Consider the following 113,877-nt stretch of genomic DNA (forward strand, 5'->3'; position numbering starts at 1 on the left):
TCCATGACCAAGGTCCTCGAGGCGGCGGAAGAGGCCGGCCTCGTCGGCGACCGCATCACCCAGCGCGTCGGCGCCCTCACCCCGCGCGCAGAGCAGCTGCGCGGCGAGATCGACGACTTCCTGAAGGCGGGGTGAGGCGGGTCGTCCGCGCGCAGAGGCTGCGCGCGGACGGCGGCCGGATGGATTGGAGGCCGCGGGTGATCGCGTCGTTCTCTCGGTGCTGCGCGCGCACGACCTCTTCGCCCGTTGGGGCGGAGAGGCGTTCGTCGCGCTGCTGCCGCAGACCGACGGGTCCGGCGCGCTCGCCGGCGCCGAGCGCATCCGGCGCAAGATCGAGGCGAGCGCCGTCGCCGGCCCGGACGGCGCGCAGATCCCGGTGACCGTCAGCGTCGGCGCGAGCGTGCGGATCGGCCGCGAGGAGACGCTCTCGGACATGCTGCGCCGCGCCGACGCGGCGCTCTATCAGGCGAAGGCCGACGGCGGAAACCGATCGCGCGCCGGCTGATCCCGACGCCCCGCCCGGCGCCTGCGGCGCGATCCGGACTCGAGGCCTAGGCGCGGGGGACGTCGAGGCCGGCCGTGCGCGAAACCATCGACGCGCGCAGCCGGCATAGGCCGGACGGCGTCTAATCAGCGCAAATCCTCGGGAAACAACAACCGGCAAATGGCGGAGAGGGTGGGATGCCCCGCGCTCCAACCAACTGATTTAGATAGATTTTATACCGATCCTTAACGTTTCGCGCAAGGTTTTAGGCGCCGCTTTGTTCGGGCGCTCCAACGTCATCGGGTTTCGCTTCGGTGGCTTTGGCTTCACACGTCCGAATCTCGACGAGTAGCGGTCGATGAATGGTCCACGCGCCTACTTCGCATGCTGACCCGAAGCGGACGAGCCGCCTCATTTCTGCTTGCGGGTCTCTGGGAAGAGCCAGATCGCGAAGACCATGAAGACGCCGAGGCCGGCGATAACCCAGGGCGTATCGGTGAAACCGGCCGATTGCTGGAGACGGAATGCGCCTGCGGCCACCGCAAGCACGATGACGGAGAGGATGAGCTTGTATTTCGTAGGCATGGCTTTGTTCTCCTGTACGTCATTTACACCAAACCGCCGACCACCAGAACGCAGGCTGCGCAGGACAGCGTGATGGCCGCAGCGCGGCGGCCGGCCCCCGTCGACAGCGCCGCCATCACCCGGTCATGGATCGGCGGGGCGATTAGAAGTCCAAGGCCCGCCGCGATCAGCAAGGGCGCCCAGGGCCCTTGTGCGATCAGGACCGCCAAGGCGACCAGCAGAGCCGTCGCCGCCGCCCCATGGACGAGCGCGCCCCAAAGGCCCCCGGCCCGGGTGGCGCCGAATGCGACGCCCCCAAACGACGCGCTGAACCCGCCGATGGCGGCCGCGATCAGATCGAACGGCGACGCGGCGCCGAGAATGGCGATGTCTTCCATAACCGCAGCGATCGTCCTCTCGCTTGACAGCGCTGTGACCGACGATAAACATTCCAATGATATATTACACTGGAAGCGAGCCGGCGCAACCGTCGGCGCGGCCGCCATCAACGGGGGAAGGACAGACGCATGGCTGAAATCGGCGAGCGGAAGAAGCGAACCATCACGGAAATCCGGGACTCGAAGACCTCGGGCGAGAAAATGGTCTATACGTCGGTCCCCGATTACACCTCGGCGCGTTGGGCCGAGATGGCCGGCGTCGACGTCTGCGTCGTCGGCGATTCGCTCGCCATGGTCGCGCACGGCCATCCCAGCACCATCCCGGCGACCATGGAGATGATGGTGATGCACGCGCTGGCCGTGCGGCGCGGCGCGCCGAACACCTTCACCCTCGGCTGCATGCCCTATCAAAGCTACAACTCGGTCGATCGCGCGCTCGTCAACGCCACGCGCTTCATGCAGGAGGCCGGCTGCGACGCCGTCAAACCGCAGGGCGGCAAGAGCCAGGCCCACATTCTCCGGGCCCTGGTCGACGCCGGCATTCCCACCGCCTCGCACATCGGCTTGACGCCGCACACCATCGCCATGTTTGGCGGCTTCAAGATTCAGGGACGCACCGCAGAGGCGGCTATGAAGATCTTGGAGGACGCGTTGGCGATCGAGGATGCGGGTTGTTTCATGCTGGAGTTCGAAGCGGTTCCTGCGGCCATCGCCGAGGTGATCTCCAAGCAGCTTGAGATCCCGACCATCGGGATCGGCGCCGGGGCCGGCACGGACGGGCAGATTCTGCTCTCCTACGACCTGCTGGGCGTCTTCACCGACTTCAAACCGAAATTCACCAAGCGATACGCCAACCTGACCGAGGTCGCGGTCAAGGGACTGTCCGAATATGTGCGCGAAGTGAAGGAAGGCCAGTTCCCCGACGAGGACCACAGCTATGCGGTCAATGAGGCGGAGCTGGAAAAGTTTCAGGGGCTGGTCGAGCGGCGCAAGCAGTTGTAGGTAAGAGTACACTACCTGCACGCAGATCTGCGACCGGAAGAGCGCCCATGACGACCGCGAGCATCCTCGACGAACTTGAACCCGCCCAGGATGCGAAGACCAGTCTGACGCAGAAGGCGTATCGGCGCATCGAGGAAATGATCGTCACCCTTCAGCTGAAGCCGGGTGAGGTGCTCTCAGAAGCCGCGTTGGCCGAACAGCTGGGGATCGGCCGAACGCCTATCCGCGAAGCGCTTCAGGCGCTGGGGCGCGAAGGGCTCGTGGTGATCCTGCCACGCCGCGGCATTCTGGTGAGCGAGCTGGACGTCCAGCGGCAGTTGAAGCTGCTGGAGGTTCGCCGCGAGTTGGAGCGTTTGATGGCGCGCAAGGCCGCGCGGCGCGCCCGCCCCGACGAGAAATCGGCCTTCATCGAGATCGCGGAGGGCATGCGCGCCGCGGCCAAGAGCGCCGACGAGCTGGCCTTCATGCGCTATGACCGCCATCTCAATCTGCTGCTCTGTAGGGCCGCGCGGAACGAGTTTCTAGAGAACGCGATGGCGCTGACCCACGGCCTGTCGCGCCGCTTCTGGTTCCAGCACCACAAAGAAGTCGGCGACCTGCCGCTGTGCGCGACCCTGCACGCCGGTCTCGCGGAGGCGGTCGGCCGGGGCGTCGAGGCGAAGGCCGCCGACGCCAGCGACCGGCTCCTCGACTACGTCGAGAGCTTCACCCGCAAGACCCTCGACACGCTCGGCTGAGCCGCCGGCGCCGTCGCCCGCGCCGCCGGTCAATCGCGCGTCTTCCTCTTTCCAGCAAAACTCCTATGCCGCGTCCGGTCTTCGATCGCGCTTGCGCATGGAATCTGTTCCGCATACAGTAAATATATCAGTCATACATAAAAAAAGTATGACGCGGCCCGCATGACGCATCGGCCGCATGGCTGACAGGCACGCGTCCGCAAGAGGCGCTGTCTCGAACAGGGGGGAGTGACGGTCCGATGAAGACCTATCGTGGCGATCGCACGCTGGACGGCGTCCAGGTCACCGTTGACGGCGTCGAGTTGGACCCGCGCTTCGATCTGAAAACCCTGTCCGACATGGGCTTCGAGTGGAGCTATGAAGGCGACGCGCCGGCGCAGTTGGCGCTCGCCCTGCTCGCGGACCATCTCGGCGACGATCAGGCGGCCTTGGCGCAGACCGATGCGTTCATGCGCCACGTCGTCGCCAACTTCAATAACGAGTGGGAAATGACCAGCGAGGACGTCGATGTCGCCCTCGCCAACATTGCGCGTCTATGACGCGGACTCGCGTCGGACGCCCCGCCGAACGATCAAAAGAATAGGGAGAAACGCGATGAACATGGTGAAGAAGTTGACAGGTGTCGGCGGCGCGCTGGCGCTCGCTCTATCGCTGGGCGCCGGCTCGGCGGCCGCGCAGGAGCATTCCTTCAAGATGGCGACAGGCTGGGGCGGCGGTCCGCTGATGGAGATCGGCGCCCAGGCCTTCGCCGACAAGGTCGCGGAGATGTCTGACGGCCGCATCGAGATCGAAGTCTTCCCCGGCGGCACGCTGGGCCCGGCGCTGAAGGTCTCCGAGACCGTCCAGCAGGGCGTCGCTGACATGGGGCACACCTGGATCGGCTATGACTGGGGCGTCGATACGACGGCGGTTCTGTTCGGCGGCTTTGCGGGCAGCTTCGACAGCGAACGCATGCTGCACTGGCTCTACCGCGCCGGCGGCGCCGAGATGCAGGCCGAATGGCGGGACGAGACGTTCAACCTGGTCTCCATGCCGCTGTTTATCCGCACTTCCGAGGTCTTCCTGCATTCGCGCAAGCCGGTGAAGTCGCTTGAGGATCTGCAGGGGCTGAAGCTGCGCACGGCGGGCGCCTGGCTGCAGATCTCCGAAGGCATGGGGGCCGCGCCGGTTACGATGCCCGGCGGCGACGTCTATCCCGCCCTCGAACGCGGCACGATCGATGCGACGGAGTGGGGCACGCTTTGGGAGAACGTGTCCCCCGGCTTCCATCGGGTCACCAAGTACGTGATCATCCCGGGCGTTCACCAGCCGACGGCCCCTTTCGAATTGGTGATCAACAAGGACGCCTGGGGCGAACTCTCCGAGGCTGATCAGAAGCTGATCCGCGATGCGGCCTTCCTGACGACGATGAATTCCTGGCTGACGATCGGGCAGGAGGACGCCAAGGCGCTCGAATTCTTCCGCGCCCAGGGCAACGAGATCATCGAGCTCGATCCCGAGGTCCAGTACGCCGCGCGTGAAGCCGGCATGGCCTGGGCCGAAGAGCAGGCGGCCGCCAACGAGTGGTTCTCGAAGGTGCTCGTCAGCCAGCAGGAGTTCGACAATCTCTGGGCGGACGCCGGCCGCTACCGCAATGTGAAGGTGCGCGGTCGGGAGTAAGGTCTTCGATCCGGGCGGCGGGGGCTCCGAGCTCCGCCGCCCGGATTTTCTGCATGCGACGGATTGGGGCGGCCTGCGGCCGCCGGTTGCGTATCGCCTCGCCGTCCTCTTCCCCCGCCATCTCAGCAGCCGAGGCGCCGGACCATGAAGGCGATCGTCACGACCATTGAGCGGATTACCGAGAGCGTCGGCTTCCTGACGGCGCTCGTCATCATCCCGCTGGTCCTTGCGACCTGCTATGAAGTCTTCTCACGCTATCTCTTCAACGCGCCGACGACTTGGGCGTTCGAGCTCGGCTACATTCTGACTGGGACGCATTTCCTGCTGGGCGGCGCCATCACGCTGCTGCGCGGCTCCCACATCCGGATCGACCTGCTCTACGCCAATTTCAGCCCGCGGACGAAGGCGGCCGTCGACATGACGCTGTACCTCTTCCTGCTGCTGCCGTTCCTCGTGATGCTGTGCGACTCCCTGGGCGATTACGCCCTGCGCTCCTTCGAGACGGGCGAGCGAACCGGGCAGTCGTCCTGGAACCCGCCGATCTGGCCGTTTCGCGCCGTCATAACCTTCGGGTTCGCGATGTTGGCCCTGCAGGTCACGGCCGAAATCCTGAAATGCGCCGCAATCCTTCGGGGGCGGCCGATCACCACCGACCGGGCGGAGGGCTGAAGCCGTGGAAGCGTTGTTGATGTTCCCGGCGCTGTTCGCGCTGATCTTCCTCGGCTACCCGGTCGCCTTTTCGTTGATGGGGGTCGCCTTTGTCTTCGGCCTGCTGACGTTCGGCGACGCCGCCTTCTTCCAGTTCACCCAGAAGATCGAGGATCTGGCGAGCAACTTCGTGCTGGCGGCCGTGCCGCTCTTCGTCTTCATGGGCTCGATGCTCGAGCGCTCCGGCATCGCCGAGCGGTTGTTTGAGGCGGTGCACCTGTGGACCAAGCGCCTTCCCGGCGGTCTGGCGATCGGCACCGTCATCATGTGCATCATCTTCGCGGCGTCGACCGGCGTGATCGGTGCGACGGAAACGGTGGTCGGCCTCCTCGCGATCCCCTCGATGATGCGGTACAACTATTCGAAGTCGCTCATCTCGGGGACGATTTGCGCCGGCGGGTCGCTCGGCACGATCATTCCGCCCTCCGTCGTCGTGGTCATTTTGGGGCCCGTCGCCGACGTGTCGATCGGCGACCTGATGGTCGGCATGATCTTCCCTGGCCTGATCCTGTCGGCCCTCTACATCGCCTACATTCTCGGCCTGTGCATCATCCGTCCCGAGAGCGCGCCGCGGATCACGGACGATGCGGACGACCCGCCCTTCGCGGCCAAGATCGCGATCACCGTTAAGGCGTTGGTCCCGCCGCTGTTGATGATCTTCGCCGTGCTCGGCTCGATCATGATGGGCTGGGCCGCCCCGACGGAGGCCGCGGCGCTCGGCGCGCTCGGCGCTTTCATCCTGACGGTCGCCTATGGTCGTTTCTCGCTGAAAACCTTCTGGGAGGCGATCGTCAAGACGCTGCTGATCACCTCGATGATCATGATGATCCTGCTCGGCGGCAATCTCTTCACCGGCGTCTTCGCAGGCGCAGGCGGCATGGGCGTGATGCGGGACCTCATCGGCGCGGTCGATCTCGGGCCATGGGCGCTCCTCTTCCTGTTCCTCGCCCTGGTTTTCATCGCGGGCTTCTTCCTGGAGTGGATCTCGATCCTGCTGATCTTCGTGCCGCTCTTCATGCCCTTCATCAACGACGCCTGGGCGGCGACGGGCTACGGCGCCTATTTCGATCCGGTCTGGTTCTGCATGCTGCTGCTGATCATGATCCAATCCAGCTATCTCACGCCGCCGATGGCGCCGGCGATCTTCTATCTGCGCGGCATCGCGCCGAAGGAGATCACGCTGAAGCACATGTACCGCGGCGTCGTGCCGTTCCTGGTCATTCAGGTGATCGCTTTGGGCGTCGTCATGGCGTTCCCGGAAACGGCGCTGTGGCTGCCCGACCAACTGCTTGGGTTCAACTGACGGGGCATCGAAAGGAGAGTTGGCCATGACGCCGGAAGAGATCCTGTCCACACCCGCGAGGATTCTGTCCCAGGCCGAGCGCGAGGCCTATTTCGACAAAGGCTATCTGCTGGTCGAGCGCGCGGTCGAACAGGAATGGCTGGAGGCCTTGCGCCGCTCGGTGGACGCCCTGGTGGAGCGCAGCCGTTCGGTGACGCGCTCGGACTCGGTGTTTGATCTCGAGGCTGACCACAGCGCCGATACGCCGCGGCTGCGCCGCGTCTCGAGCCCGTGCGACGAAGATCCGGCCTTCTGGCAATTCCTCATCCGCTCGCGCGTCGGCGAGATCCTGCAGGACGTGCTGGGACCCGACGTCAAGTTCTACCAGTCGAAGCTCAACTTCAAATGGGCGCATGGCGGGGCGGAGGTTAAGTGGCATCAGGACGCGCCCTTCTTCCCTCACACCAATGATGCGGTGCTCACCTGCGGGCTCTATCTGCACGACTGCGATCTGGATCAGGGGCCGCTCGCCGTGATTCCCGGCAGTCACAAGGGGCCCGTCTTCAGCCATTACCGCGAGGACGGAAGCTGGAGCGGCGACATCCAGCCAACCGATCTACCGCAGGTCCACGCCGGGGCGGCCGAGTATCTGCACGGGCCCGCCGGGTCGATCACGCTGCACAATTATCGCGCGGTTCACGGCTCGAAGCCGAACAACTCGCCGCGCGGTCGGCCGCTGCTGCTCAATGTGGTCTCGGCGGCGGACGCCATGCCCTTCACCTTCAATCCGCTGCGCTCGCAATACGCCCAGCAGATTATCCGCGGTCGACCGGCCAGAGAGGCCCATCTGCTGGGCGGTCGACGCGAGCTGCCGCCGGATTGGAGCGGCGGCTACACTTCGATCTTCGCCACGCAGCAGAGCGATAAACCCGCAGCCGAGTAGGGTGAACGGCAGTGGTCGGCTTGCATCACGCTTGATCTATCTGTAATATATCAGATGGGGCGGCCGAATTCAGGGCCGCCATCTGTTGGAAGGAGCGTTTCGATGGAGCTTCAGACGAGCCCGATGACCGACCGCCAGCGCGGCTTCCGGGAGGAATACCGCCGCCGCATCGCGGGCTGGTACAATGGGTGGCTGCACGTCGCCGTGATCTACACGATCGGCGCCGCCGCCTTTTATATCTATGTGGCGAACATCTCGAACGTGATGTGGTGGGAGTGGATCACTATCCCGGTCGTCTTCCTGATCTGCAACATCTTCGAGTGGTTTCTGCACCGCCACGTCATGCACCGCCCGCTGAAGTTCCCGGGCATGCGCGCGATCTATAGCCGGCACACGCTGACGCATCACCAGTTCTTTACGGACTCCGAGATGCGCTTCGCCGGCGAGAAGGATTGGCGCGTCACCTTCTTCCCGCCCTACGCGCTGGTCGTCTTCATCCTGATGTCCATTCCGGGCGCAGTCGTCGTCGGATGGCTGATCTCGCCGAACGTCGGCTGGCTGCTGATGTGCACGACGACGGGCATGTACCTGATCTACGAGTTCATGCACTTCTGCTGTCATGTGGAGGAGAACTGGTTCGTGCGCAATACGCCCTTTGTGAACACCATCCGGCGCCATCACACGGCCCATCACGATCAGTCGATCATGATGGAGCGCAACATGAACCTGACCTTTCCGATCGCCGATTGGTTGTTTGGGACGTCAGATCTCGATCGCGGGCTGCTGGGGCACATCTTCAACGGCTACAGCACGAAGTATGTCCGGACCGACATGCGGAAGACTTCCCGAACCCCTCGCGCCGAGCAGACTCCGTCCTCTTCGCCCGGCGCCGCTGCACCGGCGCACTGACACACCTTGCATATGTTCCCGACGCCCTAGGCGCGCGCCTGACCGGCCCCACTGAGTGGTCCGCTTTGATTGTTAGTGCATTGTCGCCTCCTGCGCCACGGCCGTCCGGAGGTGGAGCGAAGCGGAGCCGGAGGGCGGCCATGGCGCGGGCGCGGCCTCCGGCGCCGGAGGGCGATAGCCAAGAGCGCTGTGCCGCCTGGTCGTGTTGTAGTGCCGTCGCCAGGCTTCAATCAGGATCCTCGCTTCCTTGAGACTGTAGAATATCTCCCCGTTCAGCAACTCGTCGCGCAGCGATCCGTTGAAGGACTCGCAGTAGCCGTTCTCCCAGGGTGATCCCGGCGTGATGTAGAGCGTCCGGCCGCCGACCGACGCCAGCCAGCTCTGCACAGCCTTCGCGATGAACTCAGGGCCGTTGTCTGATCGGATATGCGCGGGCGGTCCTCAAGTGATGAACAGGCCGGCGAGCGCGGTCAGCACATCCTCGCTCTTCAACCGCCTCGCCGTCGGCAAGGCCAGGCACTCCCGGCTCGCCTCGTCCAGGATCGACAGGATCCGGAACTTCCGCCCGTCATGCGTTCTCCCTTCGACGAAGTCGTAGGACCAGACGTGCCCTGGATACTCGGGACGAAGCCGGATGCAGGAGCCGTCATTCAGCCAGAGCCTGGAGCGCTTCGGCTGCTTCTGCGGAACCTTCAATCCCTCGCGACGCCAGATCCGCTCGACCCGCTTCCGGTTCACACGCCATCCAGCCTCCCGCAGCAACGCCGTCACGCGGCGATAGCCTTAGCGACCGTACCGTCGCGCCAGAGCGATGACGTCTTCCGTGAGCGCGGCCTCGTCGCCGGCCCCGCACGGCGTCTTGCGCTGCGTCGAGCGATGCTGTCCGAGCACACGGCAGACCCGCCGCTCGGAGACAGTTATCACCGCTTTGATATGCTCGATGCAGCGCCTGCGCTTGGGCGGGGCTCAGAAGTTTCCCCGGGCGGCCTCCTGAAGGATCAGCTTGTCGAGCGTCAGATCCGAGACCGCTCGCCGTAGCCGGGCGTTCTCCTTCTCCAGATCCTTCATCCGGCGCGCCTGGTCCATCTTCAGGCCGCCATACTCTTTGCGCCACCGATAATAAGTTTGCTGCGTGACGCCGATCCGCCGACAGGCGTCGGCGACCGCCCCGCCCTGCGCCAGGACGATCTCCGCCTCGCGCAGCTTCCCAATGATCTCTTCAGGCTTGTGACCCCGCGCCATTCCAATCCTCCTGCATGGTCCGAATTATCATAATCCATGAACCACTCAGAAGGGGGCAGCTCAATTTGAGCGACTTCGTACCACCTCTTTGCACCAACAGCAATTCCGGTAGGTGGCTGACTATCAACACTTTTTTGGTTTCAATAGCTTGAAGGATGTATGGCGGAGAGGGTGGGATTCGAACCCACGGTACGCTTGCGCGCACAACGGTTTTCGAGACCGCCCCGTTCGACCGCTCCGGCACCTCTCCGCAGAAGTCCGACATCTTGGAGGAGGGGGTTTCACCCTCGTCGAACGGCCGGCGGGTAGGCCCGCCGGATCGGCGCGGAACCTAATCATGGGGCGGGCGCGTGGCAAGCCCCTAAAAAACCGCTCGCGCGGCCGGCGCGGCGAGCGCGGATCGGGCGTTGACTTGGGGGCGCCGATCCCTATAGTGCCGCCGGTTCGCGCCGGGGAGACTTGGGCGCGATCTGTGACTGGTGCGCAGTCCGAGGCCTGAGTACCGATGCGATCCGCGATCCTGAAGGATGCGGCGATCGCCGGGAAAGTCCGCTTCCCCCGGAAAACCGCCGGGGGCCTTGCAAAGCGGCGCCGCAGGGCGCGTGGAGAATGATGGGAAGGCAGCCCATGTTCGCTGTAGTGAAGACTGGCGGCAAGCAGTACCGCGTCGCCAAGGATGATGTGATCAAGGTCGAGAAGCTCGACGCCGACGAAGGCGAGATCGTGGCCCTCGACGAGGTTCTGATGGTCGGCGGCGAGGGGGAGCCCAAGGTCGGCTCGCCCACCATCGCCGGCGCGGTGGTCGAAGCGGAGGTCGTGCGCGCGGAGCGCACTCGGAAGATCATCGTCTTCAAGAAGAAGCGCCGTCAGAACTACCGTCGCAAGAAGGGTCACCGCCAGCATCAGACGGTGCTGAAGATCGTCGAGATCTCGCTGGACGGCCCGAAGCAGTCGGGCAAGACGGCCAAGAAGGCTGACGCCAAGGTCGAGGCCCCGAAGAAGGCCGAAGCCAAGAAGGCCGAAGCGAAGAAGGCGGAGACCAAGAAGGCGGAGGCCAAGAAGGCCGAGGCCAAGAAGACGTCGAAGAAGGCCGCGCCGAAGAAGGCGGCGGCCAAGAAAGCGGCGGCGAAAAAAGCCGGCGACGAGTAAGGAGACAAGGTCATGGCGCATAAAAAAGCAGGCGGCAGCTCCCGCAACGGGCGCGACTCAGAGGGTCGGCGTCTCGGCGTGAAGAAGTTTGGCGGCGAGCATGTGCTGGCCGGCAACATCCTGGTTCGTCAGCGCGGCACCAAGTTCCACCGCGGTGAGAATGTCGGCATCGGCAAGGACCACACCCTCTTCGCGCTGGTCGAAGGCCGCGTGACCTTCAAGAAGACGCGCGAGCGGACCTTTGTCTCGGTCGCGCCGCTCGAGGCCGCCGCCGCGGAGTAAGGCCGGCCCCGAGACGACCAAGTTATGGGGAGAGGGGAGCGGTCCGGCCGTTCCCCTTTTTCCGTTTGAGGCCCCGACGCCCCCGAGGCGCCCGGCGCCGGGACGAGCAGTGAAGGCGCAACTCCCATGAAGTTTCTCGACGAAGCCAAGGTGTTCGTAAAAAGCGGCGACGGCGGCGCGGGCTGCGTCTCCTTCAGACGGGAGAAATACGTCGAATTCGGCGGCCCCGACGGGGGCGACGGCGGGCGCGGCGGCGACGTGGTCGTCGAGGCCGTCGGCGGTCTGAACACGCTCATCGACTACCGCTATCAACAGCATTTCAAGGCTAAGCGCGGCCAGCACGGCATGGGCGGCAACCGCACCGGCGCCTCGTCCGATCCCGTCGTCCTGAAGCTGCCGGTCGGCACGCAGATCCTCGACGAGGACAAGGAGACCGTGCTGGTCGATTTGACCGAGCTCGGCCAACGCGTCGTGCTGGCGCGCGGCGGCGACGGCGGCCGCGGCAATTCGGCCTTCAAGACCTCCACCAACCAGGCGCCGCGCCGATCGGACCCCGGTTGGCCGGGCGAGGAGATGTGGATCTGGCTGCGCCTGAAACTGATCGCCGACGCGGGCCTGGTCGGGCTTCCCAATGCGGGCAAGTCGACCTTCCTCGCCGCCGCCAGCCGGGCCAAGCCGAAGATCGCGGATTATCCCTTTACGACGCTGCATCCCCAGTTGGGCGTCGTCGGCGTCGACGGGCGGGAGTTCGTGCTGGCCGACATTCCCGGCCTGATCGAAGGCGCGCATGAAGGCCACGGGCTGGGCGACCGGTTCCTCGGCCATGTCGAGCGCTGTCGCGTGCTGCTGCATCTGATCGACGGGACCGACGAGAAGGTGGCGGAGTCGTACCGCACCATTCGGCGCGAACTCGAGGCCTACGGCTGCGGCTTGGCCGAGAAGCCGGAAATAGTTGGCCTCAACAAGACCGACGCCTCGATTCCCGAACTGGTCGACGAGCAGATCGCCGAACTCCGCGCCGTGACCGACGCGCCGATTTTCGCCCTGTCCGGCGCGACCGGCCAGGGCGTGAAGCCGGTGCTGCACGCGCTTGCCGACGCGGTCCGCGCGGCCAAGGCGGCCGACCCGGCCGACGAAAGCGAGGCGACGCTCGCGACCGAGGACGAGATCGAGGCGGAAGCCGAGGCCGCGCGCGCGGAGGGCGGGGCGCCCGCCTGGACGCCTCTCGACTGACCGGCGGAAGGATCCGTGATGGGCGCAGTTGAAACCGGGGCGGGCGCGGCGAAACGGATCGTCGTCAAGATCGGCTCCGCCTTGCTTGTCGACGATGCGACCGGCGCGATTCGCCAGGATTGGCTGGATGCGTTGGCCGACGACGTGGCCGCGCTGAAGGCGCAAGACCGGGAGGTGCTGATCGTCTCCTCCGGCTCGATCGCCGCGGGACGGCGGCTTTTGGGCCTGTCGCGCGGCGCCTTGAAGCTGGAGGAGAAACAGGCGGCCGCCGCCACCGGCCAGATCCGCCTCGCCCACGCCTATCAGACGGCGCTCGCCCGGCGCGGGGTCACGGTGGCGCAAATCCTGGTGAGCCCGGCGGATACGGAAGAGCGTCGGCGTCATCTGAACGCCCGCAACACGATTTTGCAGCTCTGCCGGTTGGGCGCCGTCCCGGTCATCAACGAGAACGACACGGTCGCGACCGCCGAAATCCGCTACGGCGACAACGACCGGTTGGCCGCGCGGGTCGCGACGATGGTGAGCGCCGATCTGCTGGTGCTGCTTTCCGACATAGACGGGCTTTACAGCGCCGATCCCCGCCGGGATCCGACCGCCCGCCATATTCCGGAGGTGCCGGCGATCACGCCTGAGATTCTCGCGATGGCGGGCGACGTCGCGCTGTCCAGCGAACAGGGCGGGCTGTCCACCGGCGGCATGAAGACGAAGCTGGACGCCGCGCGCATCGCCGTCGCCGGCGGCTGCGCCATGGCGATCGCCAAGGGCTGGGACGCGCATGCGCTGAGCGCCTTCGCCGCCGGCGGGGCGCGCGCGACCTGGTTCCGCCCCCAGACTGAGCCGCTGACGGCGCGCAAGCGCTGGATCGCCGGCGCGCTGAAGCCGATCGGCGCGATTACCGTCGACGCCGGCGCGGCTGCGGCGCTCGCGCGGGGCAAGAGCCTGCTGCCCGCCGGCGCGCTCGGCCTCGAGGGCGCCTTCGAGCGCGGCGATCCCGTCCGCATTCTAGGCCCGGACGGCGCGCCGCTGGCCAAGGGCCTCGCCGCCTATTCGGCCGAGGACGCGGCGCGCATCCTCGGCCGGAAGACGACGGAGATCGGCGAGATCCTCGGCTATGTCGGGCGGGCGGAGCTGGTGCACGCCGACGATCTGGTGCTCGACGGCGCCCCCGGGCGCGGCGCGCGTGCAGGACGCGCCGCCGTTGCCCCCGACGGCGCCGAGAGCCTAGAGTGACCGCCGGTTGGAAGGAGAAAGAGCGATGAGCGACGCCGCCCTGGCCCCGATGGAGGATGCGACGCCCGACGCCGCCGCCGCGGCGATCGAGACGGAGGTGCGCGCCATCGGCCGCCGCGCGAAGGCGGCGGCGCACGCCTTAAGCCTCGCCGATCCGGCTGCGAAGACGCAGGCGCTGCACCGCGCCGCCGCCTTGGTGCGCGAGCGGTCGGCCGACATTCGCGCCGCGAACGAGAGGGATATGGAGTTCGCCCGGGCCAAGGGCTTGAGCGAGGCGATGCTGGATCGCCTGCTGCTGACGGCGGAGCGAATCGAAAGCGTCGCCGCCGCGGTGGAGGCGACGGCCGATCTGCCCGACCCGGTCGGCGTCGTGACCGACGCCTGGGACCGCCCCAACGGGTTGAAGATCGAGCGCGTGCGCACGCCGCTCGGCGTCGTCGGCGTGATCTATGAGAGCCGGCCGAACGTGACCGCGGACGCAGGCGCGCTGTGCCTCAAGGCCGGCAACGCGGCGATCCTGCGCGGCGGTTCGGAGAGCCTCAACAGCTCGGCCGCGCTGGTCGCCTGTTTGTCCGACGCGCTGCAGGAGGCGGGCCTGCCGGCCGACGCCGTGCAGATGATCCCCACCCGCGACCGGGCTGCGGTCGGCGCCCTTCTCAGGATGAGCGATTGGGTCGACGTCATCGTGCCCCGCGGCGGCAAGTCGCTGATCGAACGGGTGCAGCGGGAGGCGCGCATGCCCGTCTTCGCGCATCTGGAGGGGCTGTGCCACGTCTATCTGCATGAGGGCGCCGATCCGAGGAAGGCGCGGGAGATCGCGCTCAACGCCAAGATGCGGCGCACCGGCGTGTGCGGCGCGGCCGAGACGCTGCTGGTCGACCGCGCGATCGCCGGCGATCTGCTGCCCGCGGTCGCCGCCGACTTGATCGCGGCGGGCTGCGAATTGCGCGGCGATGCGGCCGCCCGCGCGCTCGTTCCCGACATGCAGGCGGCGAGCGAGCAGGATTGGTTCACCGAATATCTGGCGCCCATCCTGTCGGTGCGCGTCGTCGACGGGCTGAGCCAGGCGATCGAGCACGTCAATCACTACGGATCCCACCACACCGATTCCATCGTGACGGAGGACGCGACCGCGGCGGAGGCCTTCCTGAAGCAGGTCGACAGCGCGATCGTGATCCACAACGCCTCCACCCAGTTCGCCGACGGCGGCGAGTTCGGCATGGGCGCGGAGATCGGCATCTCCACGGGCCGGATGCACGCCCGCGGACCGGTGGGGGCGGAGCAGCTCTGCAGCTTCAAATACCGCGTCCGCGGCGCCGGTCAGACGCGACCCTGAGGGCCGATTCCGCCTTGTTCGACCCCTCCGACGATTGGTTCCGGGCAACCGCCGGCCCCACGGGCGGGCGCTTGAAGATCGGCCTGTTGGGCGGGTCGTTCAATCCGGCCCATGACGGCCATCGCTACATCTCCGAACAGGCGCTGAAGCGCCTGCGGCTCGATCAGGTCTGGTGGCTGGTCTCGCCGCAGAATCCCTTGAAGGCGCGCGAGGGCATGGCGAGCCATGCGGAGCGCATGGCCTCCGCCCGCGCGGTCGCGCGCCATCCGCGCATCCGGGTGAGCGACATCGAAAGCCGGCTGGGGGTCGCGCACACGGCCGAGGTGCTGGCGCGCCTGCAACAGCGCCATCCGCGCTGCCGTTTCGTCTGGTTGATGGGCGCTGACAATCTGGCGACCATCCACCGCTGGCGGAACTGGCGCCAAATCTTCATGCGCGTCCCCATTGCCGTTTTCGCGCGTCCGTCCTATGATTCGAGGGCGTTGGCCGGGTTGGCGGCCACGCGGTTCCAGGCGGCGCGTCTGCCGGAGCGCAAGGCGTCGTCGCTGGCGAACCGTGTGCCGCCGGCCTGGGTGTTCTTGGCGATCCGCCGACACCCGGCCTCGGCGACGGCGATCAGGGCGCGCCGGGATGATCCCGCATCATGAACCCCTGTCCGCCGATCCGCCGTCGTTCGCGGAGGTCGTCGGACGATCTTGAGGAGACACGGGTCATAGCTACCAAGCCTGCCCCAAAGAAGTCCGCCGCGTATGACGCCCCCCTAGAGACCGCCGCCGATGCGGGCGCGGGCCTCGCCGCAGAGCCGGTTCATGATCGGATCGACCCAGCGGCGCTTAAGGCCCTGGTCGAGAAAAGTCTCGACGACGACAAAGCCCAAGCGGTCACGGTCATCGATCTCGACGGTAAATCCAGCATCGCCGATCACATGGTCATCGCCTCCGGCACGTCGCGCCGACAGGTTTCCGCCATGGCCGACCATTTGATGGAGCGAATCAAGGCGACCGGGTCCGTCTCCCCCGTGATCGACGGGGAGGAGCAGGGCGACTGGGTCCTGATCGACGCCGGCGACGTCATCGTCCACCTGTTCAGGCCCGAGGTTCGCGAGTTCTACAATCTGGAGAAGATGTGGGGCGCGGACATGCCGGAGCTGTCGCCGGGCCGAGCGGTCGGCGTCGAGGAGCCGCTGACCGTCTGAGAGCCTGCCGGGCGCCCCAGGCGGGCGTCCGGCGGACTTGAGGGCGAGCGCATGGACGGTGTATAGCCCCTCGCGGGGTCCCACCCATTTCCTGGGGCCGGCGGGGCGCGCGACCCGGTGCGCGCGGCGCCGGCCGCCCGGCGACAGATTTGAGGCCGTCCCATGCGAATCACCATCGCCGCCGTCGGACGCGGGCGCAGCGGGCCCGAACAGCAGCTCTACGACGAGTATGTGAAGCGTCTTTCCTGGCCGCTCTTCCTCAAGGAGGTCGAGGCCAAGAAGAGCCTTGAGGGCGACGCGCTCAAGGCCGCCGAGGCGAAGCTGCTGCTGGAGGCGGCGCCGAAGGGGGCGCTTCTCGTCGCGCTCGACGAGCGCGGGCGCAACATCACCAGCATGAAGCTCGCGGAGTGGATCGAGGCCAAGCGCCTCGACGGCAAGAGCGACCTGTGCTTTCTGATCGGCGGGGCGGACGGGCTGGATCCAGCGATCCGCGCGCAGGCCGATCTGGTGTTGGCCTGCGGCTCGCTCACCTGGCCGCATTTGCTCGTACGCGCCATGCTGGCGGAGCAGATCTACCGCTGCCAACAGATCCTGGCCGGCCATCCCTATCATCGGGAGGGGTAGGGTCGAAGGCCGACGCGCCTAGAAATGTCATCCCGGGCGGCCGATAGACCGACCCGGGATCTCGCGATCGGCGCGCGAACGTCGAGATCCCGGCTCTCCGCTGCGCTCCGACCGGGATGACATTCTCTTATGAGACGGATAGCGCTGTCATCCCGGGCGGCCGCCAGGCCGGCCCGGGATCTCGCGACCGGCGCGCTGACTTCGAGATCCCGGCTCTGCGCTGCGCTCCGACCGGGATGACAGGTAGTAGGCGTGTTCAGAAACTTCGTGTAAAGAGGGTGGATGGCGTACGCCTACGTCTACATCCTCGCCTCGCGGCCCAATGGCGTCCTCTACGTCGGCGTCACCCATGATCTCGTGAAACGCGTCTGGGAGCACAAGGAAAAGGTCGTTGGCGGGTTCACGCAGCGCTACGGCGTCGACACATTGGTTTGGTTCGAGGCGCATGAAGAAATCGCCCTCGCCATCCGACGGGAAAAGTCGATCAAGCGTTGGCGGCGTTCGTGGAAGATCGCGATGATCGAGCGCGAGAACCCAGGGTGGCGCGATCTCTACGTCGACATCATACAATAGCTGTCATCCCGGGCGGCCGACAGGCCGACCCGGGATCTCGCTGAAGGCGCGCTCCGTCATCGCTACCCCGCCAACACGCTCCCCAGTCCATACAGCGCGCCGATCCGCGGATTGGCCGGGTCGAGATAGAGCGTCGTCGTCGCCAGCACGTAGGGTTTGGCCGCGATCTCGGCCCCGATCAGACGCAGGCCGTCGCGCGTCTCGTCCGTCACCGTGCGGCCGGTGAAGACGTGGCCGTGGGCGGAGGTGATGTCGTAGACCGCGTCCGAGCCCATGCGCCCGCGGGTCGTCTCCAGCGCCATGCGTGCGGCCGTGCCCGTGCCGGTCGGGCAATAGAACAAGGTCGCCGGATGGCCGTAGGTCGCCCCGCGTGAGGCGAAGCGCCCGTCGGCCCCCTGCGACAGCGGCCCCATGAAATGCACGAAGCCGATGGATTCGATCGGCCCGATGGCGGCGTGCGTATGCTCGAAGGTGGGGCGCACCGCCTCGATCAGTTTGAGGCCGATCTCCTTCAGCCGGCCCGCCTCCGTCTCGTCGACGGTGACGCCGAGGCTGTCGGCGTCGACCATCACGAAGCCGGCGCCGCTCCACACCAGGGCGTAGTCGACGCGCCCGACGCCGGGCAGGTTTACCGTAAGCCCGTCTTCGATGACGTAGGCGTCGTCGGCGCGGATTACGATCTCCTCTATCCGGCCGGCCGCGCGGCGGACTCGGGTCTCGACCAAGCCGCTCGGCGCCTCGACCGTCACGGTCGTCCAGCCGTCCTCAGCCGGCGTCCGCCCGTACTCCACCAGCGCCGCCGCCGTCGCCATGGTGTTGGAGCCGGAGAAGTGCGGATAGCCCATGCACTCCATCACGATGTAGGCGGAGGCGGCCTCGGGCCGCATCGAGGGAAACAGCAGGTCGACGCACATGTCCTCATTGCCGTAGGGCGGCGTCAGCAGGAGACGGCGCAGCGCGTCGTACTCCTCCATGAACAGCTTGCGCGCGGCGTGCGCGCTCAATCCCTCGGGCACGGTCACGCCGTCCAGGATGATGCGGTGGACGTCGCCGCCGACCTCGATCTCCGCCAGCCGGAGCGCCGGGCCGGGCGGGCCGCTTTCCGCCCGCCGATCAGTCATGGCGGGGTGCGCCGATCTCGTCCCATTTGCGGTCCGGGACGACGACGAGATTGCCGATATGGGCCTTGGTCTTGAACGCCTCCTGCGCGGCGTGCAGCTGCGAGAGCCGCCAGACCCCGCCGAGCGCCGGCGTGATCGCCCCCTCCTCGATATAGCGGACGATGCGCGCGAAATCCTCCGGCTGGCCCTGGCTGGAGCCGTGGATGTTGAGGAAGGCCATATAGACCGTGTGCAGATTGATCCGCGGGGTGTAGCCGGCGATCGTCCCGGCGGTGATGTAGTGCCCGTCCGGCTTCAGGCTGCGCAGCAGCGGGTGGAACATCGCCCCGCCCACCTGGTCGATGACCGCGTCGATGCGGCAGCGCCCGCCGGCGGCCCTGGCGATCTCGGCGGTGAAACGCTCGCCGTCGAATCGGCCCGTCTCGTCGGTGAAATCCTCGCGCGCGATGCAGGCTTCGGCGCCGAACTCGATCAGGGTCGCTTCCTTTGACCGGCTGGTCACCGCGATCGGATGCGCGCCGCGGGCTCGGACCAGCTGCACCGCAGCCGAGCCGACGCCGCCGCCGGCGCCGGTCACCAGGACGCGCCGCCCGGCCTCGACGCGCACCCGCGCGATCATATGCTCGGCCGTCTGGGTTGAGCATCCGAAGGTGGCGAGGGCCGCATCCGGGATGTCGGTCTTGACCGCGTGGGCGTTCTCGGTCGGGACCGTCACATAGTCCGCATAGCCGCCGTCACGGCCGTGGCCGATATAGTCGACGTTCCACAGATCCATGCAGGGCCGGCCGTTCGCGTCGCGGCCGTGATAAAGGCTGAAATCGACCAGCACCCGCTCGCCCGCGCGGCTCTCCGGCACGCCCTCGCCGACGGCGACGATGCGCCCGACCGTGTCGGCGCCCTGGATGCGCGGGAAGGAGAGCGTCGTCTCGCCGTCGGCCGATGCGATGGAGGCGGCGGCGGTCGTCTCCTCCTCGCCGGAATTCGGATCGAAATCCACCGCATAGGCGGCTTCGCGCACCTTGATGTCGGTGTTGTTCATGCCGCAGGCGGAAACCTCGATCAGCACCTCGCCCGCCGCCGGTCGCGGAACCGGGACGTCGTCGCGATAGATCAGCTTTTCCGGCCCGCCATGCCCGGTCAGCAGCATGGCGCTCATCGTCGTAGGGATCGTCATGAGTGGGAGCGTCGCAGGTTCGGCGGGCGCGCTCAAGATCAGGGAGCGTCGAAAAGCTCCCTCTTCCATGAAAGGGCAAGGCTTGTTCGGACGCGACGGCGGCGGCGCGCCTAGCCGATCCGGTCGCATGTGTTAAGCTTTCCGACATGCACGGACCCGACCTCACCGGCATCGCCCTCATCGCCGTCGCCGCCACCTTGTGCGGCATGATGATGGTCCGCCTGAAACAGCCGCCGATCGTCGGCTACATTCTGGCGGGCGTCGTGCTGGGGCCGAGCGCGCTGGGTCTCGTCGAAAACCGCGAGACCATCAACCTTCTGGCCGAGCTCGGCATCATCATGCTGCTCTATTTCGTCGGCATGGAGCTCAGCCTGCGCGCCTTCCGCCATATCTGGAAGATCGCGCTGATCACCTCGATGGTGCAGATCCTGGCCAGCGTGGCCGCGGTTTACGGCGTGGGCGTGTGGCTGGGATGGCCGTTCGAATGGGCGCTTTTGTTCGGGTTCTGCCTCGCGCTCAGCTCTACCGCGGTCGCCATCAACGTGCTCGAGGATTCCGGCGACCTGCGCAACAATGTCGGCAAGGTCGCCGTCGGCGTGCTGATCGCGCAGGATCTGGCGGTCGCGCCGATGCTGGTGATCATCTCCAACCTGTCGGGCGAGGGGTTGATCAATCCGGTCGTGATTTTCGAGGTGGCGCTGTCGGTCGGCCTGCTGTTGCTGTTCATCCTGGTGCTGACGCGGCGCACCAAGGTCAATCTGCCGTTCCACCAACTGACCATGCAGAACCCGGCTCTGACGCCGCTGGTGGCGCTGACCTGGTGCTTCGCCTTCGCGACGCTCGCGGGCCTCATCGGGCTGTCGCCGGCCTTCGGCGCGTTCCTGGCCGGCCTTATCGTCGGCAACAGCGCGCAGCGCGCGGAGGTGCACGAAAACGCCGTGCCCGTTCAGGCCGTCCTGATGATGGTCTTCTTCCTGTCGGTCGGGCTCCTGATCGATCTGCCCTTCGTCTGGGCCAATTTGGGGCTATTGCTGGCCCTGTGGGCCGCGACCACGGTCTTCAAGACGGCGCTCAACACCGCGCTTCTGCGGGTCCAGGGGCAGAGCTGGCAGACGAGCTTCCAGGTCTCCCTCGTGATCGGTCAGTTGGGCGAGTTCTCCTTCCTGTTGGCCGCCGCAGGCTTGTCGGCCGCGGTGATCGATCAGGAGGTGCACCGGATGATCGTGGCGCTGACCGTGATCTCGCTGGTCATGAGCCCGATCTACACCGACCTCTCCCACCGCCTGCATCACCGGGCGGCGAAGAATATCGGCTCGCTTGGCGGGCTGCTCAAATTCGCCTATGTGCGCGAATGGCGGGTGACGAAACGGGCCTCGCGCGCCGCCGTTGCGCTCGCCTTCCGCTCCGCCGCCTCGATGCAGGACAAGGTGGAGGACGGGCGGGCCGAGCGCCGCGCCCGCCGGGCGGCGCGCGGCAGCCTCTCGCCCGAGACGGCCTCCGGCGGCAAGACGCCCTTCGACCTGGAGGCGGCGGCCCGGCGCATCGCGCCCGCCCCGCAGGCCGGACCCCGGCGCAAACAGGCCCGCGCGCGCGTCGCCGACGCCATTCGCGCCGCCGACGCCGCCGTCGCCGAGGGCGGACGGGACGCGCCGCGCGCGGCGGCCCCGAACACAGGGCCGTCGCAGGATGCGTCACCCCTGGAGACGCCGGGCGGAAAGGCGGCGCCCAAGAAGGCGGATCGCAAGAAAGCCGCCTCCAAGAAAGCGGCGGCGAAAAAGACGGCGGCCAAGCCCGCCGACTCGGCGCCGTCCGCAGACGCGTCGCCGATGAAAGCTCAATCCAAAAAGGCGGGGAAGACGTCTTCCGGGAAGGAGACGGCGCCAAAAAAGACGACCCCGAAGAAGGCGGTCGGGAAAAAGGCCGCCGGGAAAAAGGCCGCCGGGAAAACCGCCGCCGGAAAAAGCGCTCAAGCCCGAAAGGGCGCCGCGAAGGGCGAGCGCGATCCCTCGACGGCGGGGGCGGACGCGTCTAAACCAGGGGACCGAAAGCGTTAGGGAGGCGGCCTGTCGTCATGCCGGACCTGTCTGAAGAAGCGGCGCTGCGCGCGCGCTTCGCGCTCGCCGAGGACGCGCCGATCGTCGGTTTGGACGAGGCGGGGCGGGGTCCCTGCGCCGGACCGGTCGTGGCGGCCGCGGCTGTCCTGAGACCCGACGGGCTGGCTCCGGACCTCGCCGCGGCGGTCGACGACAGCAAGGCGCTCTCTGCGACGACGCGTGCGGATTTGTTCGCTGCGCTGACGGCGCCCGGTGCGCTCGCCGGCTTCGCCGTCGCGCAGGCCAGCGTCGAGGAGATCGACCGTCTGAACATCCTGCAGGCCTCCATGCTCGCCATGCGCCGGGCGCTAGAGGCGCTGGCCGAGCCGCCGTCGGCCGCGCTGGTCGACGGCAATGCGGACCCGCGGCTGGGCCTGCCGACGGCCTTGGTGGTGAAGGGCGACGGCCGGTCGCTCTCGATCGCCGCGGCCTCGATCCTGGCCAAGGTGGCGCGGGATCGGATCATGGGCGAGCTCGCGCGCGCCCATCCCGGGTACGGCTGGGAGACCAACCAGGGCTACGGCGCGAAGGCGCATCTGGAGGCGATCCGGACGCTGGGCGTCACCGTCCACCACCGCCGGTCCTTCGCGCCGGTGCGCGCGCGGCTGCAGATGGCGCTAGATATTGAGTCCCAATCGGCGGTCGAGACTCTACATATAGTAAAAAGCTAAGAGAATCCAGATAGTTATTGACCGGACTCGTCCGGAGACTCATGATTCGACACCGGCCCTGGCAAGTCGACATGAGAGCACCATGAAAAAAGTCCCTGAGAATCAAATAGTCTGTGCGGATTCCGTTGACTATATGCGTAGTCTTCCGAAAGAATCCGTTGATATGATCTTCGCGGATCCCCCCTATAATCTGCAGTTGGGGGGCGATCTTTATCGGCCGAACAACAGCCGCGTGGCGGCCGTCGACGATCATTGGGACAAGTTCGACGATTTCGACGCTTATGACCGATTGACGCGCGACTGGCTGGCGGCCGCGCGCCGGGTGTTGAAGCCGACGGGCACGCTCTGGGTGATCGGCAGCTATCACAACATCTTCCGGGTCGGCGCGGCGCTGCAAAATATCGGTTTTTGGGTGCTGAACGACGTGGTGTGGGTGAAGACCAATCCGATGCCCAACTTCAAGGGCCGGCGCTTCACCAATGCGCACGAGACGCTGGTCTGGTGCTCGAAAAGCCAGGACGCGCGATACACCTTCAATTACGAGGCCATGAAGGCGCTCAACGACGATCTGCAGATGCGCTCCGACTGGGTGCTGCCGATCTGCACGGGCGAGGAGCGGCTGAAAGGCCCCGACGGTAAGAAGGCCCACCCGACGCAAAAGCCGGAGGCGCTGCTGCATCGCGTGATCGTCGCCTCGACCGATCCGGGCGATCTGGTGCTGGACCCGTTTTCGGGGACGGGCACGACGGCCGCGGTCGCCAAGAAGCTGGGCCGCCGCTATCTGGGGATCGAGCGGGAGGAAGCCTACGTCGCCGTCTCCAAGAAGCGTCTCGCCGCGATCCCGGAGGCGAATGACGCGGAGGCCGTCGCCCACACGACGCCGAAGCGCAAGGAGCCCCGCATCCCCTTCGGCGCGCTGGTGGAAACCGGCATGCTCTCCCCGGGCGCCTTGCTGGTCAGCCCCTGTCGCCGGCACACGGCCAAGGTCCGCGCCGACGGCACCATCATCTCGGCCGACCACAAGGGATCGATCCATCAGGTCGGCGCCGCCGTCCAGGGGGCGCCCAGCTGCAACGGCTGGACCTACTGGCAGGTGAAGACCGACGCCGCCAAGGCGGTCCCGCTCGATATGCTGCGCCAGAAGTACCGGGCTGAGGCGGCGCTTTAAGGGGCGACGCCAGCCGCAAGCGGCGTCGTCAAGTCACGCCGCCATGCGGGAGTCCCCGCGAAGGCGGGGACCTCTCGCGCCCTGCATTGCTGCCGGAGCGACCTTCACTAGGCGCCCGCCTGCGCGGGGGCGCCCGTCGCCTGACAGGGAAAGGCCGCGCTGTGACGCGGTTCTTCTCCGTCGAACGACGCTTGTAAAATCCTCTTTATCCCCACGGTCCGGCCCCCTAGCGTAGCCCCCGGTCTGAGGGGAGCGCTCGATCATGCGGCTGAGCCCGCTCGATTTTTTTCTGGCCTTATCGGTGCCGGTCATCTGGGGGATGGGGTTCGTATTCGCCAAGGGGGCGATCGCGCATTTCCCGCCGATCCTGCTGATCGCGCTGCGCTTTACGGTCACTGCGCTGGTGCTGATCTGGTTCGTGAAGCCGCCCAAGGCGCTGTTCAAGCAGATCGCCCTGATCGCGCTGGTCTCGGCCACCATCCAATACTCCATGACCTTCACGGCGCTGCAGTATCTCGACGCGTCGACCGCCGGGATCGTGGTGCAGTTGGAGACCCCGCTTCTCGTCCTGATGGGCTGGGCGATCCTGGGGGACAAGCCGGGCCTGCGCAAACTGATGGGCATCGCCGTCAGCTTCGCCGGCGTCGTGCTTATGACCGGCGACCCCAAGCTGCAGGCGGAGTGGTTCTGGCTCGCCGTCTTCATCGCCGGACTGGTGGTCTGGTCGGCGGGGCAGATCATGGTGCGCCGACTGGGCGAGGTCGGCGGCTTCACCCTGGTCGCCTGGGTCGCGGCCTTCGCCGCCCCGCAGCTGTTCGCCGCCAGCTGGCTGTTTGAGGAAGATCATATCCGCCTGATCGCAGAGGCCGATTGGACGATCTGGGCGACGGTGCTCTATCTCGGCGTGGTGATGACGGCGCTCGGCTACGGGCTCTGGTATCACCTGCTCGGCCGCTATCCGGTCAGCCAGGTCGGCCCCTTCCTGCTGCTGATCCCGGTCGCCACGCTGATCGGCGGGATCGTGATCCTCGGCGAGGAGGCCTCGTTCGAGGTGCTGCTGGGCGGCGCGGTGGTCGTCGCCGGCGTCGCCTTCATCCTGATCGAACGCCGCCGACCCATCCCGCCGCCGCCGTGAGGGGCTGCGGCCTCTGTAGGGCCGGCGGGGCTGGTCAAACCGGGGTCGTCCCCGTATATCACCGCCCGCGGACGGTATGAGAAAACAAGGCGCAGTTCATGGCGAAGATGACCCTGGATCCGATCGAAAAGGCGGTGGCGGAGATCGCGGCCGGCCGGCCGGTCGTGGTGGTGGACGACGAGGATCGCGAGAACGAGGGCGATCTGATCATGGCGGCCGAAAAGGCGACGCCCGAATCCGTCGCTTTCATCGTTCGCCACACCAGCGGCATCCTGTGCACGCCGATCGAGGGCCGTCAGGCCAAGGCCCTCAACCTGCAGCCGATGGTGGCCGAGAACGACGCGCCGCTGTCGACCGCCTTCACCGTGTCGATCGACTATCGCCACGGGCTCACCACCGGCATTTCGGCCGAGGAGCGCTGCAACACCGTGCGCGCGCTCGCCAACCCGAATGTCGGCGCGGCCGATTTCGTGCGCCCCGGCCACATCTTTCCGCTGGTCGCCAAGGACGGCGGCGTTCTGATCCGCACCGGCCATACGGAGGCCGCGGTCGATCTGGCGAAGCTCGCCGGCTGCGCCCCCGCCGGGCTGATCTGCGAATTGGTGAATGACGACGGTTCGGTGAAGAAAGGCGCGGATCTTGAGAGCTTCGCGCGCGAGCACGATCTCGCGCTGGTCTCGATCGACGACCTGATCGCCTATCGCCAGAAACGCGAGAAGCTGGTGGAGCGTCTCGACGAGCGCATGACGGACACCGCGATCGGCCCGATGCGCGCCATCACCTATTCGACGCAGTACGATCAGGCCGAGCATGTGGCGCTCGTCTATGGCGACATCGAGGGGCGCGAGGACGTGCTGGTCCGCCTGCATGTCGAAAACGTGCTGCAGGACGCCTTCGGCGGCGCCGACCGGCCGGTGATGGCGGCCCTGGATCGGATCCGCGAGGACGGCGCCGGCGTGCTCGTCTATCTGCGCCACGGCGCGGCCGGCGTCAGCGAAAGCCGCCGCGTCCAGGCGCTTGAGGCGGCGGCCGACGGCGAGGGCGCGGAAAGCGACGCCGCGCGCCGCGAACACTGGCGAGACGTCGGGCTCGGCGCGCAGATCCTTCGCGACTTGGGCCTTCGGAAAATCCGTGTGCTGGCCAGCCGCGAACGGCAATATGTCGGCCTCAGCGGCTTCGACATCGAAATCACGGAGACCGCGATCTATCCGGGCGACGCCTGAGTGCGACGCGCGATCGCAGGGGGAGAGGATGAGCGCGGACCTCAGCCCGCAAGACCGGGAAAAGCAGGCCGTCGGCGCGGCCGCCGCCGCCCAGGTTGAGGACGGCATGACGCTCGGCCTCGGCACCGGCAGCACGGTCAAGTTCTTCGCCGAGGCGCTGGCCGCGCGGATCGCCGCCGAGGGGTTGAAGATTCGCGCGATTCCGACTTCCGCAGCCTCGATCGACCTGGCCCAGACATTCGACATTCCGCTGGTCGATTGGAGCGTGACCACCCGCCTCGATCTGTGCGTCGACGGGGCGGACGAGGTGGCGGGGGATCTCGCCATGATCAAGGGCGGCGGCGGCGCGTTGCTGTGGGAGAAGATCGTGGCGAGCGCGGCGAGCCGGCGGCTCTACATCGCCGACGCCTCCAAGCTGGTCGGCCGGCTGGGCGCGTTTGCGCTGCCGGTCGAGGTGGTGCGTTTCGGCCATCAGGCGACGGCCGAGCGGCTGCGCACCTTCTGCCCGGATATCGCGTTGCGCGGCGGGCTTGACGATCCCTTCCTCACCGACAGCGGTCATTTCATTTACGACTGCCGCTTCGGCGAGATCGCCGATCCCTCGGCGCTGCAGGACGGGCTGATCAAGATCCCGGGCGTCGTCGAGACGGGCCTTTTCGTCGGGATGGTCGACGCCCTGATCGCCGTGCGCGACGGCGCGTCTGCGCAGATCGACGGGCCGGACCAGGTCTGGTGGGGAGGAATCGGCGTATGACGGAGTTCGACGCTCCGTCCTCGCCCGTGCCCGGCGGCGAGCTAGGGGATATCGCCTCCTATCACGAGGACGACGGACAAGGTTTTCAGCTCTTGCAGGACGCCAATATCCGCCGGTTCGCGGCCTACTGGGACGGGCTGCGCGGCGTCCGCTGGGCGCCGGCGCGCAAGGAGGTGGATCCGCTGGCCATCCCGTGGGCTCTGCCGCACGTCTTCATAGGCGACTACGAGGCCGACAGCGGGCAATTCCGCTATCGCGTCGCGGGACGCGAGATCGAAGCGGTGTTCGAGCGCTATCGCGGCTCGTCGTCGCTGAAGGGGGCGGCGCTCTCTGACATCCTGCCGGCGGAGCAGGCGGCCGTGGTCGCTCGCCGGTGGGGGCCGCTGGCGACGCGCGGTGCGATCGTCTACATGCGCGGATGGGTCTATTACTCGGCCGGTCGCGCGGCGCGCGGAGAGCGGATCCTCTTGCCGCTCAGCGACGACGGGACGGCGGTCTCCGGCTTTTTGGGCTACACGCAATGCCGGTGGTCGTCGATGGCGGAGATCGCGGAGGCGCCGCACGTCGACATTTGGCGCCTGTCCAGCGGACGGCCGGAACCGACGCTCTGAGCGGCGCTCTGTGCGGCGCCCCGCGCGCCTTCTGCCGAGGCGCGCATCTTTTGACAAATACCCCTATAACGCGAATAGTGCTGCAAAATCACTTCAAGAGAGCGCCCGCATGTCGGACGTCCGACGGTTCTACGACAAGCACCCGATCAATCTGGCTCAGATCCAGCGCGACATGCGCGAGACCTTGGGCGGCGATGAGGACTGGACGCCGGACCAGCTCTGCCGTTTCGACAATGACCATTACGGCGGCGTCCACGCCGTCGACGCATTGATCGAGGCCGCCGGACTCGGACCGCAGGATCGCGTGCTGGACATCGGATGCGGCGTCGGCGGTCCGCTGCGCCGGGTCGCGCATCGAACCGGATGCCGCGGCGTCGGCTTGGACCTGACGCCCAGCCGGATCGACGCCGCACGCCGCTTGACCGCCGCGGTGGGGCTGCAGGACAGACTGACCTTCGTCGAAGGGGACGCGGTCGACTCGCCGCTGCCGGACGCGCAGTTTACGGCGGTGATCGGTCAGGAGGCTTGGTGCCACATCCCGGACAAGGCCGCCCTGCTGCGGGAGGCGCACCGGATGTTGGAGCCCGACGGTCGGATCGCTTTCACCGACATCGTGACCCGGGACGACCTCAGGGAGAACGTTCGAGCCCGCCTGCGGGAGGAGATGTGCCTGAATGCGCTCGCCTCGCGCGCCGATTACGAGCGTTACTTGGCGGAGGCGGGCTTCGAGCCGATCCTCGTCGAGGATCTCTCAGCCGCGTGGACCGAGTTGCTGCGCGTGCGCTTGAAGATGTACGAAGGCTTGGCGGAGCGGGACGACGGCGGCGTCGCCGATCACGGCCGCTATCTGCCGGCCTATCGCTTCTTCGTGGGGCTCTTCGTCGACGGCGCGCTGGGCGGGGTTCGGATCGCGGCGACCCGCCGGCCTTGATCGCGCGCCGGCGCACGGCTATGCAGAGCGCGGATTTTCCGGTGTTTCCCTGCTGAGGCCGCGCCTTCCCATGATTGAGAAACAGAAGCTGAAGCCGATCAGCGGCTTTCCCGAGTGGCTGCCCGAGATCCGGATGGTCGAGCAGGCCTGGATCGAGCGCATCCGCGGGGTGTTCGAAAGCTACGGCTTCGCGCCGATCGAGACCCGTTCGGTGGAGCCGGTCGAGGTGCTGCTGAAACAGGGCGACACCGACAAGGAGATCTACGCCCTGCGCCGGCTGTTGGAGGAGGAGGGCGCGGGCCGCGAGCCGGACTATGCGCTGCATTACGACCTGACGGTGCCGATGGCGCGCTATGTGGCGGCGAACCTCAACGACCTCACCTTCCCCTTCAAGCGCTATCAGATCCAGCGCGCCTGGCGCGGCGAGCGACCGCAGGAAGGCCGCTTTCGCGAATTCACCCAGTGCGACATCGACGTCGTCGACGTCCGCCCGATCCCGCTGCACTTCGACGCCGAAATGCCGGCGATCGTCTATGAGGTGATGCAGGCGCTCGACGTTGGGCCGACTGTCACGCGCCTCAACAACCGAAAAGTGCTGGAGGGCTTCTACAAGGCGCTGGGCGTCGCCGACGCGCATGAGGTGATCCGGATCGTCGACAAGCAGGACAAGATCGGGGCCGACGGCGTCTCGCGGATGCTGAGCGACGAGCTCGGTCTCGACGCCGCAACGATCGATCAGGTCCTGAAGCTCGCCGAGATTCAGGGGACCAAGGCCGACGTTGTCGATCGGGTGCGCGCGCTCGGCGTCACCGGCGAGCTGCTGGAGCAGGGGCTCGACGAGTTGCGCTTCGTCATGAAGGCGCTGGAGGACTATCCGGAAGGCGCGTTCGTCGCCGACCTTTCCGTCGCCCGCGGGCTCGCCTACTACACCGGCACGGTCTATGAGGTGAAATTCGCCGACGATCCCGCTTTCCCGACCATTTGCGGCGGCGGCCGGTACGAGAACCTGGTGGGCTCGATGCTGAACAAGCACTTGCCGGGCATCGGGATTTCGATCGGGCTGACGCGCATCTTCTCCAAGCTGGTGAAGGACGGGAAGATCGCCTCCGCCCGCAAGACGCCGAGCGAGGTGATGGTCTGCTGGCTGCCCGACGCGTCCTATGAGGAAATCTGCGAGACCGCCGCCGCCCTGCGGCGCCGCGGGATCAAGACGGAGCAGTTCCACGAGCCGCGCAAGCTGAAGCAGCAGATCTCTTACGCCTCCGCCAAAGGCATCCCCTATATCTGGTTCCCCGCCGTCGGCGCGGACGGCCGGCATGAGGTGAAGGCGCTCGAGACCGGCGCGCAGGCCGAGGCCGATCCTGAGAGCTGGACGCCGGCGCGGGGTTAGAGCCCCTACGCTTTCACGGGCATCCCGTCACCCCGGCCCCGTGCCGGGGGAACGGCGGATCGCGACGGCGGCGCGGGTCGCTGGCGGGCCGGACCACGTCCGGCCTGACGTTGTGGAGCCGAGGACGGCGCAGCGTCCAGAGCTCAAGTGCGGGGCGCAAACGCCTCTCCCTCGACAGCGATAACCCAGACTCCCGCCGCTCACAGCGACAGCTTGCGCTCGTACAGATCCGGTAGGTCGTTCTCCAGCAGCACGACGTCGCCGGCCCGGCGGTTTTGCGCGAGCCAAGCCTGCGCTTCCGCGAAACTGGCGACGCGCAGAACTTCCGGGGTCTCCCCCGCCTCTTTCTTCTCGCGCGTGAAGCCCTCGATCAGCGGCTCGATCCGCTCCGGCGCGACGGCGATCAGCACGTCGATGTGGCGCGCCGCCCCCTCGCCGGCGCGGCGGTGCAGCACCTCGTGCGCCGCGCCCAACTCGACCATGCCGGGCGTCACCAGAATCCCGCGTCCGCCGTGTTTCTTCTTCAGGAGCGCGACCGTCTCCACCGCCGCCTGGAAGCCGATCGGGTTGGAGTTGTAGGCGTCGTCGACCAGGACCGAGCCGTCGGCCTGCGGCTTCACCTCCAACCGGTGGGCGATCTGCGGCGCGGTCTTGAGCGCCAGCTTGGCGTCCTCCGGGCGCACGCCCATGACGCAGGCGGCTGCGAAGGCGATCGCCAGATTGACCGCGTGGTGGCTGCCGAACAGCGGCGCGGTCAGCTCATGCTCCGCGTCCTCCCATTTCAGGCGTACGCGTACGCCCTCGGCCGTCTGCTCGCTCTCCAGGATCTGGAGCGCGCATTCGGCCTCCTCGCCGATGGTGACGTAGCGCTCGGGCTCCGCCTCCATCTTCTGCTTGGCGGGGCCGATCTCTTTCAGCGCGGTCGGCGCGATCACCCGACCGCCGCGGGCGATTGCGGCCTCCGCCAGCTCGAACTTGGTCTCGGCGACGGCCTCCAGCGTCTTGAAGCGCTCGTAGTGCGCGTGGCCGATCGCGGTGATGGCCGCGAAGTCAGGCGGCGCCAGCCGGCACAGACGCGCGATCGAACCGGGGCCGTACGCGCCCATTTCTGCGACGAAGAACTTATGATGCGGGCCCAGGCTTTCCCGTACGACGCGGGCGACGCCCATCGGCGTGTTGACGCTGCCCGGCGTGATCAGCGTCGGCGCCACCGTCTCCAGCACATGCCCCAGAATGTGCTTCACCGATGTCTTCCCGAACGAGCCGGTGATGCCGATCACGGTGGGGGAAAGGCGCGTCAGCTTGTCGTGCGCCTCCCGCCAGAACCGCCGTTGCACCGCCGCCTCCTGCGGGGCGAGGATCAGCACGGCGAGCGGCAGGGCGAAAGGGATCAGCTGAACCGGGACGAGCCACAGCCATACCGGCGCCGGCATCGCCGCGCAGACCGCGGCCGGGATCGCGGTCAGCGCGCCGGCCAACAACAGGATGCGGCGCGCGCGCTGGGTCAGGGCCAGCTTCTTCTTGGCGGCTTTTCGCGGATCGGCCTCGACCGCCGCCTGACCGACGAAGAAGACGAGCGCGAAGGCGGTCGCGATCCAATGGCCGGAAATTCCGCCCGCCCCGTGGAGCAGCGGCGTCGCGAACCCGGCCAACGCCAGCGCGATCGTCACCCGCTTGTCGAAGGCCACGTTCTGCGCCAGCCAGCGAATGAAGCGCAGCCCGTCATATTCCTCCTGCTGGAAGACGTGCAGATAGGTGAGAAGCCGCTTGGCCGCGAAGATCGCGAACCCGGCGAGCATCAGGATCGCCGGCAAGGTGATCGAGAGGAAATCGCTCATAGCTTGTCGAGAAACTCCTTGAGGCGGGTCAGCACCTGATGGCGCCCGTCGCCGAGGACGCTGTAATGGTCGAGGCCCGGCAGTTCGACGAAGCGCGCGTCGGCCATCAGCCGGGCGTAACGCGCGCCGTACTCCGCCGGCGTCTCCTGGTCGAGCGTTCCGTACAGCAGCAAGGCCGGATGATGCACGCGCTCGGCCTGCGCGCTCAGATCCTCCTGCACGACTTTCACGAAGATCGGGCGCATCGCGCCGGCGTTGCGGTAGTCGGCGCTGCCGAAGCGTTGCGCCAGCGCGCGCTTCGCCTCCTCGCCCCGCGCCAGCGCCCGCAGCACCTTGTAGCGCAGGCGTTTGGCGCCTCGCACCAAGCGTTCCAGCAGGCCGCGCTTGCGCTGCAGGCCGGCCCCGGCGATCAGGACGATCGCGTCGACCGCCTCCGGATGGCGGGCCGCCAATTGCACCGCGACCCGGCCGCCGAAGCTGTGCCCGATCCACACGCGCTTCGCCCCTTCGGCCCGCGGCAGGCCTTTCAGCCAATCGGCGATCGCGTCGGCGTAGTCGGCCGTACCCCAATCGCCCTCCGGTCGGGGGGACGCGCCGAAGCCGGGGAAGTCGATCAGCCAATTGGCGGCGCGGCTGGAAAAACTCTCCGCCAGCGGGGCCATCAAGCGATGGTCGACGCCCCAGCCATGCGCCCAAATGAGCTGCAGCGACGCCTCGGCGTCCGGCCGGCCGAGCCGGCGCACGGCCATCTTGGCCCCGGGCAGGGCGACGGTTTCCATCTCAGGCGCGGCGGCTTCGCTCATGACGGCGGCTTCGTACAGGGATTCGGATGCGGAATACAGCGTTTCCAGGCGGCGCGCGCCCGAGAAACGCCTTGGATCGGCGCCCGAATCGGCCTTGATTGGCGCTGAAAACGCGAGGCGGCGGACGGCCCCCCCCCGGGTCCGTCGAACGGCGGGGCGAAAAGGGTCGGTCATGGCGGGAAAGATGCGGGTTGCGGTTCTCTTCGGCGGGCGCGCGCCAGAGCACGACGTCAGCATCGTCACCGGGCTGCAGGCCTTGGGCGCGGTGGATTCGACGCGGTTCGAGGCCTTCCCCGTCTATATCACGACCCGCGGCGACTGGTATGTGGGCGAGGCGCTGCGCCAACGCGCGACCTACATCCCCGACCGCAACGCGCTTGACGGGCTGACGCGCGTCACCCTCGACGTTTCGGCGCGCGGGGAAGGGCGTCTGACGCCGCTGGCGAGCGGCGGCCTGTTCTCCAAGCCGAAGCCGATCCCGTTCGACGTCGCGCTGCCCGCGTTCCACGGCAATATCGGCGAGGACGGCAAGATCCAGGGACTGTTCGAGACCGCGGGGTTGCCCTATGCCGGCATGCGCACGCTGGCCTCGGCCGTGCTGATGGATAAGGCGATCACCAAGCGCGCGCTGGACGGCGGCGACATCCCGCTGCTCGGCGGCGGCTATGTCGATCGCCCGGCGCAGGGCTTGATTCCCGATCGCGCCCAAGTCGAGGCGGCGGTCGAGCGAAGCGGTCTGCCGGCCTGCGTGAAGCCGGTGCATCTCGGCTCCTCCATCGGCGTCTCCAAGGTCGAGAGCGTGGAGGCGCTTCTCGAGGTGCTGCCGCAGCTATTCCGCCTCGACGACCGCGCGGTGGTGGAGCCCTACGTCCCCAACCTGGTCGAGTACAACGTCGCCGTCGCGCGGATCGGCGGCGAAATCCGCACCAGCGCGATCGAACGGCCGAAGCGCAGCGACGACCTGCTGGATTTCAAGCAGAAGTACATGTCCGGCGGCGGCAAGTCGGGTGAAAAGGGCGGCGGCAAGACCCCCGGCCAGATCAGCCAGGGGATGCTGTCGCTCACCCGAGACCTGAACCCGGATTTGCCGGACGGCGCGGAAGCGAAAATTCGCCGCTGGGCGGCGGAGGCCTACGAGATCGTCGGAGGGACCGGCGCGCCGCGCATCGATTTCCTGTCAGATGAGAAGACGGGGGAGATCTGGCTAAACGAGATCAATCCGTGCCCCGGCTCTTTCGGCTATTTCCTTTGGGAGGCGCTGGCGGAGGGGCCGCTGCTCTTCACCGAGCTGCTGACCCATCTGATCGAGGAGGCGGTGGCCGTCTCGCGGGCGTCGCAACTGTCGGACGATCCCGTTCCGCCGGACGCCCGATTGTTCCGCCGGCCGGGTTGACGCGCGTCGGGCGCGCCGGGCGTCGGTCCGCGCCGGCGCCCTCAATAGGCGATTGGGTCGGCGTACTCCACGTGAGAATTGTGAAGGGCTCGCACTCTGGCTAGAGTGCGTCTTCACGCAGGCGGGGGCGGCGTCCCCCAATCAGGCGCGCGACACTCAATGGTCGATCATTCCAAGCGGGCCGAACCCGGTCGCGAACCCGGTCGCGACCAGGAAGGCGGCGCGTCAGGCGGCGCGGACGGCGAGGCGGAGCGGGGTTTCGACGGTCTCGTCGAGGCGCTGCCGCTCGGCGTCTATCGCACCAAGCCCGACGGGGAGCTGCTGCTGGCCAATCGGGCCTTGGCGGCGATTTACGGCTATGACGACGTCGCCGAAATGAAGGCGGCCTCGCAGCGCGGCGAGGTGGCGTGGTACGCCGATCCCAACCGACGCGAGGCGTTCGTCCGGCTGATGAACGCCTGGGGCGAGATCGACCGGCTGGTCTCGGAGGTGGTCGGACGCGACGGGCGCGCGCTCTGGGTCAGCGAGACCGCGCGTCTCGTGCGCGACAGCGCCGGCGCGCCCCTCTACTACGAAGGCGCAATGCAGGACATAACCGACCTGCTCTCGGTCCAGCGCGCCCTGCGCGAGAGCGAGCGGCGCTTTCGCGACTACGCCGAGGTGGCGTCCGACTGGTTCTGGGAGATGGACGAGAGCCTGCGCTTCTCCTACTTCTCCGACACGCTGACCCTGGAGACCGGGATCGAGGCGCGGGACCTGCTGGGTAAGAGCCGGCGCGAGATGGCGGCCGGCCGGCCGGACGATCCGCTTTGGCGCGACCATCTGGACGATCTGGAGAACCGGCGCGCCTTCTACGATTTTCGGTATCCCTACGACCGTCCCGACGGCCGCACGCTGGTCATCAGCTCGAGCGGCATTCCGATCTTCGACGAGACCGGCGCCTTCAAAGGTTACCGCGGGGTGGGCTCCAACGTCACCGAGGAGGCGGAGACCCAGCGCTCGCTCTACGAGGCGAAGCTGCAGGCGGAGTTCGCGAACCGCGCCAAGTCCGAGTTCATCGCCAATGTCAGCCACGAGCTGCGCACGCCGCTGAACGCCATCCTCGGCTTCACCGACATCATGCGCGACGAGCTGTTCGGGCCGATCGGGGTTCCCCGCTACAAGCAGTATCTGAGCGACATCCACACCAGCGCGGCGCATCTGCTCTCGATCATCAACATGATCCTCGATCTCTCGAAGATCGAGGCGGGCAAGTTCGAGCTGGACGAGCAGGAAGTCGATCTGCCCGCCTGCATCGGCGGGGCGATCGAGCTCATCCGGCCGATGGCGCGCGAGCGCAGCACGGACATCCGCTTCGAGGCGAACCCTGAGGTCACGCACTTGCTGGCGGACGAACGGGCCCTGCGCCAGATGCTTCTCAATCTGCTCTCCAACGCCATCAAGTTCTCCGAGGCGGGCCAGGAAATCCGCGTCGACATCGAACCCGCCGCGACCGGCGAGGTCGTGGTGCGGGTCGTCGACAAGGGGGCCGGCATTCCCGCCGACAAGCTCGATCTTGTCACCCAACCCTTCGGGCACACCGAAAGTTCGATGTCGAAAAGCTATGAGGGTTCGGGCCTGGGCCTCGCCATCACCCGCCGGTTGATCGAACTGCACGGCGGGCGGCTGGAGATCGAGAGCGCGGTGGGCGACGGGACGACGGTGCGGCTGGCGTTTCCGGCCAACGCGATCCCTAAGGCTCCCGGCGACGCCTGATCCACGCGTCGATCGGCAGCGCCATCAGCGCCAGCAACACAGGCTCCATCGGCAAGCGGTACTTCGGCGACAGGACCGGCCCGTTCGCCAGCATGAAGTAGAGAACGCAAAGACCGGCGAACAGCGCGGTCCACGGATGTCGGCGCGCCAACATGACGAGCCCGACGAGCGCCAACAGATTGGCGATCGCCGTCGCCGTTCCGCCGACGACAACGACCGCGCTGAAGGCGGGGCCGCTGCGCACCGTCCAAGCGATCGCGCGCTGAATGGCGCCGTCCGCCTCGATGTCGTAGAACGCCTCGGCGCGAAGGCTTCGGACGCCGGGGTGCAACAGGGCCGACGGTGCGAAGAGGTTCAGGGCCGCGGCCGCGCCCCAAGCCTTGACGAATGCGACGGGCGAGACGGTCCTCAACTCTTCCAGCGCGAGCGCGCGGAACTCCGCATTGCGTTTCAGCAGATTTGTGGACTCGGACGAGACGCCGCGCGCGTCCAGCCGGGCGCGAATCTTGTCGTTCATCTCGGCCGATATCTCGGAGAACGGCCGGCCCGTCTCCGCTTGCTTGACCAGCGGGACGACCCACAGCAGCAAATGCGGCCCGCTTTGCGCGCTGAGAGAGGCGGCGCCCAGCTCCGTGAAGTTGCGCGTCAGCAGGGGCGAGATCGCCACGCAGGCGGCGGCGAACAGCAGCGCGGCGCACCCTGCCGACTTGAGCCAGCGACGCTCGCGCGCCTGGGCGACGGCGAAGGCGGCGACGGTCATGGCCCCGATCATCGGCGCCGTCACCGAGCGCGCCAACGTCGCCGCGCCCAGCAGCAATCCGGCGCCGCCCGCCGCGCCCGCCGTCGGCCGCTCCAAGAACCGGAGCGCCAGCAGCAGCATCCCGGTGAACAACGTGAGAAAGAGCGTCTCCGTCAGGATCATCCCGCTGTGGATGACGAGGATCGGCGAGAAGGCCGCCAGCAGCCCGGCGATCAAGCCGGCGCCGGCGGACCAACGCGCCGCCAGCAGGCCGATCATCACGCACGCCGCGGCGTCGAGCGCCGCTTGGACGGCCAGCACCGCCTGCAGGTGGGGCCCGAAGAGGGTGGTGACGATCGCCAGGAAGTAGGGGTAGAGCGGCATCCGCTCCACCTCCGGGAAGGGCGCCCCTGGCTGACCTCGGTTCAGATAGGCCCACCCGCTTTCCGGGATCCAGCGGCCGAGGTCCCAATAATAGCTAGCGTCCTCGACCAGGAGCGGAAGGTCGCCGAGCGCAATCCAGAGCTGGTTGCCGAACCGCGCGGCGAGCGCGCAGACGACGATCGATAGGAGGGTGCGCGGGTTCATTGACCGTCATCCGAAGGGACCTGCTGGCGGGGCGGACGGTACGCGATCCGCCCCGTCGGTTCAATCGAGAGCCGCTTGACAGCGCAGCGGCGCGGCCCTAGAACCCTCCGATCTCGACGGGGCGTTTTCCCGCCGAGTGCGGTAGCTTGGAAAGCGCCGCGCCGCTGACCGAAGACGTCGGTCAATGTGGTTCGCCCACCCCATTTGGTTCGATACAACGCGCTCAAGGTCGTCGACTTGGGCGTCCTCGGCTCGCGCGGGCGTCGCAGCGCCTTCAGACGACCCGCCGTAACCGGGCCGCCCCGCCGTCGCGCCTTGCCGTGCCTCTCGCAACAGAAAGCGTCATGACGATCTTCCGCCTCGACGGCAAACGGGCCCTGGTGACAGGCGCTCTCGGCCGGATCGGCGCCGCCGTGGCCGAGGGCTTGGTCGACGCCGGTGCGGACACGATCGGCCTCGACATCGCCGAGGCGCCGGGCGCACGGGCCTTCTCCGTGGAGACGGCCGATCTCTCCGATCCGGAGGCCGCCACCCAGTTGGTCCGAGGCTTGGACGAGCGCTTCGGCGGCTTCGACATCTGGATTAACTGCGCCTATCCGCGCACCGACGACTGGGGTGCGGGTCCGCCCCGCGAAAGCCCCGCCAGTTGGACCGCGAACGTCACGATGCAGATGACGGCGTCCTGCGTCGCCGCAGACGCGGCCGCGCAGGCGATGGCGCGCCGGGGCCGCGGCGGCGCGATCCTGAACGTCGCCTCGATCTACGGACTGGTGGCCCCGGATTTCGACGTCTACGACGGTACGACGATGACGACGCCGGCCGCCTATTCGGCGATCAAGGGCGGGATGATCAACCACACCCGCTATCTCGCCGCCCGCTACGGCGAGACCGGCGTGCGGGTGAACGCGATCGCGCCCGGCGGCGTCGCGGCCGGTCAGCCCGACAGTTTCGTTGCGGCCTACAACCGGCGCACCGCCTTGAAGCGCATGGCGGAAGCGCATGATCTCGTCGGGCCGAGCGTCTTTCTCGTCTCGGACGCCGCCGCCTATGTGACCGGCGTCGTGCTGCCGGTGGACGGCGGATGGACGGCGTTGTGAGCGACGCGCGCGTCGAGCCGAGGATCGAGGGCGCGCGGGTCGCGCTCACGCCCTTCGACGAAAGCCATTTGGCCGATCCAGCCTATCGCCGCTGGCTGCGCGATCCGGCCGTGGTCGCCCCGCTCAATCTGCCGCGGTATCTGGCGGGGGAGGTGAGCGACGCGGAGATCGAGGCCTATGCGCGCCGCCTGATGGCGGATGACGCGGTTTGGTTTTTCGCGCTCCTCCTGCGGGACGAGCGCGAGTTCGTCGGCACCGTGAAGGCGGGGCCGATCGATCGGTACGCCGGGCGGGCGGACCTCGGCGTCATGATCGGCCGCACGAATCTGTGGGGGCGCGGGCTCGCCTCTGACGCGCTCGGGGCGCTCGCGCGCCGTCTGATCGAGGGGGAGGGGCTGCGCCGTCTCACGGCCGGCGCGATGGCCACCAATCCGTCGATGATCCGCGTGTTCGAGAAGTTGGGCTTTCAACGCGAGGGCGTCTTCCGCCAGCACGATCGACAGGGCGACGTGTACATCGACCATATTCACCTTGGGTGTCTCGCCGACGAGCTGCGGACGCCGAACGGTGCTGACGCGTAACCTCGGAGAGGCGAATGAAGAATACTTGGCGCTTCGGCGAACGGGAGTTCACCTATATCCGCGAGGTGCTGGATTCCGGCTTTGGGTCCAGCACGTCCGGCAACATGAACAACCGGTTCGAGGCGGCTTTCGCCGAGAAGGTCGGGGCGCAGTACGCCGTCACCTTCAATTCCGGCACCTCGACCCTGCATGCTGCGCTTGACGCGGTGGGCGTCGGCTACGGCGACGAGGTGATCACCGCTCCGCTGACCGTCATCTCGAATCTCGACGTGATCCTGGCGCAAAACGCGGTTCCCGTTTTTGCGGATATCGACCCGGACACATTCAACATCGACCCCGAAGACGTCGCCAGGAAGATTACGCCGAAGACCAAGGCGATCATGCCGATCTCGCTCTACGGCCTCAGTTGCGATCTCGATCCGTTGATGGAGCTTGGCCGGCGCCACGGGATCGCGGTGATCAACGATGCGGCTGAGGCCTTCGGCGCCCTCTACAAGGGGCGGCCGATCGCGGAAATCGCGGACATCACCTCCTATTCGACCGAGAATTCGAAGCACATCACGACCGGCGACGGCGGCATCGTCGTGACGAACGACGAAGGTTATGCGAGCTGGATGCGCAAGTTCGGCAGCCTCGGCTACGCGGCCTTGAAGGCGAAAGACGGTCGCATCCGGAACAACAAGGACATCTTTCAGGACCCGACCTACAAGCGTCACGACGCCTACGGGCACAATTATCGGATGCCGGAAGTGGCCGCCGCGATGGGCTTGGCGCAGACGGAGCGGATGGACTGGTTCCTCGACATCCGCCGGCGCATCTCCGAGATGTATCTTGAGGTCGCGCGCGACGCGGACTATCTCGTTCCACAGAGGACGCCCGAGGGCTGTCACAACAGCTACTGGACCGTCGCCTTCCGCTATGAGCGCGACGACGTGTCCTGGCAGGATTTCCGGCACAAGTACGTGGAGTTCGGCGGCGACGGCGTCTACGCCGCCTGGGCGCTTCTCTACCACGAGACGCTGATGAGTTCGGGCGCCTGGAAAAAGCGGTGCCCGCCGCTTTATGACGGCCTCGACTTCCCGGCGGAAGGGACGTGTCCCAACGCGGAAGCCGTGCAGCCGAAGATCATGCAGTTCGTCAACAATTATGGCGGCTTGGAGGAGGCGGAGCCGAAGGTCGAGGCCTTGCTCAAGACCATTCGGCATTTCGCCTGACGCTTCCCGCCCACGCACCATTGGAGACAATCGAGATGGCCCAGACTGACACCCGACCCGCCGGCGCCCGGTTCATGGACTGGCTGCGCGGCGACGCCAAGTCGATCCGCGCTCGCTTCTATCGCCAGCCGATGGAGTGGCTCGACCTGTTCTGGAGCACCAAAGTCCGAGGGGAGAGCTACACCGAATGGTATCGTCGGCGAATGAATCGCATGGCGGCCAAGAGCAAGGCGGCGAACCGTCCGGTCAATCCCGCCTATCTCGACAACGCAGAGCGGCAGGTTAACTACCTGAAACATCGCGGTCTCAAGCCTCACCACGATTTTCTTGAATATGGCTGCGGCATCCTGCGGGTCGGCCTGCATCTCATGAAGTACATGGAAGACGGTCGCTACGTCGCTGCGGACATCTCCGAAAATCGAATTCGTAAAGGCGTCGGGATTCTCGAGGAGAACGGTATTGACCCCTCACGATACCGCACTGTCGTTCTAACGGACGCGCAGGCTAAGGAATTGGGCGATCAGAAGTTCGATTTCATCATGGCGCATGACGTGTTCCCGCACATGCCTACCGATGAATGTTTAGTGTGCCTGAAGACGCTGTCGCGCCACCTCAAGCCGGACGGTCAACTTTTCGTCACCTTCAGCATAGCGGACGCGCCCCATGCGACGAACGCCAAGGACTATTGGGTGACCCCGAAAGAGGTGCACCGCATCGGGGAGGCGGCCGGCCTCTCCGTGAGCGAAGAGAAGGATTGGGAACAGTATCGGTTGGAAATCCAACCGGATCAGTCGATGTTCCGATTCGTCTTGCCCGGTTGAAGATTGATAAGACGATCGACCATGAAAAAGCCGGCAGCACAGTCTAGATCGGAGGCGCGTCAGATCGTCTGCACGTGCATGGACATGACGCGCGCCGACTTCGTGCATGCAATGACGATGAACCAGGCGCTGGATTTCGACCAATTGTTGGCCAAGACGGGGGCCGGCACCAAGTGCACCGCCTGCTGCCTTGACCTTGAAACCATCTACACGGAAGAGGCGGATCGCCTTCCGGCCGCCCCGACCGCTCGCGAGGACGCGGCTTCGCGCCCGAAGCGGACCAAGAGCCTCGTGCGACGGGCGATAGGCGGTTTCCTTTCCGGCCTCGACCGGGTCGCGCCGCCCTATCCCATGCTGCTTCGCGATTATTCGCCGGTCGTCGCCGGCGAAGAGATCGTGCAGTCCGTGATGGTCGCGAACGATCGATTTCTTTTCGGGCCGGAAAAGCCTTGCAGCCCAGTGGATGTGAACGTGCTGTTGCGCGATTCGGAGGGGCGCGAGGTTCAGGCGTGGCGGACACGCGTGCCGGCCGGGGAAGCGTTCCAAGTGGCGCTCAGTCCCCTGCTGATGGAGCACGCGGCGAGGACTGGCGCGCCCCTCTCCTCAGACGGTCTGACTTGGGGAGCGGTCGAAGTGCGGCGACGCTGGGTGAGCCCTGCGCTGCGGGGGACGACGCGTCCGCAGCTTCTCATAGAAGCTCCAGGCGGCAACGGCGGCGTCCACACCCAAGGGCCCTCGGGCGTCAAGACTCATTGGTATACGGCGATCGCGAGGCCGATGGATGAGCGCGTGTTCGTCGCCGTCACCAACGCCGGAAACCGGATACTGGGCTCCACGGTCCCGCACGCTTTGAATCCCGACGAACGACGCCTTGCAATCCCGCCCTTCGGCGCGCGGGGGGTCGAGGTCGATGTGAACGCGGCCGCGGAGGCGCAGGGGGGAGGCGGTCTCGGCGCGATCGCCGTTGAATGCGACGGCCTCAGCAAGACCCATATCATATCCGCGTCGCGAAACTTCGATCGAATGGCGATCGACCACCCGGCGGAAAGCTGATTGCGAGACTTGATGATGAGCTACCACTATCTCATCCCGCTCGTCTTTTCGCTGCCGCCCGGCTACGCTTTTACGCTCGCCATTCCGCCGTCGCTTTTGCGCCGTCGTTTGATCGGGTGCCGCGGCGCGGTTCTTATAAAGGCGATCGCGACCTGCGACGGGGAGGAGCGCTGGCGGGAGACGCGTACCGTCAATCTCGAGGAGGGCGAAGACGACAACCACCCGATCACCCTGGTGTGCGCCGTCAACGCATTGGATGAGGCCGGCGCTCTACCGGAGGGAGCCGCTCAGGCGTTTGTCGAGGTTGAGTTTCTGAGTACCGATGACCGCGCCCCTTTCGCCACGAAGGCGCCCCCGGCGGTCTACGCGCTGTACACGGCCCCAGGCAGACTGACGTTTCGGGCGGACGGCAGCTATAAGTTCGGCGCGCCGCAGGTGATCTCTTCCATTGCCGAGTACGGACGCTTTCTCGAATCGCATACGCTCGTTGCGATCGACCGCTCGCGCCAACATCTTGAATCGCTGACGCTGGTCAATCCCTACACGAAGGCTCTTTTGGTCTCCTGTCAGACGCCGGACGGGCGCACGACGAAACGGACAAAGGTTCCCGCGCGAAGCGCTGTCCGCCTAGATTTGACCCAACTGTTGCGGGAGGGAGAGGACCGCTTGGTCACCCGTCTGCAATTGAGCGCGACAAACCGGGTGCTCACCTACCATGTGCGACATGACGCGGCGCGGCCTCCTTACATCTCTGACCACGAACATCTCGACATTTTCCGAGCTGATCCGAGCCATGTGCCCTGGACGCGCTATCTGCGCGAACGGTTCGCTCGCGTTATGAAACAGAAGTTCGGCGTACGAATCGGCGGCTGAGGGTGAGAAAGACACAAGACATGAGCGTTAATGACGGCGTGCGCGAACGTTTCGCCCGGACCACGCCTGCAAGGTTGGTGCGAAAGTGCGGGGTTCGAGGTTCGCAGGTCGGCGGCCTGGCGGCGCTTGGCTTGGTCGGCGTGCTGTTCGACACCCTCGGTTTGACGATGCTCTACCCAATCGGCGAGTACCTGCTGAATAACGGCGATATGACCGTGCTGCTTGAGACCTCGCGGGTCTGGAGCGGTTTGCACACGGCCTTCGGCTGGGTCGGCTATGACCCGGGCATCGTAACGGTCGTCGCGATGTCCGCGGTTTTCCTGCTCGTTCGTCAGATCGCCACCTACCTGAGGCTCATCTATCAGGCGGCGCTCAGCCATATGATGGCGCGACGCGTTCGTCATCGGCTCTTTACCGGTTTTCTCGCCGCCCGCCTGAATTATCAAGAACGGCTGATGTCCGGTCCGTTCGCAAATTCTATGACCACCGAAACGACGCTTGCGTCTCAGACGATCAGCGGCCTTCTCGACTTCCTGATCGCCTGCGCCTTCACGATCGGCTACGTGTTGCTCCTCTTTTGGCTGTCGCCGGAAGCGGCGGCGGTCGTGCTGGGCGTTCTCGTGGCCATTACGATCGGCATGCGCGGGCTGTTGCGCAAAGTGCGCGAATTGAGCCGTGAAATCGTTAAGGCCAACGCCGCCTTTTCCCAGCATTTTTTGGAGCGGTGTCGGGCCTCTCGCCTGATACGGCTCGCGCGTAGCGAACCGATCGAAATCCATAACGCGTCCCGACTTCTCAACCGGCAAGAAAAGAAGAACCTATCCGCCGTTCGTGCGATCGCCATCACGGAGAGCGGCATCGAGCCGCTGGCGCTGATGTTGGGCGTTCCCGCGCTGGTGGCGGGCGTCCTCGTTTACGGCGAGGATCTTTCAACCGTCGGGATGTTTCTGATCGTGTTGGCCCGCCTAGCCCCTATGGTGAAGCAGGTCATCCGCGGATGGCAGGCCTATCTAAAAATCCGGGCCTCTGCAGAGAACGTGCTTTCGACCTTTAACGAGTTGGACGCCGCGGCGGAAGAGAATGCGGGCCTCGAGGCGTTCCCTGCGCCGGTACGCGAGATCCGCTTCGAGGGCGTCACCTTCTCCTACCCTAACGCGGAGACGGCGGCCCTAAAGGGGATCGACCTCATCGTTCCGGGCGGCGTGATGACGGCGATCGTAGGGCCCTCGGGCAGCGGGAAATCGACGTTGATCGACCTCATTCCGCGGCTGCGCGTGCCGACCGGCGGACAAGTCCGGATAAACGATACGCCCGTCAACGAGATCCGGATCGACGCGTTGCGCGCCGCCACGGCCTACGTGAGCCAGACCCCGTTGCTGCTCTCGGGGTCTATCGCGGAGCATATCGCCTACGGCTCCGAGGGGCTGTCGCGAGCCGACGTAGAGCGCGCCGCGCATCTGGCCAACGCGCACGACTTCATCGTCGATTTGCCGAACGGCTACGAGACGGTCCTCGGCGAAGGCGGCGTCGGATTGAGCGGGGGCCAAAGGCAGCGCGTCGAACTCGCCCGCGCCCTCGCCTGCAAGGCGCCGATCCTCATTTTGGACGAGCCGACGAGCAGCGTCGACGGGGAGAGTGCGGCCCAAATAACGCAGGCGCTTCGCCGTATTCGCGCAGAGACGGAAACGACCATCTTGATCGTCGGCCATCAGCTCGGCGCGCTTTCAGATGCGGACAAAATCGTCGTGCTGCAGTCCGGGACGATTGCGGCCGAGGGCGACCATCGAAGCCTGTCGGCGCAACCCGGCTGGTACCGCTCGACGTTGGCTCAGCAATCCGGAGAGGGGACGCAAGCCGCCGGCGTTGAGCCCTTGGATCGAAGCGAGGCGAAAGTACTGCCATGAAGATCGGCGCGATTATCCCCGTGCGGCTGAGTTCCGAGCGGTTGCCCGGAAAGGCGTTGATGGAGTTGGCCGGCAGGCCGTCCATCGTGCGCCTTCTCGAAAGGGTGGCCGCCTGTCGGTTCATCGAGGACCCGCGCGACGTCGTGGTCTGCACGACCGGTGAGCCGGGGGACGACCCGCTGGTCGCGGTCGTCGAAGACGCGGGCTATTCCGTGTATCGCGGCGAGACCGACGACATCATCGCGCGCTTCGCCGGGGCCGTCGCCCATTTCGGGTTCGACGCCGTCATCCAAGCGGACGGGGACGACCCGCTTAGCGCGACGGAATACATGGACGCCGCAATGGCGCGCCTTCTCGAGGACCCGTCGCTCGACATCGTAACGGTGGACGGCCTGCCGCTCGGCTGTGCGACGAAGGCCTTTACGCGTACGGCGATGGACAAGGTGACGGCGGGCTACGCCACGCGCGAGAACGACACCGGTTTCATCTATTTCTTCACCAAGACGGGTCTCTGCCGGCATGAGGCTCTGTCGGTCGAGAACCCGACGCATCGGCATGAGACGGCGCGTCTTACGCTCGACTACGAGGACGATCTGACGGTCTTTCGCTCGATTTTCGACGCCTTGCATCGCGCCGACGGCCCGTTCGGTCTGGCGGAGGTGGTGGCCTTCCTGAACGACCGACCCGACATCGTCGCGATCAATCGCCATGTCGAGGCGGAGTACGCGCGCCGGACCGTCGAGAAGGCGAAGCTCGACTATATCGGCGCCGACGGCGCACGGCAGTCGATCAAGCTTTAGAGCGCGCGGCGCAGCAAAAAACTCCTCGAGGGAATGTGATGGTTTCCGCTTCCGACCCTGCTCGGTCGACCGCTCGGACGGGCAAGTACGTCTGGGTTCTGCACAATGGCCTGACGCGCTGGCTATGGCTCGATTTTGCCCGGCATATGCGCGAGGAGACAGGGCTCGAGCCGCTGCTGCTTTTGACCGACGCCAAAGCGCTCGACTATTACGAAAAGCTGAACGGCGGGCCGCTGGATTTCGAGAGCATCGTCATCAAGGATCCTTACGACGTGCTGGAGGAGCCGGCGCCGGACGTCTCCACGGCCGAGATTCTGGCCCGAGCGCGGCGTGCGGAGAAGGCGTTGGGGCTTGGGCTCTATCGCGATTACGTTCTGCAGGACCGGCACATGGGCCGTGGCTATCTTTTGGCGGGCAGCGGTCACCCTTCGTCCGTTCTCGCCGATCTCAGCGACCAGAGGCGGATCGCCCACGCCTTCGCCGAGCAGGCGGAATGGACGGCGGAGCTTTTCGAGCGCTACCCTCCCGCGATGATCTGCAGCTATTACGGTGGCGGCGGCGTCCGGCAGAAGATGATGGCGACCGGCGCACGGCACCGCGGCGTGCCGTTCCGCGCGCTGTGCCCGGCCCGGTTGGGCGGCTTGGTCTATTGGGCGGACGACGAGTTCGAGGGCTCGGAAGCGCTCTCAGGGTATCTCGCGCAACCAGGGCCGCAGCTGAGCGAGGAGGAGATCGCCGCCGAGACCGGCGGGTTGCGCTCGTCGGCGCTAGCCACAAATGCGGCGGCGCTGTCGAGCCGCGCCGCCTCGCGGCGCTGGTCGCAGATCGTGAAGCAGAGCGCCTGGCTGACCGCCCGTTACTTCTACTGGCGTTTCAAGGGCTACGCGAAGGCCCGGCGCGGGTACAAGCTCTCGGATACGATCCGGTGGCTGGTCCGCCAGCGCCGGCACTATCGCTTGCTTGACAAGATCGCGTTGCGCGACCTTAAGGACTTGCCGGACGGCGTGAAGATCGTCTACTTCCCGCTTCAGCAGGAGCCGGAGGCGTCGACGTTGGCGCTCGCGCCGGAGAACACTAATCAGTTGGCGACCGTGATGGAACTTTCGCTGACGATCCCCGCCGATGCGATCCTGATGGTCAAGGAGCACACCTGGCAGGTCGGCCGTCGCCCGAACGACTTCTACGACCGGCTGTTGGGGATGCATAACGTCCGTCTGGTGCATCCGGACCTGCCGGGGCTCGCCGTCTGCCGGCGGGCCGATCTGGTCGCCACGATCACCAGTTCGGCCGGGTACGAGGCCGCCGTCCTGGGCAAGCCGACGCTTTTCTTTTGGAGCCATTGTCCGATCGCCTCGACGCCCCATGTGCACAAGGCTCCCCGGTTAGAGGGGATTGAACGCGTCTTGGATCTCCTGGACGATTGCGACGGCGACGCAAAACGGCGACGCGAGCATGACGGCGCGGCGCTCGCGCGGCGGTTGCGTGAATTCTGCATCGACGCGGAAGAGATGGAATTCTTCACGCGCAAAGAACCGGCTCCGCGCGAGGACGTGGCGAGGCTCGCCGCCCCGCTCACTCATGAACTCACCACGGCGCAGACCGACCTACGCGTCGGCGCGTGAGAACCCTTTACGAAGAGGTGCATCGACCATGACCCGTCAAACGCAGCCGATACCGTTTCAGCCGCTCGGCGTTATCGCCCGCCGCTCGCGGGAGATGGCGGAGCGCGCGAAACATCTTGAGGGCGAAGACGGCGTTCGCCGGTGCAAGAAGTGCCTCATCCCCGAGACGGAGCAGACCGTCACCTTCGACGACGAAGGCGTCTGCAACATGTGCGCCGTCGCCCGCGAGCGCGATGAGGATATCGATTGGGACGCGCGCCAGCAGGAGTTCCAGGACATTGTGGAGCAGTATCGCGGCAAGTATCGCTACGACGCGATCGTGCCGTTCAGCGGCGGCAAGGACAGCGCCTGGGTCGCCTACACCTTGGTCAAGAAGTACGGGCTCAAGATCCTGCTGGCGACGTTCGATTCGCATTTCCGCCGGCCGTTGCATCTTGAGAACATCGAGCGCGTCGTCCGCGCGCTCGGCTGCGATCACGTCACGTTCAAGGCGAATGACGACGTCATCAAAAAGACGATGCTGGAATCGCTGCGGCGCCGCGGCGACTTCTGCTGGTTCTGCCACACCGGCGTCGTCGCGACCCCCTTCAAAGTCGCGCTTATGTACAAGGTGCCGCTCATTATCTGGGGCGAGCCGGGTACGGAACAGTCGGGCGGCTACTACAACTACAAGACCAAAACGCCCCCGGACGAACGGTGGTTCAATCGTCAGATCAACTTGTCGATCAACGCCGAGGACATGCAAGGCTTCGTGGACGGCGTCGAGATGCGGGACTTGGAGCCCTTCCAGCTTCCCCCTTGGGAAGATCTGATGAACATGGGGGTCACCTCGATCCACCTTGGCGACTACATCAAATGGAATGCGCCGTTGCAGTACGAGATTCTCAATAAGGAGCTCGGTTGGCAAATGGCCGAGGTCGAGAACCTCCACCCCCGTTATCACTATGAGAAGGTCGAATGCTTCCTTCAGGGCACGCGCGACTACCTGCGCTACATCAAGCGCGGATACAGCCGAACCGTGCAGCGGGCGAATCTCGACATCCGCAACGGCGTCATGTCGCGCGACGAGGCGGAGGAGATGATCCACTACGACGCGCAACGGCCGGCGAGCCTTGACGTCGTGCTCGACTATCTTGGCATCGATGAGGACGAGTTCAACGCGATCGCCGAGGACCATCAGGTCTATCCGCATGTCCACGACCCGGACAAGGTGCGCGCGGCCCAGCGCAAACTCGATGATCAGCCGCTCTGGGAACGGTTGCTTTCCGGGGACGTGCCTTCCGACATCGACCAGTGATTTCGCTGGGTCTTCAGTCCGCTTCGATCAGGGAGAAATGGCTTGAGCCTACCGCGTGACATCGTGCGGCGGCGCGTGACCGTCGTCGACTATGGTATGGGCAACTTGCGTTCGGTCGCGAAGTACGTGTCGCGCGCGGGTGGGGAGGTGCGCATCTCGGCGGATCGCGCAGACCTGGAATGGGCCGAACGGATCATCCTTCCCGGCGTCGGGGCCTTCCCCGATGCGATGGCTGAGTTGGAGCGACGCGAGCTGATCAATCCGTTGCGCGACATGGTCGAGGGAGAGAAGAAACCGCTGCTCGGAATCTGTCTGGGGATGGAATTGTTGGCGCAGTTCAGCCCGGAGGTGCGCGACACCCGCGGCATGGGGTGGGTCGACGCCGAGATGAAACCCTTCGACCGCGCGTCGATGCGGGTTCCGCACGTCGGCTGGAACCAGATCACCAATCGCAATCCTTGCCCCCTTTTGGAGGGCGTAGAGGACGGGTCCTTCTTCTACTTCGTGCACAGCTTCCATATGGTCTCGCATCGCCCGGAACTGGTCACGGCGACCAGTCGCTACGGCCACGATTTCACCGCTGTGATCCAGCAGGGCAACGTATACGGGACGCAGTTCCACCCGGAGAAAAGCCAGTCCGCCGGCTTCCTCCTGCTGCGCAATTTCATCGAAAAGGATCTCTGATCATGAGTTTCGTTCGGCTCATTCCCGTCCTCACGCTGAAGGACGGGCGAATGATTAAGACGATCCAGTTCGACCAATATCGCGACGTCGGCCACCCTCGCACCATGGGCAAGGTCTACGACAGCCAGGATGTAGACGAATTGGTCTTCCTGGACATAACGGCGACGCAAGAGAATCGAGCGCCGGACTACGAGTCGATCCAGATGTTCGCCGAAGAGTGCGCCATGCCGCTGACGATCGGCGGCGGGGTGAAGTCGCGCGACATCATCCGCGAGCTTCTGAACATCGGCGCCGACAAGGTGGTGATCAACAGCGAGGCCGTCCGGCGACCCGAATTTATCACCGAGGCTGCCAACAGCTTCGGCAGCCAGTGCATCGTCGTCTCGATCGACGCGAAGCGCTACAGCGGGTCCGGTTACGAAGTGCTGATCGACGGCGGGTACGAAAGGACCGGCCTCGAGGTCGTTGAGTGGGCGAAGGAGGTGGAGCGCCGGGGCGCGGGCGAAATCATGATCACAGCCATCGACCGCGAAGGAACGATGGAAGGCTACGATCTCGACCTGATCCGGTCGGTCCAGGACGCCGTGTCCATTCCGGTCATCGCCAACGGCGGCGCCGGCCTGCTGGTCGATCTGCTCGATCTCATCAAGGAAACGGACGCGACGGCGGTGGCCTGCTCGAGCCTGTTCCTTTTCACGGACAACAAGCCGATCAAGGTGAAGTCGTTCCTACAGACCGGCCGTGTTCCGGTCCGGCCGATCTAGCGGCTCGCACGTCTGATCGGGACGCTCTAAGGCGACGGTGTGGAGATGATGCGGTCAATCCTCGTCATGGCGGGACGGAACCGGTTCGGGCGTCTTCTGCTTGAGACTTTGGCGAAGAAGGGAGCGGCTCCCGCGGGGGTCGTTCTTGAATGCGAGACGCCGCGCGCGGCATCCCTGGAACAGTGGTTGGCCCATCCCTCTTTCGAGCCCGACGCTTTTGAGCGGACAGTCGAGCAGGCCGGGATCGACGTGCTACGAACCAGCGACTTTCAGGGCGACGCCGCTCTCGCCTGGATCGCCGACCAGCGGCCGGATTGTTTGATCAACGGCGGCGGCGGGATCTTCTCGAAGGCGCTCTTGGACGCGACCCCCGTCGGCGCCGTCAACGCCCACCCGGGGTTGCTGCCGAGCTATCGAGGGCTTGACCCGGTTCTTTGGGCGCTCGCCGAAAACGGGCCGTTGGGGGCGACGGTGCATCGCATGGCCGAAGGGTTGGATACAGGGCCGATCTTCGCGTCGGCGACGCTGCCGCCGGAGATGCTGACGCCTGAAGACTTGAGCAGTGTTGTCGCCTTGCGGGTCGCCTGCATGAGGCGCGGTGCGCAGCTTCTGGCGACCGTGCTTTCGGACCCGTGGCGCTATCCGCCCACCCCGCAGGATGAGGGGGAAGCCCGCTATTTCGGCCGCTTTCCTGAGGATCGTCTGGCGGAAGTCGAGGCGGCGCGCCTCAGTTTGCGCGCCGCCGCGCAAGGGGCCGTCTCGTGAAGGCCCTCGGCGTCCTGCAAGCGCGCATGGGGTCGAGCCGCGTCCCGGGCAAGGCGATGACCGATCTGGCCGGCGAGCCGCTGATCGGCCATATGATCCGGCGCATGCGCGCCGTGCGAGGGGTCGGGGAGATCGTTCTCGCCACCACGACCGACCCGCGCAACGACCCGTTGGTCGACTATTGCGCCTCCCTGGGGGTTGAGGCGGTGCGCCATCCGAAGGAGGACGATCTGGCGGGGCGGATCGCGCTGGCGATCCGCGGGCGACCCGGCCGCACGATCTTGAAGACCGGCGGAGACTGTCCGTTCATCGACCCTGCGGTCCTGCAGCGTATGGTCGACGCCGCCGAGGCCGATCCCGAGGCGGACTTCATCTCTAATCGGGTCGAATGGTCCTATCCCCTGGGCTTGTCCGCGGACGTCGTCTCGCGCCGGGCTATCGAGTGGGCCGATTCGAACCTGACGGCGCCTGAAGATCGCGAACTGTTCGCCCTGTGGATCCGCGACCATCCTGAGCGCTTCAAGGTCGTGCCCATCGTCCACGACGTCGATCTCTCGCATCACAATTGGTGTGTCGACACGCCGGAAGATCTCGCCTTCGCGCGGCGCGTTTTTTCATCGCTCTATGCGCAGGATCCCTGTTTCGGCATGGAGGCGGTGCTTCGCTTCCTGGGCGAGGAAGGCGCGGCCGGCGCATGAACGCCCTTGAAGTCGTCCTGGTCGGGGCGGGGCGCATCGCGGTCGGAAACCACGGCCTTGCCGGCGCGACGCCGCTGAGCCATCTGGCGGCCATTCGCGACGTCGGGGCGCAGATTGCGGTGCTGCGCGCCCTCGTCGAGCCGAATGAGGACGCGCGGGAGCGCGCCCGCGCCGACTGGCCGGAGGTCGCCGCCGCCGAGTGCGCTCCGGACATGGCCGATCTGCCTGATCTGAAAGGGGCGGTCGCAGTGATTTGCACGCCGTCTTCCGTGCGTCGAAATCCGGTCGAGGCTGCGATCCGCGGCGGCGCCCTTGCGGTCGTCGTGGAGAAGCCGCTGGCCCAGACCGCCGACGAGGCGCGCGCCCTGCACGCCGCCGCCAAGGCCGCGGGCGTGCCCCTCGTGGTGAACTACAATCGCCGCTTCGACGCGCGGATCGCGGATGCGATGCGCCGGGGGTGTGAGGACGTGAGAAGCGCCGAACTGCGCTACGCGCGCGGGCTTTGGAACTACGCGTCGCACATGCTCGACCTTCTGGTCTCTCGCTGCGGCCCGATCGAGACGGTTCAATGGATCGCCGGCGCCTGCCCCGACGCCGCGGCGGACGCCAATCCAAGCTTCGCCTTGACGTTTCGGAGCGGGATTCCGGTCGCGGCCTTGGGCCATGAGGGCTTGGACTACGATCTCCTCGATCTCGTCCTGACGACGCGGGCCGGCCGTCTGCGCCTGCTGACCGGGGGCGCTGAAATCGCGGTCGATGCGCCGCAGGACGATCTTCACTATAAAGGCTACCGGCATCTGGCGACGGGGCCGGCAGAGCGCGGCGCCGCGGCGGGCTTCTCCGGGCTTTATCGCGCTCTACATGACTGGCTTGTCGGCGGCCTCGCCTTCGTCGGATGCGATTCCGCCCAGGCGGTTCATCTGGCCGAGGCGTTCGAGGCGATATCGGTGTCGGCGTCGCGGAACGGCGCATCGATCCGACTTGGCGATTAGACGTGGGATGAGATCATGAATGCTGCAGACACGCCCGCGCTGCTGGGCGGCCATCCGATCAACGATCGACCCTTCCGCTTCAACAACGCGATCGGTGAGGAAGAAAAGCGCGCCGTCATGGCGGTGCTCGACGAGGGGGAGCTCTCGGGCTTCATCGCGTCACCCGGCGAGCCCTTCTGGGGCGGGCGCAAGGTGCGGGAACTGCAGGATATGTTCTGCAGCCGCTTCGGAGTGAAGCATGCGGTGGCGGTCAATTCGGCGACGTCGGGACTGCACGCCGCCGTGATGGCGATCGGAACGGGTCCCGGCGACGAGATCATCGCCTCTCCCTATACGATGAGCGCCACCTCGACCGTGGCCGTTCTTTCCGGCGCGACGCCCGTCTTCGCCGACATCGAAGACGAGACCTTCGGGCTCGATCCCGCCGCCGTCGAAGCGAAGATCACGCCGCGCACGCGTGCGATCGTGACAGTCAATATTTTCGGCCACCCCTCGCGCCTGACCGAATTGCGGGCGCTGGCGGACAAGCACGGCCTCTATCTGATCGAGGATAACGCCCAGGCGCCCGACGCCCTGCACGCCGGCCGTCCGACCGGCACTATCGGCCACATCGGCGTCTTCAGCTTCAACCGGCACAAGGTGATGCAGAGCGGCGAAGGCGGCGTCCTGGTCACCGACGACCCGCAGTTGTTCGAGAAGGCGGCCCTGTTCCGCAACCACGGCGAGGCGGTGGTGGAGGCGATGGGGATCGACGATCTCGTGAACACCGCCGGGCTTAACCTGCGGATGACCGAGATGGAGGCCGCAGTCGCGGTCGAGCAGTTCCGGAAGCTGCCGGAGCTCAATCGACAGCGGATCGAGCTGGCCGACCGGCTGTCCTCGGCGCTCTCCGACATCGACGGGGTGAGCGCTCCGACCGTGCGGCAAGGCGATCGGCACGTCTACTACATGTATGCGATGACCTATGACGAGGCCGCGGCGGGAATGCCCCGCGAGCTGTTTGTGAAGGCGATGCTGGCCGAAGGCCTGTTCGTCCGCGGCGGCTATCTGAAGCCGACCTATCTGGAGCCGATGTATCAAAAGCGCATCGGGCTCGGGCGTCACGGGTTTCCCTTCGCCGCCGCCGACGGCGCCTCGCGGGTGGATTACTCGCCCGGCATCTGTCCGGTCTGCGAACGGCTGCAGTCGCAAGAGTTGATGATCACGGCGGTGATGCAGCCGCCGCAGACCCTCGCCGACATGGACAGATGGGCCGAGGGCGCCCGCAAGGTGCTTAACGCCCGCGACGCGTTGATGACCGCCGAGGCCGCCTGACGCCTATCCGCGTCGACGGAATGAGCAAGCTTCTGGTTCTGCCCGTCGAGGCGGGGGCGGCCGCGTTTCTGAAGCCGGTTCTGGCGGCTTGGGAGACCGCGTCGCCTGGTTTCGATTGGGAAGTCGGCTTGACCGACCGATCCGCGGCGAGCCTGAGCGGCGCGCTGAGGCGGGGGCGCGCCGTCGGATCGGTTTTGGATCGCCTGGACGCGGCCGCGGGGGCGGCGTTTATCGAGCGCGCACGGCCGTCGGCGCTTCTCATCTCCGCCGGCGGCTGGCCGCTTGAACATGCGGCGGTCCGCGCCGCCCGCTCACTCGGCGTCACCGTCCTGCAGTTCGTCGACACCTGGTACGGCTACCGGCGGCGACTGGTCGACGACGCCGGTTTGAACGCGCCGGACAGGCTGCTCCTGATCGACGGTTTCGCGGCGCGCGAGGCGAGAGAGGAAGGCCTGGGCGAGCTGGCGACGGAACTGGTCGGGCACCCGCACTGGGGAAAGGTGGCGCGCCTGCCGCCGACGGAGCGGCGACGGACGCTGTTCGTCGGCGCGCCGGTGGTTCGGGACTACGGCGCGAGCCTGGGGTACACGGAAGGCAGCTGTTTCGATCTTCTGCGCGCCGCGCAAGAGGCGCGTCCGGATCTGATCGCGCACATCGAGTATGCGCCGCATCCGGAGCAGAACGAAGACGATCTGCCGGAAGGGGTTCGGATATCGCGCTATGATCCGCGACGCCTGGGCGAAGACGTCGACCAACTGGTCGGCATGTTCTCCTCGCCCTTGATCGACGCCTACCTTTCAGGGCGCCGCTCTGTCAGTCTTCAACCTGACGCGGTCGGACCCGATCTATACCCGCTCAGTCGACGCGGGTTGGCGCCGCGGGCGGGTACCCTGCAGGATCTGATCGCGGCCCTGTCCCTGCCGCCGCCCGACCCGACCGCCCTTCGTTGGGACTTGCAAGGCAGCGTCGAGCGTTTCGCTAATGCGGTGAGAAAGCACCTTGTCTGACGTCATTCCCTTGGCCGTACCTGATCTGCGCGGCGCCGAAGCCCGTTATCTGGAAGAGTGCGTCACCGACAACTGGGTTTCGTCCGCCGGCCCCTTCGTCGGCGCCTTTGAAACCCGGATGGCCGCGCTCGCCGGACGGCGCGAAGGCGTCGCCTGCGTCAACGGTACGGCGGCCCTTCAGATCGCTCTCATGGGGCTAGGAATCGGACCCGGCGATCGCGTCATCGTTCCCGACTGGACTTTCGCTGCCTCCGTCAACGCCGTGATCCACGCGGGCGCGGAGCCGGTTTTCGCCGACGTCTCCCGCGAGGACTGGTGTCTCGACCCGGCGAGCGTCGACGAAGCCGCGGCGCGCTACGGCGAGGGGTTGCGGGCCGCCGTGCTCGTCGACCCCCTCGGCAAGACCGCGTCGCCTGAGACCGCGACCTATCTGCGCGAGCGGCACGGCCTCCTGGTTCTGGAGGACGCGGCCGGCGCAATCGGCGCGTCGCGCGGCGGCGCGTCGGCGGGCTCGCTCGGCGCGGCGGCCTGTTTCAGCTTCAACGGCAACAAGACCGTCACCGCCGGCGGCGGCGGCATGGTGGTCACCGACGACGAGGCGCTCGCCAAGCGTCTGCGTCACCTGACCACCCAGGCCAGGATCGGCGCCGACTATCGCCACGACGCGGTGGGGTTCAATTATCGGATGACCAACGTCAACGCGGCGATCGGCGTGGCGCAGTTGGAGCGTTTGGAGGAGATGGTCGCGGCGAAGCGTGCGATCGCGGAGGCTTATCGCGCGTCGATCGCCGAGCGCGCAGACATCGCCTTCATGCCGTTCGACGGCGACGGCGACGGGGCGGTCGACAGCGGATGGCTTTCGGCGGTTCGCGTCGCCGACGAACCGACGATGCGCGACTTGGTCTCGCATCTGAACGCCGCGGGAATAGCGGCGCGTCCCTTCTGGTGCGCCTTGTCGAGCCAAGCGCCCTATTCGGGGTATCCTTCGGTCGCAACGCCGGTCGCGCACGCGCTGACGGACGTGGTCGTGACCTTGCCGAGTTCGAGCCATCTCGATCGTGAGTCGTTGGCGCGCGTGACGGCGGCGCTTGAGGCGTGGCGCGGTCCCGAAGTCCCGCCGTTGTGAGAAGACCATGACGGATTTTCTCCTGCTGGGCGCCGGCGGCCATGCGAAGAGCGTCGTGGAGATTCGGCGCGCTGCGGGCGATCGGCTTTCAGCCTATATCGACCCCCACGTCTGCCCCTGGCTGCCGGAAGTGCGCCATATCGCCCGCGATTCGGACGCGAGCCCGTCGGACGGGCCTTTGGCGATCGGACTTGGCGGCGTGACGATCGACCTCCTCGCCGCCCGCCGTCGCCTGGTCGAGGAGTATGCGGCCCGCGGGTTCCTGTTGCTGAGCGTCGTCCACCCCGGCGCCCTGGTCAGCCCGAGCGCCTCGATCGCCGAGGGGGCGCACGTCCTCGCCGGCGCGATCGTGCAACCGGGGGCCGTAATCGGACGCGCGGCTTTGATCAACGCCGGCAGTCTCGTGGAGCACGACGCGCAAATCGGTGAAGGCGCGCATATCGCGCCAGGCGCAAGGGTTCTGGGCGGCGCGCGCGTCGGACCCGGGGCGATGATCGGGGCCGGCACCGTCGTGTTGCCATACGCCGACGCGCCGGCGCAGACGCTGGTTCCCGCAAACACCGTCTTCAGACCGAGCAAACCGAAAGGGAGCGAAGCCCAATGATGTTTCCGCACGACCGAAAGCCGTACATCATCGCGGAGATCGGGGCGAATCATAACGGCGATATGGCGCTCGCCCGTCAGATGATCGACGTGGCGAAGGAATGCGGCGCGGACGCCGTCAAATTCCAGTCCTGGGATACGACGATCTTTTCGCACGCGGTCTACGAGAAGAACTACTTTCTCGGCGACGACTACCGCGATCGGACGGACTACACCTTGAGGCAGATCGTCGAGGAGTTCGCAGTCTCGTTCGAAGATCTGAAAGCGTTACGCAGTTATTGCGACGAGGTCGGGATCGACTTCTCATCGACGCCGTTCAACGAGAAGCAGCTCGATGACCTCGTGGCGCTCGGCGCCAAATACATCAAGATCGCGTCGATGGACGTCACCAATCCGCGTCTGCTGCGCCACGCGGCGCAGACCGGGCTTCCGGTCATCCTGTCGACCGGCTTCGCGGAGATGGACGAAATCGACCGCGCTGTCCGCTGGCTGGAGGAGGGCGGCTGCGCGGAGATCGTTCTGCTGCATTGCGTGTCGCTTTATCCGCCCGAAGACGACGAGGTGCGCCTCGACAACATCGACATGCTCCGCGAGGTCTACGGTTACCCCGTCGGCTTCTCGGACCACACGACCGGCACGGAGATCCCGATCGCCGCGATCGCCAAGCGCTCCGTCGTGATCGAGAAGCACTACACCCTCGACCGCGCCATGTTCGGATGGGACCATCACATGTCCTGCACGCCGGAGGAGTTGAAGGCGATCTGCACGGCGCGCGACCGGATTCATCCTGCGTTGGGCGGCAAGCGCCGGATCGTTCCGGAGCGTGAGCGGACGCGGCGCGACGAGTATCGACGCTCCATCGTCGCGGCGCGTCCGATCGCCAAGGGCGCGACCGTGTCGCCTGAGGACATCGACTATCGCCGGCCCGGAACCGGCCTGGCCCCGACCATGACCGACCTCGTCGTAGGTGCGGTGACCCGGCGGGAGATCGCGGAAGACGCGCTCATCGGTCTGAACGACATCGTTCAACCGGACGACGCTTGAGAGTCCGTTCCCTGCGATGCGATCGGCCCTGATATGCACGGCCTGCTTTCCGGCGCCCCCGGAGGTGGCGGCTGATTACCGGGCCGGCGTCGCCGAGCAGGGGCGCGAGATCCGGCAACTTTTGGTCTGCGAAGACGGAACCGATCCGCGCCTGTTCGACGCCGGCGCCGCCGAGATCCTCCAGACGCCGGCGGGTGTGACGGGCGCGCGCCTGCGCGAGGCGCTTTTCCGCGCGATTGATGGGACCCCGGCGAGCGACGCCGTGCTCTTCGCCGATTGCGATGACCGCATGCTACCGGGCGCAGCGGAAACGTTCCTGTCGGCGCTGCAGACTGCGGAGGTCGCGGCCGCCGACATGGAGATCACGGATCCCGCCGGACGGCCGCTGAGGCGCCGCTTTTTCGACGGCGCGGACTTGCCGGATCGCACAGAGGACGCAGGGGCTTTAGCCCGGCGGAACTGGATGGGCCTGACCAATACCGCCGTACGCCGAGAGGCGGTCGACTGGGCCGCGCTGTCCGTGCCGGCCGCCGTGAGCGCGGTGGATTGGTGGCTGTTCGCGACATTGCTGTACCGCGGCTTGACGGCGGCCTGTGTCCGCACGCCCGTGACGCGCTATCGATCGAACCCTGCGGGGACGCTCGGCTACGGACCCGCCAGGAGTTTCGAGGCGCTTCAACGCCGTCTAAGTTTGGTCGCCGATCATCAAACCGCGCTGCTGGGGCGCCCGACGGCGGAGATCGCCGGACTTCAAGCGCTCGCCTTGCGCCGGGCCCCCGAAATGGAGCATGCGTTGGCCGATCTTCCGGAGACAGGGGTCTGGTACGAGGACGTCTTTCGGTTGGCCGAACGACTGGAGACCGCGCCGTGAAGATCGGGTTCGTGGGAACCGTCGAATCGAGCGCCGCGCTGCTGAAGGCCACCCTCGCGGCGGGCGGCGACGTCGCGGCCGTCGGCGCCTTGCCGCCAGAGGTCGGCGCGGCGCGCCACGCCGATTACGTCGACCTGGCGCCGATCGCCGCCGAGGCCGGCGCGCCGCTTTACGATTTGTCGACGCCGGACGGCTTGCAGCGGTTGGTCGCGCAGAGCGCGCCGGACGTCTTGTTCGTTTTCGGCTGGTCGCGGTTGATCCCTAACGACCTCCTGGCGGGCGTTCCGATGGGGGGCGTGGGATTCCATCCGGCGCCGCTGCCGATCGGGCGCGGGCGACATCCGTTGATTTGGTCGATCGTCCTGGGCTTGCAGGAGAGCGCCGCCTGTTTCATGCGACTGACGGAAGAGGCGGACGCCGGAGCGGTCTTCGTTCAACGTCCCTTCGCCATTGCGGATGACGAGACCGCGCGAAGCCTGATGGACAAGGCGATCGCGGCGGCGACCGCCGCGGTTCCGGATCTGCTGCATGCGCTGACCAGTCGCGGGGTGGCGGCCGCCGTTCCGCAGGATGAGAGCCGCGCCGTCGTGTGGCGGAAGCGAAGCCCAGCCGACGGTCGAATTGATTTTCGAATGTCCGGATCGGCGATCGATCGGCTTGTGCGCGCCCTCCACCCGCCGTATCCAGGCGCGGAGGCGGTCCATTCGGAGATCGGCGCAATCGTCGTGCGCGAAGTGGCCGTGCGTTCGGACAGGACGGCCGTCGGGCCGGTAGAGCCGGGCCGCGTCGTCGCGACGCGAGACGGCGCGCCGGTCGTCGCAACGTCGGACGGCGCCGTTGTTCTGACGGATTACGCCTGCGCGGCCGGGGGGCGGCCGGAGATCAGGCTGGGGAGCTCGTTTTGCTGAACGCGAAGACCGTGATGGTTGTCGCCCCGCATGCGGATGACGAAACGCTGGGGGCGGGCGGAGCCTTGTGCCGGCTGAAGCAGGGCGGCGCTGAGCTGCATTGGACGCTGATGACCACCCCGGAAGGCGCTGGCTACCCGGCGGATTATGTCGCGGCCCACGCAGCCCAGGTGGACGCGGTCGCCGCGGCCTACCCGTTCGACGGACTGCATCGGTTGGACTACCCCGCCTCGACCCTCGCGGCGCAACCGGTGGGGGCGCTGGTCGATCGGCTTCGCGCCCTCGCCGCGGCGGTCCGACCCGACGTGATTTTGCTGCCGCATCGCGGCGACGCTCACGACGACCATGGTGCGACGGCCGCCGCGGCGCAGGCGGCTTTCAAGGGCTTTCGCATGCCGAGCTTCGGGGTTCGGGCGCTTTACGCCATGGAGATCCTGTCGGAGACGGACGCCGTTATGGGGCCGCCGGCGCATCCTTTCATCGCCAACACCTTCGTCGACATTTCCGATCATTTGGATCGGAAGGTGGAGTTGTTCGGCCTCTACCGTACTGAAGTGACCGAGGGCGGCCCCCGGTCGCCTGAAGCTGTGCGCGCGCAGGCCTTGCTGCACGGCGCCGCCGTCGGCCGCCCCGCGGCGGAACGCTTCATGCGCTTGCAAGCCGTTCTTTAGGATGACGCCTCCGATGATCTCGAAACTGACGGATCTAACGCCGCTCGTCTGCGGACCGGACCAGACGGTGCGCGACGCGCTCGAACGCATCACTCAGTCCGGCGTGTTGGCGCAGATCGTCGTCAATCCGGACGGAACGCTCTATGGGACGGTTACGGACGCCGACGTGCGCCGCGCCATCCTGCGCGGGATCAAAGTCGAAGGTCCGGTGCGCGATTGCGCCCACGTCAAGCCGATCGTCGGCCTGGAGGGACAGAACGCGGAGAACATCGCGCGGCTGCATGCGATCCCCGGGTTGGTGCCGTTCCTGCCCATCGTCGATGCGGAGCGCCGTCTCCTGGAGGTCTGGGTCCGGCAGCCGGCCACCCCCAAGATGCCCGCCCTGATCATGGCGGGAGGGCGCGGCGCCCGGCTTGGGGACCTGACCCGCAACACGCCCAAGCCGTTGTTGGACGTCGCCGGCGCGCCGATCCTGGAGCATGTGTTACGCCAATTGGAAAAGGGCGGGTCGCGTGAGATCTTCATCTCCGTGCATCATCTATCCGATCAGGTGCGGCGCTTCGTTGAGGAGCGGCGCGGCGCGGCGCGCCTGTCGATCGTCGAGGAGACCGAGCCCCTGGGCACCGCCGGCGCCATCGCCAAGATCGCCCTCGAGGACGCCGAAGGCCTGATCGTCGCCAACGGGGATCTGGTGACGCAGACCGATTTCCACGCCTTGGAACTCTTCCACCTGCGTCAGGGCAACGACGTCACGATCAGCGCCGCCAGCTACGAGGTGTCGGTGCCGTACGGCGTCATCCGTCACGCGCCTGACGGCGCCTTCACCGGCATGGAGGAGAAGCCCGATCTCACCTACATGGTCGCGGCCGGCATTTACGCTTTGTCTCCGGCGGCCGCGGCTTTGGTTCCGCCGGACCGCCGATCGGATATGCCCGAACTGATCAACCGCGCGAAGTCGATCGGTCTTCGGGTCGGCGTCTTCCCGATTCACGAATACTGGCGAGACGTCGGTCAGCGGCACGATCTGGACGCCGCGCGGCGCGAACATTCCGAGGAGGCCGTTCGCGCGCGCCTTCCCGGGTCTTCCGTTTCTGAGGAGCAGCAGTAGTGACAAACTTCAATTCGGGCGAGTGCGATCTGACCGGCAAGAGCGTTCTGGTCACCGGCGGGACCGGCTCGTTCGGGCGCGCGTTCGTGCGCCACGTTTTGGAGACGCAGAAGCCGGAGCGCCTGATCGTCTTCTCGCGCGACGAGGACAAACAGCACGAGATGGCCGGCGATTTCGGCTTCGACTACACCGGAACCCACAATACGCGTCTTCGCTTCTTCATCGGGGACGTGCGCGACCGCGACCGCCTGCAGATGGCGATGCGCGGCGTCGACGTGGTTGTCCATGCGGCGGCGTTGAAGCATGTGCCGACCGCCGAATACAATCCGATGGAATGCATCCGCACCAACGTGCATGGGGCGGAGAACGTGGTCAGCGCCGCGCTGGCGTGCGAGGTCGATCGCGTCGTCGCCTTGTCCACCGACAAGGCGGTCAATCCGATCAATCTGTACGGCGCAAGCAAGCTGGCTGCCGACAAGATCTTCATCGCCGCGAACAACCTGAGCGGCCGTCGTCGGACGCGCTTCAGCGTGGTGCGCTACGGCAACGTCCTTGGCTCGCGCGGCAGCGTCGTCCCCTTCTTTCGCCGCCGCATAGAGGGCGGCGCGGATTACCTGCCCATCACCGACGACCGGATGACCCGCTTCTGGATCACCATCGACCAGGGCGTCGCCTTCGTCCTCTCGAGCGTCGGACGCATGCACGGCGGCGAGATCTTCGTGCCTAAGCTGCCCAGCATGAAGATCGTCGAACTGGCGAAGGCCATGGCTCCCGACCTGCCGACGAAAATCATCGGGATCCGTCCGGGCGAGAAACTGCATGAATTGATGCTGACGGAAGACGAATCCCGGTTCGCCTATGATCTTGAGGATCGCTACCTGGTCGCACCCGAGATCGCCTTCACCCAGGCGATCGAAGATGCGTTGAACGGCCTGCCGAAGGTGCCCGAGGACTTCCGCTATTCCAGCGACAGCAACGACGTCTGGATGACGCCGGATGAGTTGCGCAACCTGATCGGTATTGCCTGAAAGCGCTTGCGGCCATGATCCCTTACGGACGCCAGTCGATTGACGAAGACGATATCGCCGCGGTCGCGGCGGCGCTTCGCTCGGACTATCTGACGACGGGTCCGAGGGTCGAGGCCTTCGAGGCGGATTTGGCGCAAGCGACCGGGGCCGCGCACGCCGTGGTCTGCAACAGCGGCACGGCGGCGCTTTATATCGCGGCGCGCGCGCTTGGCCTGGGTCCTGGCGACGTGGCGATCGTCCCCAGCATGACCTTTCTCGCGACCGCTTCCGCGCCGTTCCTGGCCGGCGCCGAGATCGTCTTCGCCGATGTGGATCCCGATACGGGCCTGATGCGGCCGGAAGACCTTGAGCGCGCGATCGCCGAGGCGCGTCGGCGCTTTCCTGAGGGGCGCCTCGCGGCGGCTTTCGTCGTTCACCTGAACGGTCAATGCGCGGACATGCCGGCGCTGAAGGCGCTTTGCGACGCCCGGGACCTTTTCCTGGTGGAAGATGCGTGCCACGCGCTCGGCGGCGCGACCCGACGCGCCGACGAGCCTGAAGCCGCCGGCCGGGAGGCGCGGGTCGGCGACACACGTTGGTCGCATCTCGCCTGCTTCTCCTTCCATCCGGTGAAGACGATCGCGATGGGCGAGGGCGGGGCGGTGACGACCCAGGACGCCGCACTGGCCGAGGCGCTGCGCCTGCACCGTAATCACGGGATGGTCCGGGACCCTGAGCGCTGGCGCCATCGCGATATGGGGTTCGACGCGGGCGGCGAGCCGAATCCCTGGTATTATGAACTGGAGACGCCCGGTCTTAATTTCAGGGTGCCGGATGTGCTGTGCGCGCTGGGATCCAGTCAGTTGAAGAAGCTCGATCGTTTCGTGGCGGGGCGGGCCGAAGTCGTCGCCCATTACGACCGCGCGATCGCAGGGCTTGCGCCGGCGATCTTGGGTCCCGCCAAGGTGCCCTGGGGGCGACCCGCCTGGCATTTGTTCGCCGCCCGCGTCGATTGGGCGACTTTGGGCGTGGAGCGCGGCGCCGCAATGCGGCTGTTGCGCGCGCAAGCCGTGGGGACGCAAGTCCACTACATTCCCCTTCACCGACAGCCGTTCTGGGAGCGGCGATACGGCCGCCAGGATCTGTCGGGGGCGGAAGCGTATTACGCGGCCGCGTTGTCGCTACCCTTATTCGCAGCGATGGAGTATGCAGACGTCGGCCGGGTCGTACAGAGTCTGGAAAAGCTCTCAGCCGGTGCAGCGCAGCCAAGGTCACCATGAACGGTCTTTGCGCAGCGGGGACGGACATGTTTAAAGCCGGCTGATTGTAGTACCTTGAGCCAGGCGCGAAGAATACAGCCATAGAGAGGGACGCAATGAAGGTCGACAAGAACATAGAGGCGGCGAACAGCGCCTGGACCTTTGATGCAATTGGGGATGATTTCGAGAGCCACATCGAGAAATCAATTCCCCATTACATAGAGTGGCAGGAACTCATCTGTCAGCTATCGGATTTCTTTCTGAATCCGGACTGCCTTGTTTACGATATCGGGGCCGCTACGGGGGCGTTGTCGCGCAAGCTCGCGAAATGGAACGAACACCGAACCGGAATGCGCATCGTTGGGATCGACAGCGTCGAAAGCATGGTGAAGAAAGCGCAGGAGCTTAACACGGATCCGCGCGTCACTTTCATCCACGAAGACCTCCGCGTGTTTGATTTCGAACCCTGTTCGATGGTGATGTCATATTACACCGTCCAGTTCATTCACCCGCACTACAGGCAACAACTTATCGACAGGATTTACGAGTCGCTCCATTGGGGCGGCGCGCTGATTCTGTTCGAGAAGGTTCGCGGCGCGGACGCCCGGTTCCAGGACATCCAGAGCCAGCTTTATGTCGATTTCAAACAGAAGAACGGATTTTCGACGGACGAAATTATAGGAAAATCCCGCAGCTTGAAGGGGGTCCTTGAGCCGTTCTCCACCGAGGGAAATCTCGGGTTGCTGCAGCGGGCGGGGTTCTCTGACATCATGCCGGTGGCGCGATGGATGTGTTTTGAGGGGCTGCTGGCGATCAAGTAAGACGTCGATTGGTGTTGTCCGAAGACGAGAATAGGAACCAAAGTCGTGCAAGATAGGTTTGGTCGCTTCTGGCGTGTCAAAAAGGGTTTGGCCGCCTTTTATAGCTTTCTTCTTAAGTACAGGCTTAGCAGTCGGCTGTTCACGGCGTTCGTGATCGAACCTCCGAAGATCAAAGAAGTCGATTTCGGCGGCTTTTCCATCCGCGCTCACATTCCGGGCGTCTACATGAACGGCTGGCTCATCAACGGGCCGAGCAAGAATAACGAAATGCCGACCGTTCGGTTCTTGGCGAAGGACCTTCGGGACGGGGACGTCTTTTACGAAGTGGGGGCGGCCTGGGGCATGTACGCCCTGATCTGCAACAAAATGGCCCGCCTGAAGCAATGCGTCGCCTTCGAGCCACAATCCTTGAATTTCGCGGAGACGGTTCGGAACGTCTATCTGAACAATTTCCAGAACACCATTGTTCTTCCGTTGGCGGTCGGAGACGAGAGCAAGTTCGACGATTTCTACGTTCAGGCGTTTCAGACCGGTTATGGCGGCGGAGCGATGGCCGACTACGACAGGTCGATGTTTTCCGAGTCCTCTGAGGCGATGGAGGCGTTGCGCCGCGGCGAGGGAATGGCGAACAAGGATCCCTCGAGCCTGAGCCCGGATGATGATTTGCCGGCGTTCGAATGGCGCGAGCGTGTGCTCGTCATGCCGTTGGACCGGATCATTTCTGAGGCCAAACTGGAATGGCCGACCCACATGGTGATCGACATCGACGGGGGCGAAGTCCTTTGCCTTAAGGGCATGGAGAAGACGCTTGCGAACCCGGCTCTGCGGGCCTTGAGCATCGAGGTCGACGAGCAGACGCGCGGCGAGGTCGAGAAGATACTATTCGCCGCGGGCTTCTCTATCGAAATCGAAAAAACTCAGTCGCGAGGCAACGTGGTCTATACGCGCGCGCGGCAAGGGACTTGAAGGCGGCGGTTCGTCTACCCGCTCGTCCTTTCCTGAAGCGTGGAACCGCAACGATAACATGAGCAACAAGTCTGTACTCGTAGAGTCGGTCGCGGCCGTAGATTACGCGACCGACCGTCTGGGCGAGCCCGACGTCTGGTTGACGACCTCGCCGATGGTTTATGAGAAGCTGCGCGGCGGCTCTCGGAGCGTTCGCTTTCTGGACCTGGATATCACACAGGAAACCGCCAACGCTATCGGCTATCTCGGCGCCGATCTTGCGGACTCGTTGGCGCACGCGGTAGACGGCGTCGACGGGACGCCCTGGAGCGGGTCATATCGACCGGGACGCGCCCTGGCGGCGTCGTTACAACGGGTCGTCACGCGGTTTCTGCTCAAGGGCTATCTGCTCGATCAACTTCTTCAAGACCGAAAGGCTCGGCTCGTCGTCGTGGGTCGACCCGATCTCGAACCCGTTAAGGATTTCTCCCTCCTGCCTGGCCGTTTCGAAACGACCTACGCAACAATTGCAGCCGAGATCGACGTGCCCGTGTTGGCGTTCGAAACGCCCGTTCCTGACCTCCTAACGCAGCGGGGCGACATTTACCTGCCCTCGGCCGTAGACCGCGTGATCACAGCCATCAACGCCGACGTTTCAAGCATCGTAAGCAAGCTTTGGTTTCGCGGCCTGCGAGGGCGGCCTCTCCGGCTCCCCTTTTTGCGATCAGCCGGCCATATCTATATCGAAAATCTGAATGAGCTGGTGGAAGAGACCATCGTGAAGCTGGTCGCGGCCGGACTGACGGTCGAAAAACTCCCCTCCGCCAACAGCAGCCTCCCGCAATCCCCGGTGGTCGGTCTCTCGCTGGAGCGCATGAAGAACATTCTGCCGCCGCTGGCCGCTGAGCGCGGCGTCCCCATCGGTCCCGCTGTTGAGGCCGGTGCGGCCCTGGCGGCGCGAAGATTGGACGACTGCCTGTCATGGGCGCCGCGGGCGCACGATCGGGCTGTTAAGGTCGCAACAACGGTGAGCAATCATGGCCCCTCAGGGTCGGTGGGCCTGCTGGCGACAAATCTCTACGCCGGGTATCCCCAGCTTTTGATGCAGATGCTGGAGGCCCTGGACGTTCCGATCTTCAAAGCCGAGCACGGTTCCGCTCCGGGCCAAAGCCCTTTGCACGCGCCGATTATGCGGATTTCCGATCCGAAACTGTACAACGACACGCTGAGCTTCACGCCTGCTCAGCGGGAGGCCATCGTAGAGTTTCATCCGAAGGCCGGCCCATTTGCCGTTGTTGGAACGCCGCTCTGCCTTCGCCGCACAAGGCTGCGCAGAGTACAGCGCAAACTTGCCCAATTGCGCGACGGCGCATCTCGCACCGCGATATGGTGCACGGGCATATATCCGAACAACATAACGCTGCTGCCTCATTACTGGATCGACGGTCCCTATCATCTTCTGCGCAAGACGGTGATCGAGGAGTGTCTGAAGGAAAGCCCCACTCAATTCGTCATAAAATTACATCCGGCGATCCGCTATGTGGACGGCGACCCTCTTGCCGGAACCATGGCTTTACCGGCGAACTGCCGAGCGGTGGCCGACCGGGATTTCCGCTATCTCAGGGCCTGTGGGGATTTAATCCTTGTGGATGGCCCCGGCAGCGTCTTGGCCTGGGCCATGGGCGTAGGCGTGCCGGTGATTTATCTAGAGTTCGGAATGTACACGTTGAGTGAGGAAGCGGAGAAGGCTTTCCGCGAAGGCGTGTTTTACGTGGACGTGCGCACCCGTAGCGGCCGACAAAAACTGGCGGAGCTCTTGGCGACGCCTCAACATTCGTTGAGGGAAGCGTATCGCGCGCTGGCGCCGGGACGCGCGCGGATGCTTCAGCGATTTGTTTTCGGACCGGAGGGGGTTCCTGGTCGGAAATGCGCACACTATGTGAAGCGCCGCTTTAAGCCCGCACTCGATCATCGTTAAGGGAACGCGCTTGATATGCTGCTCAAGAACATCGCAAACGCCTTCGTTCGGCTCGAGTACGGAAACAAGGTTCTCGTATGCGATCCCTGGGTCACTCCCGGGATTTTCGACGGCGGATGGGCTCCTTTTCCTCCTGTGCAAGACCCCCGATCCGCTTTGGCCAACGCAACGCATTGTTTTATCTCACATATCCATGAGGACCATTGGGACGCTGGAGCGCTTGAGATGCTGCCGCGCAGCACCGTGATGTTCGTTCCTGACATATATCCTAATCACGTAATTCGCTCGAAACTGCTAAGCGCGGGCTTCACCCATGTCGTCATGCTCACCCCCGGAAAGCCGGAACAGGCATTCGAGGGCGTCTCTGTGGAGGCGGTCGCGCCGATGAACGGTTTCGCACAGGAAGAAGAACTGTACCGATCAGATCATTCGATGCAGATGGTGGCGGCCGTAGATGCGGGCGCAATTGTGACCAGCGACGAGGCGAAACTGGTTCTGCTCTCTGATAACAGTCCCTACTTTCTCGAAGACGCGGGCGACTCGCTGGAGCGCATGCGAAACGCCGACCTGCTAGCGTTTCCCTTCAACAGCCTCGCCGATGACTTTCCAGTCTGCTACGACGATATGAGCCTTGAAGAGAAACGCAGGACGTCGCTGGCCCGCAATCGGAAACGGGTCGATTTGCAGGCTCCCAATATCAAGGCGTTGGCGCCGCGCGCGATCATGCCCTATTCCTCTGACTTCGTCGTGCAGGGACCGCGTTCAGAGGAGTTCGTCGCTGTTCACCCGCGGCAGTTCGTCGACAAGGCGCAAGCGGCCGCGCTTTACAGCGAAGCGACGGGATGTGACGCGGTTGTTCTGTACGAAGGCGATGATCTGAAAATCGCTTACGGCCAGCTTGAATTGAGGAGGGGCGGCGTTGATCGCCCTGATATTGCGGAAGTGGCCGCGCGACTGAAGAAGTCGCGCCCCGCGCCTGCGGACCGCTTCGCCCCGCGCCTCGACTTCGAGGGGCTGCTTCACGACATCGAACGGGCCGCTGCAAACATGTGGAGCCGTTGCGACAACTACGACCTGCACACGGATTGGAGCCTTGTTCTCGAGATCTCCGATCATCAGCGAAGCGTAACCCTTGACTTCGCTCAACGGAGGGTGATGGAAAGCCGAGGCGACGAGGAAAAAGCGCTTACATGCGTCATTAACAGCGGTCACCTCCAGTCCCATCTGGATTTCAAGAGCCATTGGAACAATTCAATGATCGGCCATCATTTAAGTTGGCGCCGCTTTCCTCAAGAATTCGATCTCATGTTGTATCGAGCCTTGAATTTCTTTCACTTGCCGCTCACCCCCCAGCGGTCGGTCTAGTGGCCTTATCGTCGCAGGAGTGGCCTCGAGGTCCGCGTTTGCATTTGCGGCCCATCCGCGAAAGCGATGCGGAGGGGCCCTACAGCGAATGGATCAACGACCCGACGGTTAAGACGAATCTCGCCTCGCGTCATGACCAGTTGAGCGTCTGTCAACTCAAGGAGTACATCCGCGAAAACTCGACGCGCCCGGACACGGCTTTCTTGGCCGTGTGTCGCAATGCGGGGGGGCTTCACGTCGGGAACCTGAAAATTCAAAACATCGACCGCCAGCATCAATCGGCGTCCTTGTCCATCGTGTTGGGTGTTACGTCGGACTGGGGACGGGGGCTCGGCACGGAGACGATTGCGATCGCCGTACGGTTCTGTTTTGAAGAACTTCAACTCCGGCGCTTGGACGCCGGTTGCTTTTCTAGAAACATCGCCTCGCGCCGGATCTTTGAGAAGTGCGGATTTCAGGTCGAGGGCCTGTCTCGAAGCGTTTGGATGACAGATGATGGATGCCACGACGCGGTCCGTCTCGGCTTGCTGCGCAGCGATCCGCCTCTTTGGAGCGCCTACTTGCAGGCGATCTGAGGCCGACGGAAGGCGCGGGATGCAAATCGAGTCACCAAGCGCCCGCAGGCGACGGAGTTCTTCGACGGTGACAAGCGTTCGGCGCGGCGGCCTCAGCAAGCTTCGACCCACGTGGCGCCGAAATGCGACGAATGATGCGGCGTCCGACCCTAGCGCCCTCAAGACGACGGGCCCGGCCTCGGAGAGCCTCGCGAGGCGGAGAACTCACACGGTCGCCGTCCGCAGCATGCCGGGGTCAACGCCGTTCCCGAACCTGTCAGGAGGCGCGAACCTATGAGCCCGATCCGCCGCCTGGCCGTCCTCGGCCTGGGTTCGATGGGGCGAAAGCACGCCGCGAACGCCCTGGACGCCGGGCTGGACGTGGCCGCTTTCGATCCGGCGGGCGCCGAAATGGACTCGGTGAAGGCCATGCCCAGCCGATCGGCGGCGCTCGATTGGTGCGACGCCGTCGTCGTTGCGTCGCCGTCCTGGGCTCATCGCGACGATCTGGCGGCGATCGTCGCGGCGGGGCGGTGCTGCCTGATCGAAAAGCCGTTCGCAGACCGGAGCGAGGGTGTGGCCGAACTGTTGGCGCAGGCCGCGGCCGCCGGGAACGTGGTGGCCGTCGCGCAGAATCTGCGACATCATCCGGCGGTGGAGCGCGCCCGCACCCTGCTGGCCGAAGGCGCGGTGGGCGCGGCTCGGGCGGCCGTCTCGATCGGGGCCTCCTATCTGCCGGATTGGCGGCCCGGGAGGGATTACCGGCGCAACTACGCGGCCGACCCCGCCTCGGGCGGGGTGATCTTCGACTGGGTGCATGAAATCGATCTGCTGGCGCATCTGCTTGGCCCGTTCGAGGCCGCGGGCGCCGCGGCCGATTGTTCCGGACCGCTGGTCCTCGGGGCTGACGAACAGGCGGCTTTGACGCTGCGGCATCGCTCGGGCGCGCTGTCGACGCTGATGCTCAGCTACTCCGTTCGCCCGCAGATGCGCCGCACCACGCTGCTCGGCCCGGATGGCGGGCTGGAGATCGATATCCCTGCGCGCCGATTGACGGCTTGGGACGCCGAGCGACGCCCCATCGAGGAGGTCGCATTCGGCGGAGTCCACGCCGACGACTATCGGGCCGAACTGTTCGATTTCTTAGAGGCCGCCGCCCACGGTCGGGCCCCGCGGTGCCCGGGCGACGAGGCTCTTGAGATCCTTAAGGGCGTGCTGAGTCTCCGGGCGATGGCGGGGCTGCCCGCGGCGAAAACAGAGGGGTAGGGCCAGTGTCACGGCAATCCACCAACGATGACGCGCTGATGTGGGAGACCTTCAACCGCTTCCACTATCTCTGCGACACGCACCGATATCAAAAACTGCTCGGCCGCGCCGAAATCGTTCGGCGCGTGCGCGACGTGCCCGGCGACATCGTCGACTGCGGCACCTTCAAGGGCGTCAGCACGCTCCAGTTCGCGCATTTCCTGGAGATCTACCGCCCGCACGGCGCCGGCCGCGTGGTCAGTTTCGACACCTTCGAGGCCGTCTTTCCAAAGGTGCGCCCCGACGAGGAGGCCAGCGCCAAGGCGCATATGGACGATCTTTACGAGAGTTCCGCCTACGATCAGCTGACCGACGCCGTCGCCCGACTCGGTCTCGACCGCCGGGTCGAGATCGTCAAAGGCGACATTACCGAGACGTTGCCCGCCTATATCGCCGACAAACCGGGCTTCCGGATTGCGCTCTTGCACTGCGACTTGGACGTCTATCCGGCGACCAAGCGCATTCTCGAACTCGCCTGGCCGCGTTTGACGCCAGGGGGCGTCGTCTTGTTCGACCAGTACGCGGTCCGAAACTGGGGTGAATCCGACGCTGCGGACGAGTTCTTCGCCACCCTCGAACGACCGCCCCGCCTGAAGATGCTTGAGGACACGCCGACGCCGACGGCCTATGCGGTGAAGGAGGCTTACTGAGGCATGCTGTCGGCGGCGGCCAGAATGCGCGCCCGGGCCCTCGCCCGGCGGATCGCACGGCTCGTCGGATCGGAACCGTCGCCGCCCACCCGTCCGGGCGACCCGGCGCTCTACGATCCAAGCGGGCGCACGCGCGCCTTGATGTCGGAGGCGCCGTTGAAACTCGCCCGCGCCCTTTGCGGCGACAGGAGCCTCGCCGATTGGCAGGCCGAGGCGCGCGAAAAGCTGGCGGCGCTCACAGGCTTCGAGAGCGGGCGTCCCCACAGGCCGCCTGTGATCCACGACGCGCCCTACGTCGGGCCTGAGGGATATCGCCTCCGCGAGGTCGTTTTGCGCTCGGCCTCCGCTCAGGCTCTCCCGATGATGCTCGTCTCCTCTGAACAGACGAGCGAGAGCGCGGACGCGCGACGGCGACCGGTTATCCTCACGCTTCAGGGATCCAACAGCGGCTTTCACTTGTCCTGGGGAGAAAAGCGCGAGCCTGTTGACGAAGTGCGGATCGCCAACGGCGGCGCCTACGCGCTGCAGGCCGCCGATCTCGGCTTTCTTGCGGTCGCGCTGGAGATGCGGTGCTTCGGCCGGCGGCGCGAGCGCGCGCTGCCGGGACGTTCCCCCGATCCTTGCATCGATCAGGCGCTGCATCTCATGTTGACCGGACGCAGTCTCCTAGGCGAACGCGCGACGGAGGTTGCGACGGCTGTCGATTGGCTGCGCAGCGAGGCGGACGGCCTCGGCGTCGATCCGGACCGGATTTACATAATGGGCCAGTCGGCCGGGGGCTCGGTCGCGCTCTACACGACGGCGCTCGACGAGCGGATAGCGGGGGCGCTGATCGCCGGCTCCCTCGGCTTCGTTCGTGAAACCTTCGGGGCGAGGGGCGACCGTTCGGGCCAGAACGTCACGCCCGGGCTGCTGCAATGGATGGAAACGGACGACGTGCTGGCGCTCTGCGCTCCACGCCCCGTGCTTGCGTTGTCGGGGCGCGCGGATCACATCTACCCGTGCGCGGGCGTAGAACGGGTCGTGGCCTCGGCGCGGTCGGCCTGGGACTCCGTCGGCGCCGCAGACCGGTTGCGCGCCCTCGGACCGGACGGCCCCCACCGCTTTTATCCGGAGGCCGCCTGGCCGGCTTTCGTCGATCTGATCGGATCGGCGGAGCGCGCGTCGTGACGATAGCGCTCGCCGCTGGTAAGGTGCCGCCAATCCTGAGGAAAGAGACTGACTGATGAAGCGTTTCCTAGACGTCGAGGATGCTCGACGCGCCTATCACGCCGATCGCGCGCGCAACAGCACTCATCGCGCCTCCTTGATGGTGCCCGAACTGCCGGGGTCCCAGGCGGACGTAAGCTTCCTGAACCATTTCCTTCTGAAACGCGGGTACGAAAAGGTCGCCTGCCGCGTGACAGCGATCGATCCGGAGGGCAAGCGGATCGTCTCGCGTCTGCTGCCGGTGGACGAGCCGAAAGTCTACACCATTCCCCTGTCAGGCATGGTGGACGAGGCGGTCGACAGCTATCAGGTCGAGTTCTTCGCGGCGGACAATCTCTTCATCCCCTTCCCGGCGGTCATGATCAACCACCGCGGGGACGGCTTTCTGAACAGCGTTCACGCCTATAACCGCGTCCTGAACGACGTCTTCGAGGACGACGAAATCAACCAAGTGCATCAGCGCGAGGCGGCGATCGACGTCCGCTGCGATCAGGTCGGCGAGACGTTCGTGGTTTTTCATGCGGGCCCTCAGCCTGTCGATGACGTCCTGAGCGCCGAACTATCCCTGGCGGACGGCGCCGTACTGCGCACGGAGCACCCTCTGCGGGTCCCGAAACTCTGCCATCGGCTCATCACGCTGAGCGAGTTGTTCCCCGGCCTTCCGCGACCGCTGCATGGAGGGACCTTGAAGATCCAGCAACCTCAGCAGTTCCTCTTCTATGGGCGCATGCTGGTCGGACAGCGCGCCCCGGAGGGCGGCTTCAGCGCCAACCACAGCTATTACGATTGCGCCTCGGTCGAGGAGTATTGGGGGGACGATGCGCCGAGCGCGCGGATGTATCCCTATATGCCCGGCTATGACAACATATTGCGGTTCTATCCCATTATGTCGCCGGGAGAGCTGGGTTTCGCGCTGACGCTCTACGACGCTGACGGCAATGTTTTGGGGGATGAAGCGCTTGGAACCGTCAGAACGCCCGAGGGCGTAGGGCTGGATCGATCGGTCACCGAGATCGTTCGCGCCAAGAACCTCACCGAGACGGACGTCGCTTCTTTTTGCGTTACGGCGCGCCCGCTCTCTGGCAACACCCCAACCCGGATCAATCATCAACTCGTCTATGCGGCCGGCGGGCTGGAAAGCTCCATAAACATTTCGCTCGCCAATCCCAACGTGTTCACGCCCGAGAAGAAGACCGGTTTCAGTTGGGGTCAGGTCCCGCTCGGCGATGCATTTGACAGCGCGCTGGGCGTTTTGGGTGTCACGCCGCGTCCTGCGGCGGCGAACTTCAAGGTGAAGCTCTATTCCGAGGCTGGATTTGCAGCCGAAAAGGAGCTTGAGATTCCCGGATCCGGTGCGGCCCTGTTGTCGTCGAACGACGCCCTAGCCGAAGCCATGGCCAAGAATGGCGGCGAAGCCGGCGGTTATCTGTGGTACCAGATCAGCTCGTCTCGCCCCGACACAAGCGCCGTGACGACCCTGCGCCACCGAACCACGGGGCACGCGGTTGGCGAACACAGCTTCTAGGCTGGCCGCGGATCACAAGAAAATCGGGTGCTCCATGCGTATCGTCGCGGTTATTCAAGCGCGAATGGCGTCCTCTCGCTTGCCGGGCAAGGTCCTGCGCCCGCTCGCCGGCCGGCCGATTCTAGCGCGTGTGATAGCGGCCGCGGGAGCGGCGCCCCAGATTTCCCAGACGGTTGTGGCCACTGGCGACGATGAGTCGAATGCGCCGATCCGCGACTGGTGTGCAGAGCAGGGGACGCCCTGTTTCGTCGGCAGCGAGCCGGATGTGCTGGATCGAGTGACCAAGGCCGCGGAAGCGTACGAGGCGGACGCGGTCCTGCGGCTGACCGCCGATTGCCCCCTGATTGATCCCGCGGTTATTGCGCAGGTGGCGAGCTTGTTCCGGCGGAGCGGCGTCGACTACGCCTCGAACGTGGCGCCGCCGCAATGGCCGGACGGGCTTGATTGCGAAATCATCTCTATCGCGGCGCTCCGTGCGGCGGCGCGCGAAGCTGTGCAACCCTCGGACCGCGAGCATGTGACGCCGTTCGTCCGAAACAATCGAGCGCGGTTCCCCTCGGCCACCCTCGACTGCCCCTTGCCCGGCCTGGCCGGGCTGCGGTGGACCGTGGATACAGAAGAGGATATGGCGCACGCGGAGAACCTCGTCGCCGTGCTGACGGCTTTGGGAAGGCCGGCGGAAGGCCCCTTCGGCTGGGGTGACTTGCTCTATGCAGAGGAAAGCTTGGCGAGTGAGAACGCCGTTCCGCGGCAGAGCCGAAACCAAGGTTATAGCGCGGCCACGGAGGCCGAACTGGGCGGCGGCGCAAACAACCCACCGAGACGATTCGTACGGTCCGCTGAAGCTTTGGCTAGGGCGGAGCGAACGATACCGCTTGGAGCCCAGACCTTCTCTAAGAGTCGGACGCAGTTTCCCGTCGGTGAAGCGCCCCTCTTTCTGACCGCGGGAGAAGGCGCTCGGGTCTGGGACGTGGACGGCAACGAATTCGTCGATTTGATCAACGGTTTGTTATGCGTCTCTTTAGGATATTGCGATCCGCAGGTCGACGCCGCAGTGAGAGCCCAGCTCGACCGCGGCGTAAGTTTCTCTCTGTCGACGGAGCTTGAGGCGGAGTTAGCCGAGCGGATCGTCTCTATTGTGCCGTGCGCCGAAAGCGTGCGGTTTGGCAAGAACGGCTCTGACGCGACGACCGCAGCGGTGCGCGTGGCCCGCGCTCATACAGGCCGCGAGCGCGTAGCGATTTGCGGGTATCATGGGTGGCATGACTGGTATATCGCCACCACAAGCCGCAGCGGCGGAGTTCCCGCCGCTGTGCGGGGCCTGTCTCATAAGGTCCCCTATAACGACCTTGACGCTGTCGACGCGCTCTTGAGCGCCTATCCCGGAGAGTTCGCCTGCATCGTAATGGAGCCGGCCAACGCCGCCGCGCCGAACCCCAACTATCTTCAGGATCTGAAGGCGCTGGCTCATGGGCATGGAGCGCTTCTGGTCTTTGATGAAGTGATAACCGGGTTTCGTTTCGCGCTTGGCGGCGCTCAGGCGCTTTTCGGCGTGACGCCGGACTTGGCGAGCTTCGGGAAGGGCATGGCGAACGGCTTGCCGATCTCTGCGCTGGCCGGACGGGCCGACGTAATGGCGAAATTCGAAGATATCTTCGTCTCCGGAACCTTCGGGGGCGAAGCTCTCTCCTTGGCCGCCGCCATAGCCACGATCGATAAGATGCGCCGCGAGCCGGTGATCGAAACGCTTTGGCGGACAGGGTCGGAGTTGGCTGTCGCTGTCGAAGGATTGATTGAGCGGAACGGTCTTTCCGAGGTTCTGTCGCTCGCTGGTTTTGACCCGTGGAGACTTCTCTCGGTGAAGCCGCATGAGTCCGCCGACGAGCACGCAATCAAGACCTTTTACATTACGGAGATGGCCCAGCGCGGCGTTTTGACGTTGGGCAGCCACAACATTTCCTACGCACACGACGCCCGCGATTTGAGGCATGTCGTTTCGGCCTATGCGGATGTGCTGGCGCTGATGGCGGAGAAGCTGGAGTCGGCTCAACTCGAACAGGAACTCCGGGCCCCGAAGCTCGTTCCAATCTTTCAAGTGCGATGACGCCCGTTTTCGTCTTCACGATCTCTCCCGGCCGCAGCGGACAGGCGTCTTTGGCCGCCTATCTGACAAGATGCCTAAAAGAGACCTTCGTCGCCTTTGAGGAGCCGCAGGTGCGCCCCGTTCTGCCGGGCGTCGCCGGGCAGATCGAACGCAGACTTAGGCGTCGGTTCCTCGAAACCCATGAATTGCTGGGACGCGGCGCCGTGTTGCGCGCCTTCGAACGCGGCGACGACGCCGTTTTGCGACGTTTCGCTTATGAGCGACACGTCTGGTGGGAACAGCAGATGCGGCGCCGTGGCGCGACGCACTACGTTGATATCAGCAAACACTTCCTCCATGGGCTGCATGTTCACGCCCTCGACTTCGTTGATATGGACTTAAGGGCGATCCGCTTGGTCCGGGACCCGGTCCTCAATATGCGCAGCTATACGAATCGCGAAAAAAAGCTGGCGTTGGACTACAGCCCGCCCGACGCGCCGTCCAACGAGTTGTGCTGGGACCCGACCGGATGGAGTAGAGGTGAGTTCTATCTGCACGCTTGGGCGGAAACCTATTTGCGCGGCGCGCGTTATGTGGCGGAGCACGGCTTGTCGGAACCGATCGATCTCGCCACTGATCAGCTTTCGGACACGGCGGCGATGGCGACGTTCCTGCGACAGCTTGGCCTGCCCCATGAGGTCCTGCCGGCGGGCGGGCCTCAGAACACCAATCTGCAGGCGGGGTACGGCGGAACACGCGTTGGTCCGGAGGATGTCGAAGCATTCCAACGGTTCCGGGACCGGTTGACGTTGGATCAGCTTCGCCGTCTGCCGATCCCGGACGATTATGATCCCGCCCGGCTTCTCGAGTTTGCGGCATGATTACAGGAAACGCCATGCTGTCCCTCAAGTGCCTTTTGCCTGGCTATCGGGCGCGGTGGTATCGGCGAGCGTCGTTTTTTCTGGGCGACCTGGCAAGGGTGGCTGAAGCGTTCGAGTTCGGTTGGGATGGTGAGACGCCGACGGCGCGTTCTCGCGACGGCCTGCTCTTCGCTGGTTTTCCGACGCCGCCGGGGGACGCGGAAATCTACGCGCTGCTGAGGCCGAAAGTTCCGAAGACGATAGGGGAAGGCCATTTCCGTCTCGCGCGCGACCTCGTCACCCGCTACCTCTATCCGCACCTGAGGCCGGATATGGCGCCAGACAAGGGTCGGCGTCCGTCCGGAGACGCCGCCATGATGAGCGGGTACCATGGGCAGCAAAAGGACACCGCGCTCCATATTGCAGATCCGGAACGACGCGCCCGCTTCGTTGAGGCGTTTCGCCCGAAGTGCGACGATACGATCGTTAATTGCGGCGCGTTCATCGGGCTTGGAGATGCGGCGGTGGCCCCGCTGCTAACGAAGGGACGGGTGGTTGCGCTGGAGGCTGACGCGCGATGTTACGACCTTCTCACGCGGAACCTGTCGACCAATGGGATCGCTAATGTAACCCCGTGCCATGCGGCGATCTGGAACGCTGACCACGAGACCCTAGATCTGGCCACCGGCGAGGCGCAGGCCAACTCGTTGTTGCAAGAGGTTCACGACGCCGGCGGCCGCGCTTTAGTGTCAACGGTTACGGTGGACGGACTCGCGCAAAGGTTCGGGTTGGAGCGCGTCACAATGCTTTCCTTGACCGTCAACGGGGCGGAAATCGAAGCGCTGAAAGGGGCCGCAACGGTTCTGAAAAGCCATCGACCGCGCATTCGGTTGGCTGGTTGGTACCAGCGAGACGGCCGTGCGATCGCCGAGCATTGCAGCGATCGGCTTAAGTCGGCCGGATACGACGTCCATATCGGCCCTGGGTTGGGCGTGCTGGCGCTGCCGGCCGAGGCGGGCGAATGATCGGGATCTTCGGAGTCCGCTGCCTAGACCCCGACCGCCCGGCGGAAATCGACGCTATGTCTGAGGCCGCCGACCCCCGGCGGTACAGGATCGAGCGGCGCGCCGGTCGCGGCTTGGCCGTCGGCGCTGTGTTGCATCGCCGAGGCCCAAGCGGCGGGGCGGCGCAGCAGGATGGACTGGACGTCGTGGTCTGCGGTGAGATCCTCAACGCCGCGGAGCTTTCCGGCCGCCCTGACGCCGCCGCGGCGTCGCTGATCCTGGAGCTTTATCGTGCTGACGCTCTTTCGAAGCTGAAGGATGCGAACGGCCTTTTCGCCGCAGCGATTTGCGACCCCGCTCAACACCGTCTCGTTTTGGTCACCGATAGATTCTGCAGTTTCCCCATTCATGTGCACCAGGATCCGGCTCGGCTCGCTTTCGCCGGACAGATAGCAGCGCTTTTGGCGGAGGGGCGAACGCCGCGGAAAGCCAGCGCGGCCGGATTGGCGCAACTCTTCACGATGCAGCGCACCGTCGCCGAGGACACCAACATCGCCGGCGTACGAGCGTTGCCGGCGGCGACCATATTTACGGCGGACCGAGACGGAACGCGCGAGGAGCGGTATTGGTCGCTCGAATGGGGGCGCGCCTTTCAGAGCGAGCGCGAGGCGGCTGAGGCGCTGGAGACGGCTTTGCGCCGGGCAGTCGCTCGTGAGACGAGTTGCGGGGCGTCCACGCCCGGGCTGCTGCTTTCCGGCGGTCTGGACAGCCGACTGATCCTTGCGGCCTCAGAGCCTGGTCGCCTCGCCTGCTTCACGACCGCCAGTTACTCGGAAAACCCTGAGCTCGGCATCGCCAGAACGCTTGGGGAGGGGCGAGGAAAATACTTTAAACCGCTCGTTGTCGAGCCCTCGGCGACGCTCGACCTTCTGGACCAGACAACTCTGGACAGCAACGGGCTCTATCCCGCCTCGACCCAGATCTCCGCCTTCATGCCGGCGGTAGGCGAGGCTTGCGACGTCGCTCTGACCGGACATGGCCTAGACTACACTTTCAGGGGCTACTACATGCCGGCGCGGTTCCTCGAGATCGCCGGATCGAAGACCCGTCTTCCCGCCTTGCGGGGGGTTCCGCCCCACCCGACCGGGGCGGATGTTTTGCAAAACCTTCGCCAGGGACCGCCGCAAGAAACCATTGATCGGATAGTTTTGGAGAAGAAAGCAGCCTTCTGGTGGGAAGGCCAGGCGGAACGTCTGGACAGCGTATTGGCGCCTTGGCTCAACAGCTCCGAGCCCTTGAATGCGTGGGACGCCTTCATTCTGCACAGCCTTTCTAAGCACTATGCTTTCACGGGAATGATGGCTGTAAGAGCGGCATGCAATTTGCGCCTTACCACCTACGATCACGACGTGTTCAACGTCTACCTGGGCATGCCTCCCGCCTGGCGCGTCAGAGCGGGGGTTGCGCTTGATGCGATGGCCCGTCTCTCGCCGGATTTGGCGCGGTTGCCAAATGCGAACACCGGCGCGCGGTCCGACCTGGGGCCGTGGAAGGAGGTTGCGTTTCTTCTTGGGCGCGCCGCCTTGCGTCGCGCTGGCTTTGTCGCTCAACCGAGACCTCCCTCGGCGATGCATTCCGCCGGATCGTGGCAGAACGCGGACGCGTTGTATCGGGAAGATCCGGCGCACAGAGAACACTTCATCGCGATTCGAGACCGGCTTGATGCGCTTACGTTCGGACTTCTTTGCCCAACGGCTCTGCGAACCGTCATCGACGAGCATCTCGAAGGGCGTCGAAGCCACTCGAAACTGCTGAGATTTTTGATGACCCACGACTCCTGGGTCCGGCAAATGGGAATCGCGGGCTGTGACTGACCTGTTACGCTATCGTCTCGTTTTGCCGGAAGCCGCTGAACCCTATCGTCGCGAGATCGAGTTTGCCCTCGACTTTGTTGCTGAAGCCTATCCTATCCAGCGCGACGCCAACGCCGAGCGCCGTCTGTTCTACGGCAAAGACATGCCGGCGCGCTTCTTTCCCGACGCTCTTCGCATTGAGCGGGAGGGCCTTTATTTGGATCAGGCCGGGTTTTGCAAACTGACCGATTTTTGGCCCAAGGCGGAGCGAGGGGCATTCGACTACGATGCGATCGGCGTGATTTTCTTCATGCTCTCGCGTATCGAAGAACGAGACGCGAAGATGAAGGATCGCCACGGCCGGTTCGAGCCTTCCGGAGCGGCGGCCGTCAATGCAGGCTTGCACGACCGCGCTGTGGCTGACGAAGCCGCAGCGGATATCGCGGCGTGGTTGCTCGGGCGCCGTACGGCGCCGCAGCGCAGCTTCGAAATCCTTCCGACGCACGACGTGGACCGGCTGAAGAGATACCACGTCTGGACAGAACCGCTGCGCCATGCGGCGGGCGATGTTCTGAAGCGCGGGGCGCCCCGTTCGGCTCTGAGATGGCTTTCGTTCCTGAAGCCGGGCGAACCGTTCGGTTCAATGCGCGCTATCATGAACGCTTCCGAGAGGTTTGGCCTCAAAAGCCGATTCTTCATGATGGGGCCCAGCCGCCATACCATGGACAGCCCCTACGTTCTGACAATGGCTGGTCTGCTACGTCGCGTTGGCGCCGAGATCTTGGCTCGGGGGCATGAGATCGGCTTCCATCCGGGCTACGCCACGTTTGACGATCCCGACGAATGGCGCCGCCAGAAGAAAGGGTTGGAGGAGGTTCTCGGCGTAGAGCTTCGCTCCGGGCGTCAGCACGTCCTCCGGTACCGTCCGGATGTTACGCCAAGAATATGGGACGAAGCGGGTATGGAGGAGGATTTCACCCTCGCCTTTCCTGGGCCCAGCGGATTCCGTAACGGCACGACGGCCAGTCATCGCGCCTACGATCTCGTGCACCGACGGCCGATGACGATGCGGCAGACAGCCACGGCGGTTATGGATTTCGGTCTTTTCGACGCGCGTTATCGAGTTCTGACATTGGATCAGGCGCTGGATGAAGCGCTATCGGTCGCTGAAACCGTCAAGCGGCACCGCGGCCGGCTGGTTCTCCTACATCATACGGGCTCCTTCATGCGCGACGCCCAGGAGTTCTACGAGCGACTTCTGGAGGCTGTTCTGTGACGGTTGATGATTTCACGTTGCAAGGCTATGCGTCCTTGCTGTGCGCTCTGACGCAAGAGGGCTATTCGAGCGTCGGCTACGAAGATGTGCGCCCTACGGAAAGACAGGTGATCATCCGTCACGATATTGATTTTGAGCCGACTTATGCGCTGCCCTTAGGAGAGTTGGAAAAAAGAAACTCCGTCTCAGGCTGGTATTTTTTCTTGGTTCGCAGCCCCTTCTACAACATTACCGCTCCGCAGACTGTGGAGGTGCTTCACGAACTGCGCGACATGGGCCATCAGATCGGACTCCACTTCGACGCCTCGCTGTTCCTGGACGATCCGGAGGTCTTGGACCGAGAAGCGCGATGGGAGTGCGAATTGCTCGAGAGCGTGACCTCGGCCCCAGTGGAGATGGTTAGTTTCCATCGTCCGAAACCCGCGCTGCTCGGTCTGGCGAAGCCCATCGGCGGGCGCGATCATACATATCATCCGCGCTATTTTAACGACATCGGCTATTGCAGCGACTCCCGCGGCGCTTGGGGGCACGGCCATCCGCTTTCGCACAAAGCCTTGGGCGAGGGGCGCGCATTTCAGCTCTTGACGCATCCGATCTGGTGGGCCACCGACAGCGCTGGCGATCCGAACGCCGCTTTAGCGACTCTCCAGGCAACTCGTTCAAAGTCGCTGCGCGCGAACCTCGCTCAAACGATCACCGGTTATGACGACGGCGTCGGTCGCGTTCTCAAAGAAGGAAACCGCTGAAATGGACGCCAGCGTAGCCGTGATTGGGGCGGGGTACTGGGGCAAGAACCTCCTCCGAAATTTTCACGACCTCGGCGCCCTGGCCGCCGTCTGCGACGCCGACCCTGAGGTGGTAGGTCGGTTCAAAGCGAGCTATCCCGGCATCGCGGGCTTCGATGATGTCGACGAGGTTTTGCAAGATGCGGCGATCGAAGCTGTGGCGATAGCGACGCCGGCGGCGACCCACGCCGACTTGGCGCGTCGCGCTCTCGAACGTGGTAAGCACGTCTTCGTGGAAAAGCCGCTTGCGCTGGATGAAGAGGGTGCCGCGGCGGTATGTCGGCTGGCTGCGGAAAGGCACCTTACGCTGATGGTGGGACATCTTCTCCTATACCACCCGGCGTTCATAGCGCTTAAGGCGGCCGTGGACGAGGGCAAGATCGGCAACCTGCTCTATGTTCACTCGACCCGTGCGAGCTTTGGCAAATTTCGGCAGGAAGAAAACGCGCTTTGGTCGTTTGCTCCCCACGACATCTCGATGATGCTGGCGCTTGTCGGGAGAACGCCGGCGCGCGTCACCTGCAACGGCGCCGCCTGGCTAAATCCTAAAGTCGCCGATACGACGCTGAGCCATCTCGATTTTGGGGGAGGCGTGCAGGGACATATTTTTGTTTCCTGGCTTCACCCTTATAAGGATCACCGGCTTGTCGTGATCGGAGAAAGCGGGATGTTGGTGTTTAACGATACGCTCCCCGGAGCGGAAAAGTTGCTTCTTTATCCCCATTCCGTGAATTGGAACGGCGATCTTCCGGTGCCTAACAAAGCCGAGATGAGGCCGCTTCCCTATGCTGAGGATGAGGAGCCGCTGCGCGGTGAGTGCCGTCATTTCCTCGACTGTGTCGCCTCGGGAGAACCGCCTCGATCCGACGGGAGCGAAGGGTTGCGCGTCTTGAAGGTTTTGGGCGCTTGTCAGAGCGCGCTGGTGTCCGGCGCGCCGGTAGATCTCGGGTGACCCGATGGCGGACGCCTTCATCCATCCAAGCGCGGTGATCGACGATGGGGTCGAAATTGGCGCGGACGTAAAAATCTGGCATTTCGTCCATGTTCTCTCGGGCACGACGATCGGCGAGGGAACCATTCTCGGTCAGAATGTGATGGCGGGGCCGAGGGTCGCTATCGGAGCGGCCTGCAAGGTACAGAACAATGTTTCTCTCTATGAATCGGTGACCTTGGAGGATGAAGTGTTTTGCGGACCCTCCTGCGTGTTCACCAATGTGATGACGCCGCGGGCCTTCATTGAGCGGAAGGATGAATTCCTTCCCACGCGCGTTCGGCGCGGCGCGACGATCGGCGCGAACGCGACCATCTTGTGCGGCGTGACGATAGGGCGGTACGCAATGATCGGGGCCGGGGCGGTCGTCACGAAGGACGTCGAAGACCACGCTCTGGTCGTAGGCAACCCTGCGCGCCGTATCGGTTGGGTGAGCCGTGTCGGCGAGCGCTTGGCGGAAGACCTGGTTTGCCCCCGCACCGGAGAGGCCTATGACGAAACGGACCGCGGTCTTGAGCCGAAAGCCTCGTCATGACGGATAAAGACACTATCGCCTTTGTCGACCTCAAGGCTCAATACGAGTTCCTGAAGCCGGCCATAGATCAGGCGATCCATGCCGTCTTGCAGCACGGGGCGTTTATAATGGGCCCCGAAGTGGCGGAGCTTGAATCTGACCTCGCCGCCTTCACGGGAACGCGCAACGTTGTGGGCTGTTCGAGCGGCACGGATGCGCTCTTGATGATCATGATGGCCGAGGGGGTCGGTCCGGGAGATGCGATTTTCGTCCCCAGTTTCACCTTTACGGCGACGGCGGAAGTGCCGCTGCTGCTGGGGGCGACGCCCGTCTTCGTCGATGTCGACGAAGACGACTTCAACCTGTCGCTCGAGGACCTGGAAAGGCGGATTGGGGACGTTAAATCCGCTGGACGCCTCAATCCGCGCGGCGTCCTGGCCACCGACCTATTCGGTCTGCCGATGGATTACGACGCCGTCCACGACCTCGCGCGGCGACATGACCTTACCGTCTGGGCGGATGCGGCGCAGAGCTTCGGCGGGATGTATCAGAATAAGCGAGTAGGCTCGCTTTGCCGCGCCACCGCGACCAGTTTTTTTCCGGCCAAGCCGCTTGGCTGCTATGGCGACGGCGGGGCCGTATTCACGGATGACGACGACCTCGCGCAGTCGCTGCGTTCTATCCGTGCGCACGGGAAGGGCGGCGCGAAGTACGATATCGTCCGCGTCGGTTTGAACGCGCGGCTTGATACGGTTCAGGCGGCTGTTTTGAGAGCGAAGCTTCCGAGCTTCGCGGACGAAATCGATCGGCGGAGTGCGATTGCAGACGACTACGACGCATTGATCGGCGATGCGGCTGTGACGCCTGCGCGCCGACCCGCCCGGCGCAGCGCTTGGGCTCAGTATACGCTGCGAATCGACGGGAACCGGCGCGATGCGGTCGCCGACGCGCTAAAGCAAGAAGGCGTACCAAACGCCGTCTACTACCCGATGCCCATGCATCTTCAGACTGCATACCGCCATCTCGGCGACGGCGAAGGGTCGCTGCCGGTTTCGGAGCGACTTTCGAAAGAGGTGCTCAGTCTTCCGATGCACCCCTTCTTGTCGACGGCTCAAGTCGAACGTATCGCGGGCGCGGTGGTGCGCTGCGTTCGCGCTTCAGCGCCCTGTTGAATCGATGTCCTCTCTCGACGGCGAGTTGACGCCCTTGGAACTCCGGACCCCGAATTTCCGTTTGCGTTCCCTCACCGTCGAGGACGTCGGCGAAAAATACGTGTCCTGGCTTTGCGACCCGGACGTCGTCAAGTGGCTCAATGCACGGTTTCGCTCCCACACGCGGGACTCCATTCGTCAGTACGTTGCAGGGCACGATAACCGCGACAGCTACCACTTGGGCATCTTTGCCGCGGGAGCTGAGCATATCGGAAACTTCTCGGTCTATATCGACCGCGTTCACGAAGTGGCTCAGATCAACGTAATGATCGGGGACAAAAAATGGTGGGGTCGAGGCGTCGTCCTAGAATGTCGACGCGCCGTGATTGATTGGCTCTTTAGAGATGAAGGGGTTTACAAAATCTTCGGGACGCCGTTCGTCAACAACGCGGCCGCGGTGTTCAATTATAAGAAGCAGGGATTCAAACTCGAAGGCGTCTGGCGCGCGCACCGTAAAATTTCTGAGACCGAGCGATGGGACGTCGCTCAATTCGCGCTTTTTAGAGATGACTGGTTGAGCAAAGAGCCTGCGGCGCGCTGAACGCCGCCGCAGGTGGATATGGGGTTAAATAGATGTGCGGTATAGTTGGTGGAGTGTGCCTTCTTGGCGACCCGTCCGGACTTAGACCATGGCTGACTAAGGCCGTGTCTCTGCTTAAGCCGCGCGGTCCCGAATCGGACGGTCAATTCTTCGAGGCTCAGCTCGCTCTGGGCGCGACGCGCCTGCGAATCTTCGACGTGAGTGAAGAGGCGGACCAACCCTATCGCTCAGAAGACGGGCGTTACACCATGGTCTTCAACGGAGCGATCCTGAACTTCAAGGAGTTGAAGCGCGCTCTGGAGGGGGAGGGAATATCCTTTCGAACGAATTCCGACACGGAGGTGGCGCTCGCAGCGATCGTCAAATGGGGTGTGAAGCGCGCTTTGCTGGAATTTGAGGGGATGTTTGCTATAGCGCTGTACGACGCGTTTGAGAAAAGACTTCTTCTGTGTCGCGATAAGTTCGGCATCAAACCATTATTCTATCATCACAACGATCGGTTTTTCGGGTTTTCGTCGGAGATAAAGCCGCTTCTGGCGCACCCAAGCGTGCCGCGGCAAGTTGAGAGTTCGGTGGTCCCGGAGTTCTTCGCATTCCAGACGGTAATGCCTCCGTACACCATGTTCAGAGACATTTTTGCGCTGACGCCCGGCGCGCTGATGGAGGTTGATGTCGAGGCGGGTCGCGTCGTCGGTCATTCGCGGTATTGGAAACCGGAAGACGAAGCTGGCCTCGGCGCGGCGAACGTCGACGATTTGGCGGACGCCGTCACCCACTCGCTCAGGATCGCTTGGCGGTCCGACCGGGACGCCGGGCTTCAACTGTCGGGGGGCGTCGATTCCAGTTTGCTTTTGGCGCTGTCCTACGCGCGCTTAAGGCGTGATTCCGTGCAAAATTTTTCTGTAGTTTTTGACGAGTCGCGAAACCATTTCGCGAACGCCCGCTCTGAGGAGCCCTATATTCGAAGAGCAGCAGAAACCTTCGGTGCGCCGGTTGACTGCGTCGAATTCCCTGAAAGCGATATCTCAGACGCGTTGCCGGAGGCGATTTGGCGCCATGAGGCGCCGCTCTATAGCGCCAACAGCGTTCTTCAGATGTTGCACGCCAAGCATCTGCGCGATCGAGTTCAGGTCCTGATCGGCGGCGAGGGGGCGGACGATGTTTTCCTCGGGTACTTCGACGGCGTGGCCTTGGACGGGAGCGCCGATCAAGCTCTAAAGCGCTATCTCGGCTCGGAAGAGCTAACACGCCTTTTCGGCGAAGGCGGCGCGAGCCAGGCCACGGCGCGCCGGATGGAGCTTCTCACCGGCGAGCGACTTAGAGGCCTCAGCGCCAGCCAGCGCGCCACGGTTCTGACGGTCGAGACAGTCCTCCACGGGCTGCTCGCGCGGCATGATCGGATGTTCATGGGACATGGCATCGAGGGACGCCCGCCCTACTGCACCGCCTCGTTATTGCGCGTTCGCTTCGGTCTTCCGGACGCGGCCGTCCATGACGGTCGGATCGGGAAAGTCGCCTTGAAAGAGGTGGCGCGTCGTTATTTTCCGGACGACTTTGTCTACCGAAAAAAGCAGTGGTTGAGCGGACAGGTCGCGGATTGGTGCGCCCAGGACAGGATTTGGGGTAAGTATATTCGGGGAGCGGCTGCCAGCGCCGTCGCACATCTGTTGAACCCGGAGATTGTGGAGAGGACGCGAGAACTTCCCGATGACGCGACGAAGTGGTCTGGAAAAAAGTTGGCTCTTCAGTTCGCATTCACAAATTTTAGTTTGTGGCATGAAATATTCATTGAAAACGATCCCACGTCATCTGGTGTAATGCATAAATTTATTTAACTTCTCCGCTGAAAAATGCGAAAGGTGTTGCCGTGACGGCCGTTGTTGCGATTCATCAGCCGAATTATTTCCCGTGGCTTGGGTACTTTGATAAAATTCGGCAATGTGACTTTTTTGTTTTTTTGGATGACGTTCAGTTCTCAAAAGGAAGCTATACCAACCGCGTCCAGATCGCTGGAGAGGCCGGACCGCGTTGGATGACGATCCCGTTGCAGGCCGCGCACGGTTCGAAAATTTGCGAGCTCCGCCCCGCGGTGGACGACTGGCATTCCCGCCATTTATCGCTCCTGAAGAACACCTATAAAAACCGCCCGCATTTCAAAGAGGTGTTTCGGACGATCGAGAAGCTTATGGAGGCCTGCGCGTCGGAAAGCGGCGATCTTGCTGCGATAAACATGACTCTCGTCCAGCAGATTTCTGAGCGCCTCGGTCTTTCGGCTCAGTTCGATCGCTCGAGTCGCTTCGATCTCATGAGCGCCGCAGATGACAGGCTGGTGGAGATCGTTCGGAGGATCGCGCCAAATGGCGTGTACTTGTCTGGAAAAGGCGGCGGATCCTATCAGGATGAGGCGAAGTTCAAAGCCGCTGGGCTCACCCTGACTTACAGTCGGTTTTCGGCAGGTCGTTACGCGCAGCCGCATGCGGCTCTTTACGGACTGTCGGTCCTGGACGCGCTTTTTAATGTCGGCTGGGATGCAACCTCCCGCTTATTAAAGGGCGGCTCTGTTGCTTAGAGTCCTTTGCCTAGACATTGAAGGCGGCTTCGGCGGGTCGTCCCGAAGCCTGTTCCAAAGCGTGAAGAATCTCGATCGCTCCGTCGTGTCCCCCGAAGTGTGGTGCGCAAAGGACGGGCCGATCGTCGCGCGCTATCGCGACTGCGGGGTGCCGGTGAGGGTGATGCCGGATATGCCGCGTTTCATCGCGCTGCCGCGTCTAAGCCGGAATCTCTATACGCTACTCCTCTATGGCCGAGCCTGGATGCGCTCAGGCGACTTCAGACGCGCCCTGCTTAAGCGCGCATCGGAGGTGGACCTGATCCATTTGAACCATGAGGCGCTTTTCGGCGTCGCGTATTTTCTGAAGAAGCTGCACGCCACGCCCCGAACAATGCACATAAGAACTAATCTCGTGGATACGATCTTCGCTCGGCGTCAACTTTCTCTCGCCGCACGCTCCGTGGACGGATTGGTTTTTATCACCGATAACGAGGAAACCACCTTTCGGCGATATACGGACGGCGCGCCTCTTCCTCCTTATGCTGTGGTCCACAACATCGCTGAGCCGCTGCCGAAGACGTCCCCTCACCCTGGCATTCCCCAAGACGGGCGGCTGGTTGTCGGGTGCGTGTCGAACTACTCTTGGACGCGCGGGGTAGACCGCGTTGTTGATCTCGCCGCGTCCGTCAAGGCGACCGGCCGTCGGGACGTGGTCTTCGTCGTCGCCGGGCAAATGTCATTGTCGAGAAGCCTTCCCGGCGAACTTGGAGAGGTCGCTCGCCAAGGCGGCGATCTGTCAGACTACGCCAAGTTAAAAGGGGTTGGCGACAGCATAGTGTTCCTGGGGCATGTCGCGGAACCCGAGCGGGTGTATGCGGGCATCGACCTACTGGTCAAACCGACCCGTGAAAGCAACCCCTGGGGGCGCGACGTCATTGAAGCTTTGGCGGCCGGCCGACCCGTTTTCTCGATCGGAACCTACGAGCGTTTCGTCCAGTCTGGCGAAACCGGCTATTTGCAGTCCGACTTCGACGCATACGACATGGCCGCCCAGATCTTGGACATCGCCTCGAACCGCGACCTTTTGCATGACATGGGGACGCGGGCGAAGGACCGAATCCGCCGGCTTTGTTCCGGCCCTGAGCGAGCGCAGGAGCTGGCCGACTTTTGGATGCGGATCGCGCACCGGGCCTAAAAAGCCAAACGGAATTGCGGAGCCGTTATCTGAAATCTCAGCGACCGCCGCGCAGCTGTTTCCGTTTGCTTGCGCGCTTGCGCGCATGATACCGAGCGTGCGGTCGGCGCTACGCCCTAAGGGGCGTTTTAATGCAGAGTTACGGAACTTAGGTTTCAGTCGCGAGGGAGAGCGTGTGCAATGATGTTTCCCATTAAAGGGACCATTTCCGACATTGGCGGCGGCGAGGCGTGGGGGGCGGAAAAGCTTCGCGCCGAGATCTCGCGACGGGCCGCCGAGTTCGCCGTCCAGGGGCTTGGAAGAGGCGACCGCTTCATGATCCTGCACGGTGGAACGCCCGCCTTCTTCGCCGACTTGTTCGCCGTCTGGTCGATAGGCGGCGTTGCGGCTTGCCTCAACCCCAATTCCGCGAAGGAAGAGGTCGTCAGGGTGTCCGAGTTCGTCGGCGCGAAAGCGGTTTGCGTCGCCGGCGGCGGGGAAGCGCCTGCGGACCTCGGTCTTCCGGTCTTCGACGGAGCCTCAGCCGCTGCGGCGTCGCCGCCAAGCGCTCCATTGGGCAACTTGCTGGACGACGCCGCGCTCATTCTGTTTACGTCGGGCACTACTGGCGAGCCTAAGGGCGTGGTCCACACTTTTCGCTCTCTGCTCAGCCGGCTTGCGCTCAACGTCACATACATTGGAGAGGAAGCGCTCCAGAGGACCTTGTGCACGCTTCCGACGCACTTTGGGCACGGTTTAATTGGGAACTGCTTATCTGCGATTTACGCTGGCGGCGATTTGTCGTTGCTTCCGGCCGGGAACCTTAAGCTTGTCGGCCGGCTTGGCGAGATCGTCGACGAGCGCGGGATTCGCTTCATGAGTTCCGTGCCGTCATTCTGGAAGATGGCTCTCAAGCTTTCGAAACGCCCCTCCGGCGGGTCGCTGCGGCGCATTAACATAGGCTCCGCCCCCTTGTCGGCGGATCTGTGGCAGGCCGTTATTGATTGGACCGGAGACGCAGATGTGGCGAACATGTACGGCATCACTGAAACCGCCAATTGGATTTGCGGCGCGCGCTCGTCTGAGTTTGAGCCTGAGGACGGCCTTATTGGCCGGATGTGGGGCGGCAGCATCGGCGTGCTCACGGAAGAGGGGGAGCGCGCGACGCACGGGCACGGAGAGTTGATCGTACAGAGCCCGTCCTTGATGCACGGCTACTTCCAACGCGCGGATCTCAATGAGGCCGCCCTCTTCGCGGGGTGGTACCGCACCGGCGACGTGGGCGAGGTCACAAAGGACGGCGTCGCGAGACTCACCGGCAGACGGAAGTACGAGATCAATCGCGCCGGCCTGAAAGTCCACCCCGAGGACATCGATCTGCTGCTGGAGCGTCATGAGGGCGTCCGCGAAGCCTGCGCCTTCGGTTTGCCGGATGAGATCGCAGGCGAGACGGTTGGTGTTGCGGTAAGCGTCGTCGATCCCGAGGCCTTCGATCTCGCAGAATTGAAGCGGTGGTGCGCGGAGCGACTGGCGCGCGAGAAAACCCCTCAGCGTTGGTTTGTCTTGGCCGAGATTCCGAAGACGGATCGCGGAAAAATAAACAGGGATACGGTAGCGGCCGCAGCTTTGGCGAGCGAAGCGTCATGATGCAGCCGACGAATGGTCAAAGGCTTTTGGCGTCGGTTCTTCAATGCAGCGTGCAAGAGGTTCCACCCTACGGGAGCATGGAGACTGTCTCGGGGTGGGATTCTCTCGCTCACATGAGGCTGGCGGCGGCGTTGGAGGAAAGGCTCTCTCGCGATCTGACAAGCGAAGAGTTGCTTGAACTCGAGTCAGTCGAGGACATCGACCGCCTTCTGGGATAACAGACGGTCAACGCGAATCTTCCTGTCCGCTCGGATCAGATCGAGACCCCGCTTACCGCGCCGCAGAAAGCGTTTGACGGCGTGTTGGATAGGGGCTACCTCCCTGCGACCCTCCCACCAGCGCAATTTGCAGAGAGCGACTTATGAAGCCGAAGGCGTTAGAGTATCTCGTTTGCCCATCCTGCAAGAAAGAATTGACTCTAGAAGAAGCGGTCTACGACGGCCACGGCAAGGACATTGTCGAGGGGCGTCTGCATTGCGCCGAACAAGGAGTCAGTTTCCCTATTCTTAACGGCGTTCCGGTGTTTCTTGAAGAATTCAAAGAAATGGACCGGACGCAGAAGGCGTTCGGCAACCAATGGAAGTTGCATTCCAAAGGGTTCTTCGAAAAGGGAAAAATCTTCGGTCGCGACGAGCAGAAATGCCTGGGTCACATTGAAGAATACTACGGTCTGTCCGCTGAACGAGGCGATGGGAACGGGAAGGTTTTTCTCGATGCGGGGTGCGGGCTTGCGCCGTACGCCAAGACCTTCGCCAAATATTTCCCGGGGGCGGAATCCTTCGGGGTCGACATGAGCGAAAGCGTCATGCATGTCGACAGCGAGGGGCTTGAGAACCTTCACTTGGTGCGGTGCGACCTCCGTAATCCGCCTTTTAGGGAAGGCTTCGCCGATGTCGGATGGTCCTACGGCGTGCTGCATCACACGCCGGACACGGAAGACGCTTTTCAGCGTCTGGCGAAAATCATCAAGAGCGACGGCCAGCTGTATATTTGGGTGTACAGCAAACACAATACAAAATACTCTTTTCTTATTAGGTCGTTGCTTGTGGCCCCCTATCGGTTTCCGCTGAAAGTAAATTACGTCCTGTCGTATCTGTTCGCCGTGCCTGTTTGGCTCGTCTACAGGGCGCACTATTTGGTGCGCAGCCTGAACAAGGATGTCAGGCCGAAACTGAAGAAGCATGGCTACCTGAATATCGCCACGGGCATCCACGATAGTCTCGTTCCCGAGTATCAAAACTATCATTGGGTGGATGAGGTGAAGGGCTGGTTCAAAGCGGCGGGCTTTGAGACCGTTGAAGTCGTTGGTGATATCGGCGTAGTCGGCGCTCGTAAGCGCTGAGCTTTAGACGGCGGCGATAATCACGCTCTTGTCCGCGTCCGAGAATGGCCGTCGGCGCGCTTTTGGGCCCGGTGTTAGCGAGAGGCTTCGGCTATTCGAAGGCTGCACACAGCGCTGATTATTCCAAGCTTTGCCGGCGGCGGGGCGGAACGCGTCATGCTCAGCGTCGCTTCGGAATTGGACCGGTCGCGCTTTGCACCTGCGCTCGTGGTTCTGGACGCAGAGGGACCTTTGGCGTCGGCGGCGCCGGCCGACGTGCCAGTCACCACCCTGGCCGCTCCCCGGTTGCGCCATGCGCTGCCGGCCCTGTACCGGACGCTGCGCCGAATGCAGCCGGACGTCGTGCTGTCTACGATGGGTTATCTCAATTTGGCGGTTTTGGCCGCGGGCCGGCTCGCTCTCGCGCCGCACGCCCGGATTCTGGTTCGGGAAGCAAACCAAGTGTCTGCAACGCTGAACGCCTTTCCATCGAAGGCGTTGGGTCGATTCGCCTATCGTCGCTTGTATCGTAAGGCCGATGCCGTTCTTTGCAATTCTTCGGGCGTCGCGCGGGAACTTGCGGAGGTGGGCGTGCCGCCCCAATCCATCAAGCTGATCGGCAACCCGATCGACACAGCAGCCCTAAGGCGCCGCGCAACCGGGGCCGAGCAGACGCCAGGTCGTTTCGTCGCCGCCGGTCGTTTGATGAGGCAGAAGGGGTTCGACCGGTTGGTGGATTGGTTCGCCGCAATGCCTGAGGCCGCGACGCTAACCATATTCGGCGAAGGACCGGAGCGCCCATCGCTCGAGGCCCGGATCGCCGCCGCCGGGCTGGCTGCGCGTATCGATCTTCCGGGTTACGTCCCGGAGATTTGGCGACAGCTTGCGGGAGCGGACGCATTCTTGATGCCGTCGCGATGGGAAGGTATGCCAAACGCCGCATTGGAAGCCCTCGCCCTCGGCGTGCCGGTCATCGCGACGGAGGAGGCTGGCGGCTTGAAGGAGCTTCGCGGAGAGGCGCCGGGCGATCGGCTGCTCTTGGCGGAGGACGGCGCCGAGTTCGTTTCCGCCATGCGCTCTGCCATACGCACCGAGCCGATTCCGCCCGGTTTGCGCGACTCCGCGTTGCCGGCGCGCTTTTCCAAACCGGTTGTCGTCGCGCAATACGCCGCGCTGATGGCTGGAGAGACATGACGGAGGGGGCGAGATGACTGTTTACGACGGTAAGCGCGTTTTCGTTACCGGGGCCGAGGGGTTTATCGGTTCCCATCTCGCGGACGCGTTGGTTCGCAAAGGCGCCTCGGTCACCGCCCTCGCGCTGTACAATTCTTTTGGAACTTCGGGTTGGCTAGACAGGCTGGATTCTGAGGTCAGGAAGGCTATGCACATCGTGCATGGAGACGTTCGCGATCCGCACATGATGCGACGGCTCATACACAATCAGGATATCGTCTTCCATTTGGCCGCCCTAATAGCGATCCCCTACTCTTACGCGGCGCCGCAATCCTACGTGGACACGAACGTCTCGGGCACTTTGAACATCCTGGAGGCCGTCAAAGGGGGTGGGGCGGGCCGACTCGTCCACACCTCGACATCCGAAGTCTACGGGACGGCTCAGTTCACGCCGATAAGCGAATCGCACCCGCTGCAGGGGCAATCGCCCTATTCCGCCAGCAAGATCGCAGCCGACCACCTGGTGGAGTCCTACGTCCGTTCTTTCGAAACTCCCGCCGTCATATTGCGTCCTTTCAATACGTTCGGTCCCCGTCAAAGCGAGCGCGCAGTAATCCCGACCGTCGTCCGGCAAGCGCTTGACCCCGCCTGCGCCGAGATCCGGCTGGGAGATCCGTCCCCCGTTCGCGACTTCAACTACGTCGAGGACATCGCGGCCGCCTTTTTGGCCGCCGGCTCTGCGCCTGATCTGCCGCTCGGCAGGCCGTTCAATGCGGGCAGCGGACGCGCGGTCACGATCGGTGAAATGACGGAACGGGTCCGCGAGATCACGGGCTGCAACAAACCTATTGTCGAGGAAAGCGCGCGGAGGCGTCCGGCGCGCTCCGAGGTGTTCGAGCTTTTGGCGGATCCCAACGCCTTCGGGTCGGCGACCGGCTGGCGGTCTGAGATCGGCTTCGAGGTCGGATTGGAGCGAACCGTCGAGTGGTGGCGGAACGAAATCGCCGCCGGGCGCCTCCGATTGGACAGCGGCTATCAGGTGTAGAGGGCGTGCACGATCAGGCGGGCGTGATTGGCCGCGAGTTCGCCCTGCCGGGTGAGGAAATGTATGGGGTCGGCGGCGACGGCGATCTCCGGATACTCCGGCGTGCGCGGCAAACGATGCAATGCCGCAGCATCCAAAGGGGTGCGGATTGGCAGGAGAAAATCAATGACGCCGCTTTGCGTATCTTCAAGCCACCCCACGGGGGCGTCTATTTCGGCGGGAATCGGGCCGATTTCCTCATCAAGCTCGGTGCGGATTTGACTTTCGAGTGTCGCATCCGGAGTTAGGGTGCCCGACGGTGCCAACTCCCACATGCCGGGATCCTGGGAAACCGTCTTGCCGCGGCGTCCGAAGACCAATCCGTCGGCGCACTGAAGAACGCCGGATACCGCGACAGGCCGCAGCGCCAAGTCTTGAGCCAATTCGGCGTCTTCTCGGCATGCGATAAATGTTCGGTAGCTCGTCACCGCGCAATGAAAGGCAGGCGGCTCAATACTCCTCGCCACGAGAACCCGATCGTCCGTAAGGTCCGGGCGCGCGCGAATCGCGGTCTCCCAAATCATGCCGATCCGCGCGTGCTGGCTATCGGAAAGCGGAAGCAGGCCCTGCGTAATGATGGATGGGCGGCTGGATAGAAAATGCACCTCGCTCATCGTGACGCGCCCAATTTCGCGAACAGCTGGAAGCGGTCTGACGTTCCTACGCGAGTGAAGCCGCATGAGTCGAAAAGACGCAGAGACGCAGCGTTCTCGATCGCAACGCTGGCCGTAAAGCGCACGGGGCCATGCATCGCAGCCACGGCGTCCATCGCTTGTTCAACGCCGCGGCGGCCGAGCCCCTCGCCGCGAGCGGCCGGCGCGACCGCGACCCCGATCTCGTAGCTTGCCTCCCCCCTCTGGTCCAAGCGCAGCATGGCCGTCGAGCGTGAAGCGCTCTCCAGGATGAAAGTAAGTCGACGGGTCAAAGTCGGGTCGAGCGTGAACCGCTGCTCCAGTTCCGACGGCTCCAGGCGTCGAGGGGTTGTGAAATAAGCAACGTCTTCTTCGCGATTTCGCAGGGCGAACAAGAAGGGACGATCGGCCTCTTTCGCCAAGCGCAATCGAGGCGCTGAAGGATCGAGGCGGTCAAGCGTTCGCGGTAGGCTCTCCACCCGGTCCGCCGCTCCACTCGGCGGTGTGCGGTCAAACGGGGCGTAGGCGAAGGTGTAGAGGCCTGCGGCGCTGGCGGCGGCGACGCCCTGCCGGCTATCCTCCACGGCAAGCGCCGCACTTGCCGCAACGCCCAGCGTCGCCAAAGCCGAGCGATAGGGCGCCGGATCGGGCTTGCCGGGCGAAAGGGCGCAATCGACAATGCAATCGATCCGGTCGGAAACTCCGTGGCGAGAAAGGAAAGCGACGACAGTCTCGCGACTGTTCGACGTTACGATCCCAGTGCGCCAGCCTCTGCTGCGAGCGGCCTCCAGAAGCGACAAGGCGCCGGGAGTGGGGTGAACGCGCTCCTGAGCCCAGGCGACTTCCTCTCGATAGCGTGACAAAGCCGTCTTCTGATCAAGCTCCAGATTATGCTTTGTTCGGAGGTGTTGGACGATCTGATCCAGCGGCGGGCCGTTTAGCTCCTCGAACTCCGCCGTCGTCGGAGCGAAGCGACACGCGGTTGCGAAGCGACAATAGGCGTCCCACATCGGTTGTAGGCTGCCGGCCAACGTCCCATCGAAGTCGAGCAACAACGCGTCAACTTTTTGGGGCGGCTCTTTCATTGAGCGACGTCTTCCCAACTCAAGGGGTCTCCGGCTCGCAACGCGCGTGCGGCGGGTCGCCCCAATAAGTCGGGCAACACCTTGGGAGGCAATCCCAGACCTGGCCGAATGGTGCGGACGTTCGCCGCGCTGAAAAGCTCTCCGGCCGCGATGTCGGCGACCGCGTAGAGAGAGCGTCTGAACTCCAGCGAGCCCCGCTCCTTCTCTTGCGGGCCATAGCTGACCCGCCCACGTGCGCGCCACGCCGCCTTGGTCACCCGGACGAGATCCTCGAGTTGTTCCGGAAGGCAGGAAAAGGCGCTGTCGGCTGTTTCCGGCTCGCGGGCGTCGATGACGTGCTTCTCGACGATGCAGGCGCCAAGCGCCACCGCCACCGCCGCCTGCGTTTGATCGAGCGTATGGTCCGAATAGCCGATCGGCAGAGCGAACTCGGCGGCCATGTCGGGTATGGTCGCCAAATGCGCCTCCTCAGGGTCGCTTGGATAGCTGCTGTTGCACCGAAGCAGCGCTATCTGCTTTGCGCCGCCCGACCTGGCGGCCGCCACGGCGTCGGCGATTTCCTCCCGCGTGCATAGCCCGGTGGAAATGATCAAGGGCTTCCCCGTGGCCGCGCAAAGCGCGATCAAATCAAGATCGACCGCCTCGAAAGAAGCGATCTTGTGGACCGGCGCTGCAAGTCCCTCCAACATGGCGACAGACTCTGGCCCAAACGGAGAAGCGAACGGTGTAACCCCGGCGTCGCGAGCGGTCTTAAAGAGTTCTGGAAACCAGGCGTAGGGCGTCGCGGCGCGTTGATAGAGAGCGTAGAGCGACTCTCCCTTCCACGGACTGTCCGCGGTTACGACGAAGCCGCGACGATCTATATTCAAGGTCATTTCGTCGGCCGTATAGGCCTGAAACTTGACGGCGTCCGCGCCGCATTCGGCCGCCAGGCGGATAATTCGCTTGGCCCGCTCGATATCGCCCCCGTGATTGGAAGATACCTCCGCGATAATATACGGAGGATGTTCCTGGCCGATCCGCCGACCGTCAATTTCAATCCAGTCCATCATCAGAGTTCGTCCTGCGATTAGTTTCAGGCCGCCGCCTTCGCCCTGTGTTTCGCGATCCAGGCCGTAGTCGCTCCGCGACGGGAAACCGTCTGTAACCGACTTTGAAACGGATCGCAAAGACGAAGCCGGAGACTGGCGGCGGGGTGCGTGCGGCGGCGCCGCCGTTTGCTTCGGCTCTTGCTGGGCGAGGCTCATGAGACCTCCTCCGCGGAGCCGTCCTGTTTGCCCTCAACTCGGATTACGGTCTTCTGTTCCTTGATCGGCATCGACGCCGCTTTCCACCCGCTTCCCTTCGCGGCGGTCTTTGGGTCGGAGTCGTTGCGCGATTGAAGGCGGCGGCGTTTCGCCGGGAACCGATCGTGATCCACACGCGCCTCTATACAAGCCGAAAGTCTTCTCGAGAGGTCGGCCGACAGGCCGCAACGGATCGGATCGTTTGCGGTCCGGCGGCCCCGGCGGCGGACGCTGTCGAATCACGCGCCGAGAGACCTCCCGCGCGCCGTTTTCCGGGCTAATCCGCCTCCGACGGCGGTGGCGGAAACCATTGTGGGAACCGATTGCTTTGGTTAAACACGACGCCTGTGCAAAAGGCCTTCTCGCGGGACCGCGATAAAGAAAAGAGACATGAAAAACGCCGTTTTCACCCACCTCCGCCGCATTGAGGCCGAGGCGATCCACATCATCCGCGAAGTCGCGGCCGCCTTCGAACGGCCGGTGATGATGTACTCCATCGGCAAGGACAGCTCCTGCATGCTGCATCTGGCGGAGAAGGCGTTCTACCCGGCGCCGCCGCCGTTTCCGATGCTGCACATCGACACGACCTGGAAGTTCAAGGAGATGATCCAGTTCCGCGACCGGCGGGCGGCCGAGATCGGCATGGATCTGATCGTCCACACGAACGAGGAGGGCCTGGCGCGGGGGGTCAATCCTTTCAGCCACGGCTCGGCCGTCCACACCGACGTGATGAAGACCCAGGCGCTGAAGCAGGCGCTGACCAAGTACGGCTTCGACGCCGCCATCGGCGGCGCGCGGCGGGACGAAGAGAAGAGCCGCGCGAAGGAGCGCGTCTTCTCCTTCCGCACCAAGGATCACCGCTGGGATCCGAAGAGCCAGCGCCCCGAGCTTTGGAACATCTACAACACCCGCATCGCCAAGGGGGAGAGCATCCGCGCCTTCCCGATCAGCAATTGGACCGAGCTCGACATCTGGCAGTACATCCATCTGGAGGGGATCGAGATCCCGGATCTCTATTTCGCCAAGGAGCGCCCGGTGGTTGAGCGCGACGGCCAGCTGATCATGGTCGACGACGACCGCATCCCGATGGCGCCCGGCGAACAGCCGATGATGAAGAAGGTCCGGTTCCGCACGCTCGGCTGCTATCCGCTGACCGCGGCGATCGAGAGCGGGGCGGAGACCTTGCCGGAGATCATCCAGGAAACCCTCGTCAGCCGCACCTCCGAGCGCCAGGGCCGCATCATCGACCACGACCAGTCGGGATCGATGGAGAAGAAGAAGCAGGAGGGCTACTTCTGATGAGCGATCCCACGCTCTCCGCGATCGCCGATGCGCAGAGCCCCGAGGAGGTCGAGCGCTTCCTGGAGGAGCAGGAGCGCAAGGACCTGCTGCGCTTCATCACTTGCGGCAGCGTCGACGATGGCAAGTCGACCCTGATCGGGCGGCTGCTGTTCGACAGCAAGCTGATCTTCGAAGATCAGCTCTCGGCCTTGGAGCGGGACAGCAAGACGAGCGGCACCGTGAAGGGCGGGATCGACCTAGCGCTGCTGGTCGACGGTCTGCAGGCCGAGCGCGAACAGGGCATCACCATCGACGTCGCTTATCGCTTCTTCGCGACCGACAAGCGCAAGTTCATCGTCGCCGACACCCCGGGGCACGAGCAGTACACCCGCAACATGGCGACCGGCGCCTCAACGGCGGAGGCCGCCGTCATCCTGATCGACGCGCGTAAGGGCGTGCTCACCCAGACCAAGCGCCACAGCTTTATCGCCAGCCTGACCGGCATCCGGCACGTGGTGCTGGCGGTCAACAAGATGGATCTGGTCGGCTACGACAAGGCGACGTTCGAGCGCATCGTGGGCGACTATCAGGCGTTCGCCGACCAACTCGGCTTTGAGAGCGTGACGCCGATTCCGCTGTCCGCGCTCGACGGCTCGAACGTGCTGCGCCGGGGCGCGGCGGAGACGCCCTGGTACGACGGCCCGACCTTGATCGAAGTGCTGGAGACGATCGAGACCGCGCAGGACTGGGCGGCCCGGCCCTTACGTTTGGCGGTGCAGTACGTCAATCGGCCGCATCTTGACTTCCGCGGCTTCTGCGGCGTGATCTCGGCCGGACGGGTCAAGCCGGGGCAGGAGATCGTCGCCTTGCCCTCGGGCCGCAAGAGCCGCGTCGCCCGGATCGTCGACTACAAGCGCGATCTGGACGAAGCGCAGGCCGGCCAGTCGGTGACCCTGACGCTCGAGGATGAGATCGACGTCTCGCGCGGCGACGTGCTGGCGGCGGCCGACGCCCCGGCGCAGGTGACCGACCAGTTCGCCGCCCACATCATCTGGATGGCTGACGCCGAGATGCTTCCCGAGCGGCAGTATCTCTTCAAGTTCGGCCCCGCCGAAGCCTACGGCGCGGTCACCGAGCTGAAGCACAAGATCAACGTCAACACGCTCGAGAAGGCGTCCGGCAAGACGGCGACGCTGAACGAGGTGGTGTTCTGCAACGTCGCGCTCGACCGGGCCGTCGCCTACGACCGCTACCAGGACAATCGCGAGACCGGCGCCTTCATCATCATCGACCGCTACACCAACCAGACGGTGGGCGCGGGCATGATCTCCTTCGGTCTGCGCCGCGCGACCAACCTGCATTGGCAGGCGCTTGACGTGGACAAGCGCGCGCGGGCCGCGGCCAAGGGCCAGAAGCCGGCGGTGCTGTGGTTCACCGGGCTCTCCGGGGCGGGCAAGTCGACCATCGCCAATCTGGTAGAGAAGAAGCTGACGGCGCTCGGCCGGCACACCTACACGCTGGACGGCGACAATGTCCGCCACGGGCTAAACCGCGATCTCGGCTTCACCGACGCCGACCGGGTGGAGAACATCCGCCGCGTGGGCGAAGTGGCGAAGCTCTTCGTCGATGCGGGTCTGATCGTCCTCGTCTCCTTTATCTCGCCTTTCCGCAGCGAACGCGCGCTCGCCCGCTCGTTGGTCGAGGAGGACGAGTTCCTCGAGGTCTTCATCGACACCCCGCTCGACGTCTGCGAGAGCCGCGATCCCAAGGGGCTCTACGCCAAGGCGCGCGAGGGCGCGATCAAGAACTTCACCGGCGTCGATAGTCCCTACGAAGCGCCTGAGGCGCCGGAACTGCGTCTCGACGCGTCCTCGCTGACCGTGGAGGAGGCGGCGGAGCAGGTGATTACTGCGCTGCGCGCGCGAGGGATGATCGATTGATCGGATCGGCGCGCTTCGGCTCGGCTCTGCGGCGGCGCCTGCCCACCCCGGCGGAGGCTTCGGCGCGGGCCCTTCGTCTCGCTGAGGAGGCGGCGCTCTGGTGGCGTCTGGCCGATCGCCCGCGCGTCGTCGGCGCGCTGCTCGGCTTGTCGGCTCCGCTCGTCATCTTCGGGAACACCGTCCTAGCTGTCCTTTTCGGGTTGGCGACCATCGCGGCCGCGCCGGCGCTGCGCGATCGGATTCTCCGCTGGCGGCTGCAGGGCCTGATCTTCACGCCGGCCGGCGCGCTCGGCCTGGCGACCGGTCTTTGGTGGGCGGCGACCTGCCTTTTCTCGCAAGACCCGTGGGGGTCGGCCGAGGTGGTGCTGCGCATCGCCGCGTTCATCGCGGCGGCCTGCTTGATTGTGATGGTTCTCGCCGAACGGGCCGACGCGCGACGATTGGGGGAGACCTGCTTCCTTGTCGCGTTCGCCGCCTGCACCGTGGCCGCCGCGATCGCCATGTACGGGGCGGAGGGGCTGCTGCGGGCGTTCGCGCCCTTCACGCGCGATCTCACCGACCCGCTCACCTTCTTCAAGAGCTACATGTCGGTCGTCGCCCTCGCGACGCCGGCGGCGCTTTGGATCGGTTGGCGGCGGGGCGGGTGGCTTTTGGCGTGCGCGCTGGCGTCGCTCATCGCCGGCGGCTTCTTGATCTGGGGGAACGGTCTGCAGACCGGCAGGGCGGCGCTGGGCGGGCTAGCGGCGGCGGCCGCGTCGGTCTTGCTGGTGCGTTTGATGCGGCGGGCGAGTCCGGCGATCCGGCGGGCGAGCGCGGCCTCTCTTATGGCCGGGGCCGTCGCCTTGGGCGGGATCGTGATGCTGCAGCTCCCCGCTCCGCCGATAACCGAGGAGCAGGCCGCCGATCCGCCCCTGCCGGTGATTGATCTGCATCGGCAGGCGATTTGGGGATTCGCCCTCGACAAGGCGCTGGAGCGCCCGATCCTGGGCTTCGGCGTCAACACGATCAATGAGGCGCCGGGAGCCAACGAGCAGGTTCTCGATCTCAATCAGGAGTACATCCCCTCGCATCCGCATAACTGGGTGCTCGAAGTTTTCGCCGAGACCGGCGCGCCGGGCGTTCTGCTGCTGCTTGCGAGCCAACTTGCCTTGGCTTTGGCGTTTGCGAGACAGGCCTTGACGGGCCGTGCCGGGGGATACGCCGCGTTAGCTGTCCTGGCGGCCTTCTGGGTCAGTTCGCTGGCCAACTTCTCCATCTGGTCCGCCTGGTGGCAGATCGTGTTTCTCGCCTGCGCCGCCTTGCCTGCGGCGCGCCTGATGGGGCCGACGATCGTCGATCGCGAAGCCGACGCGGTTCCTGCGGCCGATTGGCGGCGGATCGCGCTGTGCGCGCTTGCCCTGACGCTCGCAGCGCTGCTGGCGCTGGTCTGGTATGCGCGGAAGACCGAGGAAGGATACATCCTCTACAAGCGGCTCTTCGCGGAGTCGGAATTCATCTATGACGACGTCCGCCCTGAGATCGAGGCCGTCGATCCGGCGAGCCTGATCCGGCCGGAGGACGCGCCCGCGCTGGCCGCTATCCGTGCGGACGTAATCGCGGCGATTTGGGGCGAGGCCGGACTGCCGGCCGCGCGCGGCCCAGCGCAGGTGACGCCCCACGATCAGGCCGCCTATGGCCTGGGCCGCGCGGTGAGCGGCTTGCAGGTGGAGCGGGTCGAGATTCCCATCGAGGCGAACTACCAATCGGTCGGCTGGATTCTGACGCCGCCTGACGGCACGGGCCGCGCCGTGATCTACAACCATGGCTACGCCGGCGACGTCAGCCAGGCTCAGCCCTTAATCGACCGCCTGCTGCGGGCGGGGTTCACGGTCGCGGCGTTGAACTTTCCCGGTTACGCCGAGAACGCCTACCAACGGTACGACCATCCGCGCTTCGGCCCGATCAATTTCGATCACGACTTCCTGCTGTTCTTCGCGGACAGACCGCTTCGCTTCTACATCGAGCCGCCGATCGTCGTCGCCAACCACCTGCGCCGGGCGCACGGGGCGCGCAGCGTGGACGTGATCGGCTTTTCGGCCGGCGGTTGGGTGAGTGCGACCGCCGCTGCGGTCGATCCGCGCTTCGCGCGCAGCGCCTCGGTCGCTTCCTTCCTGCCGCTCTACATGCGCGACCGGACGAACAGCGGGGAGTGGACGCCGCCCCACCTCTACCCGCCGCTTCTTCAGGCGACGAACTATCTCGAGATTCCGCTTCTGGCGGCCGTCGGGGAGGATCGCGCCTATCTGCAGATATTCAATCGCTACGATCGCTGTTGCTACCGCAATCGTCTCGGACGGCTCTACGAGCCGGCGATCAAGGCCCGGCTTGAGACGTTGGGGCAGGGAGGCGCCTTCCAGGTTCTCCTCGATGAAAGCCACGCCCGGCACGAGGTCTCCGCGTGGTCCGGCGAGCGCCTGGTCGACTTCCTCACAGCCGAGCGAGGCCGTCCGGAGGACGAAAATTGAGCGCCGCGGCCGCCGATAGGGCGCGCGTCTATTGGGCCCTCGGCGGGCTTTACTGTCTGATCGCCGCCGCCCTTCTTGCGGCCGTCCCCTCCGAGACGTTCGTGCGCCATGCGGCCGACGCCGGCAGTTGGATCAATCCGGCATACGGCTTGGCTTCCGGGCTCGGCTTCGTCGATCCGGCGGCGCCCGAGACGCCTCTGACGGAGCGGCCGCCGGGCTACCCGGCGTTTGTAGCGGCGGCCATGACGCTCGCCGACGACGGCTATCCGGCGCTTGTCGTGGCCGTTCAGCTTGCGATTCTCTTGGCCACGGCTGCCCTGATCGCACGTTGGGCGGAGGAGGAAGGCGCGGGGCTGGGACCCCTCGCATTCGGCCTAGCGGCGTTCAACCCGAACAGTTTCGGGGCGGCTTTCTACGTCCAAAGCGAGACATTGTTCGCGCTGACGACCGCGCTTGCCGCCTATTTGTTGATCCGCTTCGCTCGACATCCCGGCCTGAGCCTTGGGGCGGGGCTCGGCGCCGCCCTTGGGGCGGCCGCTTTGATCCGTCCGGAGGGGCAGGTGCTGCTGGCGGCCGCCGTCCTCGGCGCGCCCGTCTTGGCGTTGGCCGCGCGGGGGCGGACGCCATGGCGCCGCCTGGGGGCCGGGCTGCTGGTCTGTCTCGCCGTCGGCGGCGCGACGACCGCCCCTTGGATGGCTCGGAACGCGGCGTTGGGCGAAGGGTGGCGGATGACGGGGCAGGGCAATACGACCTATTACCTGTGGGGGGCGGCGACTCAGCTGGAGATGATCGCCGAAGGGGTCGGGGGCGCCGAGGCGGAGGCGCGCATGCAGGCGGCGCAGAGACGGACGGCTGAGGCCTATGAGGGAGATTGGGCTGTGTTGAGCGAGGCGGAGCGGCAGGTCGTCCTGCGCGACGCGGCGCTTGAAAAGATCCTCGACTATCCCGTCGGCGTCATTCTGCGCAACGTGACGATGGCGACGCTTCAGTTCCTGGGCGGCGGCGGCGCGGGTCGACTGTTCATCCTTGCCGGCGAGCCTCAGGCGGCGCCCTTCGCCTTCATGCAACGCACGGAGGAGTCGGATTATCTGGACGCCGTGACAGGCGCCTTGCAGGAGGCCGACGCCTTCCTGATCCTAATCTGGGTTGCGGCTCTCAGCTACGTGGCGGCGACGCGGATTCTGGGGCTGGTCGGAATCTATCGGATGGTTCGCGCCGGGCGCTGGGATCTGCTGCTGCTGCTCAGCGGAGCGATCCTTTTCTTCGCGTTGATCTTCCCGTTCTACGGGCTCTCCAGATTCCGATTGCCGGTCGAGTTCGCCTTCGTGCTGCTGGCCGCCTTCGGGGCGCTCGGTGGACGATGCGGCTCCGCGCGGTCCGCTCAGGCGTAGTGACGCTGGGCGACCGTGTAGCCGGCCTCGACCAGGGTCTTTTCCCGTTCGGCCTGCTCCAGGTCGTGCGCGACCATCATCGTCACCAACTCTGCGAAGCCTACCTTCGGCGCCCAGCCTAGGGCCGCGCGCGCCTTGCTTGGGTCGCCGAGCAGCAGGTCGACCTCGGTCGGACGAAGATAGCGCGGATCGAATTCGACGAAATCCTTGTAGTCCAGGCCCGCCTCGCCGAACGCCGCTTCCAGGAACTCGCGCACCGAATGGGTCTCGCCGGTGGCGACGACGTAGTCGTCGGGCGACTCCTGCTGCAGCATCAGCCACATCGCCTCGACGTAGTCGCCGGCGAAGCCCCAGTCGCGCTTGGCGTCCAGATTGCCGAGAAAGAGCTTTTCCTGCAGGCCCATCTTGATGCGGCCGACGGCCTGGGTGATTTTCCGGGTGACGAAGGTCTCGCCGCGACGCGGGCTCTCGTGATTGAAGAGAATCCCGTTGGCGAGATAAATGCCGTAGGCTTCGCGGTAGTTCACCCCGAACCAATAGGCCGCCACCTTGCCGACCGCATAGGGGCTTCGCGGATAAAAGGGCGTCGCCTCGGACTGCGGCGCGGGGGCTGCGCCGTACATCTCGGACGAGCCGGCCTGATAGACGCGCACCTGATTGCCGGTGTTGTTGATGTAGTCGCGCACCGCCTCCAAAAGCCTCAGCGTCCCGGTGCCGACCACGTCGGCGGTGTATTCCGGCTGGTCGAAACTGACGCGCACATGGCTTTGGGCGCCGAGATTGTAGACTTCGTCCGGCTTCACATGCTCCAGCAGACGGCGCAGACCGGTTCCGTCCGCCAGATCGCCGTAATGCAGTTTCAGGCGCGCGCCGGTCTCGTGCGGGTCCTGATAGATGTGGTCGATCCGCTCGGTGTTGAAGGTTGACGCCCGGCGCACGATGCCGTGCACCTCATAGCCTTTCCCCAACAAAAGCTCCGCCAGATAGGAGCCGTCCTGCCCGGTGATGCCGGTGATGAGCGCGCGTTTCATGGGGGCGACCTTTTTCCGCTTTGCTGCGTTTCAAAAGGTCGTACGCGCCGGATTCGGGAGGGTCAAGGCGCTTGGCCGCGGCGCAGTCCTCGACCGTCAGGCCGCCCGGCGGCCCGCAGCGGGCTTCGCGCCCAGCGCGTCGAGATAAGCCTTGGTCGCGCCCTCGAAGCCCATCCACAGGGCGTCTGCGATGAAGGCGTGGCCGATCGAGACCTCGTCGAGGCGCGGCAGGGCGTTCATCAGCGCGCCGACGTTCTCCGTCGTCAGATCATGGCCGGCGTTGATCAGCAGGCCGGCGGCCGTCGCCGCCTCCGCCGTCTGGACGTAGTCGGCCAGGATCCGCGCGCGCTCCGTCGTCTCGAAGGCGTGGGCGTAGGGGCCGGTGTAGAGCTCGACCCGGTCGGCGCCCAGTTCGGCCGCCTTGGCCATCACCTCGGCCGCGCGGCCCGCGTCGGCCTCCGCGTTCATGAAAAGGGAGACGCGCGCGCCCGCCTCGTGCAGCGCGGCGATGCGATCGGCGAGGCGATCGGCCTCCGCGAACACGTCCCAGCCGTTGTCGGAGGTGGCGGCCTCCGGGCTGTCCGGCACCAGCGTCGCCTGGTTCGGCCGCACGGCGGCGACGAGGGCCATGTAGTCGTCGAACGGATTGCCTTCGATGTTGTACTCGACGCCGCGGTCGCGCCAGCCCTCCGCCTCCAGCATCTCGGCCAGCGCGTGGACGTCGGCCTTGCGGATGTGCCGCTCGTCGGGGCGCGGGTGAACGGTCAGGCCGTGCGCGCCGGCTTTCAGGATCGTCCGGCCCGCGGCGACCGGGTCGGGATAGCCGACGTCGCGCTGGTTGCGCAGCAACGCCACTTTGTTGAGATTGACCGAAAGCTTAGTGGTCCCGTACGCGCTCATCATCGCTCCATGCCGCGCGCGTCGCTGTGCCGTCACGCCGTTCTTGCTCACGATTGGCCCTATAGATAGGGCGCAGAGGCGACTATGAGTAGGGCCATTTAAGATAATCGTCCCCGGACCGCTCAGCCGCCGCCTAGCGGAGCGCCGCGCGGACCTTGCTGGAGCGGATCGGGCTTCGGCGGACGGTCTGACCCTAGCCCTCTGCATCGCAAGACTCCCGCCGTCGCCCGCCGTCGTCGGCCTGCACCCGGCGCGGCGGCCGGCGTTGATCGCCTCGCGCAAACAAGCTAAGAGCCCGAGTGGTCGGGCGGGAACGGCGGGGGACGGCGTGCTGCGAGATTTCTGGCGGTTCAGGAGAAGGTCGCGCCCTGCCGAACCGGCCGCCGGCGCGGCGGCGTCCAACGCCGCGCGAACGTTCCTGTATCTTTCAGGCCTGTTCACGCTCGCCGGCTTTCTCGTCGTCTATTTCGCCCAGCGGCCAAGTGAAACCGACCACTTTGCGACCACCGAACGGCTGGCGGCCGCCGAGCTTCACGGGCGCCGCACGGTCGATCTGCAGGCCGCCAAAATGGCGCACGCGCGCCACAATCCGGTTTACACGCTCGGACTCTTCGGCAACTCTCGCTCGGTGCGCGTGAGCGCGCAGGACCTCGGCCTCGACCCGGATCAATATTTCAATTTCTCGGTTCCGGGGCTCTCGTACCGCGCAAGCGTGTTGACGCTCGAGCGGTTGGCAGCGGCGGGAAAGGCGCCCGCGACGAGCCTCATCAGCCTCGACAACTTGCACTTGGACTATTCGGGCCCTCCCCAAGTCCCTGATCAGATCGTGCGTTTGCGCCGGCTTGCAACTGATGTAACGCTCGGACTAAAGGAGCAGGCGCCGCCGCGCCAGGTGGCGAGAGCCGCTGTGCGCGCCGTGCGTCTCGAGGCGCAGGGCGTCACGAGCGCTTTCAACGCCGACTACTGGCGCAAGGTTCTCCTCGACCAAGACGCAGACGATATTACGGGCGCCTATCGCCTGGACGGCTCCTTCGCCCCACCCGCCGAGGAGGAGCGTGCGCGGGCTTTCCCGCGCCTGACGTTGACTCAACGCCAGATCTTGCCCTTCTATCTGGCCGCCGACATTCAACGGTTGGGGGAGTTGCAGCGGCGCTACGGCGTCCGCGTGGTCGTCGTTGAATCGCCCGTCCACCATTCGGTCCTGCCGATAGAGAGCCGACGACCGGCGCTCCTGCAGCAGTTTCTCAAGGCCTGCGAGTCCGCCGGGGTCGACTGCATGGCGGCGGAGAGCTCCGCCCCGTTCGTGCAAGGCGTCGCCTGGCCGGACGCGACGCACGCTCCGGGTTCGGCGCTGGGCCGGTATATCGGCGCAGCGCTGGCAGACGCCCTAGGCGAGCGTGGGAGCGCCCAGCGGTGATTTTCAACGACTTCGCCTTTCTGTTTCTTTTCCTGCCGGCCGTTTTGATGCTGTTCTACGCGCCGTTCCTGCGGCCGTATCGAGTGGCGACGCTCACCCTCGCGTCTTTCGTCTTCTACGGTTTCTCGGGCCTCGAGCACGCCCTCGTGCTGGCCTTCGACATCGCTTGGATCTATCTCGTGTGCAGGTCCCCGCGCTTTCCGGGGGATCGCGTAAGGCTGGCGGTCGCAATCATTCCGCCGATCCTCGCCTTGGTGTACTACAAGTATCTCGGCTTCATTCTCGGTTCGATGGGGCTCAGCCCTCCGTCAGGCGCCGTCGGACCCGAGGCCTATCAAGGTCTCGACATTCTGTGGGACGTCGCGCTGCCCGCCGGCGTGTCGTTCTTCACCTTTCAGGTCGTTTCGTACGCCATCGACCGCTATCGCATGCAAGTCGCGGAGCCCCCGCCGTTTCGACGGTTTGCGCTGTATGTGAGCTTTTTTCCACAGCTGGTCGCGGGGCCGATCGTTCGGTTTGAACAGGTCGCGGACGCCCTCAAGTCCTTGACCCGGTTTCGACCCAGCGCCGAGCAGCTTTATACGGGGGTCGTGTACATCGTCTGCGGGTTGGCGCTTAAGGTCCTCCTCGCGGACAGCCTGGCCCGCAGCCTCGCCCCGTTCGTCGAGGCGCCGGACAACCTCGGTCTCGACGCCTCGCTGTTTCTGATTTTCGGCTATAGTTTTCAGATCTATTTCGATTTCTACGGATATTCGCTGGCGGCGATCGGGCTCGGGCTTCTGTTCGGCGTCCGTCTTCCGCTAAACTTCCTGCGTCCTTACGAGGCGCTGAACCCGCGGGAGTTCTGGCGCCGCTGGCACGTGACCCTATCCTACTGGATTCGCGACTACCTATACCGGCCGCTCGGCGGGAACGAGCGCTACAGCCGAAACATTCTGATCGTCTTCGCCGTCTGCGGGTTGTGGCATGGGGCCGGCTGGACTTTTGTGATCTGGGGCCTTTACCACGCTGTTCTCGTCGCGGGTTACCGGCTGGTCCGGCCGGCGTGGGACGCGCTTCCCCGCGCGCTTCAGTGGGCGGGGAGCTTCAGCCTCGTGTCCGCGGGCTGGTTGCTCTTCGTCTTCGACTTCTCCGGAATGCAACGCTACGCCGCCTCGTTGGGGACGCCCGGGGCGCTTAGCGCTAGTTGGACCGACTGGGCGGTTCTGCTTATCGCCGCGGCGGTTTGCTTCGGGCCGAGCGTAGAGAAACTGGCTGAGGCGCCGCCGCTGAGCAAGGGGCGCGCCGCCGCGCTGGCCGCTTGCGGCGCGGCGCTCGCCTTTGCGACGCTGATGTTCGTCAGCGTGTCGGACAGCTTTATCTATTTCCGCTTCTGACGCGACCGACCGGCGCGCTCGCCGAGCGGCCGCTTCTCCATCACGATGAAGATGCGGAACGCGGCCCACATGCCGAGATAGGGCAACAGCCGCTCCTCGAGGCGCAACAGCCCGTCGGCCCATTTGGCGGGCAACAAGCTCCACCCTTTGAAGCCGCCGGTCAGCGGATAGGCGAAGAGGCTGAGCCAGCGGCGCTCGACGGTGCGCAGCTCGGGAACCCGATCGCTCAGCGCGATGCGACGCTCTTCGCGTTTGAACAGCAGGGTGGGGATCGCCTGATTGCTGTCGAACGGGTCCTTGTCGGTCGCGTTCGCCGCCGGGGAAAGCGGATCGGCCGTCATGTCCACCGGCTCTTCGTGCAGGAAGTGATAGAACAGCCAGGACAGCGGGGTAATCCCGGGATCCAGCATCACGATCCGACCGCCGGGCTTGAGCACGCGCGCGCTCTCTTCGAAGAATCGCGCCGGGTCGCCCAGATGGTGCAGCACGTCCAGCATGGCGATCCCGTCGAGGCTCTCGTCCGGGAAGGGCAGGCGGTGGGCGTCGCCGACGACGTCGATCCAGGGGCTTTCCAGGATGTCCATGCAGACGTCGGCGTTCAGCACGCCTTCGGAATGGCCGGACCCCGCCCCGATCTCCAGCCACACGCCTTCCTTGGGCAGGGAGGCCGCCATGCGCCGGTAATAGTCGGCGTAGACCGCGCGGAGGCTCGCCTTCTTCTCCCAGATCCGCCGATGCGCGGCGAGCCGCGGGTCGACGCTGCCCTCCGCCCCAGTCATGGCGCTCAAAAGGCCTTCAGCTTGCGCCAGGCGAAGACCACCATCTTCAGCAAGAGCCAACCGTCCCGGAAGCGGCTGATCTGCGGTTCGCCGTAGGTGCGGTCGGCGTAGCGGATCGGCACCTCGACGATTCTGAGATTCAGCTTCGCAGCCCCGAAGATCAGGTCGAAATCGCCGAACGGGTCGAAATCGCCGAAATAGCTGCGCCCTTCCTTCAACGCCTCGTAGTCTTTGCGCGTGATGACCTTGGTGCCGCACAAGGTGTCGGTGAAACGCTGGTTCAAAAGGAACGAAAAGATCAGCGCGAAAGTCCGGTTCGCCCAATAGTTCAGGAAGCGCATCGCGCCCTTCTCCATCGGGTAGACGAGGCGCGAGCCGTTGACGAACTCGCCCTTTCCGCGGGCGATCGCCTGGTAGTATTTCGGCAGTTCCTCCGGCGGCATGGTCAGGTCCGCGTCCAGGATCATCAGAATGTCGCCGCGCGCCTGATCGAAGCCGGTCCAGACCGCGTCGGCCTTGCCCTTGCCCGGCTGCTTGAAGACCTTGATGTCCCAGCCGCCGTTCTCGGCGCGGGCGTAGTGGTCGCGCACGCGCTCGCATTCCTCGAAGGTGCCGTCGGAACTGTTGCCCTCGACATAGATCACCTCGATATCCTCGCAGAAGCGGGGCAGGCGGGTGATGGCGCTTTCGATGTTGCCCTTCTCGTTGCGGCAAGGGACGAGCACCGTCGCCGACAGATTCGCCGGCCGCACCGCCCGGCTGGAGCGCGCGACCACGTAATGCCTGAGCGCAACGCGCCGGATCACCGGCAAGGTGCCGATGAAACGGTTGATCACGGTCCCCAGGCCGAGGAGCCGTCGTGGGACGATCTGGCGCCATTCGGTCTTGATCGGCTCGAAATCGGCGAGCGCGAGGATCGTCTCGACGTCCTTCGCGCCGAGATAATTGACCTCCGGCTGGCGCATCTTGAGCTTGGCGATTTCGCCGAGCCGCAGGATCGGCTCCCACAGGCTGGAGTAGTAGGCGACGACAACGCGCGTCTCCGGCCCGCACAGCCCGTGCAGCCCTTCCAGCGTCGCCTGACAATCGTCGAGATAACCAACCGTGTCGCTGAGCACGATCACGTCGTAGGGACGTCCCCCGTTATCGGCCAAGAGGCGCTCGACCAGAGGGGCGAGCCGCTCCACATCGCCGTGGTGAAAGCGCAGGTCCGGATGCTGGGCGCGCGCCTGCTCGACCATCTTGTCGGAGAAGTCCACGCCGACGCCGATTTTCGGCTCAAGCGCGGCCAGCAGTTCGCCGTCGCCGCAGCCGAGATCCAGCACCGTCTTCCCCGGCGGAACGAGAAACCGCATATACGCCCGATCATCCTGATAATAGCCGGCGTTGCGCGCCCGCCAGTCGGCGCGCTCGTCGGCGATGCGGTCCGCGAATTCGCGGATCGCCTGCTTGCGCGGCGAGAGTGCGCTCGGGTCGAACTCAGGGACCTGTTCGGGCATGGAATGGCTTGGAATCCAGCGGGGTTGGGAATAGCGGGCTGGATAGCGCCTGCGTTCACCGGACGCAAGGAAAAGCGCGGGCGCGGGGCCGGCGCACGGGCCTTAGGTCAGCAGATTGACCAGTTGGCCGCGTCCGCCGCTGTTGAGCGCTTGGGAGCCGGTCTGTTGAACCGCCTGGGTGACGAGCTGCAGGACGGCTTCGTCCATGCGCTGCTGTTGCTTGACCGCGGCGATCGCAAAGTTCTGCTTGGTGACCGCGGCGGACAACGCCACGGATGCGCCGGAGATGCTGGACATGTCGCGTCCGTCCTCCACGAAGGGGGCGACCTTCTGCCGTCCCGTGAAAACCGCTCGTGCGCGGCGACCGGCCGCCGCGGGGCCTGACGCGGGTTTCTCCCGCATCCAGATAAAGAGTATCGCGTCAGGCCCCGATCGGCAAGAACCGCCCGCTTACTGCACGTCCGCCATAACCCGCAGCGTGACGATCTGGTCGGGATCGCGGACCATGCCGCTGCCGGGCGCGCCCTTTTTCAGATCGTCGATCAGCGCCATGCCGTCGACCACCTCGCCCCAGACGGTGTATTGGCCGTTCAGGTGCGGGGCGCGGTCGAAGACGATGAAGAACTGGCTGTTGGCGGAATTCGGGTCCGGCGTGCGGGCCATCGAGACCGTGCCGCGCACATGCGGCGCGTCGGAGAACTCGGCCTTCAGGTCGGGATAGCTGCTGCCGCCGGTCCCGGTGCCGGTCGGGTCCCCGGTCTGCGCCATGAAGCCGTCGATCACGCGGTGGAAGACCACCCCGTCGTAGAACTTCTCGCGAGTCAGGGTCTTGATGCGCTCCACATGGTCGGGGGCGAGGTCGGGGCGCATGGCGATCGTCACCTCGCCGCCTTCGAGCGTCATGATCAGCGTGTTCTCGGGATCGAGATTTTGCGCCGCGGCGCCGCCGGCCGACAGCGTCAGGCCGAGGCCGAGGGCGAGCGCCAGACGACGCAGCGGGGAGCGGGGGGAAAAGGCCATGAAGTCGTCTCCGGTCGGTAGTGGAAATGCGGGTCGATCCCAGCTTTACTGGCGCAAACGGCGTGCGTAAAGCGCAAGCGCCCGCTAAACTTCGCCGCATGAGGTGGGGACCTTGTCTTGCGGCCGCGCTGTTGGCGCTGGGCCTCGGCGTCGCGGGCGGACCGGCGGCGGCCAATCCGATTCCCGTCGACGGCAAGGATCCGCGCGACGGCACGGCCGTCACCGGCTTCCGCCTGCAGTCCGAGGACGGCGGGGCGTTCCTCTATTTCCTGTGCGACGAGGGCGAGCAGAACCCGCGCCTTTGGATCAGCCACGCAGAGACGATCGGCGAGTCGACCAAGCCCTTCCGCCTCGCCTATTCGATCGACGGCGGGCCGCGGCAGGATCATTGGTTCTTCGTATTGCCGAACCTGAAATCCGGGGCCTTCTTCCCGCGCTACAATCAGATGTACGAGGCTCGCTTCGGCGAGACGCCGGAAATGTTCGACAAGCAGGCCGGCTCGGTCAACCAAGCCTACGTCGACTGGTACGACAACATCTACAACAGCGTCGTCGCGGATTTCGGCTTCGGCGGCGACGCGGCCGTGGTCAAGCTGTGGGAGGCGACCGACGGCGCCGCCGACGGCGGTCGGGACGGCGCCTCCTATACCTACCTCTTCAACCTGATCCCGCTGCCTGATTTCATGCCGCGGCTGAAGAGCTGCTACGAGTCGCCGCGCAACTACACGCCGGTGACGCCGTCGGGGTGAGGGGTCTTCGTTAGACGGTCGCCTGGGCGCTGCAGCGCCGAGATGGTTGATCAGCGCGCTTTGCGGCCCGCACCCCCACCTCGAGCCTCCCCCCACTCGAGGGGAGGATGAGAATGAGCTTTCCGCGTTGAGGGCGGCGCCGTCCGGGAAAAATTGGGTTCGTATCGTCGTCCCGGCCTTGAGCCGGGCCAACCGGTGTAGGAGGGGCGCTCAGGCTCCGGTCGTCCCGGCTCTGCGGCCGGGACGACGGGGACTCCGGCTTTCTTTGAGCAAAAAACCCGTCCCTGCGAAAGCGGCGACTCCTGCCTGAGGCCTGTCACATCGTTGCCGGCGGGCGCCACGTCCCGCCGCCTCAGGCAGGGTCCCGCTTGTCATCGAGAGGCGTAGAGGGCCTTTACGCCCCCGCCCACTCCCGCGCGCCGTCGGCGAAGTAGTCCCAGAGGTAGCGGGCGAAGGACCAGCGGATCTGGACGTCGTAGACAGCCGAGCCGTCGTCGAGCGCGTCGATCTGGGCTGCGAAGATCGCCGCGTGGTGGAAGACCGTGCCGGCGCATTTGCCGGGGCCGAAGGCCCGCGGGTGCAGGTCGAGGGGGCAGCCCTTCTGCATTAGGGCGCGAGCCTTGAGGCCCGAAACCCGGATCACGGTGTAGTAGTCCGAGACGTCGACGGCGGCGTGGTGGATCCCGTCCAGCGCGGCGTCGAGCTTCGCCTTCAGCGGCCCCTCCGCCCCCTCCGGGGCATAGATCATCCAGTGATCCGGGCCCACCCAATGGATGCGGTAGCCGTCATGGTCGAGGAAGCGGAGCGGCTCGGTCGGCAGCGAGGCGCCGAGGACCTTGGCCGCCGCGGTCATGAAGCTCGAATTCGAAGGATCGCCGCGCAGGCTGATCTTGCCGATGAACGGCCGCTCCTCAAACGTCACCGGCCCGCCGGTCGGGCCGACGAGGCCCGCCAGCGGCGAGCGCGCGCCGGCGGCGTCGAGCGAGGCCGGCGTCGCAGGCGTCGAGCCTTCCGGCGGCGGGTTCGCGAAGGCGGCGCCGGCCGCCGCGAGGCGCTGGGTCACACCGGGTTCAGCCATTGGTCCGGCTCCCTTCCTTGTCGAAGAACACGGGCTCGCACAGCGTCACCCGATGCACCGTCTCGCCGTCCATCATGGGCGCGTAGAGCGTCTCGCCGATGCGGTTGCGGCCGTCCTTGATGAGGCCCATCGCGATCGAGCGCCCGACATTCGGGCTCCTATAGCTCGACGTCACATGGCCCAGCATGGGGATCGGCGGGCGGCCCGGCTTCTCCACCAGATGGGCGCCTTCGGGCAGGACCACGTTCGGGTCCTCCGTCAGGATCCCGACCAGCTGCTTCCTGCCCTCGCGCGCGGTGTCGGAACGGAAGTGCGAGCGCCGGCCGAGGAAATCGTCCTTCTTCTTCGAGACGATCCAGTCCATGCCCAGATCCATCGGCGTCACCGTGCCGTCCGTGTCCTGGCCGGCGATGATGAAGCCCTTCTCGGCGCGCAGCACATGCATGGTCTCGGTGCCGTACTGGACGAG

The 113,877-nt window shown here is 65.1% G+C and carries 108 protein-coding genes, 1 tRNA gene and 1 pseudogene (1 of these 110 only partly in view); 89 read left to right on the forward strand and 21 right to left on the reverse strand.

Features of this window, described 5'->3' with window-relative positions; genetic code table 11:
- Nucleotides 1-184: 184 nt before the first annotated feature.
- Entirely contained in the window at nucleotides 185-505 is a 321-nt protein-coding gene (locus tag RIB45_RS10015; RefSeq protein ID WP_350050128.1) for a GGDEF domain-containing protein, read from the forward strand.
- Between the two features lie 390 nt (nucleotides 506-895).
- On the opposite strand, the gene RIB45_RS10020 is transcribed toward RIB45_RS10015, so the two are convergent.
- Complete coding sequence (locus RIB45_RS10020; RefSeq protein ID WP_350050129.1) at nucleotides 896-1,069, reverse strand: hypothetical protein; 174 nt, start codon at nucleotides 1,067-1,069, stop codon at nucleotides 896-898.
- Nucleotides 1,070-1,092: 23 nt separating this feature from the next.
- A complete protein-coding gene (locus RIB45_RS10025; RefSeq protein ID WP_350050130.1) occupies nucleotides 1,093-1,446 on the reverse strand; it encodes a hypothetical protein in 354 nt (117 codons plus the stop codon).
- A gap of 129 nt (nucleotides 1,447-1,575) precedes the next feature.
- Between RIB45_RS10025 and panB the strand changes: the two genes are divergently transcribed.
- The 8 genes from panB to RIB45_RS10065 all read left to right on the forward strand — a co-directional run bounded on the left by panB (nucleotide 1,576) and on the right by RIB45_RS10065 (nucleotide 8,686).
- The gene (gene panB, locus RIB45_RS10030) at nucleotides 1,576-2,448 is read left to right on the forward strand and encodes a 3-methyl-2-oxobutanoate hydroxymethyltransferase (RefSeq protein WP_350050131.1); all 873 of its coding nucleotides are present in this window, start codon (nucleotides 1,576-1,578) and stop codon (nucleotides 2,446-2,448) included.
- A 47-nt stretch (nucleotides 2,449-2,495) separates the two neighbouring features.
- Nucleotides 2,496-3,185: a GntR family transcriptional regulator gene (locus RIB45_RS10035; protein ID WP_350050132.1), complete on the forward strand. Its 690-nt coding sequence runs from the start codon at nucleotides 2,496-2,498 to the stop codon at nucleotides 3,183-3,185.
- A gap of 239 nt (nucleotides 3,186-3,424) precedes the next feature.
- Entirely contained in the window at nucleotides 3,425-3,724 is a 300-nt protein-coding gene (locus tag RIB45_RS10040; RefSeq protein WP_350050133.1) for a DUF6166 domain-containing protein, read from the forward strand.
- Between the two features lie 55 nt (nucleotides 3,725-3,779).
- Entirely contained in the window at nucleotides 3,780-4,844 is a 1,065-nt protein-coding gene (gene dctP / locus RIB45_RS10045) for a TRAP transporter substrate-binding protein DctP (protein WP_350050134.1), read from the forward strand.
- Nucleotides 4,845-4,988: 144 nt separating this feature from the next.
- The gene (locus RIB45_RS10050; protein WP_350050135.1) at nucleotides 4,989-5,513 is read left to right on the forward strand and encodes a TRAP transporter small permease subunit; all 525 of its coding nucleotides are present in this window, start codon (nucleotides 4,989-4,991) and stop codon (nucleotides 5,511-5,513) included.
- A 4-nt stretch (nucleotides 5,514-5,517) separates the two neighbouring features.
- Nucleotides 5,518-6,855 (forward strand): TRAP transporter large permease, encoded by a 1,338-nt coding sequence (locus RIB45_RS10055; protein ID WP_350050136.1) that lies wholly within the window; start codon nucleotides 5,518-5,520, stop codon nucleotides 6,853-6,855.
- Nucleotides 6,856-6,880: 25 nt separating this feature from the next.
- The gene (locus tag RIB45_RS10060; protein ID WP_350050137.1) at nucleotides 6,881-7,777 is read left to right on the forward strand and encodes a phytanoyl-CoA dioxygenase family protein; all 897 of its coding nucleotides are present in this window, start codon (nucleotides 6,881-6,883) and stop codon (nucleotides 7,775-7,777) included.
- A 102-nt stretch (nucleotides 7,778-7,879) separates the two neighbouring features.
- A complete protein-coding gene (locus RIB45_RS10065; RefSeq protein WP_350050138.1) occupies nucleotides 7,880-8,686 on the forward strand; it encodes a sterol desaturase family protein in 807 nt (268 codons plus the stop codon).
- A gap of 72 nt (nucleotides 8,687-8,758) precedes the next feature.
- On the opposite strand, the pseudogene RIB45_RS10070 reads toward RIB45_RS10065, so the two are convergent.
- Nucleotides 8,759-9,928, reverse strand: a pseudogene (locus RIB45_RS10070) (IS3 family transposase).
- Nucleotides 9,929-10,088: 160 nt separating this feature from the next.
- Nucleotides 10,089-10,178, reverse strand: a tRNA-Ser gene (locus RIB45_RS10075).
- Nucleotides 10,179-10,555: 377 nt separating this feature from the next.
- Here RIB45_RS10075 and rplU point away from each other — a divergent pair.
- The 6 genes from rplU (at nucleotide 10,556) to RIB45_RS10105 (ending at nucleotide 15,805) form a co-directional block, all read left to right on the forward strand.
- On the forward strand, nucleotides 10,556-11,077 hold the full coding sequence (rplU, locus tag RIB45_RS18120; protein ID WP_502882568.1) for a 50S ribosomal protein L21: 522 nt from the start codon (nucleotides 10,556-10,558) through the stop codon (nucleotides 11,075-11,077).
- A 12-nt stretch (nucleotides 11,078-11,089) separates the two neighbouring features.
- Nucleotides 11,090-11,359: a 50S ribosomal protein L27 gene (gene rpmA / locus RIB45_RS10085; RefSeq protein WP_350050139.1), complete on the forward strand. Its 270-nt coding sequence runs from the start codon at nucleotides 11,090-11,092 to the stop codon at nucleotides 11,357-11,359.
- Nucleotides 11,360-11,485: 126 nt separating this feature from the next.
- Complete coding sequence (obgE, locus tag RIB45_RS10090; protein ID WP_350050140.1) at nucleotides 11,486-12,592, forward strand: GTPase ObgE; 1,107 nt, start codon at nucleotides 11,486-11,488, stop codon at nucleotides 12,590-12,592.
- Nucleotides 12,593-12,610: 18 nt separating this feature from the next.
- Nucleotides 12,611-13,822: a glutamate 5-kinase gene (gene proB, locus RIB45_RS10095; RefSeq protein ID WP_350050141.1), complete on the forward strand. Its 1,212-nt coding sequence runs from the start codon at nucleotides 12,611-12,613 to the stop codon at nucleotides 13,820-13,822.
- A 49-nt stretch (nucleotides 13,823-13,871) separates the two neighbouring features.
- The gene (locus RIB45_RS10100; protein WP_350050397.1) at nucleotides 13,872-15,158 is read left to right on the forward strand and encodes a glutamate-5-semialdehyde dehydrogenase; all 1,287 of its coding nucleotides are present in this window, start codon (nucleotides 13,872-13,874) and stop codon (nucleotides 15,156-15,158) included.
- A 14-nt stretch (nucleotides 15,159-15,172) separates the two neighbouring features.
- On the forward strand, nucleotides 15,173-15,805 hold the full coding sequence (locus RIB45_RS10105; RefSeq protein ID WP_350050142.1) for a nicotinate-nucleotide adenylyltransferase: 633 nt from the start codon (nucleotides 15,173-15,175) through the stop codon (nucleotides 15,803-15,805).
- A 113-nt stretch (nucleotides 15,806-15,918) separates the two neighbouring features.
- Here RIB45_RS10105 and RIB45_RS10110 read toward each other — a convergent pair whose 3' ends face one another.
- Nucleotides 15,919-16,083, reverse strand: coding sequence for a hypothetical protein (locus RIB45_RS10110; protein WP_350050403.1), 165 nt, complete (start codon nucleotides 16,081-16,083; stop codon nucleotides 15,919-15,921).
- Here RIB45_RS10110 and rsfS point away from each other — a divergent pair.
- The 3 genes from rsfS to RIB45_RS10125 all read left to right on the forward strand — a co-directional run bounded on the left by rsfS (nucleotide 16,048) and on the right by RIB45_RS10125 (nucleotide 17,550).
- The gene (gene rsfS, locus RIB45_RS10115) at nucleotides 16,048-16,353 is read left to right on the forward strand and encodes a ribosome silencing factor (protein ID WP_350050398.1); all 306 of its coding nucleotides are present in this window, start codon (nucleotides 16,048-16,050) and stop codon (nucleotides 16,351-16,353) included. The genes RIB45_RS10110 and rsfS overlap by 36 nt on opposite strands.
- 162 nt (nucleotides 16,354-16,515) lie before the next feature.
- Nucleotides 16,516-16,977, forward strand: coding sequence for a 23S rRNA (pseudouridine(1915)-N(3))-methyltransferase RlmH (rlmH, locus tag RIB45_RS10120; protein WP_350050143.1), 462 nt, complete (start codon nucleotides 16,516-16,518; stop codon nucleotides 16,975-16,977).
- A gap of 282 nt (nucleotides 16,978-17,259) precedes the next feature.
- The gene (locus tag RIB45_RS10125; RefSeq protein ID WP_350050144.1) at nucleotides 17,260-17,550 is read left to right on the forward strand and encodes a GIY-YIG nuclease family protein; all 291 of its coding nucleotides are present in this window, start codon (nucleotides 17,260-17,262) and stop codon (nucleotides 17,548-17,550) included.
- Nucleotides 17,551-17,612: 62 nt separating this feature from the next.
- On the opposite strand, the gene RIB45_RS10130 is transcribed toward RIB45_RS10125, so the two are convergent.
- Entirely contained in the window at nucleotides 17,613-18,671 is a 1,059-nt protein-coding gene (locus tag RIB45_RS10130) for a proline racemase family protein (RefSeq protein ID WP_350050145.1), read from the reverse strand.
- Nucleotides 18,664-19,845, reverse strand: coding sequence for an alcohol dehydrogenase catalytic domain-containing protein (locus RIB45_RS10135; protein ID WP_350050146.1), 1,182 nt, complete (start codon nucleotides 19,843-19,845; stop codon nucleotides 18,664-18,666). Before RIB45_RS10135 ends, RIB45_RS10130 begins: the two co-directional genes overlap by 8 nt.
- A 146-nt stretch (nucleotides 19,846-19,991) precedes the next feature.
- Between RIB45_RS10135 and RIB45_RS10140 the strand changes: the two genes are divergently transcribed.
- The 9 genes from RIB45_RS10140 to hisS all read left to right on the forward strand — a co-directional run bounded on the left by RIB45_RS10140 (nucleotide 19,992) and on the right by hisS (nucleotide 29,821).
- A complete protein-coding gene (locus tag RIB45_RS10140; protein ID WP_350050147.1) occupies nucleotides 19,992-21,899 on the forward strand; it encodes a cation:proton antiporter in 1,908 nt (635 codons plus the stop codon).
- 17 nt (nucleotides 21,900-21,916) lie between these two features.
- Complete coding sequence (gene rnhB, locus RIB45_RS10145; RefSeq protein WP_350050148.1) at nucleotides 21,917-22,609, forward strand: ribonuclease HII; 693 nt, start codon at nucleotides 21,917-21,919, stop codon at nucleotides 22,607-22,609.
- An 82-nt stretch (nucleotides 22,610-22,691) separates the two neighbouring features.
- Nucleotides 22,692-23,777 (forward strand): site-specific DNA-methyltransferase, encoded by a 1,086-nt coding sequence (locus tag RIB45_RS10150; RefSeq protein ID WP_350050149.1) that lies wholly within the window; start codon nucleotides 22,692-22,694, stop codon nucleotides 23,775-23,777.
- 262 nt (nucleotides 23,778-24,039) lie between these two features.
- Nucleotides 24,040-24,912, forward strand: coding sequence for a DMT family transporter (locus RIB45_RS10155; protein WP_350050150.1), 873 nt, complete (start codon nucleotides 24,040-24,042; stop codon nucleotides 24,910-24,912).
- A 98-nt stretch (nucleotides 24,913-25,010) separates the two neighbouring features.
- Entirely contained in the window at nucleotides 25,011-26,135 is a 1,125-nt protein-coding gene (gene ribB / locus RIB45_RS10160) for a 3,4-dihydroxy-2-butanone-4-phosphate synthase (RefSeq protein ID WP_350050151.1), read from the forward strand.
- Nucleotides 26,136-26,163: 28 nt separating this feature from the next.
- The gene (rpiA, locus tag RIB45_RS10165; protein ID WP_350050152.1) at nucleotides 26,164-26,889 is read left to right on the forward strand and encodes a ribose-5-phosphate isomerase RpiA; all 726 of its coding nucleotides are present in this window, start codon (nucleotides 26,164-26,166) and stop codon (nucleotides 26,887-26,889) included.
- Nucleotides 26,886-27,500 (forward strand): PAS domain-containing protein, encoded by a 615-nt coding sequence (locus RIB45_RS10170; protein ID WP_350050153.1) that lies wholly within the window; start codon nucleotides 26,886-26,888, stop codon nucleotides 27,498-27,500. Before rpiA ends, RIB45_RS10170 begins: the two co-directional genes overlap by 4 nt.
- A gap of 109 nt (nucleotides 27,501-27,609) precedes the next feature.
- Entirely contained in the window at nucleotides 27,610-28,431 is an 822-nt protein-coding gene (locus RIB45_RS10175) for a class I SAM-dependent methyltransferase (protein WP_350050155.1), read from the forward strand.
- A gap of 70 nt (nucleotides 28,432-28,501) precedes the next feature.
- Complete coding sequence (gene hisS, locus RIB45_RS10180) at nucleotides 28,502-29,821, forward strand: histidine--tRNA ligase (RefSeq protein ID WP_350050157.1); 1,320 nt, start codon at nucleotides 28,502-28,504, stop codon at nucleotides 29,819-29,821.
- A gap of 200 nt (nucleotides 29,822-30,021) precedes the next feature.
- Here hisS and RIB45_RS10185 read toward each other — a convergent pair whose 3' ends face one another.
- A complete protein-coding gene (locus RIB45_RS10185) occupies nucleotides 30,022-31,659 on the reverse strand; it encodes a Mur ligase family protein (RefSeq protein WP_350050158.1) in 1,638 nt (545 codons plus the stop codon).
- Entirely contained in the window at nucleotides 31,656-32,462 is an 807-nt protein-coding gene (locus RIB45_RS10190) for an alpha/beta fold hydrolase (RefSeq protein ID WP_350050159.1), read from the reverse strand. Before RIB45_RS10190 ends, RIB45_RS10185 begins: the two co-directional genes overlap by 4 nt.
- Nucleotides 32,463-32,634: 172 nt before the next feature.
- Between RIB45_RS10190 and RIB45_RS10195 the strand changes: the two genes are divergently transcribed.
- Both RIB45_RS10195 and RIB45_RS10200 read left to right on the forward strand, forming a co-directional pair.
- Nucleotides 32,635-33,855, forward strand: a complete 1,221-nt coding sequence (locus tag RIB45_RS10195) for a D-alanine--D-alanine ligase (RefSeq protein WP_350050160.1) — start codon at nucleotides 32,635-32,637, stop codon at nucleotides 33,853-33,855.
- Nucleotides 33,856-34,014: 159 nt separating this feature from the next.
- Nucleotides 34,015-35,610 (forward strand): PAS domain-containing sensor histidine kinase, encoded by a 1,596-nt coding sequence (locus tag RIB45_RS10200; RefSeq protein ID WP_350050161.1) that lies wholly within the window; start codon nucleotides 34,015-34,017, stop codon nucleotides 35,608-35,610.
- Here RIB45_RS10200 and RIB45_RS10205 read toward each other — a convergent pair.
- A complete protein-coding gene (locus tag RIB45_RS10205; protein ID WP_350050162.1) occupies nucleotides 35,588-36,937 on the reverse strand; it encodes an ArnT family glycosyltransferase in 1,350 nt (449 codons plus the stop codon). The genes RIB45_RS10200 and RIB45_RS10205 overlap by 23 nt on opposite strands.
- 344 nt (nucleotides 36,938-37,281) lie before the next feature.
- On the opposite strand from RIB45_RS10205, the gene RIB45_RS10210 reads away from it, so the two are divergent.
- The 53 genes from RIB45_RS10210 (at nucleotide 37,282) to RIB45_RS10470 (ending at nucleotide 93,401) form a co-directional block, all read left to right on the forward strand.
- Complete coding sequence (locus RIB45_RS10210; RefSeq protein WP_350050163.1) at nucleotides 37,282-38,034, forward strand: SDR family oxidoreductase; 753 nt, start codon at nucleotides 37,282-37,284, stop codon at nucleotides 38,032-38,034.
- Complete coding sequence (locus tag RIB45_RS10215; RefSeq protein ID WP_350050164.1) at nucleotides 38,031-38,615, forward strand: GNAT family N-acetyltransferase; 585 nt, start codon at nucleotides 38,031-38,033, stop codon at nucleotides 38,613-38,615. Before RIB45_RS10210 ends, RIB45_RS10215 begins: the two co-directional genes overlap by 4 nt.
- A gap of 14 nt (nucleotides 38,616-38,629) precedes the next feature.
- The gene (locus tag RIB45_RS10220; protein WP_350050165.1) at nucleotides 38,630-39,829 is read left to right on the forward strand and encodes a DegT/DnrJ/EryC1/StrS family aminotransferase; all 1,200 of its coding nucleotides are present in this window, start codon (nucleotides 38,630-38,632) and stop codon (nucleotides 39,827-39,829) included.
- A gap of 35 nt (nucleotides 39,830-39,864) precedes the next feature.
- Nucleotides 39,865-40,650: a class I SAM-dependent methyltransferase gene (locus RIB45_RS10225; RefSeq protein WP_350050166.1), complete on the forward strand. Its 786-nt coding sequence runs from the start codon at nucleotides 39,865-39,867 to the stop codon at nucleotides 40,648-40,650.
- A gap of 21 nt (nucleotides 40,651-40,671) precedes the next feature.
- Entirely contained in the window at nucleotides 40,672-41,703 is a 1,032-nt protein-coding gene (locus tag RIB45_RS10230) for a (2Fe-2S)-binding protein (protein WP_350050167.1), read from the forward strand.
- A gap of 12 nt (nucleotides 41,704-41,715) precedes the next feature.
- Nucleotides 41,716-42,576 carry a hypothetical protein gene (locus RIB45_RS10235; RefSeq protein ID WP_350050168.1) on the forward strand — a complete coding sequence of 287 codons (861 nt, stop codon included), beginning with the start codon at nucleotides 41,716-41,718 and terminating at the stop codon, nucleotides 42,574-42,576.
- A 20-nt stretch (nucleotides 42,577-42,596) separates the two neighbouring features.
- On the forward strand, nucleotides 42,597-44,480 hold the full coding sequence (locus tag RIB45_RS10240) for an ABC transporter ATP-binding protein (RefSeq protein ID WP_350050169.1): 1,884 nt from the start codon (nucleotides 42,597-42,599) through the stop codon (nucleotides 44,478-44,480).
- Nucleotides 44,477-45,280 carry a cytidylyltransferase domain-containing protein gene (locus tag RIB45_RS10245; protein ID WP_350050170.1) on the forward strand — a complete coding sequence of 268 codons (804 nt, stop codon included), beginning with the start codon at nucleotides 44,477-44,479 and terminating at the stop codon, nucleotides 45,278-45,280. The genes RIB45_RS10240 and RIB45_RS10245 overlap by 4 nt, the downstream gene beginning before the upstream one ends.
- Before the next feature lie 146 nt (nucleotides 45,281-45,426).
- The gene (locus RIB45_RS10250; RefSeq protein WP_350050171.1) at nucleotides 45,427-46,902 is read left to right on the forward strand and encodes a hypothetical protein; all 1,476 of its coding nucleotides are present in this window, start codon (nucleotides 45,427-45,429) and stop codon (nucleotides 46,900-46,902) included.
- 28 nt (nucleotides 46,903-46,930) lie between these two features.
- Nucleotides 46,931-48,199 (forward strand): N-acetyl sugar amidotransferase, encoded by a 1,269-nt coding sequence (locus RIB45_RS10255; protein WP_350050172.1) that lies wholly within the window; start codon nucleotides 46,931-46,933, stop codon nucleotides 48,197-48,199.
- A gap of 42 nt (nucleotides 48,200-48,241) precedes the next feature.
- Nucleotides 48,242-48,883, forward strand: coding sequence for an imidazole glycerol phosphate synthase subunit HisH (gene hisH / locus RIB45_RS10260; RefSeq protein ID WP_350050173.1), 642 nt, complete (start codon nucleotides 48,242-48,244; stop codon nucleotides 48,881-48,883).
- A 2-nt stretch (nucleotides 48,884-48,885) separates the two neighbouring features.
- Complete coding sequence (gene hisF / locus RIB45_RS10265; protein WP_350050174.1) at nucleotides 48,886-49,647, forward strand: imidazole glycerol phosphate synthase subunit HisF; 762 nt, start codon at nucleotides 48,886-48,888, stop codon at nucleotides 49,645-49,647.
- Nucleotides 49,648-49,713: 66 nt separating this feature from the next.
- Entirely contained in the window at nucleotides 49,714-50,412 is a 699-nt protein-coding gene (locus RIB45_RS10270) for a formyltransferase family protein (protein ID WP_350050399.1), read from the forward strand.
- Nucleotides 50,409-51,110, forward strand: coding sequence for a cytidylyltransferase domain-containing protein (locus RIB45_RS10275; RefSeq protein WP_350050175.1), 702 nt, complete (start codon nucleotides 50,409-50,411; stop codon nucleotides 51,108-51,110). The genes RIB45_RS10270 and RIB45_RS10275 overlap by 4 nt, the downstream gene beginning before the upstream one ends.
- The gene (locus RIB45_RS10280; protein ID WP_350050176.1) at nucleotides 51,107-52,102 is read left to right on the forward strand and encodes a Gfo/Idh/MocA family oxidoreductase; all 996 of its coding nucleotides are present in this window, start codon (nucleotides 51,107-51,109) and stop codon (nucleotides 52,100-52,102) included. Before RIB45_RS10275 ends, RIB45_RS10280 begins: the two co-directional genes overlap by 4 nt.
- A gap of 15 nt (nucleotides 52,103-52,117) precedes the next feature.
- Nucleotides 52,118-53,416 (forward strand): DegT/DnrJ/EryC1/StrS family aminotransferase, encoded by a 1,299-nt coding sequence (locus tag RIB45_RS10285; RefSeq protein WP_350050177.1) that lies wholly within the window; start codon nucleotides 52,118-52,120, stop codon nucleotides 53,414-53,416.
- Between the two features lie 20 nt (nucleotides 53,417-53,436).
- Nucleotides 53,437-54,423: a hypothetical protein gene (locus tag RIB45_RS10290; RefSeq protein WP_350050178.1), complete on the forward strand. Its 987-nt coding sequence runs from the start codon at nucleotides 53,437-53,439 to the stop codon at nucleotides 54,421-54,423.
- Nucleotides 54,416-55,549, forward strand: coding sequence for an aminotransferase class I/II-fold pyridoxal phosphate-dependent enzyme (locus tag RIB45_RS10295; RefSeq protein ID WP_350050179.1), 1,134 nt, complete (start codon nucleotides 54,416-54,418; stop codon nucleotides 55,547-55,549). Before RIB45_RS10290 ends, RIB45_RS10295 begins: the two co-directional genes overlap by 8 nt.
- Nucleotides 55,550-55,556: 7 nt before the next feature.
- Nucleotides 55,557-56,153: an LbetaH domain-containing protein gene (locus tag RIB45_RS10300; RefSeq protein WP_350050180.1), complete on the forward strand. Its 597-nt coding sequence runs from the start codon at nucleotides 55,557-55,559 to the stop codon at nucleotides 56,151-56,153.
- On the forward strand, nucleotides 56,150-57,196 hold the full coding sequence (locus RIB45_RS10305) for an N-acetylneuraminate synthase family protein (RefSeq protein ID WP_350050181.1): 1,047 nt from the start codon (nucleotides 56,150-56,152) through the stop codon (nucleotides 57,194-57,196). The genes RIB45_RS10300 and RIB45_RS10305 overlap by 4 nt, the downstream gene beginning before the upstream one ends.
- A gap of 64 nt (nucleotides 57,197-57,260) precedes the next feature.
- Nucleotides 57,261-58,067, forward strand: coding sequence for a glycosyltransferase family 2 protein (locus RIB45_RS10310; RefSeq protein ID WP_350050182.1), 807 nt, complete (start codon nucleotides 57,261-57,263; stop codon nucleotides 58,065-58,067).
- Nucleotides 58,064-58,975, forward strand: a complete 912-nt coding sequence (locus RIB45_RS10315) for a methionyl-tRNA formyltransferase (protein WP_350050183.1) — start codon at nucleotides 58,064-58,066, stop codon at nucleotides 58,973-58,975. The genes RIB45_RS10310 and RIB45_RS10315 overlap by 4 nt, the downstream gene beginning before the upstream one ends.
- Nucleotides 58,969-59,646 (forward strand): PIG-L deacetylase family protein, encoded by a 678-nt coding sequence (locus tag RIB45_RS10320; RefSeq protein WP_350050184.1) that lies wholly within the window; start codon nucleotides 58,969-58,971, stop codon nucleotides 59,644-59,646. Before RIB45_RS10315 ends, RIB45_RS10320 begins: the two co-directional genes overlap by 7 nt.
- A gap of 13 nt (nucleotides 59,647-59,659) precedes the next feature.
- Complete coding sequence (locus RIB45_RS10325) at nucleotides 59,660-60,754, forward strand: sugar phosphate nucleotidyltransferase (protein ID WP_350050185.1); 1,095 nt, start codon at nucleotides 59,660-59,662, stop codon at nucleotides 60,752-60,754.
- Entirely contained in the window at nucleotides 60,754-61,782 is a 1,029-nt protein-coding gene (gene pseB / locus RIB45_RS10330; RefSeq protein ID WP_350050186.1) for a UDP-N-acetylglucosamine 4,6-dehydratase (inverting), read from the forward strand. Before RIB45_RS10325 ends, pseB begins: the two co-directional genes overlap by 1 nt.
- Before the next feature lie 14 nt (nucleotides 61,783-61,796).
- Nucleotides 61,797-63,041 carry a UDP-4-amino-4,6-dideoxy-N-acetyl-beta-L-altrosamine transaminase gene (pseC, locus tag RIB45_RS10335; RefSeq protein ID WP_350050187.1) on the forward strand — a complete coding sequence of 415 codons (1,245 nt, stop codon included), beginning with the start codon at nucleotides 61,797-61,799 and terminating at the stop codon, nucleotides 63,039-63,041.
- A gap of 95 nt (nucleotides 63,042-63,136) precedes the next feature.
- The gene (locus RIB45_RS10340; protein ID WP_350050188.1) at nucleotides 63,137-63,841 is read left to right on the forward strand and encodes a methyltransferase domain-containing protein; all 705 of its coding nucleotides are present in this window, start codon (nucleotides 63,137-63,139) and stop codon (nucleotides 63,839-63,841) included.
- Between the two features lie 45 nt (nucleotides 63,842-63,886).
- Nucleotides 63,887-64,807, forward strand: coding sequence for an FkbM family methyltransferase (locus tag RIB45_RS10345; RefSeq protein ID WP_350050189.1), 921 nt, complete (start codon nucleotides 63,887-63,889; stop codon nucleotides 64,805-64,807).
- 58 nt (nucleotides 64,808-64,865) lie between these two features.
- On the forward strand, nucleotides 64,866-66,764 hold the full coding sequence (locus RIB45_RS10350; protein ID WP_350050190.1) for a hypothetical protein: 1,899 nt from the start codon (nucleotides 64,866-64,868) through the stop codon (nucleotides 66,762-66,764).
- 15 nt (nucleotides 66,765-66,779) lie between these two features.
- Nucleotides 66,780-68,129 (forward strand): MBL fold metallo-hydrolase, encoded by a 1,350-nt coding sequence (locus RIB45_RS10355; RefSeq protein ID WP_350050191.1) that lies wholly within the window; start codon nucleotides 66,780-66,782, stop codon nucleotides 68,127-68,129.
- Between the two features lie 38 nt (nucleotides 68,130-68,167).
- Nucleotides 68,168-68,704, forward strand: a complete 537-nt coding sequence (locus tag RIB45_RS10360) for a GNAT family N-acetyltransferase (protein WP_350050192.1) — start codon at nucleotides 68,168-68,170, stop codon at nucleotides 68,702-68,704.
- A 273-nt stretch (nucleotides 68,705-68,977) separates the two neighbouring features.
- Nucleotides 68,978-69,949: a Gfo/Idh/MocA family protein gene (locus tag RIB45_RS10365; protein WP_350050193.1), complete on the forward strand. Its 972-nt coding sequence runs from the start codon at nucleotides 68,978-68,980 to the stop codon at nucleotides 69,947-69,949.
- Between the two features lie 5 nt (nucleotides 69,950-69,954).
- Complete coding sequence (locus RIB45_RS10370) at nucleotides 69,955-70,638, forward strand: class I SAM-dependent methyltransferase (protein WP_350050194.1); 684 nt, start codon at nucleotides 69,955-69,957, stop codon at nucleotides 70,636-70,638.
- Nucleotides 70,639-70,641: 3 nt separating this feature from the next.
- On the forward strand, nucleotides 70,642-71,808 hold the full coding sequence (locus RIB45_RS10375) for an alpha/beta hydrolase family protein (RefSeq protein WP_350050195.1): 1,167 nt from the start codon (nucleotides 70,642-70,644) through the stop codon (nucleotides 71,806-71,808).
- 55 nt (nucleotides 71,809-71,863) lie between these two features.
- On the forward strand, nucleotides 71,864-73,372 hold the full coding sequence (locus RIB45_RS10380; protein WP_350050196.1) for a hypothetical protein: 1,509 nt from the start codon (nucleotides 71,864-71,866) through the stop codon (nucleotides 73,370-73,372).
- A 34-nt stretch (nucleotides 73,373-73,406) separates the two neighbouring features.
- On the forward strand, nucleotides 73,407-75,476 hold the full coding sequence (locus tag RIB45_RS10385) for an aminotransferase class III-fold pyridoxal phosphate-dependent enzyme (protein WP_350050197.1): 2,070 nt from the start codon (nucleotides 73,407-73,409) through the stop codon (nucleotides 75,474-75,476).
- Nucleotides 75,477-75,526: 50 nt separating this feature from the next.
- Nucleotides 75,527-76,336: a hypothetical protein gene (locus tag RIB45_RS10390; protein WP_350050198.1), complete on the forward strand. Its 810-nt coding sequence runs from the start codon at nucleotides 75,527-75,529 to the stop codon at nucleotides 76,334-76,336.
- Between the two features lie 14 nt (nucleotides 76,337-76,350).
- On the forward strand, nucleotides 76,351-77,340 hold the full coding sequence (locus RIB45_RS10395) for an FkbM family methyltransferase (protein WP_350050199.1): 990 nt from the start codon (nucleotides 76,351-76,353) through the stop codon (nucleotides 77,338-77,340).
- The gene (locus tag RIB45_RS10400; RefSeq protein ID WP_350050200.1) at nucleotides 77,337-79,193 is read left to right on the forward strand and encodes an asparagine synthase-related protein; all 1,857 of its coding nucleotides are present in this window, start codon (nucleotides 77,337-77,339) and stop codon (nucleotides 79,191-79,193) included. The genes RIB45_RS10395 and RIB45_RS10400 overlap by 4 nt, the downstream gene beginning before the upstream one ends.
- Nucleotides 79,186-80,448 (forward strand): DUF7033 domain-containing protein, encoded by a 1,263-nt coding sequence (locus RIB45_RS10405; RefSeq protein ID WP_350050201.1) that lies wholly within the window; start codon nucleotides 79,186-79,188, stop codon nucleotides 80,446-80,448. The genes RIB45_RS10400 and RIB45_RS10405 overlap by 8 nt, the downstream gene beginning before the upstream one ends.
- A complete protein-coding gene (locus RIB45_RS10410) occupies nucleotides 80,445-81,194 on the forward strand; it encodes a polysaccharide deacetylase family protein (protein WP_350050202.1) in 750 nt (249 codons plus the stop codon). Before RIB45_RS10405 ends, RIB45_RS10410 begins: the two co-directional genes overlap by 4 nt.
- Nucleotides 81,151-82,185, forward strand: a complete 1,035-nt coding sequence (locus tag RIB45_RS10415; protein WP_350050203.1) for a Gfo/Idh/MocA family protein — start codon at nucleotides 81,151-81,153, stop codon at nucleotides 82,183-82,185. Before RIB45_RS10410 ends, RIB45_RS10415 begins: the two co-directional genes overlap by 44 nt.
- A 4-nt stretch (nucleotides 82,186-82,189) precedes the next feature.
- Nucleotides 82,190-82,759, forward strand: a complete 570-nt coding sequence (locus RIB45_RS10420) for an acyltransferase (protein ID WP_350050204.1) — start codon at nucleotides 82,190-82,192, stop codon at nucleotides 82,757-82,759.
- A complete protein-coding gene (locus tag RIB45_RS10425; protein WP_350050205.1) occupies nucleotides 82,756-83,910 on the forward strand; it encodes a DegT/DnrJ/EryC1/StrS family aminotransferase in 1,155 nt (384 codons plus the stop codon). The genes RIB45_RS10420 and RIB45_RS10425 overlap by 4 nt, the downstream gene beginning before the upstream one ends.
- Before the next feature lie 34 nt (nucleotides 83,911-83,944).
- Nucleotides 83,945-84,490, forward strand: coding sequence for a GNAT family N-acetyltransferase (locus RIB45_RS10430; protein ID WP_350050206.1), 546 nt, complete (start codon nucleotides 83,945-83,947; stop codon nucleotides 84,488-84,490).
- A 32-nt stretch (nucleotides 84,491-84,522) separates the two neighbouring features.
- Nucleotides 84,523-86,325 (forward strand): asparagine synthase (glutamine-hydrolyzing), encoded by a 1,803-nt coding sequence (asnB, locus tag RIB45_RS10435; protein WP_350050207.1) that lies wholly within the window; start codon nucleotides 84,523-84,525, stop codon nucleotides 86,323-86,325.
- A gap of 32 nt (nucleotides 86,326-86,357) precedes the next feature.
- Nucleotides 86,358-87,059, forward strand: coding sequence for a WbqC family protein (locus tag RIB45_RS10440; protein WP_350050208.1), 702 nt, complete (start codon nucleotides 86,358-86,360; stop codon nucleotides 87,057-87,059).
- Nucleotides 87,052-88,236 carry a glycosyltransferase family 4 protein gene (locus tag RIB45_RS10445; protein ID WP_350050209.1) on the forward strand — a complete coding sequence of 395 codons (1,185 nt, stop codon included), beginning with the start codon at nucleotides 87,052-87,054 and terminating at the stop codon, nucleotides 88,234-88,236. Before RIB45_RS10440 ends, RIB45_RS10445 begins: the two co-directional genes overlap by 8 nt.
- A 180-nt stretch (nucleotides 88,237-88,416) precedes the next feature.
- Nucleotides 88,417-89,862: a class I adenylate-forming enzyme family protein gene (locus tag RIB45_RS10450; RefSeq protein WP_350050210.1), complete on the forward strand. Its 1,446-nt coding sequence runs from the start codon at nucleotides 88,417-88,419 to the stop codon at nucleotides 89,860-89,862.
- The gene (locus tag RIB45_RS10455; protein ID WP_350050400.1) at nucleotides 89,862-90,080 is read left to right on the forward strand and encodes a phosphopantetheine-binding protein; all 219 of its coding nucleotides are present in this window, start codon (nucleotides 89,862-89,864) and stop codon (nucleotides 90,078-90,080) included. Before RIB45_RS10450 ends, RIB45_RS10455 begins: the two co-directional genes overlap by 1 nt.
- A 143-nt stretch (nucleotides 90,081-90,223) precedes the next feature.
- Nucleotides 90,224-91,204 carry a methyltransferase domain-containing protein gene (locus RIB45_RS10460; protein WP_350050211.1) on the forward strand — a complete coding sequence of 327 codons (981 nt, stop codon included), beginning with the start codon at nucleotides 90,224-90,226 and terminating at the stop codon, nucleotides 91,202-91,204.
- A gap of 120 nt (nucleotides 91,205-91,324) precedes the next feature.
- Nucleotides 91,325-92,377, forward strand: a complete 1,053-nt coding sequence (locus RIB45_RS10465; RefSeq protein ID WP_350050401.1) for a glycosyltransferase — start codon at nucleotides 91,325-91,327, stop codon at nucleotides 92,375-92,377.
- A 13-nt stretch (nucleotides 92,378-92,390) separates the two neighbouring features.
- Nucleotides 92,391-93,401 (forward strand): SDR family NAD(P)-dependent oxidoreductase, encoded by a 1,011-nt coding sequence (locus RIB45_RS10470; RefSeq protein ID WP_350050212.1) that lies wholly within the window; start codon nucleotides 92,391-92,393, stop codon nucleotides 93,399-93,401.
- Here RIB45_RS10470 and RIB45_RS10475 read toward each other — a convergent pair.
- From RIB45_RS10475 to pseI, 3 genes are read right to left on the reverse strand one after another with little or no spacing between them, the layout of a single operon-like run.
- Complete coding sequence (locus RIB45_RS10475) at nucleotides 93,392-94,054, reverse strand: NUDIX hydrolase (RefSeq protein WP_350050213.1); 663 nt, start codon at nucleotides 94,052-94,054, stop codon at nucleotides 93,392-93,394. The genes RIB45_RS10470 and RIB45_RS10475 overlap by 10 nt on opposite strands.
- Nucleotides 94,051-95,157, reverse strand: a complete 1,107-nt coding sequence (locus RIB45_RS10480; protein ID WP_350050215.1) for an HAD-IA family hydrolase — start codon at nucleotides 95,155-95,157, stop codon at nucleotides 94,051-94,053. The genes RIB45_RS10475 and RIB45_RS10480 overlap by 4 nt, the downstream gene beginning before the upstream one ends.
- Nucleotides 95,154-96,404, reverse strand: coding sequence for a pseudaminic acid synthase (gene pseI, locus RIB45_RS10485; RefSeq protein ID WP_350050216.1), 1,251 nt, complete (start codon nucleotides 96,402-96,404; stop codon nucleotides 95,154-95,156). Before pseI ends, RIB45_RS10480 begins: the two co-directional genes overlap by 4 nt.
- Before the next feature lie 429 nt (nucleotides 96,405-96,833).
- On the opposite strand from pseI, the gene cysD reads away from it, so the two are divergent.
- Genes cysD through RIB45_RS10505 form a run of 4 tightly spaced genes read left to right on the forward strand, consistent with a single transcriptional unit; the run spans nucleotide 96,834 to nucleotide 103,559 of the window.
- A complete protein-coding gene (gene cysD / locus RIB45_RS10490) occupies nucleotides 96,834-97,742 on the forward strand; it encodes a sulfate adenylyltransferase subunit CysD (protein WP_350050217.1) in 909 nt (302 codons plus the stop codon).
- A complete protein-coding gene (cysN, locus tag RIB45_RS10495; protein ID WP_350050218.1) occupies nucleotides 97,742-99,664 on the forward strand; it encodes a sulfate adenylyltransferase subunit CysN in 1,923 nt (640 codons plus the stop codon). The genes cysD and cysN overlap by 1 nt, the downstream gene beginning before the upstream one ends.
- Nucleotides 99,661-102,168 carry an alpha/beta fold hydrolase gene (locus tag RIB45_RS10500; protein WP_350050219.1) on the forward strand — a complete coding sequence of 836 codons (2,508 nt, stop codon included), beginning with the start codon at nucleotides 99,661-99,663 and terminating at the stop codon, nucleotides 102,166-102,168. Before cysN ends, RIB45_RS10500 begins: the two co-directional genes overlap by 4 nt.
- Entirely contained in the window at nucleotides 102,165-103,559 is a 1,395-nt protein-coding gene (locus RIB45_RS10505) for a glycosyltransferase family 39 protein (RefSeq protein ID WP_350050220.1), read from the forward strand. Before RIB45_RS10500 ends, RIB45_RS10505 begins: the two co-directional genes overlap by 4 nt.
- Here RIB45_RS10505 and gmd read toward each other — a convergent pair.
- Nucleotides 103,550-104,590: a GDP-mannose 4,6-dehydratase gene (gene gmd, locus RIB45_RS10510; protein WP_350050221.1), complete on the reverse strand. Its 1,041-nt coding sequence runs from the start codon at nucleotides 104,588-104,590 to the stop codon at nucleotides 103,550-103,552. The two genes, RIB45_RS10505 and gmd, sit on opposite strands and share 10 nt — an antisense overlap.
- Nucleotides 104,591-104,686: 96 nt before the next feature.
- Nucleotides 104,687-105,490, reverse strand: coding sequence for a pyridoxine 5'-phosphate synthase (locus RIB45_RS10515; RefSeq protein ID WP_350050222.1), 804 nt, complete (start codon nucleotides 105,488-105,490; stop codon nucleotides 104,687-104,689).
- A 328-nt stretch (nucleotides 105,491-105,818) separates the two neighbouring features.
- On the opposite strand from RIB45_RS10515, the gene RIB45_RS10520 reads away from it, so the two are divergent.
- Nucleotides 105,819-106,907 (forward strand): hypothetical protein, encoded by a 1,089-nt coding sequence (locus tag RIB45_RS10520; protein ID WP_350050223.1) that lies wholly within the window; start codon nucleotides 105,819-105,821, stop codon nucleotides 106,905-106,907.
- Nucleotides 106,904-108,283, forward strand: coding sequence for an MBOAT family O-acyltransferase (locus RIB45_RS10525; protein ID WP_350050224.1), 1,380 nt, complete (start codon nucleotides 106,904-106,906; stop codon nucleotides 108,281-108,283). Before RIB45_RS10520 ends, RIB45_RS10525 begins: the two co-directional genes overlap by 4 nt.
- On the opposite strand, the gene RIB45_RS10530 is transcribed toward RIB45_RS10525, so the two are convergent.
- The 4 genes from RIB45_RS10530 to RIB45_RS10545 form a co-directional block, all read right to left on the reverse strand.
- Entirely contained in the window at nucleotides 108,268-109,062 is a 795-nt protein-coding gene (locus tag RIB45_RS10530; protein WP_350050225.1) for a class I SAM-dependent methyltransferase, read from the reverse strand. The genes RIB45_RS10525 and RIB45_RS10530 overlap by 16 nt on opposite strands.
- 5 nt (nucleotides 109,063-109,067) lie before the next feature.
- Nucleotides 109,068-110,561 carry a glycosyltransferase gene (locus tag RIB45_RS10535; protein WP_350050226.1) on the reverse strand — a complete coding sequence of 498 codons (1,494 nt, stop codon included), beginning with the start codon at nucleotides 110,559-110,561 and terminating at the stop codon, nucleotides 109,068-109,070.
- 102 nt (nucleotides 110,562-110,663) lie between these two features.
- Nucleotides 110,664-110,858 carry a hypothetical protein gene (locus tag RIB45_RS10540; RefSeq protein WP_350050227.1) on the reverse strand — a complete coding sequence of 65 codons (195 nt, stop codon included), beginning with the start codon at nucleotides 110,856-110,858 and terminating at the stop codon, nucleotides 110,664-110,666.
- 153 nt (nucleotides 110,859-111,011) lie between these two features.
- A complete protein-coding gene (locus RIB45_RS10545; protein WP_350050228.1) occupies nucleotides 111,012-111,581 on the reverse strand; it encodes a peptidylprolyl isomerase in 570 nt (189 codons plus the stop codon).
- Nucleotides 111,582-111,679: 98 nt separating this feature from the next.
- Here RIB45_RS10545 and RIB45_RS10550 point away from each other — a divergent pair, with 98 nt between their 5' ends.
- Nucleotides 111,680-112,330 carry a hypothetical protein gene (locus tag RIB45_RS10550; protein ID WP_350050229.1) on the forward strand — a complete coding sequence of 217 codons (651 nt, stop codon included), beginning with the start codon at nucleotides 111,680-111,682 and terminating at the stop codon, nucleotides 112,328-112,330.
- 394 nt (nucleotides 112,331-112,724) lie between these two features.
- Here the strand turns inward: RIB45_RS10550 and RIB45_RS10555 are convergent, their stop codons facing one another.
- Together RIB45_RS10555 and RIB45_RS10560 are read right to left on the reverse strand one after the other, a co-directional pair.
- On the reverse strand, nucleotides 112,725-113,408 hold the full coding sequence (locus RIB45_RS10555; protein WP_350050230.1) for a sarcosine oxidase subunit gamma: 684 nt from the start codon (nucleotides 113,406-113,408) through the stop codon (nucleotides 112,725-112,727).
- A protein-coding gene (locus tag RIB45_RS10560) for a sarcosine oxidase subunit alpha family protein (protein ID WP_350050231.1) crosses the window boundary here: on the reverse strand, nucleotides 113,401-113,877 show its final stretch. It continues 2,538 nt past the right edge of the window; 477 of the gene's 3,015 nt are visible here — the last part of the coding sequence; its start codon lies off the right edge, out of view — the gene reads right to left on this strand; it ends in the stop codon at nucleotides 113,401-113,403. The genes RIB45_RS10555 and RIB45_RS10560 overlap by 8 nt, the downstream gene beginning before the upstream one ends.

Source organism: Marivibrio sp. (assembly GCF_040218065.1).
Lineage (GTDB): Bacteria > Pseudomonadota > Alphaproteobacteria > UBA8366 > Aestuariispiraceae > Marivibrio.

Bases quoted from the DNA above. Each gene is read 5' to 3' on its own strand.
- RIB45_RS10530 (WP_350050225.1), bottom strand. From the start codon at position 109,062: ATGACTGGGGCGGAGGGCAGCGTCGACCCGCGGCTCGCCGCGCATCGG.
- RIB45_RS10340 (WP_350050188.1), top strand. From the start codon at position 63,137: ATGAAGGTCGACAAGAACATAGAGGCGGCGAACAGCGCCTGGACCTTT.
- RIB45_RS10020 (WP_350050129.1), bottom strand. From the start codon at position 1,069: ATGCCTACGAAATACAAGCTCATCCTCTCCGTCATCGTGCTTGCGGTG.
- RIB45_RS10555 (WP_350050230.1), bottom strand. From the start codon at position 113,408: ATGGCTGAACCCGGTGTGACCCAGCGCCTCGCGGCGGCCGGCGCCGCC.
- RIB45_RS10460 (WP_350050211.1), top strand. From the start codon at position 90,224: ATGAAGCCGAAGGCGTTAGAGTATCTCGTTTGCCCATCCTGCAAGAAA.
- RIB45_RS10285 (WP_350050177.1), top strand. From the start codon at position 52,118: ATGAATGCTGCAGACACGCCCGCGCTGCTGGGCGGCCATCCGATCAAC.
- rlmH (WP_350050143.1), top strand. From the start codon at position 16,516: ATGCGAATCACCATCGCCGCCGTCGGACGCGGGCGCAGCGGGCCCGAA.
- RIB45_RS10415 (WP_350050203.1), top strand. From the start codon at position 81,151: ATGACGACGGCGTCGGTCGCGTTCTCAAAGAAGGAAACCGCTGAAATG.
- RIB45_RS10535 (WP_350050226.1), bottom strand. From the start codon at position 110,561: ATGCCCGAACAGGTCCCTGAGTTCGACCCGAGCGCACTCTCGCCGCGC.
- RIB45_RS10470 (WP_350050212.1), top strand. From the start codon at position 92,391: ATGACTGTTTACGACGGTAAGCGCGTTTTCGTTACCGGGGCCGAGGGG.
- RIB45_RS10170 (WP_350050153.1), top strand. From the start codon at position 26,886: ATGACGGAGTTCGACGCTCCGTCCTCGCCCGTGCCCGGCGGCGAGCTA.
- RIB45_RS10235 (WP_350050168.1), top strand. From the start codon at position 41,716: ATGATGAGCTACCACTATCTCATCCCGCTCGTCTTTTCGCTGCCGCCC.
- RIB45_RS10100 (WP_350050397.1), top strand. From the start codon at position 13,872: ATGGAGGATGCGACGCCCGACGCCGCCGCCGCGGCGATCGAGACGGAG.
- RIB45_RS10220 (WP_350050165.1), top strand. From the start codon at position 38,630: ATGAAGAATACTTGGCGCTTCGGCGAACGGGAGTTCACCTATATCCGC.
- RIB45_RS10140 (WP_350050147.1), top strand. From the start codon at position 19,992: ATGCACGGACCCGACCTCACCGGCATCGCCCTCATCGCCGTCGCCGCC.
- RIB45_RS10355 (WP_350050191.1), top strand. From the start codon at position 66,780: ATGCTGCTCAAGAACATCGCAAACGCCTTCGTTCGGCTCGAGTACGGA.
- RIB45_RS10130 (WP_350050145.1), bottom strand. From the start codon at position 18,671: ATGACTGATCGGCGGGCGGAAAGCGGCCCGCCCGGCCCGGCGCTCCGG.
- RIB45_RS10035 (WP_350050132.1), top strand. From the start codon at position 2,496: ATGACGACCGCGAGCATCCTCGACGAACTTGAACCCGCCCAGGATGCG.
- RIB45_RS10270 (WP_350050399.1), top strand. From the start codon at position 49,714: ATGGCGGGACGGAACCGGTTCGGGCGTCTTCTGCTTGAGACTTTGGCG.
- RIB45_RS10185 (WP_350050158.1), bottom strand. From the start codon at position 31,659: ATGAGCGATTTCCTCTCGATCACCTTGCCGGCGATCCTGATGCTCGCC.
- RIB45_RS10050 (WP_350050135.1), top strand. From the start codon at position 4,989: ATGAAGGCGATCGTCACGACCATTGAGCGGATTACCGAGAGCGTCGGC.
- RIB45_RS10425 (WP_350050205.1), top strand. From the start codon at position 82,756: ATGACGGATAAAGACACTATCGCCTTTGTCGACCTCAAGGCTCAATAC.
- pseC (WP_350050187.1), top strand. From the start codon at position 61,797: ATGATCCCTTACGGACGCCAGTCGATTGACGAAGACGATATCGCCGCG.
- RIB45_RS10395 (WP_350050199.1), top strand. From the start codon at position 76,351: ATGCTGTCCCTCAAGTGCCTTTTGCCTGGCTATCGGGCGCGGTGGTAT.
- RIB45_RS10065 (WP_350050138.1), top strand. From the start codon at position 7,880: ATGGAGCTTCAGACGAGCCCGATGACCGACCGCCAGCGCGGCTTCCGG.
- rpmA (WP_350050139.1), top strand. From the start codon at position 11,090: ATGGCGCATAAAAAAGCAGGCGGCAGCTCCCGCAACGGGCGCGACTCA.
- RIB45_RS10060 (WP_350050137.1), top strand. From the start codon at position 6,881: ATGACGCCGGAAGAGATCCTGTCCACACCCGCGAGGATTCTGTCCCAG.
- RIB45_RS10240 (WP_350050169.1), top strand. From the start codon at position 42,597: ATGAGCGTTAATGACGGCGTGCGCGAACGTTTCGCCCGGACCACGCCT.
- RIB45_RS10545 (WP_350050228.1), bottom strand. From the start codon at position 111,581: ATGGCCTTTTCCCCCCGCTCCCCGCTGCGTCGTCTGGCGCTCGCCCTC.
- RIB45_RS10455 (WP_350050400.1), top strand. From the start codon at position 89,862: ATGCAGCCGACGAATGGTCAAAGGCTTTTGGCGTCGGTTCTTCAATGC.
- RIB45_RS10245 (WP_350050170.1), top strand. From the start codon at position 44,477: ATGAAGATCGGCGCGATTATCCCCGTGCGGCTGAGTTCCGAGCGGTTG.
- RIB45_RS10135 (WP_350050146.1), bottom strand. From the start codon at position 19,845: ATGACGATCCCTACGACGATGAGCGCCATGCTGCTGACCGGGCATGGC.
- RIB45_RS10040 (WP_350050133.1), top strand. From the start codon at position 3,425: ATGAAGACCTATCGTGGCGATCGCACGCTGGACGGCGTCCAGGTCACC.
- RIB45_RS10540 (WP_350050227.1), bottom strand. From the start codon at position 110,858: ATGTCCAGCATCTCCGGCGCATCCGTGGCGTTGTCCGCCGCGGTCACC.
- RIB45_RS10400 (WP_350050200.1), top strand. From the start codon at position 77,337: ATGATCGGGATCTTCGGAGTCCGCTGCCTAGACCCCGACCGCCCGGCG.
- RIB45_RS10210 (WP_350050163.1), top strand. From the start codon at position 37,282: ATGACGATCTTCCGCCTCGACGGCAAACGGGCCCTGGTGACAGGCGCT.
- asnB (WP_350050207.1), top strand. From the start codon at position 84,523: ATGTGCGGTATAGTTGGTGGAGTGTGCCTTCTTGGCGACCCGTCCGGA.
- RIB45_RS10280 (WP_350050176.1), top strand. From the start codon at position 51,107: ATGAACGCCCTTGAAGTCGTCCTGGTCGGGGCGGGGCGCATCGCGGTC.
- RIB45_RS10480 (WP_350050215.1), bottom strand. From the start codon at position 95,157: ATGAAAGAGCCGCCCCAAAAAGTTGACGCGTTGTTGCTCGACTTCGAT.
- RIB45_RS10550 (WP_350050229.1), top strand. From the start codon at position 111,680: ATGAGGTGGGGACCTTGTCTTGCGGCCGCGCTGTTGGCGCTGGGCCTC.
- gmd (WP_350050221.1), bottom strand. From the start codon at position 104,590: ATGAAACGCGCGCTCATCACCGGCATCACCGGGCAGGACGGCTCCTAT.
- rplU (WP_502882568.1), top strand. From the start codon at position 10,556: ATGTTCGCTGTAGTGAAGACTGGCGGCAAGCAGTACCGCGTCGCCAAG.
- dctP (WP_350050134.1), top strand. From the start codon at position 3,780: ATGAACATGGTGAAGAAGTTGACAGGTGTCGGCGGCGCGCTGGCGCTC.
- cysN (WP_350050218.1), top strand. From the start codon at position 97,742: ATGAGCGATCCCACGCTCTCCGCGATCGCCGATGCGCAGAGCCCCGAG.
- pseI (WP_350050216.1), bottom strand. From the start codon at position 96,404: ATGAGCCTCGCCCAGCAAGAGCCGAAGCAAACGGCGGCGCCGCCGCAC.
- RIB45_RS10230 (WP_350050167.1), top strand. From the start codon at position 40,672: ATGAAAAAGCCGGCAGCACAGTCTAGATCGGAGGCGCGTCAGATCGTC.
- RIB45_RS10515 (WP_350050222.1), bottom strand. From the start codon at position 105,490: ATGAGCGCGTACGGGACCACTAAGCTTTCGGTCAATCTCAACAAAGTG.
- RIB45_RS10125 (WP_350050144.1), top strand. From the start codon at position 17,260: ATGGCGTACGCCTACGTCTACATCCTCGCCTCGCGGCCCAATGGCGTC.
- obgE (WP_350050140.1), top strand. From the start codon at position 11,486: ATGAAGTTTCTCGACGAAGCCAAGGTGTTCGTAAAAAGCGGCGACGGC.
- RIB45_RS10380 (WP_350050196.1), top strand. From the start codon at position 71,864: ATGAAGCGTTTCCTAGACGTCGAGGATGCTCGACGCGCCTATCACGCC.
- proB (WP_350050141.1), top strand. From the start codon at position 12,611: ATGGGCGCAGTTGAAACCGGGGCGGGCGCGGCGAAACGGATCGTCGTC.
- RIB45_RS10325 (WP_350050185.1), top strand. From the start codon at position 59,660: ATGATCTCGAAACTGACGGATCTAACGCCGCTCGTCTGCGGACCGGAC.
- RIB45_RS10300 (WP_350050180.1), top strand. From the start codon at position 55,557: ATGACGGATTTTCTCCTGCTGGGCGCCGGCGGCCATGCGAAGAGCGTC.
- ribB (WP_350050151.1), top strand. From the start codon at position 25,011: ATGGCGAAGATGACCCTGGATCCGATCGAAAAGGCGGTGGCGGAGATC.
- RIB45_RS10155 (WP_350050150.1), top strand. From the start codon at position 24,040: ATGCGGCTGAGCCCGCTCGATTTTTTTCTGGCCTTATCGGTGCCGGTC.
- rnhB (WP_350050148.1), top strand. From the start codon at position 21,917: ATGCCGGACCTGTCTGAAGAAGCGGCGCTGCGCGCGCGCTTCGCGCTC.
- RIB45_RS10305 (WP_350050181.1), top strand. From the start codon at position 56,150: ATGATGTTTCCGCACGACCGAAAGCCGTACATCATCGCGGAGATCGGG.
- RIB45_RS10255 (WP_350050172.1), top strand. From the start codon at position 46,931: ATGACCCGTCAAACGCAGCCGATACCGTTTCAGCCGCTCGGCGTTATC.
- RIB45_RS10375 (WP_350050195.1), top strand. From the start codon at position 70,642: ATGCTGTCGGCGGCGGCCAGAATGCGCGCCCGGGCCCTCGCCCGGCGG.
- RIB45_RS10175 (WP_350050155.1), top strand. From the start codon at position 27,610: ATGTCGGACGTCCGACGGTTCTACGACAAGCACCCGATCAATCTGGCT.
- RIB45_RS10200 (WP_350050161.1), top strand. From the start codon at position 34,015: ATGGTCGATCATTCCAAGCGGGCCGAACCCGGTCGCGAACCCGGTCGC.
- RIB45_RS10025 (WP_350050130.1), bottom strand. From the start codon at position 1,446: ATGGAAGACATCGCCATTCTCGGCGCCGCGTCGCCGTTCGATCTGATC.
- RIB45_RS10290 (WP_350050178.1), top strand. From the start codon at position 53,437: ATGAGCAAGCTTCTGGTTCTGCCCGTCGAGGCGGGGGCGGCCGCGTTT.
- hisF (WP_350050174.1), top strand. From the start codon at position 48,886: ATGAGTTTCGTTCGGCTCATTCCCGTCCTCACGCTGAAGGACGGGCGA.
- RIB45_RS10195 (WP_350050160.1), top strand. From the start codon at position 32,635: ATGGCGGGAAAGATGCGGGTTGCGGTTCTCTTCGGCGGGCGCGCGCCA.
- RIB45_RS10450 (WP_350050210.1), top strand. From the start codon at position 88,417: ATGATGTTTCCCATTAAAGGGACCATTTCCGACATTGGCGGCGGCGAG.
- RIB45_RS10225 (WP_350050166.1), top strand. From the start codon at position 39,865: ATGGCCCAGACTGACACCCGACCCGCCGGCGCCCGGTTCATGGACTGG.
- RIB45_RS10250 (WP_350050171.1), top strand. From the start codon at position 45,427: ATGCGCGAGGAGACAGGGCTCGAGCCGCTGCTGCTTTTGACCGACGCC.
- RIB45_RS10365 (WP_350050193.1), top strand. From the start codon at position 68,978: ATGAGCCCGATCCGCCGCCTGGCCGTCCTCGGCCTGGGTTCGATGGGG.
- RIB45_RS10475 (WP_350050213.1), bottom strand. From the start codon at position 94,054: ATGAGCGAGGTGCATTTTCTATCCAGCCGCCCATCCATCATTACGCAG.
- rpiA (WP_350050152.1), top strand. From the start codon at position 26,164: ATGAGCGCGGACCTCAGCCCGCAAGACCGGGAAAAGCAGGCCGTCGGC.
- cysD (WP_350050217.1), top strand. From the start codon at position 96,834: ATGAAAAACGCCGTTTTCACCCACCTCCGCCGCATTGAGGCCGAGGCG.
- panB (WP_350050131.1), top strand. From the start codon at position 1,576: ATGGCTGAAATCGGCGAGCGGAAGAAGCGAACCATCACGGAAATCCGG.
- RIB45_RS10350 (WP_350050190.1), top strand. From the start codon at position 64,866: ATGAGCAACAAGTCTGTACTCGTAGAGTCGGTCGCGGCCGTAGATTAC.
- RIB45_RS10385 (WP_350050197.1), top strand. From the start codon at position 73,407: ATGCGTATCGTCGCGGTTATTCAAGCGCGAATGGCGTCCTCTCGCTTG.
- RIB45_RS10205 (WP_350050162.1), bottom strand. From the start codon at position 36,937: ATGAACCCGCGCACCCTCCTATCGATCGTCGTCTGCGCGCTCGCCGCG.
- hisS (WP_350050157.1), top strand. From the start codon at position 28,502: ATGATTGAGAAACAGAAGCTGAAGCCGATCAGCGGCTTTCCCGAGTGG.
- RIB45_RS10190 (WP_350050159.1), bottom strand. From the start codon at position 32,462: ATGAGCGAAGCCGCCGCGCCTGAGATGGAAACCGTCGCCCTGCCCGGG.
- RIB45_RS10420 (WP_350050204.1), top strand. From the start codon at position 82,190: ATGGCGGACGCCTTCATCCATCCAAGCGCGGTGATCGACGATGGGGTC.
- RIB45_RS10150 (WP_350050149.1), top strand. From the start codon at position 22,692: ATGAAAAAAGTCCCTGAGAATCAAATAGTCTGTGCGGATTCCGTTGAC.